This is a genomic window from Gordonia oryzae (genome assembly GCF_003797185.1).
In the GTDB taxonomy this organism is placed as follows: domain Bacteria; phylum Actinomycetota; class Actinomycetes; order Mycobacteriales; family Mycobacteriaceae; genus Gordonia; species Gordonia oryzae.
Genome location: NZ_RKMH01000003.1, coordinates 1 through 115,343, shown reverse-complemented (window position 1 = coordinate 115,343; position 115,343 = coordinate 1). Strand labels below are relative to the sequence as shown.

The 115,343-nt window shown below is 66.8% G+C and carries 100 protein-coding genes, 2 tRNA genes, 5 pseudogenes and 1 riboswitch (1 of these 108 running past the window's edge); of the genes and pseudogenes, 51 read left to right on the top strand and 56 right to left on the bottom strand.

The features are described 5' to 3' along the window. Window positions 1-193: pseudogene (locus EF294_RS04715) on the top strand (pyridoxamine 5'-phosphate oxidase family protein); its annotated part reaches 228 nt to the left of the window's first position; the annotation flags it as partial. Between the two features lie 306 nt (window positions 194-499). Here the strand turns inward: EF294_RS04715 and EF294_RS21895 are convergent. The 3 genes and pseudogenes from EF294_RS21895 to EF294_RS04700 all read right to left on the bottom strand — a co-directional run. Next, window positions 500-715: pseudogene (locus EF294_RS21895) on the bottom strand (HNH endonuclease); the annotation flags it as partial. A gap of 169 nt (window positions 716-884) precedes the next feature. Then, on the bottom strand, window positions 885-1,670 hold the full coding sequence (locus EF294_RS04705) for a DNA-formamidopyrimidine glycosylase family protein (RefSeq protein WP_123926122.1): 786 nt from the start codon (window positions 1,668-1,670) through the stop codon (window positions 885-887). Beyond that, entirely contained in the window at window positions 1,657-6,345 is a 4,689-nt protein-coding gene (locus tag EF294_RS04700) for an ATP-dependent helicase (protein ID WP_123926120.1), read from the bottom strand. Before EF294_RS04700 ends, EF294_RS04705 begins: the two co-directional genes overlap by 14 nt. 70 nt (window positions 6,346-6,415) lie before the next feature. Beyond that, a riboswitch (cobalamin riboswitch) is annotated at window positions 6,416-6,561 on the top strand. Between the two features lie 35 nt (window positions 6,562-6,596). On the opposite strand from EF294_RS04700, the gene EF294_RS04695 reads away from it, so the two are divergent. Beyond that, on the top strand, window positions 6,597-6,818 hold the full coding sequence (locus tag EF294_RS04695) for a CbtB domain-containing protein (protein WP_123926118.1): 222 nt from the start codon (window positions 6,597-6,599) through the stop codon (window positions 6,816-6,818). 26 nt (window positions 6,819-6,844) lie between these two features. Further along, a complete protein-coding gene (locus EF294_RS04690; protein ID WP_123926116.1) occupies window positions 6,845-7,669 on the top strand; it encodes a CbtA family protein in 825 nt (274 codons plus the stop codon). Window positions 7,670-7,739: 70 nt separating this feature from the next. On the opposite strand, the gene EF294_RS04685 is transcribed toward EF294_RS04690, so the two are convergent. Then, complete coding sequence (locus EF294_RS04685) at window positions 7,740-8,402, bottom strand: (2Fe-2S)-binding protein (protein ID WP_123926114.1); 663 nt, start codon at window positions 8,400-8,402, stop codon at window positions 7,740-7,742. Window positions 8,403-8,592: 190 nt separating this feature from the next. Between EF294_RS04685 and EF294_RS04680 the strand changes: the two genes are divergently transcribed. After that, window positions 8,593-9,813 (top strand): acyl-CoA dehydrogenase family protein, encoded by a 1,221-nt coding sequence (locus tag EF294_RS04680; protein WP_123926112.1) that lies wholly within the window; start codon window positions 8,593-8,595, stop codon window positions 9,811-9,813. Between the two features lie 128 nt (window positions 9,814-9,941). On the opposite strand, the gene EF294_RS21645 is transcribed toward EF294_RS04680, so the two are convergent. From EF294_RS21645 to EF294_RS04650, 7 genes are all read right to left on the bottom strand, one after another. Further along, window positions 9,942-10,163 carry a hypothetical protein gene (locus EF294_RS21645; RefSeq protein ID WP_148083261.1) on the bottom strand — a complete coding sequence of 74 codons (222 nt, stop codon included), beginning with the start codon at window positions 10,161-10,163 and terminating at the stop codon, window positions 9,942-9,944. Window positions 10,164-10,394: 231 nt separating this feature from the next. Next, on the bottom strand, window positions 10,395-11,678 hold the full coding sequence (locus tag EF294_RS04675) for an Nramp family divalent metal transporter (protein ID WP_425459395.1): 1,284 nt from the start codon (window positions 11,676-11,678) through the stop codon (window positions 10,395-10,397). 70 nt (window positions 11,679-11,748) lie between these two features. Beyond that, window positions 11,749-14,526, bottom strand: coding sequence for a molybdopterin-dependent oxidoreductase (locus tag EF294_RS04670; protein WP_123926681.1), 2,778 nt, complete (start codon window positions 14,524-14,526; stop codon window positions 11,749-11,751). Between the two features lie 2 nt (window positions 14,527-14,528). Further along, on the bottom strand, window positions 14,529-15,353 hold the full coding sequence (locus EF294_RS04665) for an FAD binding domain-containing protein (protein ID WP_123926110.1): 825 nt from the start codon (window positions 15,351-15,353) through the stop codon (window positions 14,529-14,531). A gap of 8 nt (window positions 15,354-15,361) precedes the next feature. Next, a complete protein-coding gene (locus EF294_RS04660; protein WP_123926108.1) occupies window positions 15,362-16,726 on the bottom strand; it encodes an 8-oxoguanine deaminase in 1,365 nt (454 codons plus the stop codon). Window positions 16,727-16,789: 63 nt separating this feature from the next. After that, entirely contained in the window at window positions 16,790-18,268 is a 1,479-nt protein-coding gene (locus EF294_RS04655) for an MFS transporter (RefSeq protein WP_246007706.1), read from the bottom strand. A gap of 220 nt (window positions 18,269-18,488) precedes the next feature. Continuing rightward, window positions 18,489-18,908, bottom strand: coding sequence for a hypothetical protein (locus EF294_RS04650; protein ID WP_123926105.1), 420 nt, complete (start codon window positions 18,906-18,908; stop codon window positions 18,489-18,491). A gap of 86 nt (window positions 18,909-18,994) precedes the next feature. On the opposite strand from EF294_RS04650, the gene EF294_RS22655 reads away from it, so the two are divergent. After that, entirely contained in the window at window positions 18,995-19,291 is a 297-nt protein-coding gene (locus EF294_RS22655; RefSeq protein ID WP_123926103.1) for a citrate/2-methylcitrate synthase, read from the top strand. A gap of 231 nt (window positions 19,292-19,522) precedes the next feature. Next, window positions 19,523-22,912, top strand: coding sequence for a pyruvate carboxylase (locus tag EF294_RS04640; RefSeq protein WP_123926678.1), 3,390 nt, complete (start codon window positions 19,523-19,525; stop codon window positions 22,910-22,912). Here the strand turns inward: EF294_RS04640 and EF294_RS21320 are convergent. The 4 genes from EF294_RS21320 to EF294_RS04625 form a co-directional block, all read right to left on the bottom strand. Beyond that, complete coding sequence (locus tag EF294_RS21320; protein ID WP_185090960.1) at window positions 22,909-23,073, bottom strand: hypothetical protein; 165 nt, start codon at window positions 23,071-23,073, stop codon at window positions 22,909-22,911. The genes EF294_RS04640 and EF294_RS21320 overlap by 4 nt on opposite strands. Before the next feature lie 123 nt (window positions 23,074-23,196). Then, window positions 23,197-23,523, bottom strand: coding sequence for a hydroxyisourate hydrolase (gene uraH, locus EF294_RS04635; RefSeq protein ID WP_123926101.1), 327 nt, complete (start codon window positions 23,521-23,523; stop codon window positions 23,197-23,199). Between the two features lie 36 nt (window positions 23,524-23,559). Then, window positions 23,560-24,081, bottom strand: coding sequence for a 2-oxo-4-hydroxy-4-carboxy-5-ureidoimidazoline decarboxylase (uraD, locus tag EF294_RS04630; RefSeq protein WP_123926099.1), 522 nt, complete (start codon window positions 24,079-24,081; stop codon window positions 23,560-23,562). Between the two features lie 10 nt (window positions 24,082-24,091). Next, window positions 24,092-26,080, bottom strand: a complete 1,989-nt coding sequence (locus tag EF294_RS04625; RefSeq protein WP_123926097.1) for a solute carrier family 23 protein — start codon at window positions 26,078-26,080, stop codon at window positions 24,092-24,094. Window positions 26,081-26,309: 229 nt separating this feature from the next. Here EF294_RS04625 and EF294_RS04620 point away from each other — a divergent pair, with 229 nt between their 5' ends. Next, the gene (locus EF294_RS04620; RefSeq protein ID WP_246007680.1) at window positions 26,310-26,852 is read left to right on the top strand and encodes a nucleotidyltransferase family protein; all 543 of its coding nucleotides are present in this window, start codon (window positions 26,310-26,312) and stop codon (window positions 26,850-26,852) included. Here EF294_RS04620 and EF294_RS04615 read toward each other — a convergent pair. The 6 genes from EF294_RS04615 to EF294_RS04590 all read right to left on the bottom strand — a co-directional run bounded on the left by EF294_RS04615 (window position 26,849) and on the right by EF294_RS04590 (window position 32,593). After that, a complete protein-coding gene (locus EF294_RS04615; protein ID WP_123926095.1) occupies window positions 26,849-27,241 on the bottom strand; it encodes a hypothetical protein in 393 nt (130 codons plus the stop codon). The genes EF294_RS04620 and EF294_RS04615 overlap by 4 nt on opposite strands. A gap of 13 nt (window positions 27,242-27,254) precedes the next feature. Beyond that, window positions 27,255-29,048 (bottom strand): acetyl/propionyl/methylcrotonyl-CoA carboxylase subunit alpha, encoded by a 1,794-nt coding sequence (locus tag EF294_RS04610; RefSeq protein WP_123926093.1) that lies wholly within the window; start codon window positions 29,046-29,048, stop codon window positions 27,255-27,257. Between the two features lie 212 nt (window positions 29,049-29,260). Next, entirely contained in the window at window positions 29,261-30,745 is a 1,485-nt protein-coding gene (locus EF294_RS04605) for a condensation domain-containing protein (protein WP_123926092.1), read from the bottom strand. Further along, entirely contained in the window at window positions 30,742-31,197 is a 456-nt protein-coding gene (locus tag EF294_RS04600; RefSeq protein ID WP_123926090.1) for a SufE family protein, read from the bottom strand. Before EF294_RS04600 ends, EF294_RS04605 begins: the two co-directional genes overlap by 4 nt. 28 nt (window positions 31,198-31,225) lie before the next feature. Beyond that, window positions 31,226-32,122 carry a sulfurtransferase gene (locus EF294_RS04595; RefSeq protein ID WP_123926088.1) on the bottom strand — a complete coding sequence of 299 codons (897 nt, stop codon included), beginning with the start codon at window positions 32,120-32,122 and terminating at the stop codon, window positions 31,226-31,228. An 87-nt stretch (window positions 32,123-32,209) separates the two neighbouring features. Continuing rightward, the gene (locus EF294_RS04590; RefSeq protein ID WP_123926086.1) at window positions 32,210-32,593 is read right to left on the bottom strand and encodes a hypothetical protein; all 384 of its coding nucleotides are present in this window, start codon (window positions 32,591-32,593) and stop codon (window positions 32,210-32,212) included. Between the two features lie 238 nt (window positions 32,594-32,831). Here EF294_RS04590 and EF294_RS04585 point away from each other — a divergent pair, with 238 nt between their 5' ends. Beyond that, window positions 32,832-33,335: a neutral zinc metallopeptidase gene (locus EF294_RS04585; protein WP_246007679.1), complete on the top strand. Its 504-nt coding sequence runs from the start codon at window positions 32,832-32,834 to the stop codon at window positions 33,333-33,335. A 30-nt stretch (window positions 33,336-33,365) separates the two neighbouring features. Here EF294_RS04585 and EF294_RS04580 read toward each other — a convergent pair whose 3' ends face one another. From EF294_RS04580 to EF294_RS04570, 3 genes are read right to left on the bottom strand one after another with little or no spacing between them, the layout of a single operon-like run. After that, window positions 33,366-34,046 (bottom strand): Maf family protein, encoded by a 681-nt coding sequence (locus tag EF294_RS04580; protein ID WP_123926084.1) that lies wholly within the window; start codon window positions 34,044-34,046, stop codon window positions 33,366-33,368. Between the two features lie 4 nt (window positions 34,047-34,050). Continuing rightward, window positions 34,051-34,287, bottom strand: a complete 237-nt coding sequence (locus tag EF294_RS04575; protein ID WP_123926082.1) for an acyl-CoA carboxylase subunit epsilon — start codon at window positions 34,285-34,287, stop codon at window positions 34,051-34,053. Next, window positions 34,284-35,912, bottom strand: coding sequence for an acyl-CoA carboxylase subunit beta (locus EF294_RS04570; RefSeq protein ID WP_123926080.1), 1,629 nt, complete (start codon window positions 35,910-35,912; stop codon window positions 34,284-34,286). The genes EF294_RS04575 and EF294_RS04570 overlap by 4 nt, the downstream gene beginning before the upstream one ends. Before the next feature lie 121 nt (window positions 35,913-36,033). On the opposite strand from EF294_RS04570, the gene EF294_RS04565 reads away from it, so the two are divergent. Next, entirely contained in the window at window positions 36,034-36,861 is an 828-nt protein-coding gene (locus EF294_RS04565) for a biotin--[acetyl-CoA-carboxylase] ligase (protein WP_123926672.1), read from the top strand. Window positions 36,862-36,889: 28 nt separating this feature from the next. Here EF294_RS04565 and EF294_RS04560 read toward each other — a convergent pair whose 3' ends face one another. Next, window positions 36,890-37,516, bottom strand: coding sequence for a hypothetical protein (locus tag EF294_RS04560; protein ID WP_123926078.1), 627 nt, complete (start codon window positions 37,514-37,516; stop codon window positions 36,890-36,892). A gap of 119 nt (window positions 37,517-37,635) precedes the next feature. On the opposite strand from EF294_RS04560, the gene EF294_RS04555 reads away from it, so the two are divergent. From EF294_RS04555 to EF294_RS04545, 3 genes are read left to right on the top strand one after another with little or no spacing between them, the layout of a single operon-like run. Further along, window positions 37,636-38,247 carry a PH domain-containing protein gene (locus EF294_RS04555; protein ID WP_123926076.1) on the top strand — a complete coding sequence of 204 codons (612 nt, stop codon included), beginning with the start codon at window positions 37,636-37,638 and terminating at the stop codon, window positions 38,245-38,247. Beyond that, complete coding sequence (locus tag EF294_RS04550) at window positions 38,244-38,921, top strand: response regulator transcription factor (protein ID WP_123926074.1); 678 nt, start codon at window positions 38,244-38,246, stop codon at window positions 38,919-38,921. Before EF294_RS04555 ends, EF294_RS04550 begins: the two co-directional genes overlap by 4 nt. Before the next feature lie 14 nt (window positions 38,922-38,935). Beyond that, the gene (locus EF294_RS04545) at window positions 38,936-40,276 is read left to right on the top strand and encodes a sensor histidine kinase (RefSeq protein WP_123926072.1); all 1,341 of its coding nucleotides are present in this window, start codon (window positions 38,936-38,938) and stop codon (window positions 40,274-40,276) included. Here EF294_RS04545 and EF294_RS04540 read toward each other — a convergent pair. Next, window positions 40,248-40,803: pseudogene (locus tag EF294_RS04540) on the bottom strand (GtrA family protein). The gene EF294_RS04545 and the pseudogene EF294_RS04540 overlap by 29 nt on opposite strands. An 82-nt stretch (window positions 40,804-40,885) precedes the next feature. Between EF294_RS04540 and EF294_RS04535 the strand changes: the two are divergent. Next, window positions 40,886-42,184: a 5-(carboxyamino)imidazole ribonucleotide synthase gene (locus EF294_RS04535; RefSeq protein ID WP_123926070.1), complete on the top strand. Its 1,299-nt coding sequence runs from the start codon at window positions 40,886-40,888 to the stop codon at window positions 42,182-42,184. Continuing rightward, window positions 42,184-42,753, top strand: a complete 570-nt coding sequence (gene purE, locus EF294_RS04530) for a 5-(carboxyamino)imidazole ribonucleotide mutase (RefSeq protein WP_123926068.1) — start codon at window positions 42,184-42,186, stop codon at window positions 42,751-42,753. The genes EF294_RS04535 and purE overlap by 1 nt, the downstream gene beginning before the upstream one ends. A 31-nt stretch (window positions 42,754-42,784) precedes the next feature. Here the strand turns inward: purE and EF294_RS04525 are convergent, their stop codons facing one another. The 4 genes from EF294_RS04525 to EF294_RS04510 form a co-directional block, all read right to left on the bottom strand. Continuing rightward, complete coding sequence (locus EF294_RS04525) at window positions 42,785-43,627, bottom strand: dienelactone hydrolase family protein (protein WP_123926066.1); 843 nt, start codon at window positions 43,625-43,627, stop codon at window positions 42,785-42,787. After that, on the bottom strand, window positions 43,624-43,998 hold the full coding sequence (locus tag EF294_RS04520; protein WP_123926064.1) for a nitroreductase family deazaflavin-dependent oxidoreductase: 375 nt from the start codon (window positions 43,996-43,998) through the stop codon (window positions 43,624-43,626). The genes EF294_RS04525 and EF294_RS04520 overlap by 4 nt, the downstream gene beginning before the upstream one ends. 103 nt (window positions 43,999-44,101) lie before the next feature. After that, on the bottom strand, window positions 44,102-44,815 hold the full coding sequence (locus EF294_RS04515) for a TIGR03089 family protein (RefSeq protein WP_123926062.1): 714 nt from the start codon (window positions 44,813-44,815) through the stop codon (window positions 44,102-44,104). Window positions 44,816-44,871: 56 nt separating this feature from the next. Then, window positions 44,872-46,914: an LCP family protein gene (locus EF294_RS04510; protein ID WP_425459394.1), complete on the bottom strand. Its 2,043-nt coding sequence runs from the start codon at window positions 46,912-46,914 to the stop codon at window positions 44,872-44,874. A gap of 229 nt (window positions 46,915-47,143) precedes the next feature. Here EF294_RS04510 and rfbD point away from each other — a divergent pair, with 229 nt between their 5' ends. The 3 genes from rfbD (at window position 47,144) to manB (ending at window position 50,206) form a co-directional block, all read left to right on the top strand. Continuing rightward, window positions 47,144-48,085: a dTDP-4-dehydrorhamnose reductase gene (rfbD, locus tag EF294_RS04505; RefSeq protein ID WP_123926060.1), complete on the top strand. Its 942-nt coding sequence runs from the start codon at window positions 47,144-47,146 to the stop codon at window positions 48,083-48,085. Window positions 48,086-48,179: 94 nt separating this feature from the next. After that, entirely contained in the window at window positions 48,180-49,079 is a 900-nt protein-coding gene (locus EF294_RS04500) for a glycosyltransferase family 2 protein (protein ID WP_185090947.1), read from the top strand. 56 nt (window positions 49,080-49,135) lie between these two features. After that, complete coding sequence (gene manB, locus EF294_RS04495) at window positions 49,136-50,206, top strand: mannose-1-phosphate guanylyltransferase (protein ID WP_246007703.1); 1,071 nt, start codon at window positions 49,136-49,138, stop codon at window positions 50,204-50,206. 167 nt (window positions 50,207-50,373) lie between these two features. On the opposite strand, the gene EF294_RS04490 is transcribed toward manB, so the two are convergent. Continuing rightward, window positions 50,374-51,024 (bottom strand): O-methyltransferase, encoded by a 651-nt coding sequence (locus tag EF294_RS04490; protein WP_123926056.1) that lies wholly within the window; start codon window positions 51,022-51,024, stop codon window positions 50,374-50,376. Window positions 51,025-51,273: 249 nt separating this feature from the next. On the opposite strand from EF294_RS04490, the gene sigE reads away from it, so the two are divergent. The 4 genes from sigE (at window position 51,274) to tatB (ending at window position 54,721) form a co-directional block, all read left to right on the top strand. Next, window positions 51,274-51,879, top strand: coding sequence for an RNA polymerase sigma factor SigE (sigE, locus tag EF294_RS04485; RefSeq protein ID WP_123926054.1), 606 nt, complete (start codon window positions 51,274-51,276; stop codon window positions 51,877-51,879). A 148-nt stretch (window positions 51,880-52,027) separates the two neighbouring features. Continuing rightward, window positions 52,028-52,603, top strand: a complete 576-nt coding sequence (locus EF294_RS04480; protein ID WP_123926052.1) for a zf-HC2 domain-containing protein — start codon at window positions 52,028-52,030, stop codon at window positions 52,601-52,603. Window positions 52,604-52,708: 105 nt separating this feature from the next. Further along, complete coding sequence (locus tag EF294_RS04475; RefSeq protein ID WP_246007678.1) at window positions 52,709-54,205, top strand: S1C family serine protease; 1,497 nt, start codon at window positions 52,709-52,711, stop codon at window positions 54,203-54,205. 42 nt (window positions 54,206-54,247) lie between these two features. Then, the gene (tatB, locus tag EF294_RS04470; protein ID WP_123926048.1) at window positions 54,248-54,721 is read left to right on the top strand and encodes a Sec-independent protein translocase protein TatB; all 474 of its coding nucleotides are present in this window, start codon (window positions 54,248-54,250) and stop codon (window positions 54,719-54,721) included. Between the two features lie 34 nt (window positions 54,722-54,755). Here tatB and EF294_RS04465 read toward each other — a convergent pair whose 3' ends face one another. From EF294_RS04465 to EF294_RS04450, 4 genes are all read right to left on the bottom strand, one after another. Further along, a complete protein-coding gene (locus EF294_RS04465) occupies window positions 54,756-55,898 on the bottom strand; it encodes an Mrp/NBP35 family ATP-binding protein (RefSeq protein ID WP_123926046.1) in 1,143 nt (380 codons plus the stop codon). An 87-nt stretch (window positions 55,899-55,985) separates the two neighbouring features. Then, window positions 55,986-57,017: a lytic transglycosylase domain-containing protein gene (locus EF294_RS04460; protein ID WP_185090946.1), complete on the bottom strand. Its 1,032-nt coding sequence runs from the start codon at window positions 57,015-57,017 to the stop codon at window positions 55,986-55,988. A gap of 332 nt (window positions 57,018-57,349) precedes the next feature. Beyond that, complete coding sequence (locus tag EF294_RS04455; RefSeq protein ID WP_123926042.1) at window positions 57,350-57,883, bottom strand: DUF1003 domain-containing protein; 534 nt, start codon at window positions 57,881-57,883, stop codon at window positions 57,350-57,352. Beyond that, window positions 57,880-59,169, bottom strand: coding sequence for a magnesium transporter MgtE N-terminal domain-containing protein (locus tag EF294_RS04450; protein WP_123926040.1), 1,290 nt, complete (start codon window positions 59,167-59,169; stop codon window positions 57,880-57,882). The genes EF294_RS04455 and EF294_RS04450 overlap by 4 nt, the downstream gene beginning before the upstream one ends. Before the next feature lie 105 nt (window positions 59,170-59,274). Between EF294_RS04450 and EF294_RS04445 the strand changes: the two genes are divergently transcribed. The 5 genes from EF294_RS04445 (at window position 59,275) to EF294_RS04425 (ending at window position 64,650) form a co-directional block, all read left to right on the top strand. After that, complete coding sequence (locus EF294_RS04445) at window positions 59,275-59,763, top strand: YflT domain-containing protein (RefSeq protein ID WP_123926038.1); 489 nt, start codon at window positions 59,275-59,277, stop codon at window positions 59,761-59,763. Between the two features lie 262 nt (window positions 59,764-60,025). Next, window positions 60,026-61,444, top strand: a complete 1,419-nt coding sequence (locus EF294_RS04440) for an extracellular solute-binding protein (RefSeq protein ID WP_123926663.1) — start codon at window positions 60,026-60,028, stop codon at window positions 61,442-61,444. Continuing rightward, on the top strand, window positions 61,441-62,592 hold the full coding sequence (locus tag EF294_RS04435) for a carbohydrate ABC transporter permease (RefSeq protein WP_123926036.1): 1,152 nt from the start codon (window positions 61,441-61,443) through the stop codon (window positions 62,590-62,592). The genes EF294_RS04440 and EF294_RS04435 overlap by 4 nt, the downstream gene beginning before the upstream one ends. Window positions 62,593-62,597: 5 nt before the next feature. Beyond that, window positions 62,598-63,428, top strand: a complete 831-nt coding sequence (locus EF294_RS04430; RefSeq protein ID WP_123926034.1) for a carbohydrate ABC transporter permease — start codon at window positions 62,598-62,600, stop codon at window positions 63,426-63,428. Between the two features lie 4 nt (window positions 63,429-63,432). Continuing rightward, a complete protein-coding gene (locus EF294_RS04425; RefSeq protein ID WP_123926032.1) occupies window positions 63,433-64,650 on the top strand; it encodes an ABC transporter ATP-binding protein in 1,218 nt (405 codons plus the stop codon). Window positions 64,651-64,673: 23 nt separating this feature from the next. On the opposite strand, the gene EF294_RS04420 is transcribed toward EF294_RS04425, so the two are convergent. Next, the gene (locus EF294_RS04420; protein ID WP_123926030.1) at window positions 64,674-65,531 is read right to left on the bottom strand and encodes a chromosome partitioning protein ParB; all 858 of its coding nucleotides are present in this window, start codon (window positions 65,529-65,531) and stop codon (window positions 64,674-64,676) included. Further along, window positions 65,521-66,207 carry a metallophosphoesterase family protein gene (locus EF294_RS04415; protein ID WP_123926028.1) on the bottom strand — a complete coding sequence of 229 codons (687 nt, stop codon included), beginning with the start codon at window positions 66,205-66,207 and terminating at the stop codon, window positions 65,521-65,523. The genes EF294_RS04420 and EF294_RS04415 overlap by 11 nt, the downstream gene beginning before the upstream one ends. A 747-nt stretch (window positions 66,208-66,954) precedes the next feature. On the opposite strand from EF294_RS04415, the gene EF294_RS04400 reads away from it, so the two are divergent. Then, window positions 66,955-67,530 (top strand): suppressor of fused domain protein, encoded by a 576-nt coding sequence (locus EF294_RS04400; RefSeq protein ID WP_185090945.1) that lies wholly within the window; start codon window positions 66,955-66,957, stop codon window positions 67,528-67,530. A 295-nt stretch (window positions 67,531-67,825) separates the two neighbouring features. On the opposite strand, the gene EF294_RS04395 is transcribed toward EF294_RS04400, so the two are convergent. Continuing rightward, window positions 67,826-68,905, bottom strand: a complete 1,080-nt coding sequence (locus tag EF294_RS04395) for a magnesium and cobalt transport protein CorA (RefSeq protein ID WP_185090955.1) — start codon at window positions 68,903-68,905, stop codon at window positions 67,826-67,828. Window positions 68,906-68,950: 45 nt separating this feature from the next. Here EF294_RS04395 and EF294_RS04390 point away from each other — a divergent pair, with 45 nt between their 5' ends. Continuing rightward, window positions 68,951-69,571 (top strand): MarC family protein, encoded by a 621-nt coding sequence (locus EF294_RS04390; protein WP_123926024.1) that lies wholly within the window; start codon window positions 68,951-68,953, stop codon window positions 69,569-69,571. 34 nt (window positions 69,572-69,605) lie between these two features. Next, on the top strand, window positions 69,606-70,586 hold the full coding sequence (locus EF294_RS04385) for a glycine betaine ABC transporter substrate-binding protein (protein WP_123926654.1): 981 nt from the start codon (window positions 69,606-69,608) through the stop codon (window positions 70,584-70,586). Window positions 70,587-70,608: 22 nt separating this feature from the next. Here EF294_RS04385 and EF294_RS04380 read toward each other — a convergent pair whose 3' ends face one another. Further along, on the bottom strand, window positions 70,609-71,439 hold the full coding sequence (locus EF294_RS04380; protein WP_123926022.1) for an SDR family NAD(P)-dependent oxidoreductase: 831 nt from the start codon (window positions 71,437-71,439) through the stop codon (window positions 70,609-70,611). 29 nt (window positions 71,440-71,468) lie between these two features. After that, window positions 71,469-73,001, bottom strand: coding sequence for a flavin-containing monooxygenase (locus tag EF294_RS04375; RefSeq protein ID WP_123926020.1), 1,533 nt, complete (start codon window positions 72,999-73,001; stop codon window positions 71,469-71,471). Window positions 73,002-73,068: 67 nt separating this feature from the next. Between EF294_RS04375 and EF294_RS04370 the strand changes: the two genes are divergently transcribed. Then, a complete protein-coding gene (locus EF294_RS04370; RefSeq protein WP_123926018.1) occupies window positions 73,069-73,704 on the top strand; it encodes a TetR/AcrR family transcriptional regulator in 636 nt (211 codons plus the stop codon). Between the two features lie 97 nt (window positions 73,705-73,801). On the opposite strand, the gene EF294_RS04365 is transcribed toward EF294_RS04370, so the two are convergent. The 4 genes from EF294_RS04365 to EF294_RS04350 form a co-directional block, all read right to left on the bottom strand. After that, on the bottom strand, window positions 73,802-77,620 hold the full coding sequence (locus tag EF294_RS04365) for a multifunctional oxoglutarate decarboxylase/oxoglutarate dehydrogenase thiamine pyrophosphate-binding subunit/dihydrolipoyllysine-residue succinyltransferase subunit (protein WP_246007700.1): 3,819 nt from the start codon (window positions 77,618-77,620) through the stop codon (window positions 73,802-73,804). 234 nt (window positions 77,621-77,854) lie between these two features. Continuing rightward, the gene (locus EF294_RS04360) at window positions 77,855-81,736 is read right to left on the bottom strand and encodes an ABC transporter ATP-binding protein (RefSeq protein ID WP_123926014.1); all 3,882 of its coding nucleotides are present in this window, start codon (window positions 81,734-81,736) and stop codon (window positions 77,855-77,857) included. Next, on the bottom strand, window positions 81,733-82,455 hold the full coding sequence (locus EF294_RS04355) for a hypothetical protein (RefSeq protein WP_123926012.1): 723 nt from the start codon (window positions 82,453-82,455) through the stop codon (window positions 81,733-81,735). Before EF294_RS04355 ends, EF294_RS04360 begins: the two co-directional genes overlap by 4 nt. Beyond that, window positions 82,452-83,534 (bottom strand): glutathione S-transferase family protein, encoded by a 1,083-nt coding sequence (locus EF294_RS04350; RefSeq protein WP_185090944.1) that lies wholly within the window; start codon window positions 83,532-83,534, stop codon window positions 82,452-82,454. Before EF294_RS04350 ends, EF294_RS04355 begins: the two co-directional genes overlap by 4 nt. A gap of 88 nt (window positions 83,535-83,622) precedes the next feature. Here EF294_RS04350 and EF294_RS04345 point away from each other — a divergent pair, with 88 nt between their 5' ends. The 5 genes from EF294_RS04345 (at window position 83,623) to EF294_RS04325 (ending at window position 90,246) form a co-directional block, all read left to right on the top strand. Then, a complete protein-coding gene (locus tag EF294_RS04345) occupies window positions 83,623-84,291 on the top strand; it encodes a PadR family transcriptional regulator (protein ID WP_123926010.1) in 669 nt (222 codons plus the stop codon). Next, complete coding sequence (locus EF294_RS04340; RefSeq protein WP_123926008.1) at window positions 84,288-85,799, top strand: MFS transporter; 1,512 nt, start codon at window positions 84,288-84,290, stop codon at window positions 85,797-85,799. The genes EF294_RS04345 and EF294_RS04340 overlap by 4 nt, the downstream gene beginning before the upstream one ends. A gap of 109 nt (window positions 85,800-85,908) precedes the next feature. Then, the gene (locus tag EF294_RS04335; protein WP_123926006.1) at window positions 85,909-87,141 is read left to right on the top strand and encodes an exonuclease SbcCD subunit D; all 1,233 of its coding nucleotides are present in this window, start codon (window positions 85,909-85,911) and stop codon (window positions 87,139-87,141) included. A 10-nt stretch (window positions 87,142-87,151) separates the two neighbouring features. Beyond that, on the top strand, window positions 87,152-90,118 hold the full coding sequence (locus tag EF294_RS04330) for an AAA family ATPase (protein WP_123926004.1): 2,967 nt from the start codon (window positions 87,152-87,154) through the stop codon (window positions 90,116-90,118). A gap of 55 nt (window positions 90,119-90,173) precedes the next feature. Continuing rightward, window positions 90,174-90,246: transfer RNA gene (locus EF294_RS04325), tRNA-Arg, on the top strand. A 147-nt stretch (window positions 90,247-90,393) separates the two neighbouring features. On the opposite strand, the gene EF294_RS21315 is transcribed toward EF294_RS04325, so the two are convergent. Then, on the bottom strand, window positions 90,394-90,552 hold the full coding sequence (locus EF294_RS21315) for a hypothetical protein (RefSeq protein ID WP_185090943.1): 159 nt from the start codon (window positions 90,550-90,552) through the stop codon (window positions 90,394-90,396). 125 nt (window positions 90,553-90,677) lie between these two features. On the opposite strand from EF294_RS21315, the gene EF294_RS04320 reads away from it, so the two are divergent. Further along, the gene (locus EF294_RS04320) at window positions 90,678-91,133 is read left to right on the top strand and encodes an SRPBCC family protein (protein ID WP_123926002.1); all 456 of its coding nucleotides are present in this window, start codon (window positions 90,678-90,680) and stop codon (window positions 91,131-91,133) included. A gap of 89 nt (window positions 91,134-91,222) precedes the next feature. Here EF294_RS04320 and EF294_RS04315 read toward each other — a convergent pair. The 4 genes from EF294_RS04315 to EF294_RS04300 all read right to left on the bottom strand — a co-directional run bounded on the left by EF294_RS04315 (window position 91,223) and on the right by EF294_RS04300 (window position 93,587). Beyond that, a tRNA-Ala gene (locus EF294_RS04315) sits at window positions 91,223-91,295 on the bottom strand. A gap of 106 nt (window positions 91,296-91,401) precedes the next feature. After that, window positions 91,402-92,202, bottom strand: coding sequence for a DsbA family protein (locus EF294_RS04310; protein ID WP_425459393.1), 801 nt, complete (start codon window positions 92,200-92,202; stop codon window positions 91,402-91,404). A 102-nt stretch (window positions 92,203-92,304) separates the two neighbouring features. Continuing rightward, a complete protein-coding gene (locus tag EF294_RS04305) occupies window positions 92,305-92,652 on the bottom strand; it encodes a histone-like nucleoid-structuring protein Lsr2 (protein WP_123926000.1) in 348 nt (115 codons plus the stop codon). 182 nt (window positions 92,653-92,834) lie between these two features. Beyond that, a complete protein-coding gene (locus EF294_RS04300; protein WP_123926648.1) occupies window positions 92,835-93,587 on the bottom strand; it encodes a hypothetical protein in 753 nt (250 codons plus the stop codon). Between the two features lie 40 nt (window positions 93,588-93,627). Between EF294_RS04300 and trhO the strand changes: the two genes are divergently transcribed. From trhO to EF294_RS04270, 6 genes are all read left to right on the top strand, one after another. Further along, window positions 93,628-94,524, top strand: a complete 897-nt coding sequence (gene trhO, locus EF294_RS04295; protein WP_123925998.1) for an oxygen-dependent tRNA uridine(34) hydroxylase TrhO — start codon at window positions 93,628-93,630, stop codon at window positions 94,522-94,524. After that, complete coding sequence (locus tag EF294_RS04290) at window positions 94,521-95,666, top strand: CobW family GTP-binding protein (RefSeq protein ID WP_123925996.1); 1,146 nt, start codon at window positions 94,521-94,523, stop codon at window positions 95,664-95,666. Before trhO ends, EF294_RS04290 begins: the two co-directional genes overlap by 4 nt. 220 nt (window positions 95,667-95,886) lie before the next feature. Next, on the top strand, window positions 95,887-96,984 hold the full coding sequence (locus EF294_RS04285; protein ID WP_123925994.1) for an N-acetylmuramoyl-L-alanine amidase: 1,098 nt from the start codon (window positions 95,887-95,889) through the stop codon (window positions 96,982-96,984). Between the two features lie 32 nt (window positions 96,985-97,016). Next, on the top strand, window positions 97,017-97,949 hold the full coding sequence (locus tag EF294_RS04280; protein WP_123925992.1) for an SDR family oxidoreductase: 933 nt from the start codon (window positions 97,017-97,019) through the stop codon (window positions 97,947-97,949). After that, complete coding sequence (locus tag EF294_RS04275) at window positions 97,930-98,721, top strand: fructosamine kinase family protein (protein ID WP_246007677.1); 792 nt, start codon at window positions 97,930-97,932, stop codon at window positions 98,719-98,721. The genes EF294_RS04280 and EF294_RS04275 overlap by 20 nt, the downstream gene beginning before the upstream one ends. A gap of 22 nt (window positions 98,722-98,743) precedes the next feature. Continuing rightward, window positions 98,744-99,331 carry a nucleosidase gene (locus EF294_RS04270; protein WP_123925988.1) on the top strand — a complete coding sequence of 196 codons (588 nt, stop codon included), beginning with the start codon at window positions 98,744-98,746 and terminating at the stop codon, window positions 99,329-99,331. Between the two features lie 33 nt (window positions 99,332-99,364). Here EF294_RS04270 and EF294_RS04265 read toward each other — a convergent pair whose 3' ends face one another. The 4 genes from EF294_RS04265 to EF294_RS04250 all read right to left on the bottom strand — a co-directional run bounded on the left by EF294_RS04265 (window position 99,365) and on the right by EF294_RS04250 (window position 103,985). Next, window positions 99,365-100,366 (bottom strand): DUF6542 domain-containing protein, encoded by a 1,002-nt coding sequence (locus EF294_RS04265; protein WP_123925986.1) that lies wholly within the window; start codon window positions 100,364-100,366, stop codon window positions 99,365-99,367. 76 nt (window positions 100,367-100,442) lie between these two features. Beyond that, entirely contained in the window at window positions 100,443-101,678 is a 1,236-nt protein-coding gene (locus EF294_RS04260; protein WP_246007699.1) for a DNA recombination protein RmuC, read from the bottom strand. Between the two features lie 59 nt (window positions 101,679-101,737). Next, window positions 101,738-102,337, bottom strand: a complete 600-nt coding sequence (locus tag EF294_RS04255) for a methylated-DNA--[protein]-cysteine S-methyltransferase (RefSeq protein WP_123925982.1) — start codon at window positions 102,335-102,337, stop codon at window positions 101,738-101,740. 10 nt (window positions 102,338-102,347) lie between these two features. Next, window positions 102,348-103,985, bottom strand: coding sequence for a DNA-3-methyladenine glycosylase 2 family protein (locus tag EF294_RS04250; RefSeq protein WP_123925980.1), 1,638 nt, complete (start codon window positions 103,983-103,985; stop codon window positions 102,348-102,350). A gap of 132 nt (window positions 103,986-104,117) precedes the next feature. On the opposite strand from EF294_RS04250, the gene EF294_RS04245 reads away from it, so the two are divergent. The 4 genes from EF294_RS04245 to EF294_RS04230 all read left to right on the top strand — a co-directional run bounded on the left by EF294_RS04245 (window position 104,118) and on the right by EF294_RS04230 (window position 108,548). Continuing rightward, window positions 104,118-104,396 carry a hypothetical protein gene (locus EF294_RS04245; RefSeq protein WP_123925978.1) on the top strand — a complete coding sequence of 93 codons (279 nt, stop codon included), beginning with the start codon at window positions 104,118-104,120 and terminating at the stop codon, window positions 104,394-104,396. A gap of 85 nt (window positions 104,397-104,481) precedes the next feature. Further along, a complete protein-coding gene (locus EF294_RS04240) occupies window positions 104,482-105,750 on the top strand; it encodes an AI-2E family transporter (protein WP_123925976.1) in 1,269 nt (422 codons plus the stop codon). Window positions 105,751-105,801: 51 nt separating this feature from the next. Beyond that, window positions 105,802-106,881, top strand: coding sequence for a redox-regulated ATPase YchF (gene ychF / locus EF294_RS04235; protein WP_123925974.1), 1,080 nt, complete (start codon window positions 105,802-105,804; stop codon window positions 106,879-106,881). 179 nt (window positions 106,882-107,060) lie between these two features. After that, window positions 107,061-108,548, top strand: coding sequence for an MFS transporter (locus tag EF294_RS04230; protein ID WP_123925972.1), 1,488 nt, complete (start codon window positions 107,061-107,063; stop codon window positions 108,546-108,548). Between the two features lie 39 nt (window positions 108,549-108,587). On the opposite strand, the gene EF294_RS04225 is transcribed toward EF294_RS04230, so the two are convergent. Both EF294_RS04225 and EF294_RS04220 read right to left on the bottom strand, forming a co-directional pair. Then, window positions 108,588-109,361 carry an RCC1 domain-containing protein gene (locus EF294_RS04225; RefSeq protein WP_246007676.1) on the bottom strand — a complete coding sequence of 258 codons (774 nt, stop codon included), beginning with the start codon at window positions 109,359-109,361 and terminating at the stop codon, window positions 108,588-108,590. Between the two features lie 68 nt (window positions 109,362-109,429). Beyond that, window positions 109,430-110,008 carry a TetR/AcrR family transcriptional regulator gene (locus EF294_RS04220; RefSeq protein WP_123925968.1) on the bottom strand — a complete coding sequence of 193 codons (579 nt, stop codon included), beginning with the start codon at window positions 110,006-110,008 and terminating at the stop codon, window positions 109,430-109,432. An 85-nt stretch (window positions 110,009-110,093) separates the two neighbouring features. Between EF294_RS04220 and EF294_RS04215 the strand changes: the two are divergent. The 3 genes and pseudogenes from EF294_RS04215 to EF294_RS04205 all read left to right on the top strand — a co-directional run bounded on the left by EF294_RS04215 (window position 110,094) and on the right by EF294_RS04205 (window position 112,582). Then, window positions 110,094-110,974: pseudogene (locus EF294_RS04215) on the top strand (SDR family oxidoreductase). Between the two features lie 63 nt (window positions 110,975-111,037). Beyond that, the gene (locus tag EF294_RS04210) at window positions 111,038-111,553 is read left to right on the top strand and encodes a GNAT family N-acetyltransferase (RefSeq protein WP_123925966.1); all 516 of its coding nucleotides are present in this window, start codon (window positions 111,038-111,040) and stop codon (window positions 111,551-111,553) included. An 84-nt stretch (window positions 111,554-111,637) separates the two neighbouring features. Next, the gene (locus EF294_RS04205; protein WP_123926645.1) at window positions 111,638-112,582 is read left to right on the top strand and encodes a glycoside hydrolase family protein; all 945 of its coding nucleotides are present in this window, start codon (window positions 111,638-111,640) and stop codon (window positions 112,580-112,582) included. A gap of 9 nt (window positions 112,583-112,591) precedes the next feature. Here EF294_RS04205 and EF294_RS04200 read toward each other — a convergent pair whose 3' ends face one another. Next, on the bottom strand, window positions 112,592-113,425 hold the full coding sequence (locus tag EF294_RS04200; protein WP_123925964.1) for a LysR family transcriptional regulator: 834 nt from the start codon (window positions 113,423-113,425) through the stop codon (window positions 112,592-112,594). Between the two features lie 90 nt (window positions 113,426-113,515). Here EF294_RS04200 and EF294_RS04195 point away from each other — a divergent pair, with 90 nt between their 5' ends. Continuing rightward, a complete protein-coding gene (locus EF294_RS04195; RefSeq protein WP_123925962.1) occupies window positions 113,516-114,541 on the top strand; it encodes a bile acid:sodium symporter family protein in 1,026 nt (341 codons plus the stop codon). Window positions 114,542-114,581: 40 nt separating this feature from the next. Continuing rightward, window positions 114,582-115,144: pseudogene (locus EF294_RS04190) on the top strand (dihydrofolate reductase family protein). Window positions 115,145-115,343 lie beyond the last annotated feature (199 nt).

Below are 115,343 nucleotides of genomic sequence, written 5' to 3'. Positions count from 1 at the left end.
AGCGACCGGATGGAGCGTCGTCGCCAAGGGCTCGGCACGGATACTGTCCCGCGGTGGCGAAATCGCCGCCGCCGACGAGTTGCCGCTGCAGCCGTGGATTCCGACAATCAAGTGCAACTACGTCGAAATCACCGTCGACGAGATCTCCGCTCGCCGATTCCAATTCGGCCCCGAACCGGAGCGTTACCCGGTCGGAATCACCCCATCGGGGAATTCCGACTTGGCCGTCGAAGGATGTTTCGTTCCTCCCCGTCCGGTGGCGCTTTCCTGCGCGCTGGCCTTCTCATCCGATGGTCGAGGTGCCCGGCGCCCCAGTCGTCGGGCCTCGAGACCTTCTGTGCCGAAAGGCTTCCGGGCCACGGACGCGACTCCTCGACCACCGGGTGGGCTTCTTTATGGAGTTCTCAAACAACGGATGCGGTCCCGGCCAGGCCGGGTGCGGGGAATCAAGTTGTGGGGCGGTGCAGGTCAGGATGCTACGTCGTCGAGCCGCATGGTTGATGGTGGTGTTACACGACAGCATTGTCGCGGTGCCTTCGGTGATGGCACCCATGTACTGCAACTCGCCGCCGAGCGCCGGGTTGTTCGCCGACCACGTCCACAACAGGCCGTTGGTCGGTTTGGCCGAGAAGGTGGTGTCGGCCAAACCTTGCTTCGCCAACTCCACGATCGTTTCGAACGCGGCCGCACAGATCTGCTCGGGTGTCCGCGGATCCCGAGGCCTGGGGCTCCGTGCACCTCGACCGTCGGGGGAGTGTGCTCGACGGTCGGGTGGGGCGGGTTGCTCGACCATGGGGGAGGGCGCGCCGACGTCGGGGGCGGCGCACCGACGTCAGGGGGATAGCCTGGTCATTGATTGGCGAGAGTCCTCGGTGGAACGACGGTCAAGACTGGCAGTGAGGGCACCAGTACAGGACGCGATCCTGTCCGGGAGGGCCGAGGAAGCCACGGCGGATGAGGGTCCCGCATCGGCGGCAGGGGCGACCGCGTCGGCCGTAGACATAGACGCGGGCGTGCGCATCGGTGGCGCCGGTGGTGGTACGCGCGGTGCGCGTCCGGTTGGCCCAGAGGACGCGATGGGCGAGATCGACCATCGCGGGAACGTCGACGTCGGCAACGGGTCGTTCGGGGAGGACGCCTCGGAGGAAACATAGTTCGCACCGGTACACGTTGCCGACGCCGGCCATCAGGTGTTGGTCCAGCAGTGCCAGGCCAATGGGTGTGCCGGGGCGTGCTTCGATACGGCGTACCGCTTCGGCGGCATCCCACTGCGCGCCGAGGAGGTCGGGGCCGAGGTAGGCCAGGTCGGACTCCGGCGCGGTGAGCAGTTCGAGGACGCCGAGCGAGAAGCCGACGGCCTCGGTGGTTTCGGTGCGCAGCACGACTCGGGCTTCGTGACCGGGCCGACGCCATTTCGCGCCGCGCGGATGCACATCCCAGATTCCCTCCATCTTGAGATGCGAGTGGATGCTGACGGGAACGTCGAGGTCGTCGCGGGACACGTCGATCAACAGGTGCTTTCCGCGCGAGCGGACATCGGTGACCAACCCGCCGGTCAGATCCCGGGTGGCCAGCCGAGGAACCCGGAAGTCGGTGTGGGTGAGTACCTTTCCGGCCAGAGCGCCGCGCAGACGGGTGGCAGCTCGAAAGATGGTGTCACCTTCGGGCATGGTGTCCGTAGCGTAGGCGCAGACCGCGCGGTGTGGTCGAGAAGCCGGCGTCGACGAGGATCGGAGCGAGGTCGGATCGCAACGATTCGGCGCCGTCGATCTGATCGATCGCCAGGCGTGATACCCGACCGTCGTGCACGACTCCGGCCAAAGCCTGTGCTGCCGAGCGCAATACGCTCTCGCTGTCGTCGAAGGTGAGAACGGTCTTACCGCCGCGTTCGACGTAGATCGTGAGAACCCCGTCCACCAGTACCACCAGCGCGCCGGGTTTGCGCCCGGGTCGATGCCCGCTCTCGGGGCGTTCGGGCCACGACAGGGCACCACCGTAGGGATTCGCCGGATCGGTGGCGGCGAGGACGACCGCGGTGCGTGTCGAGGTGTCCTGATGGTCGAGGGTGTGAAGTCGCAACTCGTCGACGGTCGCCGGGGCGGCGAACTGCGCACCGCCGAGTCCGTCGACGTAGTAGCCGCGGCGGACGAATCCGTTGTCCTCGAAGATGGTGAGTGCCTTGTAGATCCGCGCGAATCCACCGACGACCCCTTCGGCGACGACCGAGCCGCGGGTCACCACGCCGTACCGGGTCAGCAGTTGATCACAGAGGACCTGGGTGGACACGGTCGGATCGGTGGTTCGGCCGGGCAGGGTGAACCAGCGACCCGCCACGGTGGCGGGGGTCGACACCGCCGGCGTCGTCGAGATCACATGGCGAGTCGTGAGTCGCGACGAGCGCAGCCGGGGTGCACGGGCAGGGGATCGGTGTGCCGGGGCCGTGCGGGTCCCGCCGGTTGATCGCGTCGTGAGCAGCGCACGCACCGGCGCGAACGAGTCGTTCGACAGATGACCCGACCACACCAGGTCCCACAATCCTGATTCCACTTCCGCGGTGATCGCGGTCATCGATGCGGTGGCAGGTGCGTCGGGGCCGGCGAAGTCGCCCACGAACTGTGCGAAGCGCAACCCGCCGGAACCGGCGAATGTCTCCAGTAGTCGTCGATGCACCTCGGTGGTGTCGATCTCGTCGGGCTCGGGGAGCAGCACCTGTGTGAGATCGGCCGGGCACAACCGGATCCAACCGTCCGCGCCGCCGATCCGCCCCGCGCCCGACCAGACCACCTCACCGGAACTGAGGAGTTCATCGAGCATAACGGGGCTGTAGTCGGCGACGCGCGACGGCAGGATCAACGATTCCCATGCCGACGCCGGAAGCGGAAGTCCGGCAAGCTGATCGATCGCCACCGACACCCCGTCGACCCCGGTCAGCCGATCATCGCGGTTGCTTCGGTCGGCGGTGCGTGGTGTCACGTGCTGCCACCCCGCGAGGAAGCGCGACAAGGTCGCGTCGTCGACCGGCTCGATGTCGGCGCGGCTCGCAGCGAGCGACCCGCGCCGGATCTGCCCGAGTACGTCGCTGTGACACCACTGGGTACCGGTCGCCGCGGGCAGGAAGTCGCCCTCGATGACCTTGCGGTCACCGGCCATGCGTAGCAGCACCTCGCGGATGACTGCGACACCGAGCCCGAGACAGTCGGCAGCCTCGTCGACGGTGAACGGGCCATGTGTGCGGGCGTAACGGTGCACGAGGTCGCCGACCGGGTCGGCGACTTGCTCGAGGAACGCTGTGGGTACGCCGAGCGGTGCGGGTACGCCGAGTGCGTCGCGAAGCCGCGCGGTGTCCTCGATCGCGGCCCAGAGCGCACGCCCGCGTTGACTAACCGAGATGATGGCGCCGTCGCGGTGCAGAGCAGCGAGAACCGTTGCCGCGTCTACCGGTTGAGCGTCGGCAGACGCCGCATCGGGGTCGTTGCCGCCGTAGCGGGCAGCGACCTCTGCGGTGGTCAGCGGCCCGAGCCAGCGCAACAGATCGACGACGTCCTGGGCATCGCGGGCGTGCCTCGACGGCTCGAGTCGTTGCAGGCGATTGGTGACCTCCATGATCACACCGGGGTCGAGGAGTTCGCGCAGATCAACGCGGCCGAGGAGCTGGGCGAGCAGCGCGGTGTCGAGAGACAGTGCCGCGGCCCGCCTTTCGGCGATCGGCGCGTCGTCGTTGTACATGAAGGCGCCGACATAGCCGAAGAGCAACGATGCCGCAAACGGCGACGGTGACTCCGTCTCGGTCTCGACGACCCGCACCCGGCGGCTGGCCACACTGCGCAGCAGTTCGATCAGGGCGGGCAGGTCGTAGATATCCTGCAGGCACTCCCGGACGGCTTCGAGCACGATCGGGAAGTCCGGGAATCGTGAGGCCACGGCCAACAATTGGGCGCTGCGCTGGCGCTGTTGCCACAGAGGCGCGCGCCGACCGGGATCGCGGCGCGGCAACAGCAATGCTCGGGCGGCGCATTCGCGGAACCGTGAGGCGAACATCGACGACTCGGCGAGCGCGTCGGTGACGAGTTGCTCGATGTCGTCGGGGTCGATGGTGAACACCGCAGCACCAGGCGGGTTGTCGTCGGTGTCGGGTAGACGCACGATGATGCCGTCGTCGGAGGCGGTGACGGCACCGTCGAGGCCGAGCGTGGTCTTCAGTCGCGCGGAGATGGCCGACGCCCAGGGCGCATGGACTCGTAATCCGTACGGGGAGTGCAGGATCAACCGCCAGTCGCCGAGTTCGTCGCGGAATCGTTCGACGACGAGCGTGCGGTCGGTGGGCAGATGCTTGGTGGCGGCACGCTGTTCGGCGATGAGCGCACCGAGGTTCTCACGGGCGTAGGTGGTCAACCCCAGCTCGTCGGCGCGGCGATCGAGTTCGGTACGGTCGGCGATCTCGCCGGTGAACCGGCCGATGGCGGCCCCGAGTTCGGCCGGTCGGCCCACCGCGTCACCGATCCAGAATGGCAGGCGTCCCGGTTGCCCGAACGCCGGCGTAACCAGCACTCGATCGTGGGTGATGTCCTCGATCCGCCAGCTGGTGGCGCCGAGCGCGAAGACGTCACCGACGCGAGATTCGTAGACCATCTCCTCATCGAGTTCGCCGACGCGCGTGTGTTTCTCACCGACCATGAATACACCGAACAGCCCGCGGTCTGGAATGGTGCCACCGGAGGTGACGGCGAGCCGCTGGGCGCCGCGGCGCCCGATGAGCACGTTGCGATCACGGTCCCAGGTGACCCGCGGACGCAGTTCGGCGAATTCGTCGGACGGGAATCGTCCGGAGATGAGGTCAAGGGTGGCCTCGTACACACCGCGGCCGAGCTCCCGATATGGCGCACTGCGGCGCACTACCTCGAACCACTCGTCGACGTGGATCTCGTCGACGGAGGCTGCGGCGATCGTCTGTTGGGCCAGGACGTCGAGAGGGTTGGTGGGTACCCGCAGCTCCTCGATCTCGCCCTCCCGCATGCGCGATACCGCGACGGTGCAATGAATGAGGTCGGTGCGGTGCTTGGGGAACAGTACGCCCTGACTGATCTCGCCGACCTGATGCCCGGCCCGGCCGATGCGTTGCAGACCACTGGCCACCGACGGCGGCGCTTCGACCTGGACGACGAGATCCACTGCGCCCATGTCGATTCCGAGTTCGAGGGAACTGGTGGCCACCACGCATCGCAACCGGCCGGTCTTGAGTTCGTCCTCGATCTCGGCGCGCTGCTCCTTGCTGACCGACCCGTGGTGTGCCCGGGCCAGAAGGGTCGTGGCCGCCGAGGACGCTCCGCTGCCCATCACCATCGCCGGAGCACCCCCGGCGACCCGCGGGTTCGCCGCCGCGGTCACCGCGGCGGTCACCGCGGCGGGTGCGGTTCGGGATTCGGCGATCTCGTTGAGTCGTGCGGTCAGCCGCTCGGCGAGGCGACGGGAGTTGGCGAACACGATGGTCGTGCGATTGGCCTCGATCAGATCGACGATCGCCGATTCGACGTAGGGCCACAGCGATCCCGCGGTCGGGGAGAACGCGTCGTCGAGATGCTCGGAACCGGGAGCGTCCGGTGGCGGCGGGATGTTGGCCATGTCTTCCACGGGCACGTCGACGCGAAGGTCGAACGTCTTGTTCGCTGGTGGACGCACGATCGTGCACCGCGCGGCACCGGCCAGGAAGCCGGCGACGACCTCGGGTGGGCGGACTGTCGCCGACAATCCGATGCGCTGTGCAGGTGTTTCCAACAGCTCGTCGAGACGCTCGAGAGACAGCGCCAGATGGGTGCCGCGTTTGGTACCGGCCACCGCGTGGACTTCGTCGATGATCACGGCCTCGACGCCGGTCAGCGTCTCCCGCGCGGACGACGTCAGCATCAGGTACAGCGACTCAGGGGTGGTGATGAGGATGTCCGGCGGTGTGCGGACCAGCCTGCGGCGGGTCGCGGCGGGGGTGTCCCCGGAGCGCAGGCCGACGGTGATCGCCGGCTCGGGATCGCCGAGCTCCTGCGCCGCGCGGGTGATGCCGGTCAGTGGTGCACGCAGGTTGCGTTCGACGTCTACGGCAAGGGCCTTGAGTGGTGAGATATAGACGACCCGGGTGCCGCGTGACCGATCCGGACGCACCGCGAGGCGGTCGAGGGCCCACAGGAATGCCGAGAGGGTTTTGCCCGAACCGGTGGGGGCGATGACCAGCGTGTGGTTGCCATCGGCGATCGAGGACCATGCCCCGGTCTGCGCCGCGGTCGGCTCGGCGAAGGTACCGCTGAACCACCGCCGCGTGGGGGCGGTGAAGCGATCGAGAACCGATGGCGAAGCCATTCACCCATCATCCACGTTGCCTCCGACAACACTCCGCGGCGGTGTTGTGCTCGTGTTGTCCGATGGGTCGCGTTGGTCACGTTTGCCGGGTATAGAGTTCTCGCCAGATGCTGACGGAAACCCGGTGTGAGTCCGGGACGGTCGCGCCACTGTGAGCCGGACGGGGGAGTCACCCCGCCCGACGAGTCAGGATTCCGCCGAGCATCGATCCGACAAACGCTGGGACGCGTCATCCCACGAAAGGACCTCCCATGGTTGCAACCACCCACCAGAACAAGGCACGGGCCCTCGCGGTACCCGACCTCTCCGTCGCGTCGGCAGCCCTGTGGCTGACCGCGACGTTCATCCTCGCCGCGATGGCCTACTACGTCATCGGATACGACCAAGGTGCTTGGTCGGTGTTCGGCAACGACACCCACATCCACGAATTCGTGCACGACTCCCGGCACTTCCTCGGCTTCCCCTGCCACTGATCGAACGAGCACGGAGACAACCGAACATGGAAAAGAAATTCATCGGCGCCGGTCTGCTGTCGGGATTGGTCGCCGGGATCGTTGCCTACGTTTTCGCCCGGATCTTCATCGAGCCGCAGGTGGCCAAGGCGATCGACTACGAGGACGGACGCAGCGAGGCCGAAGCGGCTCTGATGGCCGCGCACGGGCATGGCGGCCACGAGCACGGCGCCGAGGTGTTCACCCGCTCGGTGCAGGAGAACATCGGCGCGGGTGTGGGGACCATCGTGTTCGCGGTGTCGATGGGCGCGTTCTTCGCGATCGCGTTCACGATCGGGTGGACCTACCTGGCGCATCACCGCGCCGGAGCCGACCCACGATGGGCTGCGGCCCTGATCGGGCTCCTCGGCTTCGTCGCAGTCTTCGGGGTGCCGTTCTTCGCGTATCCGGCCAACCCGCCGGCCGTCGGCGACGACGACACCATCGGTGCCCGGTCGACGTCGTATCTCACCCTGACTGTCGTCTCGGTGGTCGCGGTGATCGCGGCGGTCGTGTTCGCGCTGTGGCTGCGGCAACGCTGGGGAGGGCTCGCGGCCACCCTGGCAGCCGCGATCGGCTACCTGGTGGTCGTGACCATCGCGATCGCGCTACTGCCAGAATTCCACGAGGTTCCCGAGCCGGTCATGAACGGCGACACGATCGTCTTTCCCGGATTCCCGGGCGCGGTGATCGGCGATTTCCGGGTGTACGTGATCGCCAATCAGGTGATCCTGTGGACCGTGCTGACGACGACCTTCGCGGGCATCATGAGCTGGCTGAGCCGGTCGGGCTCGTCTCAGCGGGCGGCGACGCCGGCCGCGGTGCACAGCTGATCCCGGCACGACGTCCGCCCCGCACACACGTGGGGGGCGGACGTGGTGCGCTGGTGGGGAGAAAGCATGATCAGATCAGCACGCAGTCACCGCAGACGGCGCCCCGATCGCCGGTGACCCGATAGATCAAACAACAACTGCGTCGGCGGAATCTCGGTCCCGCGCGTAACCGCCCGTCCTCGACACGAGGCTCGGCGAGAACACCGTCGGCCGCGGCGAGGGCGCGTACAGCCACCTCCGGACGGGTAGTGGCGATGAGTCGTGCGGCACTGTTGGTCGCCGAGGCGACGTTGCCCCAGAGCGTTCGCCCACTCACGCCGAATCCGTTGCCGACTGCGTCGGTGAGTTCGCCGACGATTCCGCCGGCAAGGTTGGGTCGGACGTCGGTCGCCGCGGCGGTGACCGACAGCGGATACGGCCCGCCCAGTTCGTCCTGCCACCACAGGTCTTCCGCCGCAACCGAGATCGGCGGTTCGTCGAGCGCGGCCACAGCGATCATCGGAGCGATGATACGGGCGACCATCCCGAGGTGGGTCACCGACGCGGCCACCCTCTGCTCGACGGGTGCGTCCGTGCCCGCGCCGAGTGCGGCGCGCACACGTTCCACCCGCGCCTCCAGGATGTGCGCGTCGGTCAGCAGGTCGGCCATCGTCAGCCACGGGGCATCACGCCGTTGCCCGCGAGCATGCGTGCGGACGGCGAAGAAGGGGCCGAGGTCATCGAGAGAGGTCACTGCCGGATGAGAGTAGCCGCTCGCCGGACGGCCGGGCGATCAGGAGCGACCGGCGTCCGACGACCCTGGAGGCAAAGACGCAAAATTGTCGTTCTGTGTCTTGACGCTGATCGTGACTGCTGACACAGTTAAACTGAAACACGTTCTCATGGCAGCCGACGGTGCTGTCCGATGATTCTGCGAGGTGTCGATGTTCGAGTGGTCCGAAGAAGATCTGATGGTGCGCGACGCCTTGCGGGCGTTCATCGACAAGGAGATCCGCCCGCACATCGACGAACTCGAAACCGGTCAGCTTCCGCCCTACGACATCACCCGAAAGCTGTTGTCCACCTTTGGTGTCGACGCGATGGCCAAGGAGTCGCTGGAAAAGGAGCTAGAGGCCGAGGCCGCCGGTGAGAAACCCTCGGGCGGCGGCGGAGCCGGCATGGCCGGGTCGATGTTCATGATCGTCAACATCGAACTGGCCGGGGTCTGTCTCGGTCTCGTCGGCTCGATGGGCGTCAGTATGGGCCTGACGGCGTCGGCGATCCGGGGCAAGGGCACTCTCGCGCAGAAGAAGCGGTGGCTGCCGGAACTGGTCACCATGGAGAAGGTCGGGGCCTGGGCGATCACCGAACCCGACTCTGGCTCCGATGCCCTCGGCGGAATGAAGACCACCGTGCGCCGCGACGGTGACGAGTACCTGCTCAACGGGCAGAAGACCTTCATCACCAACGGCCCGTACGCCGATACCATCGTCGTCTTCGCCAAGCTCGACGACGGCTCGGACACCCCGATGCGCGATCGCAAGGTGCTCTCGTTCGTCCTGGACAAGGGAATGCCCGGACTCACCCAGGGTAAGGCGTTCAAGAAGATGGGCATGATGAGTTCGCCCACCGGAGAGCTGTTCTTCGACAACGTCCGCCTCGGCCGCGACCGGCTGCTCGGCGAGACCGAGGACACCGGTTCCGACGCGCGCGGCTCCGAGGGGGCGAAGTCCGGTTTCACCGCCGAGCGCATCGGGATCGCGGCGCTGTCGATGGGCATCATCAACGAATGTCTGCGTCTGAGTGTTGATTACGCGAAGAACCGCAAGCTGTGGGGTCAGGAGATCGGCCGCTTCCAGTTGATCCAGCTCAAGCTTGCCGAGATGGAGGTGGCGCGGATCAACGTGCAGAACATGCTCTTCAGTGCGATCGAACGGGCCAAGGTCGGTAAGCCGCTGAGTCTGGCCGAGGCATCGGCGATGAAGCTCTACTCGTCGAAGGCGGCCACCGATGTCGCGATGGAGGCCGTCCAGCTCTTTGGCGGCAACGGCTATATGGCCGAGTATCGCGTGGAACAACTTGCGCGCGATGCCAAGTCGTTGATGATCTATGCCGGCAGCAACGAGATCCAGGTGACCCACGTAGCCAAGGGGCTCCTGGCCTAACTCCGGCGACGCAGCGAGACCGTCCGGTGCGGTGGTCGGTCGGGGCCCGATTCTCCGGAGCCGACCACTGCGCCGAGATGACGGGCTCGGCACCCGCCATGCAGGGCGGTGTACCGCGTCGAACACCATCACCGGCACCACAACCGTGCGTTCTGCGGACAGATGACCTCGAAGAGATCATCGGCCGAGGGGGATTCGCGACCAGTGTCACCCGGGTACTGGTTGATGAGCCGACCGAGGTGCCACAACAGTGTGGTGGCGGCGATCAGCCCCGCGGCGGTGCCGATGGCCGCGACCTCGATGAGGACCGCCGCCGCCGGGCGAGCTGATCGCCGCCGATGCCCACACACACTGGCCGCTTGTGTTGAGTACCGATATCGACTCGCCCTGCTTCCTGCTGACCCCCCGCACCCGGAGCGAGGAACGCCTTTCGGACAGGCTCCCGATGCCCGATATCGGTGGCCGTGCGGTGGTCGAATATCGGCAGGCTCGGACGTCGGGCGCATCGAGCGCTTGACCAACGCTGGCCGTGCTGTTTGCGGGTGCCAACAATTCGGCGTGTGGGGGTGTCGCCGGTCACCTCACGCGCCGGTGAACACCAGCACGATCAACGCGATGTTGAGCAGCACGATCATTGCCGAGGCGAGGGTGGCCAGGATGCGCAGCGGCCAGCCGTCGGCGAATTCGCCCATGATCGAGCGGTCGGCTGTCAACCGGCCCAGCGGGATGATCGCGAACGGGATGCCGAAACTCAGCACGACCTGTGAGAGCACCAGTGCCAGTGTGGGATCGACCCCGATCGCGAGAACGACGAGAGCGGGGACCAGCGTGACCAGGCGGCGAACCAGCAGCGGCACCCGCTTGTGCAGAAGCCCGGCCATGATCGCCGCACCCGCCGACGACCCCACCGAGGTCGCGGCCAGGCCGCTCGCCAGCAGGCCGATGGCGAAGATGGTCGCCATCGTCGGCCCCATCGAATCGGCCACGGCATGGTAGGCGCCCTCAATGGTGTCGGTGCCCTCTTTGCCCAACAGATTCCGCGCGGCCAGGAGCAGTAAAGCGATGTTGACGGCGCCGGCGATGATCAGCGCGATGACCACATCCCAGCGGGTGACGCGCACGAGTGTGCGTCGCTGGGACAGGCTTTCGGTGACCCCGTGGCGATCGATGACCAGCGCCGAATGGACGTAGATGGCGTGCGGCATGACCGTCGCACCCAACATCGACGCCGCGAGTAACACTGTCTCGGGTCCCTCGAGACGGGGGATCATCCCGCCGAGCACATCGCCGGCGGTCGGCGGGTTCACCACGAGCCCGGCGAGGAAGCCGACCACGATGATGGCCAGCATGCCCACGATCACCGTCTCGAAGGCGCGTTGCCGACGAGGGTTCTGCAGCAGCAACATCAGCGTCGAGACGATCCCCACGATCACCCCGCCCAGCACGAGGGGAAGATCGAACAGCAGTTGTAGTGCGATGGCGCCGCCGAGGACCTCGGCGAGGTCGGTGGCGATCGCCACCACCTCGGCCTGAGCCCAGAATGCCTGGCGTTTGCCTAGACTCAGCCGCTCTCCGAGGAGACCCGGCAGACTACGGCCGGTGACGATGCCGAGTTTGGCCGACTGGTACTGAATGAGCATCGCTATGAGATTGGCGACGACGAGCACCCACACCAGCAGGAAGCCGTAGCGTGCGCCGGCGGTGATGTTGGCGGCCACGTTGCCGGGATCGACGTAGGCAATGGCTGCGACGAAGGCGGGGCCGAACAGCGCCATGTGACGAAGCGAGCGTATGCGACGCCCGCGTATGCGACCGCGCGCCGACTCGGCCCCCGTTCCGCTCTCGCGGGTGTCCACCTGGCTCACCAGCCCAATGTGGCATGCCGATGGCCAGTGATCAAGTCCAGCGAAACAAAAAGTTCGGCCTTCCGAAAAATCATGCGCGACCGAGTCGCCAGATTCGGTCGCGGGACATCGGCGTCTCGTACGGGCGGGTGCCGATGGCGCGTCGGATGGCGTTGGCCAGAGCCGCCGCCACGGGGTTGAACGGCGATTCGCTCATCGACTTCGCGCCGTAGGGCCCAAGGCGGTCGGAGGTCTCGGCGAACATCACCTCGGTGACCGGGATGTCGGCCATCTGCGGCACCCGGTAGGTCCGCAGGACCGGTGTCAGCGGTGCGCCCTTGCCGTCGAGCATGATCTCCTCGTACAGCGCCGAGCCGACGCCTTGCGCCACACCGCCTTCCACCTGGCCACGACATTGCTCGGGATTCATCACCGTTCCCGCGTCGGCGGCGTGCACCGACTGCAGGATCTTCACCGCGCCCGTCTCGGTGTTCACCGCGACCCGAAAAGCCTGGACGTTGAACGCGATCGAGCGCAGATCGCCCCGTTCGAGGCCGGTCGCCACGACGCGCGGACCGGTCGCCGACTCCTGCCGGTCATCGGCGCCGACGGCGGCGATGAGCTCGCCGAAGCCGATCACCGTGGCGTCGACGAGCGCTCCGTCCGGACTCAGCCGCACGTCGGCGGCATCGTGGCCCGACAGTCTCGTGGCGGCCTCGACCAAGAGTTCGCGCAATCGCACGGCCGCGCCATATACGGCCTTGCCGGCCACCGTGGTGCCGGCCGACGCGAACGCCCCCGTGTCATAGGCGGCGGCGTCGGTGTCGCCGTGGCGCAACGATACCCGGGACAACTCGGTGGACATCGTGCTCGCCACGATCTGCGCCTGCACCGTCGTGGTGCCGTTGCCGAATTCTGCTGTGCCCGAACCGATGTGGTAGCGGCCGTCGGCGTCGACAGCCACCGTGACGGTGGCATGGTGCCCGCGCGGGGCCATCGTCGCGATGGCGGCCAGCGCCATACCCTCGCCGACCCGCCACTGCGGACCGGCCGGCGCGGCCACACCATTGCCGCGTGCCAGGGCGGCCTGCGCGAGGTCCAGACACTGGTCGAGACCGTAGCTGCCGTACACCAGGTCGTCCTCGGGCTCGGGGTGGGCGATGAGCAGCGGATCGCCGTCGGCCACCGCATTACGTCTGCGCAGCTCGAACGGATCGATGTCGAGCGTCAGCGCCAACTCGTCCATCGCGCTCTCGATCGCGAAGATCACCTGTCCCAACCCGTATCCGCGGAACGCACCCGACGGTGGATTGTTGGTGTAGACGACCTCGGCGTCGATCCGCTTCACCGGGCAGTTGTAGACCGACACCGATTCGGCGCACGCATGGAACATCACCCCGATCGCGTGGTTGCCGTAGGCGCCGGTGTCGGACAGGACGTCGACCTTCATCGCGGTCAGTCGACCCGTCTCATCGGCGCCGAGTTCCACCCCCACCCGGAACGGATGCCGGTAGGTGGTGCGCGTCATCTCCTCCGTGCGCGTCATCTCGTAGGCGACCGGCCGGCCGGTGCGCAGGACGGCCAGCGCGACGAGATCCTCGGTGAGCAGTTCCTGTTTGCCGCCGAAACCACCACCGACGCGTGCCGCGAAGACCCGAATCCGCTCGGGCGGCATCTCGAGCAGTAACGCGAGTTCGTCGCGCACCAGGAACGGCACCTGGGTGCTGGTCCGTAGCACCAGACGGCCGTCGTCGTCGATCCAGCCGAGGGTGCCGTGGGTTTCCAACTGGGCGTGCGACACCCGCCCGGTTTTCCACATACCCCCGACTCGCGCCGCCGAGTCCTCCAGTGCGGCAACAACATCACCACCGAAACCGTCGTGGAATGCCGCGATCACGTTGCGGCCGGCGTCGATGACACGATCCTCGGGAGTGCGGTCGGGATGCACGAGTGCCGCGCCCGGCAGCCGGGCCTCCTCCGGATCGAACACGGCGGGCAACAGCTCGTAGGTCACCTCGATGAGGCGACACGCCTCCTCGGCGGCCGCCGCGGTGTCGGCGACGACGGCGGCCACGCGCTGGCCGACGAATCGCACCACCGGATCGAGGACCAGGGTGTCGTCGGGATCGTCGTCGCGGGACTCGTGCCGAGCGGTGGAGAACCGGCGGGTGCTCACGTTCTCGTGGGTCAGGATGAGCGAGACGCCGGGCACCGACGATGCCGCCGCGGTGTCGATGGCGGTGATCCGGGCGTGCGGATGCGAGGAGCCGAGTACGCGCAGGAACTGCGTACCGGGCACGTCGATGTCGAAGGTGTACGGCTCGGTGCCGGTGACGACGCGCTGCGCGGCAAGGGGATTGGCGGACGCGCCGACGCCGCACGAGGTCGCACAGGTTTCGGCGGCGGTCGGGGTTTCCGAACAATGTGCGCGTTCGGTTCGGGCGACGCCGTCGCGGATGGCGGCGTCGACGGCCCGATAGCCGGTGCAGCGGCACAGGTTTCCCTTCATCCGCCGCGGTAGGTCGTTGAGGTCGGCGGGCTCGAGAGTGGACGCGGTGACGATCATCCCCGCGGTGCAGAAACCGCACTGGAACCCGAAGTTGTCGACGAAGGACTGCTGCATGGGATGCAGATCGCTCGGAGTGCCCAGGCCCGAGACCGTGGTCACCGACGCCCCGTCGGCGCGCACCGCCGGAAAGATGCACGAGTGCACCGGTGTGCCGTCGACCAGCACCGAGCACGCGCCGCAGTCGCCGGCGTCGCAGCCCTTCTTGACCTCGAAATGACCGTTGTCGCGCAACAAGGTTCGCAGGCATTGGCCCGGGCGGGGTCGGGTGTCGACGGATTCGCCGTTGATCTCCATGTGCACGGTCACCACCCCCGACCGGGGTCGGCGGCGAGCTCTGCGCGGATCTCGTCGGCGAGCACCGCGCTGACCGCGCGGCGCCAGTCCGCGGAGCCGAGCGGGTCGGTGTAATAGCCCGGCGCGGAGTCGATGTCGGCGCGCAGTACCTCCGCATCGGGCAGCATCGGATAGCGCAGTACCGTCGGCCACCCGGTGGCCGCGGTGATGCCGAAGAGCGCGGTGCCGTCCTCGTCGACGCGCCCGGTGACCACCGCACCGGAACGCCCGAGCTCGGCGAGCGCGATCTTGCGCATGCCGGTGCGGGCACGCAACGCGTGGCCCGGAAAATCGATGGCGCGCAGCACCTCTCCCGGTGCCAGGGTGTTGGTTCCGTTGCCGGTGACCAGTTCGGCCACCGGCACACGGCGCTCACCCCCGCCGGGACACCAGATCAGTGCCTCGGCATCGAGGGCGACGGCCAACGACACCATCGACGCGGCCGCGAACGAGCGGCAGATATTGCCGCCGACGGTGGCCACATTCCAGATCTTGAACGACGCCAACAATGCTGTCGCACACTGGAAGAACAGGGGGTGGGCGCGCCAACCGGGCCGCTCGGGCAACGAGGCGAGAGTCGCGATCGGGCAGGTGGCCGCGACACGAAGACCGCCATCGGGCAGATCCTCGATATCGGACCACCCCATCCCGGTGATGTCGACGACGCCGGACGCGTCGACCTGCGGCTCGCTGAAGAACCACGTTCCGCCCGCGACTATTCGCTCGCCGGGCGTCAGCGCCAGGTCGGCTCGGGTACGTGCGAGGCGATACGAGGTGACGGTGTTGAGGTCCACGGCTCCTCCTATCCGGCCTTGTCCAGCAGGCGACGACGCTCGGCGGCGCAGTCGGCGGCCACTGCGTCGAGGTCGGCGGTCGCCAGGTCGTTGTCGGTGACGATGCGGCGCCCGCCTACCCAGGTTCCGCGAATCGGTGGGATGGCGCCCAGGACCAGAGCGGCGACCGGGTCGTCAATGCCCGCGTGCGCGAGTCCGCTGATGTCCCACAGCACGAGATCGGCGAGTTTGCCCACTTCGATCGACCCGATCTCGTTGTCCCGACCGAGGACCCGGGCGCCACCGAGGGTGGCCAACTCGATCGCGGTGCGGGTGGTCAGAGCGGTCGGGCCGCCGCGGGCACGTGCCATCAAGACCGCCTGGTGGGCCTCCTCGAGCAATCGCGCCGACTCGTTGGAGGCCGCGCCGTCGACACCGAGTCCGACGGGTACCCCGGCGTCGACGAGGTCGCGGGTGCGGCAGATCCGGTTGCCCAGACGGGCATTGGAGGTCGGACAGTGTGCGACCCCGGTCGAGGTGGCGGCCAGACGTGCGATCTCGTCGTCGGCGAATTCGATGCCGTGCGCGAACCACACGTCGTCGCCGACCCACCCCACCGACTCCATGTACTGCAATGGAGTACAGCCGAAATGCTGGTCGCAGTAGGTGTTCTCGTCCGGTGACTCGGCCAGATGGGTGTGCATCCGCACACCGAGTTCGCGTGCCAGCGAGGCGGACTCGCGGAGCAGGTCGGTGGTGACCGAGAACGGCGAGCACGGAGCGAGAGCGATCTGCAGCAGGGAACCAGGGCTCGGGTCATGCCAGCGTGCGACGGCGTCGGAGCAGGCTTCGAGGATCTCGTCGATGCCCTGCACCACCGAGTCGGGAGGCAGGCCGCCGTCCTTCTCCGAGAGGTCCATCGACCCGCGGGTCGGATGGAATCGGACGCCGATGGTGGCCGCCGCACCGATCTCGGCGCCGAGGAGATCCCCGCCCTCCCGGGGGAAAACGTAATGGTGGTCGGTGGTGGTGGTGCAGCCAGACATCACCAGCTGGCCGAGGCCACCCAGCGCGGCGGTGTGCACCGCGGTCTCGTCGATCCCGGCCCAGATCGGGTAAAGCGTCGTCAGCCACTGGAACAGCGTGTGATCGGCGGCGAGCCCTCGGGTGATCCACTGGTAGAGGTGATGATGGGTGTTCACCAGGCCCGGGGTGAGCACACAGCCGCTTCCGTCGACGTGGGTCACCTCTGGGGGCAGGTCGTGGATCGAGTCGGTGGACACCGCGGTGATGGTGGCGCCGTCGATCAGCACTGACGCCGACGACAGCTCTCGGCGGTGCTCGTCGACGGTGATGACGTGTGCGTTGTGAATGAGGGTTCCAGCCACCGCCACACGCTACGACGGCTCGGTTACGGCGATATTTCGGCGCGGATGTCGTGGGCTGACTCGAGGCGATCAGGGCTCGAGGCGATCGCGACCGCCGAGCACCGCGACCGCCTCGATCTCGAGTCGAGGCGGCGTGGGGATCGCCATGGCCAGCGCTGCGGCGACGACACAGGCGACCAGCGACACGATCGACGCGATGAGGTAGCCGTTGGTGTCTGGGACGACGATCGCGCCCCCGGATACCGGGATCTGCACCACTGACCAGGTCGGTACCATCCCTACCACCGCGGCGGAGGTGGACGTGCCGACCACGCGCATGAGTGCGTTGACCCCGTTGGCCTCGCCGGTCTGCGCGACCGGCACTGCGCGCATGATCAGTGCGGGCATGGCCGAGTAGGCGATGCCGAGGCCCGCTCCGGTGAGGCAGGCGACGATGAGCATGATCCACCACGTGAATCCGCCGGTGAGCAGGAGGACGAGGAACACGACGTAGCCGAGGCCGATCACCAGGCCGCCGACCGCCAGCGAGACACGAGGACCCGCGCGGCCGGTCAGCCAGGCGCTGACATGGGAGAACACGAACATGAGGATGCCGCTGGGGGCGAGGACGAGGCTGGCCATCAGCATGTCGAAGCCCAGACCGATGGGTGCGCCCGCCGGTGCCATGAGGAGTTGGATGGGCATCAACTGCATGGAGTAGAACGCGAATCCGGTCGCCACCGACGCGATATTGGTCAGCAGGACCGGCGTGTCGAGGGCGACGCCCAAGTCGATCAGAGGGGTGCGGTGGCGCCGCTCCCAGCGCCACCAGGCGGTGGCGACGACCAGAAAGGTGATCGACACGCCGAGGGTCGCCGCGGAGGCCCAGCCCCAGCTCGCGCCCTTGGAGAGCGGAAGGAGCAGACACACGAGCGTCGCCGCCAGCCCGACGGCGCCGAGAAGATCGAAACGGCCACCGGCCAGGCCACGAGTCTCCGGCACGGTCAGGGCTATCCCGACCGCGGCCGTGCCCGCGGCGGCGGCGCACAACCAGAACAAGGCGTGCCATCCGACGTGCTGGGCGATGAACGCACTCACCGGCAGTCCCAGTGCCCCGCCGATGCCCAATGATGCGCTCATCGTGCCGACCGAGGATCCGAGGTGGCGGGCCGGCACGATGTCGCGCATCGCGCTGATACCCAGTGCGATGGTGCCGAATCCGAGTCCCTGCAGTCCGCGTCCGATGAGGAAGGGCAGCAGTGCACTGGAGAGCGCACACAGGATCGATCCGGCTGCAACGCATCCCATGCTGGCGAGCAGCATTCGTCGTTTGCCGTACATGTCACCGAGTCGTCCGCTGATGGGGGTGACGACCGCGCCGGTCAGCAGGGTCATCGTGAGTGCCCAGTTGGTGTCCGACGGAGCGGCGTGTAGGAGGTCGGGCAATTGCGGGATCAGCGGCACGATGATCGTCTGCATCAAGGCCACCACGATCCCGGCCGCGCACAGCACCACCACGGCTGCGCGCGGGTGGGTTTGCGGGTGGCTCCCGCCCCCCGCGCCCGCTATCCCCGAACCCGTTCCTTGGTAACCCCCAGCGCGATTCGTCGCCGACACCAGCATCAACCTCCACCGATCACGCTATCCGACGCCACCGAACGAGCGATCGGTGGCGTTACCGGAGGGAATCACATGGGCGCCGGGCGGTAGGGGCGGCATCGGGGATGGAGGAGCAGCAGCGATTCCTGATGGCTGCTGCCGGGCCCGGCGACCGCCGCGGCCACGCGGTTCAGGATCTCGCACTGCGCTGCTCGTTCGAGCGGGTTGCCTGCCTGCTCTGGCACGGCGAACCGCCGACGATGCCGAGCCGGCAGCCGTCACGCAGCGCGAGCGAGCGCTCCATCGGCTCGACTGTTCGACGATGGCCGTGCTGGCCCGGACTCCGTAGGACTGCCATCCGATGGATGTGGTGCGCCCCGCGATCAGCTTCCTTGGGCACGAGGACCCCGCGAGGGAACGTGTCGCCGGCGGCGAATCTCCTGAGGCGCAAAGCATGTTCGCGATCCTGACGACCACCGTCGGGCATCCGGAAACCGGCGGCGCTCTGCGCTGCACACAGGTTCACTACTTCCGAGTTCGCCGAGCGCGTGATCGTCTCCACGTAGTCCGACATCCAGGGCGCGGTCACCGCGGCGATCGCTGCACTCAAGGGATCGCCGCACTCAAGGGATCGCCGCACCCAAGGGATCGCCGCACCCATGGGATCGCTGCACCCAAGGGGCGAACGAGGCGGTCATGTACGACATGATCGGAATTGATCGCCCCGAACGTGTGCGGGAATGGTGCACGGCCACACTGTCTCGAAAAGAGAAAATCATGGGATTCGGTCATCGGGTGAACAAGAATGGCCATTCTTTGCGTGTCCACGATGTGCGTCGTGTCCGAGGACACCTCGCACCATGGTGGCGATACCCGGTGGCTCGCCGGCTATCACGGATTCGCCGACGAGATGTCGAGCCCCACGGCAGCAAACCCAATCCCGACTTCCCGGCCGGTCCGGCCTCACGCCTGACGGGATTCGACATCGCCTAGTTCACAACTATTTTCGTGATGAACCCGATCGTCGGCCGGCCCCCACGCCCCAGTGAACAGACCCGCGGCCAATGCCCTGATCCGTCCACTGTCCTCCTACGACTGAGTGCCGCACCGCATTCTCATTGCTGGACTGTGCCCTTCCCGTGGACTCGGCGGGATAGGGTCACCGTGGGGGCATGTGCATCGGGTCCATATGTGGCGGGACAACGACAGAAACGGATGAGCAGCATGTTCGACAAGGTTCTGGTGGCCAACCGTGGTGAGATCGCGATCCGGGCGTTTCGCGCGGCGTACGAGCTCGGTGCCCGCACCGTCGCGATCTTCCCCTATGAGGATCGCAATTCGCTGCATCGATTGAAGGCCGACGAGTCTTATCAGATCGGCGTCCCCGGGCATCCGGTGCGCGCGTATCTCTCGGTCGACGAGGTGGTGGGCGCGGCGCAGCGATGCGGCGCGGATGCGGTGTATCCCGGCTACGGGTTCCTCTCGGAGAACGCCGGTCTCGCACGGGCATGCGCGGCGGCCGGCATCACCTTCGTCGGTCCCAAGGCCGACGTGCTCGACCTGACCGGCAACAAGGCGCAGGCGATCGCGGCGGCACGGGCCGCGGGTCTGCCGGTGCTGTCCTCCTCGGAGCCGTCGTCGGATGTCGACGAGTTGGTGACGGCCTCGGAACAAATGCAGTTCCCAGTGTTCGTCAAAGCGGTGGCCGGTGGTGGTGGCCGCGGAATGCGGCGCGTGGACGACCCGTCGACTCTGCGGGAATCGATCGAGGCTGCCTCGCGCGAGGCGGAAGCGGCCTTCGGTGATGCGACAGTATTCCTCGAGCAGGCCGTCATCAATCCCCGTCATATCGAGGTGCAGATCCTCGGCGACACCCACGGCGACGTCATCCACCTGTTCGAGCGGGACTGCAGTGTGCAGCGGCGTCATCAGAAGGTGGTGGAGCTGGCTCCGGCACCTACGCTCGATCCGGTTCTGCGCGAACGGATCTGTGCCGACGCGGTCGCCTTCGCCCGGCACATCGGCTACTCGTGTGCGGGTACGGTCGAGTTCCTCGTCGACGAGCAGGGCAGATACGTCTTTATCGAGATGAATCCGCGAATTCAGGTGGAGCACACGGTGACCGAGGAGATCACCGATGTGGATCTGGTGGGTGCACAGCTTCGGGTGGCCTCGGGTGAATCGTTGGCCGATCTTGGTCTAACGCAGGACGCGATCACCGTGCACGGCGCGGCGATGCAATGCCGGATCACCACCGAGGACCCGGCCGCCGGTTTCCGGCCCGACGTCGGGCGGATCTCCGCTTACCGCACGCCGGGGGGTGCCGGTATCCGTCTGGACGGTGGAGCCAACCTTGGCGGTGAGGTCAGCGGCCACTTCGATTCCATGCTGGTCAAACTGACCTGCCGTGGCCGGGACTTCGCCACTGCCGCGCGCCGGGCCCGACGGGCATTGGCGGAGTTCCGGATTCGTGGTGTGGCCACCAATATCCCGTTCTTGCAGGCGGTTCTCGACGATCCGGATTTCCGGGCCGGGCGGGTGACCACCTCCTTCATCGACGAGCGGCCCTGGTTGCTGACCACCGGCGGATCGGCCGATCGCGGTACCCGCATCCTGGAATACCTCGCTGACGTGACCGTCAACAAGCCGCACGGAGAGCGGCCGTCGACGGTGTACCCGCGGGACAAGCTGCCCGCCATGGAGCGCTCGCTGCTCGGTGCGCCGTCTGCTGGTTCCAAGCAGCAGCTGACCGAGCTGGGCCCGGAGGGATTTGCCCGGGCACTGCGTGAGTCGCCGGCTGTCGGGGTCACCGACACGACCTTCCGTGATGCCCACCAGTCGTTGCTGGCGACACGGTTGCGGACATCGGCGCTGATCGCCGTGGCCCCGTATGTGGCAGCGCTGACTCCGCAGCTGCTGTCGGTGGAGTGCTGGGGTGGTGCGACCTACGATGTGGCGCTGCGTTTTCTGAAGGAAGATCCGTGGGATCGGTTGGCGCAGCTGCGCGAAGCGATGCCCAACCTCTGCCTGCAGATGCTGTTGCGCGGCGCGAACACCGTTGGCTATACCCCGTATCCGACGAAGGTGACCACCGCGTTCGTCGCCGAGGCGACCGCCACCGGTGTGGACATCTTCCGGATCTTCGATGCGCTCAACAACATCGAGCAGATGCGCCCGGCGATCGACGCGGTCCGCGAGACGGGCACGGCGGTCGCCGAGGTGGCGATGAGCTACACAGGTGACCTGGCGAACCCGGCCGAGGATCTCTACACCCTGGACTACTACCTACGGCTGGCTGAGCAGGTCGTCGACGCAGGTGCGCATATCCTGGCCATCAAGGACATGGCCGGTCTGCTGCGCGCGCCTGCGGCGAGCACGCTGATCACGGCCCTGCGCAGGGAATTCGATCTCCCTATCCACGTGCACACCCACGACACTCCCGGTGGTCAGCTCGCGACCTATCTGGCGGCGGTCACTGCCGGTGCCGACGCGATAGACGGGGCGTCGGCGGCGTTGGCCGGTACGACCAGTCAGCCCCCGCTGTCGGCAATCGTGGCCGCCTTCGCGCACTCCGAGCACGACACCGGTCTGGATCTGAATGCGGTGTGCGACCTCGAACCGTATTGGGAGGCGATTCGAAAGGTCTACGCGCCCTTCGAGTCCGGAATTCCAGGACCCACCGGGCGGGTGTACTCGCACGAGATCCCGGGCGGCCAGCTCAGTAACCTGCGGCAGCAGGCGATCGCCCTGGGCCTCGGTAATCGCTTCGAGGCCGTCGAGGAAGCCTACGCATCCGCCGATGCGATGCTCGGCCGTGTGGTGAAGGTGACGCCGTCGTCGAAGGTGGTCGGTGATCTCGCGCTGGCACTGGTCGGGCAGGGTATCGAGCCGCGTGACTTCGCGAATGATCCGGCCGCCTACGACATCCCGGATTCGGTGATCGGATTTCTGCGCGGTGAGTTGGGTGACCCACCCGGCGGATGGCCGGAACCGTTGCGCACCAAGGCGCTCGAGGGCCGCCGCCCCGCCGAGCCGGTGGTCGACCTCGCCGCCGAGGACTCCGCCGCGCTTGATGTCGCGGGGCGGACCCGGCAGGAAACGTTGAACCGCTTGCTGTTCCCCGGTCCCACCAAGGAGTTCACCGAACACCGGGAAGCGTATGGCGATACCTCACGGCTCTCGGCGAACCAGTTTTTTTACGGGTTGCGTTATGGCGAAGAACACCACGTTGAACTCGAACCCGGTGTGGTGCTACTGATCGGCCTCGAGGCGATCAGCGACGCCGACGAGCGCGGTATGCGAACCGTGATGTGTGTGATCAACGGCCAACTCCGCCCGATCGCGGTGCGAGACCGTGCGATCGACTCCGCGGTGGAGGCTGCCGAGAAGGCCGACCGGGCCAATCCGGGTTCGGTCGGGGCCCCGTTCGCCGGTGTGGTGTCGATCTCTGTGGAGGTCGGCGACGAGGTGGCTGCAGGTGCGGCGATCGGCACCATCGAGGCCATGAAGATGGAGGCCACCATCACCGCACCCGTCGCCGGGAAGGTCACTCGCGTCGCGGTGGGTGCGGTCACCTCCGTGGCACCCGGGGACCTGCTCATCGAAATCGGTTAGGCCCGCCGGCCGCGGTCGCCGGGCGTTCCGATCTCGGCGACCAGCGCGCCGATCGTGATGCCGATGCGCAGGCTCGTGAAGGTCGCGGGCATGCTGCGCGACAGTTCCGGATTCGCAACGGATTCCCTCTTTCGGCGCCGGGGCTGGACGAAGGTACTCATGCCAGAAGGGGGCTCCATGACAGCAGGGGGCTCGAGGAGATCGCAGGCCACCACAGACGGGGCGGAGAACCCACTGCACCGCAGAGCATGAAGGATTCCCCCGATGCCGGTGCGCACTCCTGGTCAGCTACCGCGATAGGTGGAGTACGAGTACGGGCTCAGCAACAGTGGTACGTGATAGTGCCGATCGGGATCGTCGACGGTGAAGCAGATGTCGACCTCCGGGTAGAAACCCCGGATGTCGTTGTCGGCGAACCATTCCCCGGTGTCGAACACCAGATGGTAGATGCCGGGTACGAGTGCGTCGGTGTTCACCTGCGCGATGCGACCGTCGGAATCGGTGACGCCGGAGGCGACTTCGCCGCCCGCGGCATCCTGTAGCGAGACCCCGACGCCCACCGCGGGGACGCCGCAGACCGCGTCGAGGACATGGGTGGACAGTCCGGTCATCTCGATGGCTCGCTCCTCGTGGATTGCCTGTGGTTCTCAGTCGTCAACATACTCGATCGCCGGGGTGAGCATGCGCTGCAGTCGACTTCGGTTGATCTTGGCCAACTCCATCCGCAGCACTCGCCGCTCGGTCTCCGAGTCGTTGCGTATCCGTTCCTTGAGAATCGCCAGCAACTCCGCCGCCGGCCGCCCATTGGCGAAGACGAGGTACACGTGCCCGAACTTCTCGTCGTAGGCCTTGTTGAGCTCCTTGAGTTCGGCCAACACCGCCGGATCGGCGCCGGTCACCCCGGACTGCTCACGCGTGGAGGACGCGTTGTCCGGGCGGTCGCCGATCCGGGGGTGACCGGCCAGGGCCTCGTCGAGGTCGGCGTCGGTGAGCTCGGCCAGGATGAGGTCGGCATAGGAGAGCAATGCCTCGTCGTCGGAGAACGGTCGGGCCTTGGCCACACGCAGCGCCCAGATCGACGAACTACAACACTCGTAGAGCGTGCCGATGGCCTGCCGTTCGGTCAGCTCGTTGAAACTGGGCAACCCGCGCCAGTCGACTCGTCGCACGCCAATCAGCTTAGGAGAGCTCGGGCTGACGGCCGAATCGCACCGACGTCAGCGGGTTGGCATCAGCAACGAGATCGTCGAAGCGATAGTTGACGATCTTGGCGATCTCGATGAGCGCGAACGACTTCTCGGAGGTTTCCGAATTGTCCATGCGGGACCAGCCGTTGCGCAGCACGCGGTCGTAGCGCTCGGTCTCGCGGGCACAGATCACCAACGGGAACCCGAAGTGCTCCCGATACGCGGCAGCGAGATTCACGACGTTCTCGTGCTCGGTCTCCTCGAGGTGCGACAAGCCCTTGTGGTCGATTGCGATCAGCTCGCCGGTCTCCTCGTCCTCGGCGCCGAGGTCGGGGAAGGCCTGGATCAGGTCGAGTTGTTGGGTGTCGCTGCCGGTCAGCATCGCCTCCTGGAAGGCGCTGCGCAGGTCGTGCACATCGTCGAAAGGCCGCTGCTCCCAGGCTCTGTCGAGAACCCAGTCGACGCCCTGCACAACCTCGCCGAAGGTCTCGCGGAACTTCTCCCTACTCATGGTGTTCACCTCGTCGAGCGTGATCGAACCGCCTCCGGCCACCGCCGGTCCCTTGCTGCCGATGTGGAAGAACAGGATGTTCATCAGGATGGCAGTGATCGCACCCATGGTGATCCCCGTGGAGAAGGGGATCTGCAGGATGCCCGGGACGGCGATGTCGACGCCCGGTAATTCCGGGACCTTCACCTCTGCCCCCTTGTCCAGGATGGTCGTCGGGGCCGACGACTGTGAGAACTGGACGTAGAGGGCCACTGCGATGGAGGTCGCGGCGATCGACAGGTTGCGGTGGTCGGTGAAGTCGACGGTCGTCAGCGTCTGGATGCCGACGATGGCGACCGTCGCGAACATGATGAGTGCGGCGCCACCAAGAACCGGGGAGGGAATCGACCCGACGATGTTTGCGGTCTTGGGCAGGACGCCCAGGATGATCATGATGCCGCCGGCGCAGGCGACCACGAACCGGCTCTTGACCCCGGTCATCCGTACCAGGCCGACGTTCTCGGAGAACGCCGTGTATGGGAACGAGTTAAAGCTGCCGCCGATGATGGTGGCGATGCCGTCGGCGCGGACGGTGGCGGCAATGTCCTCCTTGCGGATGCGTTTGCCGACGATCTCGCCGGTCGCGAAGACCGACCCTGTCGATTCCACTGCGGTCACCATGAGCACCACGATCAGCGACACGATCGCGATGAGATCGAATCGGGGCCACCCGAAGGCGAACGGCGGGGTGAAGCCGACCCAGCTGGCCTTGGCGACCCGGTCGAAGTGGGCGTCGCCGAAACACCATGCGACGAAGGTCATGACGCCGAGGCCAAGCAGGATCGAAATTGTTGCCCAGAAGCCTCGGAAGAATCGCTGCATCAGCACGATCAGCGCGATGGTGCAGATGCAGTAGACAACCCACCGGCCGTTCCCGGCATCGTGCGCGCCGGTAGCGCTGTTGGGGTCGGTGACCGCGTCGCCGGCGCCGACCGGGATCAGGCTGATGCCGATGATCGTGATGACGGTGCCGGTGACCACCGGCGGGAAGAAGCGGATCAGTTTGGCAAAGAACGGTGCGATCAGGAAGGTGAACACGCCGGCCGAGATCACCGCGCCGTATACCGTCAGCAGGCCGACCCGACTGCCCCCGTGATCGTTGGCGATCTTGATGACCGGTGCGAGCGTCGCGAAGGTGATGCCCTGCAGCAGCGGTAGCCGGACGCCGATCTTCCAGATGCCGACCGCCTGCAGCAGCGAGGCGATACCGCAGGTGAACAGGTCGGCGGTGATGAGCATGGTGAGTGCCTGATCATCGAGCCCGATGGCGTTCGCGATCAGCAGCGGGACGAGGACGGCACCGGCGTAGAAGGCGACCACGTGCTGGAACCCGAGGGTGACGAGTTTGCCGAACGGTGGCACCTGATCGACCGGATGAACGCGCTTGCGGCGTCCCTGTGGGGCGGCGGCCGGAGCCGAATCCGTGGCCATCGACATACTCCTCGTGACGGTGAGATCATGACTGCCGGGGCCGACTGCATTGCGCACGTCAGGCCCACCGGCAGCTAAATAGTGGACCCCCACAACCGATTCGGCTACCGCGAGATTGTATATTGCGGCGGAGTAAATCGGGCATCGCCGACACCGCGACCTCATCGGTTCGCCCGGCCGACGACAGCGGTGGGTGGGCGAACCGAGCCGACCGGCGGAGGTGGATGCGGTGGTGGTGGGAGCGGTGCTCGCCGCCGGAGCCGGCCGGCGATATGGGAAGCCGAAAATACTTGCTGAACAAGGGCTTTGGCTCGACAATGCGGTGCATTCGCTGAGTGCGGGAGGCTGTGGGGAGGTGGTCGTCGCGATGGGCGCGGCGATCGTCACGCCGCCGAGCGGCTCAACGGCGATCGTCGTCGAGGACTGGGCTGTCGGTCTGTCGGCAAGCGTGCGCGCGGTGCTGTGCGCGCCGGTGGTTCGGGCGGATCCGGGCGGCGTGGTTTTACATGTTGTTGACATGCCCGATGTCACCGCGGCGGTGGTTTCCCGGATCGTGGATGCCGCTGCGGGCACACCGGAGAAGATCGTGCGCGCGGTCTACCATGGCCGGCCGGGACATCCGGTCCGACTCGGTGCCGGTCACCTCGACGGCGTCCTCGCATCGCTCAGCGGGGACCTCGGCGCGGCACGCTATCTCCGCGCGCATCCCGAGATCGTGACGTGGGTCGAATGCGGTGATCTGGCCTCCGGCATCGACCGGGACGAACGTTAGGGGCCGGAGAGGGCCGGGATGGCGTCGGTGATCACTCCGTCAGGGAAGGGATCACCGATGGTGAGATCCAGTGCGCCGCGGGCGAATCGGGTAACCGGCGCGACTGCGGCAGCCAACGCCACACGGTGACCGGCGCGGCAGCGTCCGACGATCGAGGCCGACCCCACCGTCGGGAGGACGCCGATGACGGCGAGCAGGTCACCGGTGGTCGGTTCGCACACTGCCCACACGAAACCGGTGTCGTCGCGCCACGCGGCATCGGTGGCGGCAACATAGGCCGCGGGATCGGCGATCCCCAGATCGGACAACGCCGGGACGTCGGTGATCCGCTCGTCGGCACGAAGCCCACGCAGATACCACGCCCCGGCGTTGATCTCGACGGGTTCCATTCGGTGGAGGTGACTACTTCAGTTCGAGCAGCACGGTGCCCTGGGTGACGGCGGCACCCGGCTCGATGCTCAAACCCGTCACCACGCCGTCCTTGTGGGCGGTGACCGGGTTCTCCATCTTCATCGCCTCGAGCACGACGACGAGTTCGCCCGCGGCGACCGTCTGACCCTCCTCGACGGCGACCTTGACCACGGTGCCCTGCATGGGCGCGGCCACGGCGTCACCGGAGACACCGGCGCCGCCGCCCTTCTTGCGTGAGCGGGCCTTGGGCTTGCGGCGGATGACCCCGTTGGCCGAACCACCACCACCGCCGAGAGCCAGATCGCCGGGCAGCGCGACCTCGACGCGGCGCCCGCCGACCTCGACGACCACCTTCTGGCGGGGAGCGGTCTGGTCATCTTCGATCGGCTCGCCACCGGTATACGGCTCGATCGGGTTCTCCCAATCGGTTTCGATCCACTTGGTGTAGACGTCGAAGGTCTCGGCACCGTGGTCGTCGGTGTGCCCGATAAACGCCGGATTGCTCACGATGTGCCGGTGGAACGGCAGCACCGTGGCCAGACCCTCGACCTCGTATTCGGCGAGTGCACGCCGAGCGCGCTCGAGCGCCTGCTCGCGATTCTCGCCGACGACGATCAGCTTGGCCAGCATCGAGTCGAACTGCCCGCCGATCACATCACCCTCGACGACGCCGGAATCGACGCGGACGCCCGGGCCCGAGGGCTCACGGTACTTGGTGATCGGCCCGGGTGCGGGCAGGAAGTTGCGGCCCGGATCCTCGCCGTTGATCCGGAACTCGAAGGCGTGTCCCCGCGGTGTGGGATCCTCGGAGAACTCCAGCTTCTCGCCGTTGGCGATGCGGAACTGCTGACGGACGAGGTCGATCCCCGCGGTCTCCTCGGTCACCGGGTGCTCGACCTGTAGGCGAGTGTTGACTTCGAGGAAGGAGACGAGGCCGTCGGCGCCGACGAGGAACTCCACGGTGCCCGCACCGTAATAGCCGGCCTCGCGGCAGATCGCCTTGGCCGATTCGTGGATCTTGGCGCGCTGCTCGTCGGTCAGGAACGGCGCGGGGGCCTCCTCGACCAACTTCTGGAAGCGGCGCTGCAACGAGCAGTCGCGCGTCCCGGCGACCACGACGTTGCCATGGGTGTCGGCAATGACCTGGGCCTCGACGTGGCGGGCCTTGTCGAGGTAACGCTCGACGAAGCACTCGCCGCGGCCGAAGGCCGCGATGGCCTCGCGGGTTGCCGACTCGAACAGGTCCGGAATCTCGTCGATGGTGTAGGCGACCTTCATGCCGCGACCGCCACCGCCGAAGGCGGCCTTGATCGCTACCGGCACACCGTGCTGCTGCGCGAAGGCGACGACTTCGTCGGCGTCCTTGACCGGGTCCTTGGTGCCCGGTGCCATCGGCGCGTCGGCCTTCAGGGCGATGTGGCGGGCGGTGACCTTGTCGCCCAGATCGCGGATGGACTGCGGCGACGGGCCGATCCAGATCAGCCCGGCGTCGAGGACGGCCTGGGCGAAGTCGGCGTTCTCCGAGAGGAAGCCGTAGCCGGGGTGTACGGCGTTGGCGCCGGACTTGGCGGCCGCGTCGAGGATCTTGTCGAACACCAGATAGGACTCGGCGGAGGTCTGTCCACCGAGGGCGAAGGCCTCATCGGCGAGCTTCACGAACAGCGCGTCGGCGTCGGGCTCGGCATAGACCGCGACACTGCTGATGCCGGCGTCACGGGCTGCGCGAATGACACGTACCGCGATCTCGCCACGATTGGCGATGAGGACCTTGCTGATAGTGGGCACTGTTGTTCTCCTGGGCCTTACATCGAGGTGCACCGCGCCCCCCGGGGAGCGGTGCACACGGTGTTCGTCGGCGACCGGGTGCGGCGCCGTGGGATTGAACTGCCGTCCGCGACGGTGGTTCTGCGGGCGACTTCGCGCACCCCCTGGAGGGTAGGGGGCGTGCTCCGGGCTTCACACTAACGCACCGAGCAATCGTTCGGTGGAGGTGGTTGTCACATCCGCGCGTTGAATGTGCTCCCGTCGGCAAGAGCGTGCACGATATCGGCGAAACCGCGGAGCAACTCGGGCACCGGCCCGTCGCGGTCGAGGGGGTCCCGGTCGGGACGGGCGCGGTCGAATCGTGTGTCGTCGGGGCCGGCCGGTTGCTGATCGGTCGGGAAGCGGGCCGAATACCGCAATCCCGACGGCGTCCGGTTGATCCAGATGAGGACCTCCTCCGCGGAATAGGAGTGGCTGCGCAGCACCGTGGCCCGGCCAGCGTCGGCCTCGGCGGCACCCGGCGCGTACCGGGTGTCGATGAAGGAGATCACAAAGCGCGGTTCGCCACGGTAACCGATCAGATCGGCAACCCGAAGGAAGGGTAGTGACGCGCCTTGCCGCGAGCGCTTGAGCTCGGTGGTCGCGCGGGCCACGGTCTGCTCGAAGGTCGGTGAGCCCGTCATGTCGAGCCAGAAGGGGGCGACCGCGACATACCAGCCCAGCGAGGTCAGCCACCGGGCTTTATCGCGGGTGTGTCGTGGCAGGACGCACCGGAACTCGGGATCGCCGGTCAGGCTGTGATGGACCGTCGCGAACGCCGCCAGCACCCCCGCGGTCAGCGAGCCGCCCGCCTCCGCACACACCGCGGTGAACTTGTCGGCGGTGGCATCGTCGGCGATCACGCCCGACACCGACTCCTGGGGAAGCAGCGGCGACTGGTCATCTGTCCCCCCGGGCTGCGGGGTGGGCGACGGGGTCATGCGCAGCGCCCGCGGCATGTCGCCGGGCCCGGCCTGGAGAAACTCGTGCCAGGTGTCCACCGCCGGATGATCGGCACCGGTCTGATCTGCCTGTCGCCGCTCGGCAGCGCTGAAATCGACGTAACTGCCCACCTCGGGCAGCGCGAGTTCGGTGTGGTCGCGCGCCGAGCGGTAGAACGCGGTCAGTTCGTGCTGGGCCATGATCAACGAATAGCCGTCGACGAGTGAATGGTCGGCGGCGAACAGTAGCGTGAACGACGACTCCCGTCCGACGGTGGCGAACATGTACGCCGGCCAGTGCAGTGGCGCGGTAGCGCGGTCGAAGGAGCCCGCGATCTGTTCGACGAGTGGCCCGGACTGCTTGTACCACCCGATACGGCCCATCGTGAGTTCGACGGTGCCCGGCGGAGTCGACAGCCGGGCCAGCCCGTCGTGCTTGATGACTACGTGGCTACGCAGCACCTCGTGGCGATCGATCCAGCGCCGCAACGCCGTCCGCACTGCCGGGATCGACAGGGGCTCGTCGAAGTGGATCTGCAGGCCCAGCCACGACTCGCGCCCGCCCTCCCGCCGGGTGCGGACGCGATACTCGAAGGCACTCCGGAGGTGTTGCTCGTGATTGTGCGAGGTTAGCCGCGGGTCGCGACTCCAACTGCCCAAGCCGCCGGGCACATGGGGGGTCCACTCCACGAGGCCGCCTGGTTCGATCGGCTCCTCGAGGATTTGGATGAACTTCATCCTGTCGGGCCGGCCGGGTCGTGCGGCCCGGTTCCGGTCTGGTGGCGGATCTGGGCCTTGATACGTCCGAGCATTCCGGCCATACCGCGTAGTCGCAACGGACTCACCGCCGTGCCGAGACCGAGGTCGTAGTAGAAGTCGGCCGGGACGTCGAGGATCGTCTGGGCGGGCTCTCCGTCGAGCCCCTGTTGCAGGATCGAGGCGAAGCCGCGCGTCGTCGGCGCCTCGCGGGGCGCACTGAAATACAGGCGGACGGCGACGGGGTCGTGGGCATCGACCGACAGAAATACCGGAGATTGGCACTCCGGTACCGGTTCCATCGCCTCGGTCGTCAGGTGGGCGGGCAGCGCCGGCAACTCTCCCGCAAACTCCAGGAGCAACGTGATCTTGTCCGAATCATCTAGTGCGGCAAAGTCATCGACGATCTCGGCGAGGGACGCGGGCACGCTCATGACAGTTCGGTCCGCTCGCCGGCAGTCGTCATGCGCTCGCCGGCGGGTCGCCGGGTTCCTCGCCGACAGAGATCGGGACCCGCACCGCGTTGCCCCACTCGGTCCACGAGCCGTCGTAGTTGCGCACGTGATCGAAACCGAGCAGATGGGTCAGCACGAACCAGGTGTGGCTCGAGCGCTCACCGATGCGGCAATAAGCGATCGTCGGGGTGTGCGGGTCGAGCCCGCCATAGATCTCGTCGAGCTCGGCGCGGCTGCGGAACCGCCCGTCCGAAGCGGCCGACTTGGCCCACGGGATGGAGCGCGCGGTAGGGATGTGACCGCCGCGCAACGCCCCTTCTTCGGGATAGTCGGGCATATGGGTGCGCTCGCCGGTGTACTCCTGCGGCGATCGCACGTCAATGAGCGGTTCGGTGCCCAGCGCCGCGCGCACCTGGTCGGCGAAGGCGCGGATGCGGGTGTCGTCACGCTCGACGACCGGATAGTCCGATGGTGGGTACTCTGGGACATCGAAGGAGGTGTCGCGGTCCTCCGACATCCACGCGTCGCGGCCGCCGTCGAGCAACCGCACATCCTCATGGCCGAACAGGGTGAACACCCACAGTGCGTAGGCGGCCCACCAGTTGCTCTTGTCGCCGTAGATGACGATCGTGTCGTCGCGTTCGATTCCCTTGCTGCGCATCAATTCTGCAAACTGTTCGCCGTTGATGTAGTCGCGGGTCACCGGGTCGTTGAGATGTAGGTGCCAGTCGACCTTCTGCGCGCTGGGGATGTGGCCGATGTCGTAGAGCAGCACGTCCTCGTCGCTCTCGATGATCTTGAGCCCCTTGGTACCCAGGTGGGCCGACAGCCACTGCGTACTGACGAGCCGTTCGGGGTGGGCGTAGCCGGCAAACTTGGGATTCTGGTCGGTCTCGACGCTCAACTGAAGAACCCCTCCCAGGGTGGTGACTGATCAGGGCGTGTCCACACCAGACACATCCCGGAGGCCTGCGCGGTCTCCGTGGAGAGCCTACCCAGTGGCGACGACACGCGTGTGCACAAGCCGGGTGTCATTCGTCCGTGGCAAGAACGTGGCGTCTGACGCCGCAATTGCTACCTTCGTCGCCATGACTAGCCCCAGGGTGTCAGGAGGCCGGCTGCGCCCCACTGTGATAGTGCTCGTCGCCGCGTCGATTCTCGTCCTCGCTTCCTGCTCGGGGAACGGGGGCACACGGGGCACGACGACCTCTACCCCGGAGTCGAGGGTCGGCAGTCCTTCGACCTCGTCGCCGGTGAGCACCCCGCCGGTGAGCACCCCGTCGGTGAGCACCCCGCCGGTGAGCACCCCGTCGGCGAGCGGAGCCGTCCCCGGGCGCTGCACGCCGAGCCGATGTCCGGGTCTGCAAGTGCCCACGGCCGCGCTGATGACCGGTGCGATCACCCGTGACAACGCGCCGGAGAAGGTGTCTGGCTACCTGAGTGTTCGACGATCTCGACAGGACGTGGACACCGTGGTTCCGTGAACTCGGGTGGGGTGACCCCGCACCGGGGCGTGTGTTGGTCGAGGCCGGTGACACCTACCGGTCCGGCTGCGAGGACGCCGATGGTGCGATCGTCGTGGCCGCTGATACCCCAACGCGTTCTTCTGCGGCGTGGACAAGGCCCGCGGCGGTGCCCGAACGCGGGTCGAGGGATCGGTGATCCTGCCCGTCGAGGCGTTCGTCGGGATCTGGACCGGCACGTTCCTGGTTCACGGGCCGCTGGATTCGATCGGTGGATTTCAGGATGAGTTCACCGCTGCGACGGTGGTCGCGCACGAGTACGGACATGCGGTCGTCGATCGGATCCTTCGCGCCCCTCACCTGCCGGACCCGCGGGGGCCGCGGGAGGAGAATTCCGAACTCATCGCCGACTGTCTTGCCGGGAACTGGGCGGCAACGGTGCTGCGGCGAGATGAGCTGTCGGTCACCGACATCGTGCAGGCGGCGACCCTGATCCAGAAGATCGGCGATCCGGAGCCGGGACAGGGTCACGGCACCTCGACGCGGCGGATCGCGGCGATCTCGCGAGGGTTCTTCGGTCGGTCGGTCAACGGTTGCGGTCGGGGACAACCCATCGGGTGCCTGGCCGAATACTGGCTGGAGGAGTTCGGCTGAGGCGTCGGCGAGAGAGTCGGTGGCCGGCGCTCACCAGAGTTCCGCGACGCCGATCCCGACCCGTCGCAACAGACGGCGCACCGTGGGCAGTCCGATTCCGATCACCGACGACGGATCGCCGTCGATGGCGTCGACGAACCAGCCGCCGAGGCCGTCAAGGGTGAAACCACCGGCGACCTCCAGTGGCTCGCCGGTGGCGACATAGGACTCGATCTCGGCATCGTCGGGATCGGCGAAATCGATGGTGGTCGAGGCGGTTTCCGACGCCGATGCAACGACGTCGAGGCCCCCCAGCACCGCGAGGTGGTGACCGGTGAGCAACTGCGCCGACTGACCGCGGACCCGCTTCCACTGGTCGATCGCCACGTCAGGTGTATGCGGCTTGCCAGTGAGCGAACCTCGGAACAACAGCATCGAGTCGCAGGTCAGCACCACCGTGTCGGGCATCGAACGATCTCGTGCCGCTGCCGATTCCGATTCAGTGCGCTCAGCGATCAGGGTGGCGACCACAGCGTCGGACTTGGCCATCGCGAGACGGGCGACAACGTCGGTCGGCCGAACCCCGGTCAGATCGTTGAGGATCGCGTCCTCGTCGACCTCGGGCACCAGCACGCGCGGATGCACACCTGCGCGGGTCAGGACCGACAGGCGAGCAGGGGACCTCGAACCGAGGACGACGTCGAATCGACGAGTGCTGTCGGCTGCGTTCACCCGATCAGTATCGCAAGTTGGTGAAACTGCTCGGCCCACCCCATTGCGGGCGCAGCCGATCGATTGCGCTGCCCCAGTCATCGCGGACCGCGGGGGTCTGCTCTGCGCCGGAGGCCGCGGCGGCGAGAACGGCGACCAGCGCGGCGACGTCCTCGTCGGTCGGGTTGCCGCGTACGACGGTGAGGAACGGCTGAGTCGGGGCTCCCGCGTTCTCTGCTCCGGTCTGCTCTGTGCCGCTCACAGCGGGATGTTCCCGTGCTTCTTGGGCGGCAGGGTGACCATCTTGCGCTCGAGCAGGCGCAGGGCGGTGGCGATCTGACCGCGGGTGTGGCTCGGCGGGATGACGGCGTCGACGTAGCCGCGCTCGGCCGCGACATACGGGTTCACCAGGGTGTCCTCGTACTCCTGCTGGAGTTCGAGGCGCAACGCGTCGACGTCGTCGCCGCCGGCCTCGGCCTCCTTGAGGCGGCTGCGATAGACAAAGCCGACGGCGCCGGAGGCGCCCATCACGGCGATCTGCGCGGTGGGCCAGGCCAGATTGACGTCGGCACCCATGTGCTTGGACCCCATCACGTCGTAGGCGCCGCCATAGGCCTTGCGGGTGATGATCGTGATCTTGCCGACGGTGGCCTCTCCGTAGGCGTAGAGCAGTTTGGCGCCGCGGCGGATGATGCCGTTGTATTCCTGATCGGTGCCGGGCAGGAAGCCCGGAACGTCGACGAGGGTGACGATCGGGATGTTGAAGGCGTCGCAGGTCCGCACAAAGCGAGCGGCCTTCTCCGAGGCATTGATGTCGAGGCACCCGGCGAATTGGGTCGGCTGATTGGCCACGATGCCGACACTGCGTCCGTCGACGCGTCCGAAACCGATGATGATGTTCGTCGCGCGCTCGGCCTGGACCTCGAGGAACTCGTCGTCGTCGAGGATGCGGCGGATCACCTCGTGCATGTCGTAGGGCTGATTAGGCGAATCCGGGATCAGTGTGTCGAGCTCGAGGTCCTCGTCGGTGAGGGTGTCCTCGATGGATCCGGCGGTCGGCGCGGCGACCGGCATTCGTGGTGCGTCGGCCCGGTTGTTGCTCGGCAGGTAGCCCAGCAACTCCTTGACGTAATCGAGTGCGTCCTCCTCGTCGGAAGCGACGTAGTGTGCCACACCGGATTTCGTCATGTGGGTGTTCGCGCCGCCGAGGTCCTCCATGGTGACGTCCTCGCCGGTGACGGTCTTGATGACGTCGGGACCGGTGACGAACATCTGGCTGGTCTGGTCGACCATCACCACGAAGTCGGTCAGCGCCGGGGAGTACACGTGGCCGCCTGCCGCGGCGCCCATGATCAGTGAGATCTGCGGGATGACGCCCGAGGCGCGCACGTTGCGGTGGAAGATCTCGCCGTAGAGACCGAGCGAGACCACCCCCTCCTGGATGCGGGCGCCCGCGCCCTCGTTGATGCCGATCAAGGGACGACCGGTCTTGATCGCGAGATCCATGACCTTGACGATCTTCTCGCCGTAGACCTCGCCGAGGCTCCCGCCGAAGACGGTGACGTCCTGGGAGAACACGCAGACCTCGCGGCCGTCGATGGTGCCGTAACCGGTGACCACGCCGTCGCCGAGTGGTCGGCGTTCGGCGAGCCCGAAGTTGGTGCTGCGGTGGCGGGCGAGTGCGTCGAGTTCGACGAACGAGCCGTCGTCGAGCAGATGGGTGATGCGCTCGCGGGCGGTGAGCTTGCCCCGCGAGTGAATCTTCTCGACCGCCGCCTCGCCGACCGGATGCTGGGTCTCGGCGAGTCGCTGACGCAGATCGGCGAGCTTTCCGGCCGTCGTGTGAATGTCTGGCGCGGCGCCGGAATCGGACGAAGCAGTGGTCATGAACGTCGATGCTAGTCAGATCGTGGCGCGCCCCGTCAACCGCCCCAATCTGAGCGGTTCCTCATGTTTCCGAGCGATCGGTCGGCCACCTGCGGTGATGTGGGTCTCAGTCGTAGGCTCGGTGGTCATGAACACTCCAGCGACGTCTCCCGTGCACGGTCTGCAGGCGGCCATCGACGCCCGGACCCCCGATCTCGCCGACACCATCTGGCGACGCGTCGAGGTGGTTGATTCGACCGGTTCGACCAATGCCGACCTCGCCGCGCGCGCCGACGAATCCGATCTCGTGGGCACGGTGCGCATCACGACCGATCAGACCGCCGGGCGCGGGCGTCGGGCGCGGACCTGGGCGGCGCCTGCGGGTGCTCAGCTCGCGATCTCGGCGGTGGTATCGGTAAGCGGGCACACCGAAGAGTTGGGCTGGCTGTCGCTGGCGACCGGGATTGCGACCGCAGCCGCGATCGAACGGCATAGCGGTCAGCGGCCGGTGCTCAAGTGGCCCAATGACGTACTGATCGGCGATCGCAAGATCGCGGGCATCCTTGCCGAGTATGTGCCCTCCACCGACGGTGGCGTCGTGGTTGTGGGCACCGGACTCAACACCAACCTGACCTCCGATGACCTGCCCGTGCCGACGGCGACCAGCCTGCGGATCGCGACCGGGGCCGAACTCGGCGTCGACGACTTGGCCGGTCTGGCCATCGAGTATCTGCGCGCGTTGGACGAGCAGGGATGGCCCGACCGGCTCGATGCGATCGCCGAGACCTACCGGCAGCGCTGCGACACCCTCGGTCGTCGGGTGCGGCTTCTGCTACCCGGCGATACCGAGATCGTCGGGCAGGCCGTCGATGTCGACGTCAACGGGCGCATCGTGATCGAACGCGACGGGGGAGAGCGCTTCACCGCGGCGGCGGGCGATGTGGTGCACCTCCGTCCCGTCACTGACTGAGGGTGCGCGCCGCACGCGTGAGTACACCTCAGCGGGTACTACGGGATTTGTGGCCCATCGCCGGAACGAGTGAGAAGATCGGCAACCCGATTACCAGGTGCATCACCGCGGTTCCCAAGCCCACCGAGAACTGTGCAGAGAGCACGAGCGGAATGATCACCGCGGCGGCGATCAGCAGGCCCACCACCCACCGGAAGAACTGGTTTGGCGACGGAGTGATGACCTGGAGCACGTACCACAGGGCGCCGGCGGCCAGAGCCGTGAGGAAGCCGACGATCGCGAACCAAAACTCGTCCTGCGCCACCGGATTCCACACCCCGAACTTCCCCGCGGCATTCACCCGCTCGACGATCGCCCGAATGATCCAGGCAACCAGCCAGGCGGCCAGTCCGGTGACGACGCCGGTCATCACGATGCCGCCGACGAACATCCCCACGTTGATGTCGGGGCCGATGGCCCGGCGTGGTCGCGCGGCCCGGACCGGGGGCTGGTGCAGGTAGCCGGGGTCCTGGTATCCGGTGTGCTGGTAGCCCTGCCCGGCATGGCCCGGGTCCTGGTAATACGTCGGATCCTGTTGGCTATAGGCACGCGACTCCGGCGCGTATCCGGGCTCGTACTTCGCGGTGCGGGGATCCCGGGGATCGCGATAGGTCATGACAGCTCCTGAGCCTCTCGTCGCTGTGGTCCGCGTCATTCTACCGAGATCGGACGGGGCCGGAGTGTGACCGAGGCGAGCGGGCCGGGATATCAGCCGCTCGGCCTATGCTTGCTGCCATGGCATATCCGCGGGAGAACCTCGCACCTGGTGAGCGGATCGTCCTGCACCGACATCCGCACTGGAAGTGTCTGCTCGGCCCGTTCCTGTTGTTCGTTCTCGCGACCGCGATAGCCGGCCTGCTCGCCGGGCTGGCGAGTGCGTCGTCGTTGACCGGGATCGGTGCCCTGATCGCCTACGTCGCGGTAGCGGTGCTGTGGGCGGCCGCGACGATCTGGTTCTTCCTGCGGCCCTTGATCTCCTGGAAGACCACGCATTTCGTGCTGACCGACCGCCGGGTGATCTTCCGGCACGGCATCCTTACACGATCGGGGATTGACATCCCGATCCGACGGATCAACACCGTCGAGTTCCGGCACGGGCCGATCGACCGGTTGCTGCGTACCGGGACGCTTCTCATCGAATCGGCCTCCGACGAGCCACTGGCCTTCGACGACATTCCCCAGGTCGAGCGGGTGCACGCGCTGCTTTACCACGAGGTGCTCGAGGTGACCGACGATCCGGATCCCGACGACCAGCGCTTCGATCACGACGATCCGTTGGGCGCTGCCGATGCAGGCGCGGCCCACGGCAACGAGAACGGACGCGGCAGATGGGGGCGACGGCGATGACCGGTGTGTTGTTGGCCGAGGATGATGCGGCCATCGCCGAACCGTTGGCCCGGGCACTGGCGCGCGAGGGATACGGCTGCGAGGTGGTGGGCACCGGAACGCAGGCCCTCGAACGGGTCGCCGACGGGCGGTTCGAACTACTGATCCTCGATCTCGGTCTGCCCGAGATCGACGGACTCGAGGTGTGCCGGAGGGTACGGGTCGAACAGCCTGAACTCGCCGTACTGATGTTGACCGCCCGGACCGACGAGGTGGACTTTGTGGTGGGGCTCGACGCCGGTGCCGACGACTACGTCGGCAAACCCTTCCGGCTCGCCGAGTTGCTCGCGAGGGTGCGCGCACTGCTGCGCCGCAGCCAGACTCCCGATGACGTCGTCCTCGAGGGTGGCGACCTCCGTTTGGATGCCCGGGCGCGTCGGGCGACCCTCGGCGGTACCGACCTGGTGTTGGCGAACCGCGAGTTCGACCTGTTGCGATTTCTGATGGAGCGGGCCGGTGAGGTCGTCGGCCGCGACGAGATCCTCACCGAGGTATGGGGTTCGGCGGATCTGCGGTCGTCGAAAACCCTCGACATGCACATCTCCTGGTTACGTCGCAAGATCGGCGATGACCGGCACGACCGCCCGCGCCACATCGTCACCGTGCGTGGTGTCGGTTTCCGTTTCGATCCGTAACCGGCGACCTTTTCATGCGCCGTCGCATCCTGTACACGATGATCGCCATGTTGTTGGCGGTCGGTGCCGCCCTGGGCATTCCGCTGTCTGTGATCGCATGGTGGTGGGTCGCCGACAGCGCCCACCAAACCCTCGACAGCCGGCTCAAGTCGATCTCGGATCAGCTCATCCGGACCGATGACGGGCGCGACGCGACACTCGATCCCGCACTGCTGGATTCGCCGCCGCTGCGGTCGCTGATCCCCGATCAGGGCCGGCTGATCCTGACCTATGTGGCTCCCGACGGGCACTCGGCCAGGCGTGCCGTGGGTGCCGAGATCGACGGTGCGACGATCTCGGACTCCATCGGCCTCGGTGATGCCGGATCGCTGATCCTGGAGATCTCCCGCAACGACGTCCGCGGTGATCAGCTCGCCGCCGTCGGCATCGTCACGATCGTGGTGGCTTCGTCGCTGGTCGCGGGCACCGTGGTCGCGGCGGTCACCGCGGGACGTATTGCCGACCCGGTCATCGACCTCGCCCATCGGGCCACGGCGATGGCGCGGGGCGACTTTCGTTCGGAATGGCGGACGTACGGGATCGTCGAACTCGACCGGGTCTCGCGCGCACTCGGCGACGCGAACACCGAGATCGCGTTGCGTCTCGAACGCGAGGGCGAGATCGTCGGGGACGTGTCACATCAACTGCGCAGCCGGCTTACCGCGATCCAATTGCGTCTCGATGAGCTGTCGTTGCACGACGATCCGGCGGTCGTCGGGGAAGCCGAGGCCGCTCTCGATCAGGTCGAGCGGCTCTCCGGTGAGCTCGACGAGATGGTTGCGGCATCCCGTGACGACCCGGCCCCGATGCAGTCGATCGATGTCGCCGAGTTGCTGACGCGGCTCGTCGGCGACTTCGAGAACGCCTTCGTCGCCCTAGGCCGCGAGGTGACCGTCGCCTTCAGCGGGCCGGTCTGCGCGTTGAGCGCGCAGCCCGGACGGCTGCGCGAGGCGGTCAGCGTCCTGGTCGACAACGCCCTGCAGCACGGTGCCGGGCAATGCCGGATCCACGTCGGGGAGCTCGCCGGCGACATGGTGCGCATCACCGTCGCCGACGAGGGTGAGGGTGTTGCCGACGACATCGCCCAATCGATCTTCCGACGCGGATTCTCCGCCGGTAGCGGCATCAGCCGGGCCGGAACGGGGGTAGGGCTGTCGCTGGCACGGGCATTGGTCGAGGCCGACGGCGGACGCCTCGAACTCGCACATCGTCGGCCGCCGGTGTTCTCGATCGTGGTGCCCTCGGCGGCGCCGGGGTCGGAGGACGCCGACGGATCAGGCGGTCACCTCAGGCATGACCGAGTTCCTCATCGTTGAGTTCCTCGGCACTCGGATGCAGGTCGGTGGATCCGGGGTCGTTGCCGCGGAGTTCTCGGGGAAGGTGAATCGTCGCAGTGCCCAGAAGCGAAAAGCCATCTACAGCACGTTGCCGATGAGCAAGCCGAGTACGACGTCGACGACGAGGAGGTCGGTGGTCGACAGATTGGCCCGGATGTCGAACAGGTTGTTGGCCCCCCACAGTGGCGCGGCCCGCAGGACGACGCCGATGCCGCTGATGACATAGAACAGGAAGGCCTCGTGTGCGCGCTCACGCCAGCCGCGATTCTTGAACGCCCATTGCCGGTTGAGGATATCGCTGAGGAGGGTGGCGAGTACCCCGGAGATGATCCCGGCGATGACGTGCTTGGTTTCGAGGACGCTGAGCGTCAGGGTGTAGAAGATGGCCGCATCGAAGACGAAGGTGGTGCCACCGACGAGCGCGAACTTGATGAGTTCGTGGTGTCGCATGACCTGGTGCCGGACGGCCCGGGCAGGTGGGCCACCATGTCGTCGATAAACGGCACAGTCAAGTGTCGAGTGTAAGACTCGGGGCGGCCGGTGACTTCTGCCGGTCGGTCATGCATCGGCCATGGTGGGCGTGCCACGATGGACCGCGTGAGCTCATCCGACGGTGGCGCTGCCGGCGATCCCGGCGCGCCGACGACACCTCCCGCTCCTGATTCCGCGCGTGCCGGCGGAACCTTCGGCGGTATGCCGACGATCACCATGATCGGCGGTGGACAGCTGGCCCGCATGACCCATCAGGCGGCCATCGCGCTCGGTCAGTGCCTCCGTGTCCTGGCGGCCGGTCCCGACGATCCGGCCGCGCAGGTCAGTGCCGACGTGGTGCTGGGATCGCACGACGACCTCGATGATCTGCGTCGCGCCGCCGCGGGTGCGGTGGCGTTGACCTTCGACCACGAGGGTGTCCCGCTGGCACATCTGCAGGCATTGGAGGCCGACGGGGTCTCGGTGCTGCCGCCGTCGAAGGCGTTGCATTTCGCGCAGGACAAGCAGGCGATGCGCGTCCGGCTCTCGGAGCTGGGTTTGCCGGTACCCGACTTCGCGGATCTGACCGGCGATGTCGGGTTGGCACGCGGCCGTCTCATCGACTTCGGTCACCGGTACGACTGGTCGATCGTGCTCAAGGCAATCCGTGGTGGGTACGACGGTCGCGGGGTGTGGATTCTCGATGACCGCGACGCCGCGCTGGCGGTTTTCGACGAGCAGTTCGATGCCGGTGTGGATCTGATCGCCGAGCAGAAGGTGGCGATGCGTCGCGAGTTGTCGGCGATGGTCGCCCGATCACCGTTCGGCCAGGGTGGTGCGTGGCCGGTGGTGGAGACCATCCAGCGAAAGGGGCAGTGCGCGGTGGTGCTGGCACCCGCACCCGATCTCGACCCCGACCTCGCCACGGCGGCACAGGAGATGGCGCTGGGGCTGGCCCGTGAACTCGGGGTGGTCGGGGTGATGGCGATGGAGTTGTTCGAGACCACCGAGGGCACGCTGCTGGTCAACGAACTCGCGATGCGCCCGCACAACAGCGGCCACTGGACCATGGACGGGGCGGTCACCTCGCAGTTCGAGCAGCATCTGCGCGCGGTGTGCGACTATCCGCTCGGCGACACCTCCCCACGCGCGCCGTTGACCGTCATGGCCAACATTCTCGGCGCGCCGGATGCTCCGTCGATGTCGATGGACGAACGGCTTCATCACTTGATGGCGCGGATGCCCGACGCGAAGGTGCATCTCTACGGCAAGCGGGAGCGGCCGGATCGCAAGATCGGGCATGTGAATATCGTCGGGGCACGCGATGACGACCTGGCGACAGTTCGGGAGCGTGCCGAGCGGGCGGCGCACTGGATGTCGTACGCGTCGTGGACCGACGGATGGGAAGGGCACTGATGAGCGAGCAGACCGAGAGCGGACCGCAGGGTGAGGACACCCGGGCCGAGGACACCCGGGCGGACCTGCATCGCGCTCGGGTCGGTCTGATCATGGGTAGCGACTCCGATTGGCCGACAATGCAACTCGCGGCCGAAGCGCTCGCCGAGTTCGACGTGCCGTTCGAGGTGGGTGTGGTCTCGGCGCATCGCACCCCGCAGCGGATGCTCGACTACGCGACCGGTGCCGCCGACGCCGGCATCGAGGTGATCATCGCTGGCGCTGGTGGTGCCGCACATCTGCCGGGCATGGTGGCCGCCGCGACCCCGCTGCCGGTGATCGGTGTACCGGTGCCGTTGCGTCATCTCGACGGACTCGATTCGTTGCTGTCGATCGTGCAGATGCCGGCGGGTGTGCCGGTGGCGACGGTGTCGATCGGCGGTGCCCGCAATGCGGGGCTGCTCGCTGTCCGGATTCTCGGGGCCGCCGACGACGCCCTGCGCGCACGGATGTCGGCGTTCCAGTCCGGCCTTGAGCAGATGGTCCTCGACAAGGACCTCGCCCTGCGTCAGAAGCTGCTGGGCGACTGATACGCGGGTTGGGGCGCCTCCGCCGGGTCGCTCAGCCCGGGGATTTCGGACCGCGATCGAGTTCCAGTCGGCGCGTGAGGAAGTCGAGAACCTGATCGAGGGCATCGCGGGTCGGCGCTCCGGGTTCGTCGACGAGATCGATGGTCAGTGCCGCGTGCGGCATCGGCATCGGCGAATGAGGGTTGGCCGCCGAGTCCGGCAACTCGATGGAGATGAATGCGTCGCCGAGTAGGCGCCGAAGACTCTCGAATCGAGACGGTGGGGACATCCGATCGCCCTCGAAACGCACTCCCATCACCTGTAGCCCGGCCGCGCAGCGGGTGGCTACGGTGGCGAGGTCGGCGTCGGAGACGTCGATCGAGCGAGCCCTGCGCGGCGTGAGGGCGAACGGCAGCGACGGTTGGGCCAGCACCGGGGCGAGCAGCCGCTCGTCGGTGGCCATACCGAGGGCGAAGCCGCCGGTGAAGCACATCCCGATCGCGCCGACCCCGACGCCGCCGCAGCGTCGGTGCTCGTCGGCGGCGAGTGCACGCAGCCAGTCGACGATGGGCGAGGTCCTGCCGGTCGCGAGGACCGAGAACTCCCGGGAGATGCACGCCTTGGCGATGGTCCCGACCATTTCCGTTGCGGCCCTGAGGGTTCCGCGTGCGTTGGGGGAAGGGTCCCGGCCGTCGACGCCGTACACCGACGGCATCACCGCGGTCGCACCGATGCCGGCGACGCGCCGCGCGAAATCTGCCACTTCGGGGGAGATGCCCGGGATCTCGGCGATGATGATCACCGCCGGACCGGTGCCCTTGCGATACACCCGCCGCGTCGTGCCGAGGTAGGTGTGGTCGCCCGCTGAGAAGTCGTCGAGCAAATCGTCGGTCATGCCGGCTCCAGGGTGCCGATGAGGACCCACATGAACGCCGACGCGAACGGACGCGCACCGCGGACGACGTCGGGGGAATCAGCCGGGATGATCCTGGGCCGCACCAGATGGAAATGCTTCCCGCGTCGGGTGATGTCACAGTCGCCGGCGGCGAGGACGTTACGCGCCCAGTCGGTGTCGCGCCCGTAGGCCAGCACGATGGCGAGGGTGTCGCCGTCGGCCCAGGCCAGCACCGGAGTGGCGTAGCGACGGCCGGAGTGTCGGCCGGTGTGTTCGACCATTGCCCATGGCGCCAGGTGCGGTGCCCACAGGCGCTGGATCGGGTTGGTGAGACGTTTGTTGACACGGGCCAGGGTGGCGGGCAGCTGCATGAGACCACTGTGCCGTAAGGCGTGAGATCACTGTGCCGTAAGGCGTGAGATCGTCGTGCCGTATGGCGTGAGATCGTCGTGCCGTATGGCGAGCACGCGTGTGTCAGGTCAGGACGACCCCGGCGCGTTCGGTGGTGGCACGCGCGGACTGGTCGCCGTCTGGGTTGGCCACCCACACGAGCCCGGCGCCCACCGAGAGCGGTGCCAGGAAATGGTCGACCATACCGGCGGCGCTTGCCCATTCGAGGGTGGAGAGCACCCGGCCACCGGGCGTGACGCCGGCGCCGGAGGCGGCCGCGTGCGCGGCGTCGAGCACTTCGATTGTGGTGCGGCCGTCAAGGGCGCCGCCGGCATGAGCCGGTCCGGCGAACTGATCGCCGTGGATGCGTACGCGGGTGCCGTAGTCGGACACGCCGGGCGGGAGGCCGGGGACCGGCATGGCGAACGGGTCGAGTGGCGCGACGATCAGGTCTTCGATGTCGGGATGGGCGTTGACGTGGCCTCGATCGGTGAACCCGACCATGGCATCGCCGATCTGTTCGGCCTGGGCGCGGGTGCGCACCTCGGCGCCCGCCCACCAGCAGCCGAGCAGGATGCCCGCGGTCTGCCAATGTTCGGGAAGGTCGACGACGACGTTATCGCCGGGCTCGAGCAGCACTTCGTCGACGAGGAGGTGGGCGGTCTTGGCCGCCCAGTTGGCCAGGGTCGCCCAGCTGAGCTCGGTGCGTTCGCCGGTGGCGTCGTCGTAGAAGGTCAGTGCAGGACGCGTGTGGTCGTCGATACCGCCGAAGACGGCGGCGGTGATGGTGGCGGTCATCGGTTCATTGTCTCGTCGGGCGTGTCCGACGAGGTCGACGGGTCACCGGCGGCCGGTCAGTTGACACACATCGGGCCGTCGGAGCCGGCGGTGATTGCCGAACTCGGCGCCGCGGTCGCGGTCCCACCGCCTGCCGATCCGCTCGAGTCGTCGCCGCTCGAGCCGCCGCCGATGTCCGAGACCGAGCCGGGACCGGTGTAGGTGTTGGTGAGCACGGCCCGCAGCTCGTGGTCGCCGAGTGTCGGATCGGCTGCGACGCTCAGTCCGCCGAGGTCCTTGGCGAGCAGGCGGGCACCGGGATCGTCGGTCGTCTTCGCGAGGACCACCGAATCGCGCTCGTTGCCCGGATCGCTGAGGAGTTTGCCCGCCTGATAGCCCTTGGCGGTCAGGATGCCCGAGACGTTCTTGGCCAGTCCATCCACCGTGCCGGCGTTGTTGACGTCGACGGTGTATTCGGGACGTCCGGTGTTGCGGGAGGGGTCAAGCAGGGAACTGGTGTAGGCGCGGACTCTTGCCGGGTCGACGACGACCACACTCTGTTGTCCGTCGTCGCTCCACCCGTGGTCGTCGACGATGGGGATCGTCGCGAACTTCACCCGGCCGCCGCTGAGATCTTTGAGCTGCTCTGCGAAGGTCAGGACGTCCCAGTCGTCGTCGATGACCACCGATCGCGACACCGCCGCCTGCAATTGGTTGAGCTTGGTTGGGTCGGTCAAGGTGCCGGCCGACAGGATTTTCCGGGTCAACGAGGCCATGTACGCCTGCTGGCGGGTGATCCGGTCGAGATCGCCGCGCGGGAGGTCGTGCCGCTGCCGGACGAAGCTCAATGCTTGGGTCCCGTTGAGGGTATGGCGTCCGGCAGGGAAGTGGGCACCCGAGAACGGTTCGTTCACCGGATTCTTGAGGCAGACGTCTACGCCGCCCACCGCGTTGGTGAGCAGCACGAAGCCGAGTAGGCCGACCTCGGCGTAGTGATCGACGTGCACGCCAGTGAGGTTCGCGACGGTGTCGATCAGTGCCTTACGGCCGGCCTGAGTGCCTTCCCGTTCGGCCTGCGCCTCACTCTGCCCGGCCTCGACGGCCTTGCGCCGCACGCCTTCTCGGGTGGTGCCGTAGGCCGCGTTGATCTTACTCATCCCGATTCCCGGGACGTCGACGTAGGAGTCGCGGGGGATGGAGATCGCCGTCGCCGACGATCCGTCGTTGGGGACGCGGATCAGCAGGATGGTGTCGGTGTTGGTGGAGATGTCGTCGCCTGAGCGCAGCCACCGTAATTCCTGGGCCGAGAGCGGGTTGCCCTTGGCATCGGTGCGCGAGTCGGTGCCGACCAGCAGGATGTCGGTGGCGCCGTCGTCAGCGCCACCGAGTGTGAGGCCGCTGAGCCGGGTGATATCGGACTCGAGGTTGTTGATGCTGCTCCAGGCGTACCCGGTGCACACCAGCACGATCACCGAGAGCACCGCGATCAGCCCGCGGGCCGCTGCGCGTCCGCCGCGCCAGCCCGACAGCACCCCGCTTCCGCGCGGCGGCGCCACGGGCGGCGCGGGTGTCTCCGGTTCGACCACTGCGTCGGGTGCGGCAGCAGCGGTTGTCTTCGCGCTCGGCTTGGGGGCGGTCCGGTCGGCGCCGGTCGGGCGGGGCTTGCGTCGGACCGGTTTCTTGGGTGCAGCGTTCCCAGGTGCCGCGGCCGGCGAGGCACCACCGGCCGAGCGTTGCGCGTTCGCCGCCTGCACATTCGGCTTCGCCGCCGGGCGCCCCTGTGCCGGGCGCTGTCCCGGTGGACGCCGCCGACGCGGTCGTTCGGTGGATTCACTGTGGTCGCCATCGACTGAATCGTTTGTGCGCATGTGGATCTCGCCGGATGGCCGTCGCTGGGGGCCCCGTACGCGATCCGGATTCGCCGGGCGCCTGCTTCGCGCGCCCTCGGCTCGCGGTGCGCGATCGTCGTGCTCGTCACGCGGAGGTCGGGGACGTTCGGGCGTCGACTCGTCGGTCCGTGGGCGGTGCGCGCGGACCTCGTCGCCACGCGTGTGACCGGCAGGTCGTCGACGCGCACCATCGGGTCGGGAGTCCACGAGTGGGCAGTCCTTTACGGTCATGGCTGCCGTCGTGCGGGGCAGCAGTTGCCTGAGTGTCAGACGTTTCTGATGTGGTTTACTTCCGCCAAGGCTACTGAAGTTGGTGGTGAACTCGGCGTCGCACACGCCGAGCGATCGCGGACGGTCGTGCGTTCTGGCCCTGCGCCGAACGGGTAGTGATCGCCACACTCACCGACGGTGCGCGTGCACCGAGGTGGTGGCATGAGCGCGAGCCGGGCACACTGACCGCGTGCGCAGCGATTCCGGCATCGATCCGCAGTCGGCCGAACCCCGCCCCGTCGGTACGGTGTGGCTGCTCGGCGCCGCGGGACAACTCGGCACCGCCCTGCGCGCGCAGGGCGGTCCGGACGACACGCTTGTACCGCTCACTTCCGCCGACGTCGATCTGGCCGACGCCTCCTCGGTCCGTTCCGCACTCTCCGGAGTTCGCGAGGGTGACGTCGTACTCAATACCGCGGCCTACACCGCCGTCGATCAGGCCGAATCGGAACCCGAGGAGGCCGCGGCGGTCAACGCCGTCGCGCCCGGGATTCTCGCCGAGATCGCCGCGGCCGCCTCGGCGTGGCTCATTCACGTCTCCACCGACTACGTGTTCGCCGGCCCCGGCCCCGGCATGCGTGCGCACCCCCTCGAGCCGGCCGACGTCGACCCCGAGATCACCCCGCCGAGCGTGTACGGCGCCACCAAACTCGCCGGTGAACGCGCCGCGCTCGCCGCCGACCCGTCGTCGACGATCGTGCGGACCGCGTGGGTCTATACCGGCGGCCCCGACAGCCCCGACTTCGTCGGCACGATGCGTCGCCTCGAGCAGAGCCGCGACACGGTCGCCGTCGTCGACGATCAGGTCGGCTCTCCCACCTACGCTGCCGATCTCGCGGCCGCACTCTGGGAGCTGACGCGCCACGGCCATCGCGCACCGGTCGCCGGGACTGTCCTGCACGCCACCAACGTCGGCGCCGTCTCCTGGTACGCGGTGGCGCGCGCGGTCTTCGCTGGTGTCGGCGCCGACCCGGACCGGGTTCGGCCCTGCACCACCGCCGAATTCCCGAGACCCGCGCCGCGGCCCGCCTACTCGGTGCTCTCACCGCGCTCCTGGCGGCGCGCCGGGCTCACCCCGCTGCGCGAGTGGTCGGCGGCTTTGGCCGATGCTCTCGAGGTCAACCCTGCTTGACCGGCATTGCGCGGGCGCGGTGACCTCGACCACAGCAGGCGCCGCACAGCCCGGACGAATGAGACGGACCCAGACGGTTGGCTACGCTGACCCGGTGACGTCGAAGCTGGCCGTGGTGACGGTGACCTATTGGTCGGGCGACCACCTGCAAACCTTTCTGCGCAGTCTCTCGCACGCCGCCGCCTCCCCTCCGCGCGTGGTGATCGCCGACAACGGGTCCGGCGACGGTGCACCCGAAGCCGCCGAGCGCGAGTACGCCAACGTCACCCTGGTCCGCAGCGGCGGCAACGTCGGGTATGGGGGCGGCATCAACCGAGCGGTGGCCGAACTCGACGACGAGGTCGAGTTCGTCATGATCGCCAACCCCGATGTCGAATGGACACCGGGATCCATCGACGAGCTCGTCGCCGCGGCGGCGCGGTGGCCGCGGGCGGGCGCGCTCGGTCCGCTCATCCGTGAGCCCGACGGCTCGGTCTACCCGTCGGCACGGCGCGTCCCCGACCTCGTCTCGGGCACCGGGCACGCACTCCTCGGCGGCATCTGGAAGTCCAACCCGTGGACCGCGGCCTACCGCGCCGACGACGTCGAGCCCAGCGAACGTCCGGTCGGCTGGCTGTCCGGATCGTGTCTGTTGGTGCGCCGCACCGCTTTCGACGAGATCTCCGGATTCGACGAGCGCTACTTCATGTATATGGAGGACGTCGACCTCGGCGACCGACTCGGTCGCGCCGGCTGGCTCAACGTCTACGTGCCCGGGGCCGAGGTCGTTCACACCAAGGGCCACAGCGCAGACAAACGTCCCGAGGCGATGCTGCCCGCCCACCATCGCAGTGCCTACCGCTTCCAGGCCGACCGTCATCCAGGGGCGTTGCAGGCTCCGCTGCGCTGGGCATTGCGGGCCGGGCTGGCGGTGCGGTCACGTGTGGCCGTACGCGCCGTAGCGCGCACGACGTCGTCCCACGTTCATCCACATTCGGAGAGGAACACCCCGTGATGCAGTTCTCGGTGAACAACCCCGCGGTCAGCGCCGACGATGTCCCCGACATCGACATGTCCGATGTGCAGGCTGTCGTACTCGTCGGCGGCAAGGGCACCCGACTCCGTCCGCTGACCCTCTCGGCGCCCAAGCCGATGCTGCCGACGGCGGGACTGCCGTTCCTCACCCACCTGCTCTCGCGCATCCGCAACGCCGGCATCCGCGACGTCGTGCTCGGGACGTCGTTCAAGGCCCACGTGTTCTCCGAGTATTACGGCGACGGCTCCACACTCGACCTCAACCTGCGTTACGTCACCGAAGAGGAGCCACTGGGCACCGGTGGCGGTATCCGCAATGTGCTCCCCGAACTCACCGCGTCGACGATCGTGGTGTTCAACGGCGACGTCCTCGGCGGCACCGATGTCCGCCACGTCGTGGCCACCCACCGCGAGTCCGACGCCGACGTCACCCTGCACCTCGTTCGAGTCTCCGACCCCCGCGCCTTCGGGTCCGTGCCCACCGATGAGACCGGCCGCGTCACCGCCTTCCTGGAGAAGACCCAGGACCCGCCGACCGACCAGATCAACGCGGGTACCTACGTCTTCGGCCGCGCAGTCATCGAGGACATCCCAACAGGTCGCGAGGTATCGGTCGAGCGCGAGGTGTTTCCCGGCCTGCTCGCCGAGGGCCGGCACATCCACGCCTACGTCGACCACGCCTACTGGCGCGACATGGGAACCCCCGAGGACTTCGTTCGTGGCTCGGCCGACCTCGTCCGCGGCATCGCGCCGTCACCGGCCCTCGGCGACCGTCACGGGGAGTCCCTGGTCCACGACGGCGCGGGCGTGGCGCCGGGAGCGGTACTGATCGGCGGAACGGTCGTCGGGCGTGGCGCCGAGATCGGTCCCCGCGCTCGCCTCGACGGTGCCGTCGTCTTCGACGGAGCCGTCATCGAAGCCGGTGCGGTCGTCGAACGCAGCATCGTCGGCTTCGGTGCCCGCATCGGTCCGCGTGCACTCATCCGCGACACCGTCATCGGCGACGGCGCCGAGGTCGGCGCCCGCTGCGAACTGCTGCGTGGAGCGCGGGTATGGCCCGGCGTCCAGATCCCCGACGGCGGCCTGCGCTTCTCAACCGACGTCTGAGAACCGCCGCGGTCACCTCATCGCGACTTCGCCGCGGTCACCTCATCGCGACTTCGCCGCGGTCATCTCATCGCGACTTCGCCGCGGTCATCTCATCGCGACTTCGCCGCGGTCACCTCATCGCGACTTCGCCGCGGTCACCTCATCGCGACTTCGCCGCGGTCACCTCATCGCGACTTCGCCGCGGCGAGCACCCCGGGGCCCAACGGAATCACCACCGGCAACAACCGGTCGTCGTCGGCCACCAGCAGCGCGGCTTCCCGGGCCGCAGCGGTCATCGGATCAGTCCGCGCCGGATCGGCGACCGCACCCTGTGCTGTCGCGTCGTGGATGACCAGCATCCCGCCGGGCCGTAGCATCCGCACCGACTCGGTCACGAACCGAGGCATGTCCAGCCGCGGTCCGTCGATGAACACCAGGTCGTAGGAGCTGTCCGACAGACGCGGCAACACATCACGGGGCGTGCCGTTGATCAGCCGCGTCCGACCCGACGCGATGTCGGCGCCGGCGAACGATGCCCGGGCAGCCTGGTGGTGTTCGAGCTCGGGGTCAATCGTGGTCAGCACCCCATCGGTGGCCATCCCGGCCAACAACCACAACCCGCTCACCCCGGTACCGGTGCCGATCTCGGCGACCGCATGCGCATCGACTGCCCGGGCGAGTACCGCAAGCAATGCTCCGACCGCCGGACTCACCGGAATCGCACCGAGTTCGATCCCGCGGGCACGCGCGGCGACCAGCGCGTCGTCTTCCACGATCGCCGACTCGGCGTAGTCGATCAGTGCCACCCGCGGGTCGCTCGGCTGGGTATCGGTCATGCTCGCAAGGTTAGACATGCCCGGTGCACAAAGCCGACGGCACGCCCGGATTGTCGTAACGCACGTCGGGGTTTGCTTCCTCAGACAACACTCAGGGCCCTCATACGGCGACCACACCACAATGGGAGAAGGTGAGGGCATCGAATCGTATACCGGGGGAATACCACCACCCGGTGTCCGGTTCAGTATGGTGAATCCATCCGGCGTCACCGCGATGATGGTTTGTGAGAAGGGAAGCAGCCACCCACGATGAGCAACCACGAGGCGTCCGCAGAGAGTGTCCCCGGCGGAACCGCTGGATTCGATGCCACCGGAAACGACATGCTCATGCCGTCCTGGGACGAGTTGGTCCGCGAGCATGCCGACCGCGTCTATCGGCTCGCTTACCGGCTGTCGGGAAATCAGCACGACGCCGAGGACCTCACCCAGGAGACTTTTATTCGGGTGTTCCGGTCGTTGTCGAATTATCGCCCGGGAACGTTCGAGGGCTGGCTGCACCGCATCACCACCAACCTTTTCCTCGACATGGTGCGCCGGCGCAACAAGATCCGCATGGAGGCGCTGCCTGAGGAATACGACCGCGTGCCCGCCGACACACCCGACCCGCAGCAGATCTATGCCGATGCAAACCTCGACGGCGATCTACAGGCCGCCCTGGACTCCCTGAGTCCCGAGTTCCGTGCCGCCGTCGTCCTGTGTGACATCGAGGGATTGTCGTATGAGGAGATTGCCGCGACCCTCGGGGTCAAGCTCGGCACCGTGCGTAGTCGCATCCACCGCGGACGTCAGACCATCCGCGATTTCCTCCTCGCCCGTGGCCACAGTGACCGCCGCTCGGTGGCGGTCGGTCACTGAGTCCACGCTTGGGACCGACCACACCGACGAACCACATCGACGTGACGTCCGCCGGGAACCTCACCGACCGCTGAATCGTTGGGGCTTTCGGTAGGCTGGGGCGTCGTCCCCGCCGAAAGCCGGGGGTCACGACGGGGGAGAAGGGGTGATGAACACGATGATGGACGGCTCGCAACGCTGGCCGGACGCGAGTGCTGCGACCGATCGGCTCGAGCACCCGGATAATCTCCGCCGACGCCGCGTCTGGAATCCGGCGGCGTGGACGCCCGCGCGATCCTCCTTCACTCCAAACCGCCGGCCGAGCGCTCCGCGGGACCGGCGATTCGCCCCCACCGAGCACCTCGCACCCGAGGCCGTCGCGGCCTACGTGGACGAAGAACTCGGTATGGCCGCCCACATGCGTGCTACCCACCACCTGGCACTGTGCCCGGAATGCGTTGCCGCTGTCGAGGCACAGACCGCGGCCCGCAACCGCTTGCGCTCCTCGGGCACCATGCCCATCCCGTCGGGATTGTTGGGCCAACTCAGTCAGATCCCCACTCGTGAGTTCGACATGACCGCACATCGCGACCCGACACGACCGGTCGACGGCGCGGAGCGCGACGCTCCCCGCCGTGCTCACCCCGGCCGCATGCCCACCGGGGAGCCGACGCCCATACCCGGGCGCAACTCGACCGGCCACGACTCGAACCGGGGTCGCATGCAGCGCTGGCGGGGCCGCTGAGACGTGGATTCCGACGACTCTCCGCCAGACGCCGCACAGCCCGATTTCTCCCCGACACCTGAAACCTCGGCACCGGCAGCCACGAGACCCGAAACATCTCCGAGCATGTCCGACACACACTGGTCGCCGCCGGCTGAGGGGGCGCCCAGCGGCCGCGCCGACGGTGACAAACCCTCGCGCGTTATCCGGCATGCGCCGGTTTCGCCGGCGACGGCCCAGGTCTTCGGTCGGCCCTCCGGAGTGGCGGGTTCTTTCGCGCCCGGCGCGGCGACACCCGACCGTCCCGCACCCGCCATCGGTCCGCCGGATCCGGTTCTCGCCGAGGCCTTCGGACGTCCCGTCGGTAGTGATGAGACGTTGCAGCGTGATCCGCTGGCCACCTACGGCATTCCCGACGAACCCGCACCGCCAGCCGACCCGTGGCGCGATCCGGAGAGCCCGGCGACGCTGGCCCAGCCTGCGGTCGCCCAATCTGCACCCGCGACTCCCGCCGCCGCCGGCCCCAAGTTGGGCATCAGCGAGGTTCTGTTCGGCCGCCGGATCGCTTGGCACGCGCTGGCGGCGCTGGCCGTGATCGCGTTGCTGATCGGCGTCGTCGGTGGACTGATGGGCAGGTTCACCGCGGAGGTCGCGGCCCCGCTCAACAGCAACACCGTCGAACTGTCGACCCAGGGCGACGACAGCGGTGGCGCACCGCGGTCGTCGGTGGCCCGGGTGGCGCAGGCCGTGGAGAAGTCGGTCGTCGCCGTCGACGTGCGACTGTCCAACGGATCGGCCACCGGATCGGGCTTCGTCATCGATCGCAACGGCTACATCCTCACCAACAACCATGTCATCTCGCTCGCCGCGTCCGACCGGACCGCCACACTCGAGGTCGTTTTCTCTGACCGCAACCGGGTGCCCGCCCGCATCGTCGGACGTGACCCCGCGACGGATGTGGCTGTGCTCAAGGTCGATAACGTCGACAACCTCACGGTCGCTCAATTAGGCGATTCCAACAATCTCCAGATCGGTGAGGAGGTTGTGGCCTTCGGCTCCCCGCTGGGCCTGGATCGCACCGTGACCAGCGGTATCGTCAGTGCCCTGCATCGCGCGGTGCCGCTGCGTCCGGACTCCGAGTCCGACACCGACGCCGTCATCGACGCCATCCAGACCGACGCGGCGATCAACCCCGGCAACTCCGGTGGTCCGCTCGTCGACGCGCAGGCCAAGGTCGTGGGCATCAACACCGCCAGACTCGGCCCGGGCGGCGGCTCGATCGGACTCGGGTTCGCCATCCCGATCGGTGAGGCGGTGCCCATCGCGCAGGCCCTGATCCGCGACGGCAAGGTCAACCATCCGCAGATCGGTGTGAACGCCAGGGATGTCCGCAATGACCGGGTGCTCGGCGCCCAGATCCGCAACGTGGCGGCCGGCAGCCCGGCCGCCCAGGCCGGGCTGCGGGAGAACGATGTGATCGTCTCCTTCGACGGCCACACGATCGAAAGTGCCGACGAATTGACCGTCGCCGTGCGCACCGCCAAGATCGGGGAGCCGGTCAAGTTCACTTACTGGCGCGACGGGCGTACCTTCGACGGCACGGTGACGCCTGCGAGTGACTGAGAACGTCCACCACCGGCGGGCGCGCGAGAGCGGGGAAGTGCCATGTTCGACAGTGTGGGTTGGGGAGAGATCTTCATCCTGATCGTCGCTGGACTCGTCATCCTGGGACCGGAACGGTTACCGGGGGCGATTTCGTGGACGATGCAGTCGCTGCGCAAGGTTCGCGAGTACGCGACCGGTGCGACCGATCAGCTCAAGAACGACTTCGGTTCGGATTTCGACGACCTCCGCAAACCTCTCGCTGATCTCAACGAACTACGCGGTATGACACCGACATCGATGATCACCAAGCATCTGCTCGACGGCGACGACTCGGTCTTCACGACCTTCACCCAGGCCGGCTCGGTGCTCAAGTCGGCCACCGACACCCCACCGATCAAGCCGGTGTCCAAGCCCATGCCCGACGGTCCCGTCGGCGAGCCCGGGCCGTCGCTGAGGAAGCCGAGTGTCGCTGACGCGCCCGAACGTCGGCCTGCGCGCGGTCATCACGACGTCTCCGATTGGGACGCAACATAATTCGCTGATCGACTACAGTGTCGGCCAGTGAATGTCAGTGCCGAGTGGTGTCGATGCCCAGGCTCATGCCGGCCAGGCCGCGTCGACGGACCGCGAGCGCGTTGGCGATCGCTCGCAGCGCCGTTCCGGACGCGGAGTCGGGCTCGGCGAGCACGACCGGTGTGCCCGCGTCGCCGCCTTTCCGCAATGCCGGTTCGAGTGGCACCTGACCGAGAAGATCGACCTGCGCGCCGACCATCTGGGTGAGGCGGTCGGCGACCACCTGGCCGCCCCCGGAACCGAAGGGCTCCATCCGTGTGCCGTCGGGCAATTCCATCCACGACATGTTTTCCACGACGCCGAGGATCTTCTGCCGGGTCTGCAGAGCGATCGCACCGGCACGCTCGGCGACCTCGGCGGCCGCCTGCTGTGGGGTGGTGACCACCAGGATCTCCGCACCGGGGATCAGCTGGGCGATCGAGATCGCGACATCGCCGGTGCCGGGCGGCAGGTCGAGCAGCAGCACATCGAGGTCGCCCCAATACACGTCGGCAAGGAACTGCTGTAGTGCCCGGTGCAGCATCGGCCCGCGCCAGGTGACCGGGGTGTTGCCGCTGGTGAACTGGCCGATCGAGATGAATCGCACGCCGTGGGAGATCGGCGGCATGATCATCTTCTCGACCTGGGTGGGCTTGGCGTCGCTACCGAGCATCCGGGGGACCGAGTGGCCGTAGATGTCGGCGTCGAGCACACCGACAGACAGTCCACGCTCGGCGAGTGCGCACGCGAGATTGACCGTCACCGACGACTTACCGACGCCGCCCTTGCCCGAGGCGACGGTATAGACCCGGGTCAGCGATCCCGGCTGGGCGAACGGGATCACCGGTTCGGCGGAGTCGCCACGCAGCTTCTTGCGGAGCTCGGAGCGTTGCTGGTCGTCCATCACGTCGAGGGTCACGCGTACCTCGCCGGCCCCGGGTACGTCGGAGACCGCGGTCTGTACCCGGCCGCTGATCTCGCCGCGCATCGGGCAGCCCGAGGTGGTCAGGTACACCGCGACGTCGATGCTGGCGTCGTCGTTGACGGCCACCGATTTCACCATGCCGAGATCGGTGATCGGTTTGCCGATCTCCGGGTCCCGCACCGTGGACAGGGCGGCGCGAACCGCGGATTCGTTGGGCGTCACTGCTGTAGTCATCACCTGCCAGCTTAACCGCCGGTGATGACCCCGCCGTCGGAGTGACCCCGGTACCGGCGCCGGCAAACGTTGTCGGCATCCGCCCGATCAGCGGGCCGGGGTGGTCTGTGGGGTCACTCGAGGGGTCGGTGCCGGTGTCGGCACGGATGGCTGACCGGGCAGCGTGATCCCCGGTGGCAGACAGATCATGCCGAGACACTGTTGGGTCGGGGTGGTCGTTGTGGGCGCTGAGGGGCCGGACGAGGGTGCACCGCTCGACGGACGGGACGGCGAGCTCGACGGCGAACTCGACGGTGGGCGCATCTCCGGGATCGGGGTCGTCGGCATCACTCCGGCGGCATACGCCGCCGCCCAGGCCAGCACATTTTGCGCGTACGCCAGGGAGTGGTTGTACCGCATGACCGCGGCGACCTTGTTGCGCTCGGCCATGATGTCGGACACGCCCGCGCACAGATAGCGAGCCGCCGAGTAGGTCGCGTCAAAGATGTTGTTGGGGTCGGCCTTGCCATCACCGTTGCCGTCGCTGCCCCAGGCGGCCCAGGTGCTCGGGATGAACTGCATCGGCCCCATGGCCCGGGCATGCGATCCGTCTGCGTTACGGATGACCTCGTTGCCCGCCAGCGAACCGTCGAGCACCGGGCCCTCGATGGGGACGAGCGTGGTTCCGTACTGGTCGACCTCGCCGTTGCTGGCGTGATTGGACTCGATGCGTCCGATGCCGGCGAGCAGGAACCACGGGATCTTGCAGGCCGCGTTCTCCGACGCCTCTCGGTCGGCGGCGAGTCTGTACGCCTGCAGCACGATTCCCGGGATGCCGAGCGGCCCCGCCGGCAGATCTGCCGATAGCCGGAATTGCGGCGCCACCCCGGGAGTGGCCGGACGGGCTGCCGGAGGGGCGAAGCCGAGCAACGAAACAGGTTGTGCGGCAGCGACTCCCGCCACATCGATCGGGGCATTCGCGGCGAGTGGGATACCGCCGTCGTGGGCGCTCGAGGTGGCCGCACCCAAGACCATCGCGCCGACGAGGAGACTGCCCGCACCGACCGATAACGTTCGCCGGGTCAGCATCGAACCACGATGCGGGCCGCGGGACCGGTGGAAGGGATGGGGCACCCTCATCGCGGGCCTCCGGGGAGGTGGGTTCGTCCCGTGCGCACTGTGCACGCCATCGATCCGCGCTGCACTGCGCTGCCGCTCCCCGTACGCGCTGTCTGCCCTGTCACGTCGTTCACTCCGTTGTCAACGTCCACCCGTCGTCGCCCCCCCGAGAGAGCGGATGCGGTCGGGCCGGGTTCCGTGGGTGACACGAGCGGCAGCCGACCGCCACTGTGGTCCACCATACATATGGGTCGGATACCCCAGTCGGTGAACTCAGGGATTGACACCCGAGGATCACCCCTGACAGGGGAAACGACCGGCCCGAACGGTAGTCGGTGGCCGTGGGTGCGGCGTTACGCCCGGTCGGAGCCGCCTCGTCGGGAGAGGTGATCCGATGGCTGGTCGAGGTCGCGGTTGGTCAGCCGGTCGACGAGGTCGTCGAGCAGGTCGTCGAGTTCCTTGCGCAGATAGTCGCGGGTGACGGTGTCGCCGACAGCCAGGCGCACCGCGGCCAGCTCACGGGCGAGGAACTCGGTATCGGACTTGGTCTGCGCGGCACGGGTGCGATCTTCTTCGAGCGCAACCTTGTCGCGGTTCTCCTGACGGTTCTGCGCGAGAAGGATCAGCGGTGCCGCGTACGCGGCCTGGGTGGAGAAGGCGAGATTGAGCAGGATGAACGGGTAGGGATCCCATCGAAGCGAGACTGCGAACAGGTTGATGGCGATCCACGCCACCACGATCACGGTTTGGATCGCGAGATAGCGGCCGGTTCCGAGGAATCGGGCGATGCGTTCGCTGTAGACGCCGACGACATCGGAGTCGAGGTTGAAGGCCGGACGTCGACGCTCGCGGGGGGTGTCGAGCCTGCGGCCCCGGGGTTCGCTCACGACCTCACCTCGTCGGCGTGATCCATCGGCTCGGTCTCGCGCCAGTCACGCGGCAAAAGTTGGTCGAGAAGGTCGTCGACGCTGACCGCGCCGAGCAAGTGGTGCTGGTCGTCGACGACCGGACCGCACACCAGGTTGTAGGTCGCGAAGTAGCGGGTCACGGTCTCAAGGGAGTCCTCCGGTCGCAAATGGGCCAGATCGGTGTCGAGGATGCCACCCACGATGTTGGCCGGCGGCTCCCGAAGCAGCGCTTGCACGTGCACGCAGCCGAGGTATTTTCCGGTCGGCGTCGAGGTCGGGGGTCGGACGACGAAGACGAGACTTGCAGCTGCGGGATTGATGTCGGGGTCGCGGACCCGCGCGAGCGCCTCGGCGACCGTGGTCGCCGGGGTGACGATGATCGGCTCGGAGGTCATCAGTCCGCCCGCGGTGTCGGGGGAGTGGGTGAGCAGTCGGCGCACCGGTTCGGAATCCTCCGGGTCCATGCGCGCCAGGAACGACTCGGCCTCGGTATCGGAGAGCTCGCCGAGCAGGTCGGCGGCGTCATCGGGATCCATCGCCTCGAGCACGTCGACGGCTCGATCGAGTTCCAGATGCGCCAACAAGTCCTTCTGATCGTCGGGCGGCAACTCCTGCAGGACATCTGCCAAGCGCTCGTCGTCGAGGGCCGAAGCGATCTCGTCGCGACGCTTGGTCGGCAACTCGCGTAGCGCATTGGCCACGTCGGCGGCGCGCATACCCTCGAACTGCAGGAGGGCTTGAGCCACCCCCTGCCCCGGCAGGTCGAGACTGCTCTGTGTCATTCCGCGCACGTTGGACCATTCCACGACGTGGGTTTCGCCGCGGCGCAGTCCTCGTCGCCCGGTGCGCACCGCGACGCGGGCCACCACCCAGTCGCGGGTGCGGGTGCGTTCGATGCCGAGATCGACCACTGGCACGTCGATTCCGGCGAGATCGGGCAGGTCCGGGTCGACGACGCGGACCCGGGTGTCGAGGATCTGCCCGATCGCCAACGCCTCTCCCGGGCGCAAATGTAATCGGCGCAGGCTGACCGTTCCGGTGTTGAGTGTCACCGCGTTGGGTTCTATCGAGGTCACCCGGAGCATGGCCACGAAGATGCGGCGCCGTGTGGTCAATTCCACCGCGAGTCCGAGTGCGCGCGGCTGCTGGCCGGGCAACCTCACCGAGATCACCGCGTCACGCACACGTCCAATCGATTCGCCGTCCGGGCCAAGGACGGCCAATCCGACTAACCTGGCCACGAACACCTTGCTCACCGCCGACATGGGAGTAAGGGTAGTGGTATCGCACCTGGGGACGCAGGCATGCCGGCGGCGGGTCGAGGACCCGAGGCCGCACCGTGGACCCGACCGACCCGCAAGGAGTGAGAAATGACCAATCCCATGCAGCCGTCGCGGCAGACGCCGGGTCTGCCGACGCCACCCAAGGGCTGGCCGATCGGCTCGTATGCGACCTACGCCGAGGCCCAGCGTGCGGTGGACTATCTGTCCGACGAGCACTTCACTGTCGAGGACGTCACGATCGTCGGCGTCGACCTGATGCAGGTCGAGCGCGTCATCGGGCGGCTGACGTGGGGCAAGGTCATCGGTGGCGGCATTGTGTCGGGAGCGTGGCTGGGTCTATTCTTCGGCATTCTGGTCTCGATCGTCGTCTCCGGAAATGCGCTGGTGCCGATTCTCTTCGGTCTCGTCGGCGGTGTCGTCTTCGGTCTGATCTCGGCGACCATTCCCTATGCGGCGACGCGCGGTCAACGTGATTTCGCCTCGACCATGCAATTGGTGGCGGGACGTTACGACGTGCTGTGTGACCCGAAGAGCGCGGAGAAGGCGCGGAACATGCTGGCCCGACTGAACCCCTGAGACGGGTGTCGTCGAGCCCGGCCTGATCGGCTCGCCGGTGATCCACGTGATCAACACGGTCTCGAATTGGCACGGCCGCACCCATTGTGTTGCCCGTCACAGACCTGTCGGGATAGCGTAACCTCCGAGACGGCCATGACCGCGTCGCGCACAACGCGCGTCGGCGTCGTCATGTGCACGACATGGAGGAGGCCGCGTGCGGCGCAGGATGGGCGGTGCGAGTCGTGATCCCGGTGGCGGGTCGCGAAACCAGAAGTCGTCTTTGGGGATCCGCGGCAAGGTGGTCATTGCCGCGGCTGCGCTGGCCACGCTGGCACCGATCGTGACGGCCTGCGGTTCCGGGTACGAGGCAGGGGTGCTGAATTTGTATCCGCCTGCCGATGGCGCGGATTCGGTGAAGGTCCAGGCGGACAAGTGCTCCGAGGAGTCCGGGGGCGAATACCGGATCGTCACCACTGCGCTGCCGAAGGCCGCTGACGATCAGCGCCTGCAACTGGCGCGGCGTCTGTCGGGCAATGATCACAGCCTGGACCTGATGGGCATGGACGTGGTGTGGACGGCCGAGTTCGCCGACGCCGGTTGGCTTGTCCCGGTGCCCGACGATCTCGTCTCGCAGGTCACCGCGCGCACGCTCGGCGGACCGCTGGAGACAGCGCAGTGGAAGACACCCGGCGATGCTGCCCAGCGCCTCTACGCCATCCCGATCTGGACCAACACGCAGCTGCTCTGGTATCGCAAGGATGTTCTCGCCGATACGGTCCGCCAGCCCGCCGCGACCAACTGGGAGCGGATGCTCGAGCAGGCCCAGGCCAGTCTCGACAAGGGCGGTCCCGGCCAGATCATGGTGCAGGGCAAGCAATATGAAGGTTTGATGGTGTGGTTCAACTCCGTGTTGGCCAGTGCCGGTGGCCAGATCGTCGATCCCGACAACCCCAGCAAGGTGACGCTGAACGACACCCCGGCGCACCGTGCCGCGACGGTCAAAGCCCTGCAGATCCTCAAGGCGGTGGCCACCGCGAAGGGCCACGATCCGTCGCTGACCAACGGTGACGAGACCAGCTCGCGCCTCGGCATGGAGAACGGATCGGCTCTCTACGAGGTGAATTGGCCCTTCGTGCTCGCCTCGATGCGAGAGAACGCGTCGGCGGGCAGTGTCCCGTATCTGACGGATCTGCGGAAGTACGAGAGTCTGTTCGCCGACCCGAATAACTCGCCCACCGACGCGCAGTTGGCGCCGGTGACCAAGGCCGTGCGCCAGAAGTTCGACTTCCGGCCGTATCCGGGGGTGGGTGTTCTCCCTGCCAAAACCACCCTGGGTGGACTGAACATCGCCGTCGCCAGCACCTCGCAGCAGAAGGATCTCGCGTTCAAGGCGGCCATGTGCCTGACGGGCCCCGCCGCGCAGAAGTACTACAGCCTCAATGCGGGTACACCGCCGGTGATCTCGTCGCTCTACTCTGATCCGGAGTTCCGTGCGGCCTATCCCATGGCGGATGACATCAAGCTGCAACTCGAACCCGACCACGCAGCTGTGCGCCCGAAATCTCCGCAGTACCAGGCTATTTCGACGTTGGTCCAGGCCAAGCTGTCGCCGGTCGGGGCATGGGACCCGCAGAATTTGGTCGATCAGCTCGCCGATGCGGTTCAGAAGGCGATCAACGGGGAGGGCATCATCCCATGACCAACGACGACAACGAGGTCTCACGACGCGGCAGGCACGCATTGCCGGAGAACGAGCAGTCCACCAGCCCTGCCGAATCGGGTCTCGACGTGACCGCTCCGCACACCTTCGGGCCCACCGTGCATTCCCCGGTGTGGGAGGCGCCCGGGGAATCGTCGGCGGCACAGCAGGTGCCGACGACCGATGCCGCGGCCTCCCCGGCCGGTACCGCAGCGGCCACTGCGGTGCTCGATCGGCCGGCGCCGCCCAAGGCCGCGGTCCCCAAGCGCAGTGAGGGCAACAAGGCCGAGCGGCGGCTGGCGTTCTGGTTGGTGTTGCCCGCGGTGGTGATGATGGCGGCGGTGACGGGATATCCGATCATCTATGCGGTGTGGTTGTCGCTGAACAAGGCAAGCTTGTCGGCGCCGGGTAAGCGTGAGTTCGTATGGTTCGCCAACTACGGAACCGTCCTCTCCGACGGCTATTGGTGGACGGCGTTCGGGGTGACCCTGGGGATCACGGTGGTATCGGTGGTCATCGAGTTTGTGTTGGGCCTGGCGATAGCTCTGGTCATGCATCGAACGTTGTTCGCGCGGGGCACGATTCGGACGGTCGTGCTCGTTCCCTACGGAATCGTGACCGTTGCAGCGGCATTTTCGTGGTACTACGCGTGGACACCGGGCACCGGCTACCTGGCGAACTTGTTGCCGGACGGAAGTGCACCGCTGACCCACCAGTGGCCGTCCCTGGCGGTCATCGTGCTGGCCGAGGTGTGGAAAACGACACCGTTCATGGCGCTGTTGCTGTTGGCCGGGCTGGCGTTGGTGCCCGACGATCTCCTGAAGGCTGCGCAGGTCGATGGTGCCGGTGCCTGGACGAGACTGTGGCGGATCATCCTGCCGTTGATGAAACCCGCGATTTTGGTGGCGTTGCTATTCCGCACCTTGGATGCGTTCCGGGTCTTCGACAACATCTATGTGCTGACGAAGGGCTCGAACAAGACCTATTCGGTGTCGATGCTGGGCTACGACAACCTATTCAAGGGTTTCAATCTTGGTGTGGGGTCGGCGATCTCGATCCTGATCTTCGTGTGTGTGGCGGTCATTGCGTTCATCTTCATCAAGGGCTTCGGTGCTGCGGCGCCGGGCTCTGACAACGAGGGGAGGTAGGCGCGGTGAAGACCGGAGCCAAACCCAAGGTCTGGTGGGCAATCGCGAACCTGCTGGTGATCCTGTATGCAATCATCCCCTTGTTGTGGATCCTGAGTTTGTCATTCAAACCCGCATCGAGTGTCACCGACGGCAGCTTCATTCCCAAGGAGTGGACGTGGGACAACTACTCGTCGATCTTTTCCACGAGTGCGTTCACCTCAGCGCTGATCAACTCGATCGGGATCGGGTTGATCACCACGGTGATCGCGGTGGTACTGGGCACGATGGCCGCCTATGCGGTGGCCCGCTTGGATTTTCCGGGTAAACGTCTGTTGATCGGGGCGGCGTTGTTGATTGCGATGTTCCCCCAGATCTCGTTGGTCACCCCGTTGTTCACCATCGAACGCACGGTGGGGTTGTTCGACACATGGCCGGGCTTGATCTTGCCGTATATCACCTTCGCGTTGCCGTTGGCGATTTACACCCTCTCGGCGTTCTTCCGGGAGATCCCGTGGGAGTTGGAGAAGGCCGCGAAGATGGATGGCGCGACCCCGTTCCAGGCGTTTCGGAAGGTGATTGCGCCGCTGGCCGCACCCGGGGTGGTGACCGCGGCGATCCTGGTGTTCATCTTCGCGTGGAACGATCTGCTCCTCGCGTTGTCATTGACCTCGACGGAGCGGGCGATCACCGCGCCGGTTGCTATCGCGAACTTCACCGGCAGTTCCCAGTTCGAGGAACCCACCGGATCGATCGCCGCGGCGGCGGTCGTGATCACCATTCCGATCATCATCTTCGTGTTGTTCTTCCAACGTCGAATCGTGGCCGGGTTGACCTCCGGCGCGGTGAAGGGATAAACCCATGGCAGACATCGTTTTGGACCGCGTCAGCAAAACCTATCCCGACGGCTCGACCGCGGTGCACGAGGTGAATATCGATATCGCCGACGGCGAGTTCATCATCCTCGTCGGCCCGTCCGGCTGCGGGAAGTCGACCACCCTGAACATGATCGCCGGGCTCGAGGACATCACCACCGGGGAGCTACGAATCGCGGGGGAACGCGTCAACGAACGCGCCCCCAAAGACCGCGACATCGCGATGGTGTTCCAGTCCTATGCCCTGTATCCGCACATGTCGGTGCGGGAGAACATCGCGTTTCCACTGACCCTGGCGAAACTGTCGAAAGCCGAGGTTGCCGCGAAGGTCGACGAAGCCGCCCGCATCCTCGACCTGGGCCCCTACCTGGATCGGAAACCGGCGAATCTGTCCGGTGGGCAACGCCAGCGCGTAGCAATGGGCCGGGCGATCGTGCGCTCCCCCAAAGCGTTCCTGATGGATGAACCGCTCTCGAACCTGGATGCAAAACTGCGGGTGCAGATGCGCGCAGAGATCTCCCGGCTGCAACAACGGTTGGGAACCACCACCGTCTACGTCACCCACGACCAAACCGAAGCCATGACCCTCGGTGATCGGGTCGTGGTCATGCGCTCCGGCTACGTCCAGCAGATCGGTTCCCCCCAACAGCTCTACACCAACCCCGCCAACATCTTCGTCGCCGGATTCATCGGCTCACCGGCCATGAACTTCCTGCCCGGACGACTCGGCATCGACGGCATCTCGACCCCGATCGGTGTGATCCCGCTCCACGACCAACAACAGGTCACCGAAGTAGCCGGCCGGGTCAACAGCACCGGTGAGGTCGTCGTCGGTATCCGCCCTGAACACCTCGAAGACGCCCACCTCGTCGACGCCGACACCCGCTCGCGGGGAATGACGTTCACCGCCGGGATCGACGTCCTCGAATCCATGGGATCAGACAAGTACGCCTATTTCCGCATCGATTCCCAAGGCTCGGCCAATGACGCACTCGCCGAACTGTCCGCCGACTCCGGCGCCACCCTCGGCGGCGGCGACATGATCGCCCGACTCTCCCCCGAATCACAGATTCGTCGCGGTACCGCCGCCGAACTCCACTTCGACCCCACCAAGGTCGCCGTCTTCGACCAACAGTCCGGCACGAGCTTGCGTGGTGCACCGGCGAATTCGGTTGCCGGCGGGCCGGTCCTGTCGAAAGGGTGAGTGGGGCGGTCGGTGGCGGGTGCTTACCGCCGCCGACGCCGTGGCTGTTCGCGGAGTTCGTCGATGATCTCGTCGTCCCAGATGTGCTTGCGCACCAGGCGATAGCGCTCGCATGCGAGCCACAGGTAGAGCTCGGCGTCGCTGTCCAGCTCGGACCGGACATCGGCGCGTCGGGCCATACGGATGACCGGCAGGAATTCCTCACCGAACCACCGCCGTGCCACCTCGGTACGGCCGAGGAATTCGCCCACCTCCTGGCTGAGACGGAATCCCCACGCCTCCACCGCCTCTGCGAGTTCGGCGTAGTCGAAGGGGTCGGCGAACCGGATGGTGTCGGCCTGTGTACCCGATAGCGGCACCCGTGACAGGAACAGGCGGCGGTGGTCCTTGAGAAGGAGGTCTCCGGGCACATTGATGCCCTCGGGGGAGATGCGGGTGTGGATCTCGGTGACGTAGGCCTCGATGGTGTCGAGGTGACGGGCGATGGCAATCGAGATGCGGTGGTGTCCGTCGATGACGAAATGCATCCCACCGATCCGGTACAGCCGTACCGGGGGCATCGATTCACCACGCCGCTGCGCGGCTGCGAGTCGCTGCCAACGGCTGCGGATCCGGGCCGACGTCGGGCGGAAGTAGCGGTCGAAATCCTTGGTGCGGTCCACGCTTCCGACGATCGAGGTCACCTCGACCGTCTGTAGTCCCAGGTAGCTCTCGCCGGCGCGGCCCAATGCGGCGACCACCTCGTCGAAGGGGAGGATCGCATTGACGTCGGCGGGCTGTCGGGTGAACCATTGTGTCAGCCGGGCGAGTTCGGCTTGTCGGCGCATCCGCTGGAAGTCGTTCTCGGCGTCGGCCTCCGGGAACCCGGTGTCACGAGCCATATCGGCGCCTGACGATCCTGACATCGCCGGTGTCGGTGTCGAAATCGAACTGGCAGTAGCCGACGACGTTCATCGACACGGTGCCGGTCCCGATGATCAGGTCACGAGGACGTGCGCCGTAGGGATGAATGTGCCCGTGCACCAAGATATTCGGTTGGAGTCGGTCGACCAGTGGATGAAAACACGAGAACCCGCGGTGTGGCTGGTCCTCGGCGTCACCGACGCCGCGTGCCGGCGAATGGGTGAGCAGGATATGTGGGCGGTTGACACGCACACCATCTCGGGCGCGCAACACCCATGACCGGAACCGCTGCTGCGCCTCGCTGTACTGGTTGGCGCCGGAGTTGTAGCGAATACTGCCCCCGAGGCCGCTGATCCGGACGCCGGCTGCCGTCACCGTCCGACCGTCGGCGTTGACCGCACACTCCGGGCCGGGATAGATGGTGGGCAATCCCGCACGGGTCCAGCCGGCACGCGAGGGCCGGTAGCCGCGCAGATCGCCGTCATGGTTGCCCGGTACGAATACACATGGCGCATCGCACAGGCTCGACAGCACGTCGAGATACTTGTACGGGAGATCACCCGCGCCCAGGATGAGGTCGGGCTTGGTCTCGATACCCACCCCGAAGGTGAGTGACTCCACCACCTCGTCGGCGACCGCCAGGATGTTCACCACATGCACACCGTAATCGACCGTCGTCCCGGTGCGGAACGTCCGGATCGGACGAGGAGTCGATGCGTCAGGCGGTCTGTTCGGTGATCACCTCGAATCCGAGGTGGTCGGGTTGCGCGAGGCAGACCGGCTGACGGGTGTGCCGGCCACGGAGTTCTACCTCGCCGTGCGGTCCACAGTGGGTCACACCGCGCGTGATCCGGCCGATCGGGGGCGTCGAGGCAGCCCGCGGCCTGGGCCGGCGCCGCGAGAAACATCAGACCCTCGTCACAGGATTGGCCGATGTTGTTCAATGCCGTTGCCGCGTGGCCGAATCGGTGCTCGTCGAGGTATCGAACCCGAGGTTGTACAGAGATCGCGCGAGGCCACACGGAGTCGTTGCCGACCACGCACCAGCGTCGGATTCCTCGGTTCTTGCGCAGCCACCGGATCGCGAACCGGGCGGTCGGGGATGCACCCGGCCGCGTTGCGGGAAAATGCATGCTGACCTGCACGGATTCGGTCCCTGAGGCGATCGCCCGTCCCGACTTGCGCGGAGGTGGCGACCTGGAGGGTGTGGGCACCTGCGCTCGGTGCGGCGGTGAGAACCGCGATGCGGCTGCCCGACGCGACGCGCTCAAACGCCGAGACGCCCGCAGTGGTCTCGTCCGTCCCCACCGAAGCACGCAGACGGACGCCGGTAGGCGCCAATCCGCAGTAGCGTCGACTCCCACGGCCCTGACGGCGCCGCTGCGACTACCGTCGGGAGTCGTGAGCGACTTGACCAGCGATACCGTCAACCGATTCCTCGTCGACTCGTTTGGCGGGGCGCCGCAGCGTGCGTCGGTGACCTTTCTCGGTGTAGAGCCGATCGACGTGGCCCGCTCCGTGGTCGGCTCCGAGGTCGTCTACGTGACGATCGGTTGTTCGCGGCATCCGATGACCGACCCGTCCGATCTGAATCCGGACCCGGTGCGCGGGCCGCGGGCCGAACTGGTTGTGCGTATGCGCACCGGTGCTGCGCTGCCCGGTCTGCACCGCCGGCTGGCGACACTGGCCGCGGCCCCGGCCGTCGAGGGTGTGGTGCTGGCCGCCGACGCGCTCCTCGATCTCGGCGAACCACTCTGGGACGGTGCACCTTTCACTGCGGTGATGATCACCGACGATGATCTCGGGACGCTGGGGTTGCCGGCCCCGATGGACCCGGTGCGTTTCCTGCGGGCGATCCCGATCACCGCGAACGAGGCGGCATGGTTGCGCCTCAAGGGTGTTGACGCGCTGCGTGAGGCGTGGACCGAGGCCGATATCGACCTCGCTGATCCGGGGCGGTCACCGGCCACGATCTGAGGAGGCCCGGTACTCGCGGGTGTTGTGGATGGGTGACTTCGTACTCCTCGCAGTCGTGGTTGCGCTCACCACCTGTCGCAGATGGGTTCGCCATTCTCGGGCCTGCGAAAAATGGTTCCGTTGACCCGGCTGCCGTGCTCACGCTGACATTCCTTCCGTCCAAGCGGGCACGCTGTCTGGAGACGACACCAGGCCCACGAAGTATGAGTTCTGGGACTGGTGATACACCGGGTGTCTGCCAAGGCCGGCGATCAGCCTGGATGCATGGGGCCGCAGGCTGGGAGTCGTGTCACGTTCACAGCCAATGATTACGCCGCAACGCCCCCCACAGCGCGCCGCAGACCACTACCAGGAACAGGCAGACCACACCGAAGCCCTGCTTATCGTGCATACCCGGCAGGATGTCGAAGTTCATGCCGTAGAGACCCGCGACCATCGTCGGGATGGCGCCGATCGCCACCCACGCTGATATCTTGCGCATATCACTGTTCTGCTGGATGCCCACCTTCGCCGCGGCGGCGTCGAGAAGCGAGGACAAGACCTCGTCGTACTCCACGACGCGGTCCACGACGGTGGTGAGGTGATCGGCGACGTCGCGCAGATAGCGTCGAACCTCCTTGGGTACCAAGGGATTATTCGAGGTCAGCCGCGACAGCGGATTGGTCAGCGGGGTCACCGCACGGCGAAGTTCGAGCACCTCGCGTTTGAGCAGATAGACCGGTTCGATATCGAGCCAGCGCTTCTTGTTCCCGAATACCGAACTCTCGATGGCGAGGAGGTCGGTCTCCATCCTCTCGCTGACCGCGAGGTAGCTGTCGACGACGAGGTCGGCGATGGCGTGCATGACCGCGGTCGGGCCCAGGGCCAGGCGTTCGGGGCGGGCCTCCATGCGCCGACGCAATCCCGACAGGTGGGTGTGGTCGCCGTGGCGCACGGTGATGACGAAATCGGGGCCGGTGAAGATCATGATCTCGCCGGTCTCGACGACTTCACTGGCCAGCTCGATCGATTCGTGTTCGACGTACTTCACCGTGCGCAGCACGAGGAACTGAGTGTTGTCGTAGATCTCGAGTTTGGGACGCTGATGGGCGTGCACCGCGTCCTCGACGACGAGCTCGTGCAACCCGAAGACCTCCGCGACACCGGTCATCTGCTCGTCGTCGGGTGAATGCAGACCGAGCCAGACGAAACCCTCGCCCGTACTGCGCACCTGCTCAAGGGCCTCGGAATAGCCGATCCGTCCCGGCTGCCGATGTCCGTCGATATAGACCGCGCAGTCCACGATCGCCCGCGCGATGGGTACCGGGATCTTGGGCAGCGGCCGTCGCTCGCGACGGCCGGTGGTGAATCCGAGGCCGGGGCGCAGGTGGGGCATCGATGGCACGCCTGGGATGCTACGCGCCGCCCGTAAGATCGGCGCGTGTCCTTCGACGTCACGGTCTACACGACGACCCTGATTACCCTTGTGGTCATCATGGACCCGCCCGGGCAGATCCCACTGTTCCTGTCACTGGTCGGTCCCCGGACGCCGGAGTACCGGCGCCGGGCAGCCTGGCAGGCTCCGTTGGTGAGTCTGCTGGTGATCAGCATCTTCGCCATCGGTGGCAAGGCGATCCTGAACTACCTACACATCGGCATCCCCGCACTCCAGGGCGCTGGCGGTCTACTCCTGCTGCTGGTGGCGCTCCAGTTGCTGACGGGGCTTGGCAGTGCCGGGTCGCCGCAGGCATCCGAGGACGTCAACGTCGCGCTGGTGCCGCTGGGCACACCGCTGCTCGCCGGACCGGGTGCGATCGCAGCGGTCATCGTGGGAGTCAGCGCGGTCTCCGGTGACGCGGGTGGCTACCTCGCCATCGCGGCCGCCATCATCAGCGTGCACATCATCGTCGCGATCGTGCTGCGGTACTCGACGGTGCTCATCGGCATCCTCGGCGTAGGTGGCATCACGTTGCTGGCCAAGATCGCGGGTCTGCTCTTGGCGGCCATCGCCGTACAACTCATCGCCGACTCGGTGGCCGGGTTCATCGCCGTCGGCGGGTGACCGGCGCGCTACGGTGAGTGCCGTGCGACAACGAGTGCGCCGCGGCGCGGCCCCGGCGATCCTGTCAGCCGTACTGGTGGTGGTCGCGGTGCTTGCCGGATGCGGCATCGGCGGCGGAGACGATGCGGGCCCAGACGAGAACAGGCCGTTGGTGATGGGCGCCTCGGGAACCCCGGAGTCGCTGGTGATGGCACAGATCTATGCGGGCGCGTTACGCACCGCGGGTGCGCAGGTCTCGGTCGACCCGAGAATCGGCGGCGACACCGCGCAACTCGACGCGATGCAGCGTGGCGACGTCGAACTCTTCCCAGCGTTCACCGGTCGATTGCTGAGCGAACTCGCGCCCTCGCTGGCCCAGGCGCCGGTCTCGCCGGCGCCGTCCACGCAGCCGGCAGCCGAGGGTGCAGCCGCTGGTGATCCCGACTCCGACATCCTGTATGTCGATCTGAATCATTCTCTGCCGCAGGGGGTTTCGGTCGGTGACGCGACACCGGTGAGTGCCACCCCGCAGTTGTTCGTCGCGACCTCGCTGGCGACGACGGCCGGGGTGAACAACCTCTCGGGTTGCGCGAGGCTGCCCGCCGACCTGCCGGTGGTCACCACCGGCGAGCCCGATCCGACGACTCTGCAGTCGTTCGCCGACGCGGGATGCCGGATGGGGCCGGTGCAACAGGTTGCCGACGTACACACCGTGCTCGAGCGGGCGGCCACCGGCGCCGCGCTCGGATTGCTCACGCCGCTGCAGATCGGTGGCGACTCGGCCTCCGGGCCGACCGGCCTCGTCGAGGCGCTCCCAGCCCCGGCCGACTCGGCGGGCCGTGGCGTCGGACCGCAGTCCGAGACACTCGTGCCGGTGTATCGGACTGCGGCGCTGACCCGAGATCAGGTGAAGGCCGTGAATCGGGTGGCCGGCGAGATCACCACCGCCGACCTCGCGACACTCGCCGGCAAAGTCCGCGCCGGCGCGAATCCGTCGGATCTGGCCGCTGATTGGCTCAACGAGCACCAGATCTGACGAGCACCAGATCTGAGCGTGCCTACTTGGCTCGCGTCAGCGCCAGTGCAGCGCCCTTGGCCATGACCCACTGATACTTCGAGGCGACCAGGCGCACCCACAGGTCGAGGAACTTGGCATCAGTGCCGACCAGGATGCGCGTCTTGTTCTTGCGGACACCGTTGATGATGACGTCAGCAGCATCCTCGGAGGTCATGCGCGCGAGGTAGCGGTCGAAGAAGTTCGCCGTCGCGGTGGCGTCATGATCGCCGGAAACGGTGGCGTTACGGGCGATCGCGGTCTTGATGCCACCCGGGTGTACACACGACACCTTGACCGGGTACTTGGCGATGATCATCTCCTGATTGAGCGCTTCGGTGAAACCCCGGACGGCGAACTTTGCAGCGTTGTAGGCCGCCTGACCGGGCTCGGAGAGAAGGCCGAACAGTGACGAGGTGTTCACGATGTGACCGTCGCCGGAGGCGATGATATGTGGCAGGAAAGCCTTGGTGCCGTTGACGACTCCCCAGAAGTCGACATCGACGACGCGCTCGATGTCCTTGAACTCGGTCCGTTCGATCTCGCCGTGGTGAGCGATTCCGGCATTGTTGAAGATGACATTGACCCGGCCGTAATGGGCGACGACGGTCTCGGCATAGTCGAGGACGGCCTCGCGCTCGGCGACGTTGAGGATCTGCGTGTGTACCTCGCCGCCGGCCTCGGTGATCAGTCGCTCGGTGACTGCGAGTCCGTCCGGATTCACGTCCGAGATAGCCAGCTTCGCTCCCAGACGGGATAGCTTGACAGCGAGGTCGCGGCCCATACCCGAGCCCGCGCCGGTGACGACGATGACTTTGTCGCGAAAATCCTTCATGAGTGCCTTCTTTCGTGAGGTGGGAGTGTTCAGGCGCCGACGCCGGCGGCAGGAGCAGAGGTGAGTTGTGTGGTCACGCGGCTCGCGGCGTGGCTGATGTCATAGGCGGCCACGTCGAACTTTCTTGTCTCGCGCCGGAAGTCGAAGGTGAATCCCGGCCACAACGTGGTGATGTTGCCGTGTACGTCTTTGTACCAGGAGGCGCAGCCGCCGTTGACCCAGACGCTGTTGCGGAGTTTGTGGGCGATGCGGGCGTTGTAGCGGCGCTGTGCGGCCTCGGTCACCTCCACGCGAGTCGCCCCGCGGGCGCGCGTGGTGGCGATGTAGTCGACCAGATAGTTCAGCTGGGACTCGATCATGTACACCATCGAGGTGTGGCCCAGACCGGTCGACGGACCGATCATCAGCATCATGTTCGGGAAACCGTGGACGAATGAGCCCTTGTAACCTTGCATTCCGATCTCGTCCCATACATTCGCCAGGCTGCGTCCACCGACGCCGACGATATGGGAGAAGACCGGGGAGTCGGTGACGTGGAAGCCGGTGGCGACCACCAGGATGTCGATGTCATGGGTCGTGCCGTCGGCGGTGACGATGCCGGTCTCGGTGACCCGCGTGATCGGATCGGTGACCAGATCCACGTTCGCGCGGTCGAGGGCGGGGTACCAGGTGTTGGATCGCAGAATTCGCTTGCAGCCGATCTGGAAGTCGGGGGTGACGGCCTTGCGCAGTTGCCGGTCGCGGATTCCGCGGAAGATGTTGCCGCGGGCCAGCATCTCGACCGGCTTGAGTGCCGCCGGTGAGTAGGTCATGCCGAAGGCGATGAACTCGTTGAAGGTGTAGATACCGGCCCGTGAGGCGGTTTGAACGGCCGGGAGGTGTGTGAAGGCCCAGTGTTCGACCGGGGTGTAGGGACGCTCAGTGCGGGGGACGATCCACGGCGCGGTGCGCTGATAGACGTCGAGATGTCCGGCGACCTTGGCCAATTCGGGCACGATCTGGATTGCCGAGGCGCCGGTGCCGATCACCGCGACGCGTTTGCCGCCGAAGTCCACCGAGTCGTCCCAGCGGGCCGAGTGCATGATGGTGCCGCCGAACGAGTCGATGCCCTCGATGTCGGGAAGGTTCGGCTCGCACAGCGGGCCGAGGGCGCCGATGAGATGACGTGCGCGATAGGTATTCTCGGCGCCGTCGGTGACCGTCGAGACAATCCAGTGGGCAGTGTCCTCATCCCAGCGGGCTTGCGTGACCTCGGTGCCGAACCGCGCCTTAGCGCGTACGCCGTGCTCGTCGGCGACGGCGTTGATGTAGCGGTGGATTTCCGGCTGATGGGAGTAGGAGCGCGACCACTCGGGATTCGGTGCGAACGAGTACGAATACAGGTTCGACGCAACGTCGCAGGCGGCACCGGGGTAGGTGTTGTCGCGCCAGGTTCCTCCGAAGTCGCCGCCGCGGTCGAGGATGACGTAATCGTCGATGCCGCGCTGCGCGAGCTTGATGGCAGCGCCGAGGCCGGAGAACCCGGCCCCGACGATAGCGATCTCTACATCATGCATTGTCATGGAGACCGAGCTTAGCTGGCTATTGAACGAACGTCAATAGCTATTGAACAAGAATCAATAAGCTACGATGTATCTCGTGAGCACGTCGAAGACCCGCGCATCGAGCCGTCGGACCCGGATGAGTCCGCAGGCGCGCCGCGACCAGTTGATCGCCCTCGGTCTGGAGATGGTCGGCAACCGACCGCTCGAGCAGGTGTCGATCGATGCCATCGCCGAGGTGGCCGGGGTGTCGCGCGCCCTGTTGTTTCACTATTTCGAATCCAAACAGGACTTTCACGTCGCGATCGCACGCGCCCAGGCGCAGGAGATGCTCGACTGCACTGAACCCGATCACTCGCTCGGGGACCCGCTGCTGGTCCTCGGTGCGTCGATGGCGGCGTACGTCGACTACGTAACGGAGAATCGCAGCGCGTATATGGCCCTGATCCGCGGATCTGCCAGCGCAGACCCCGCGATGCGAGAGGTCTTCGACCACACCCGCTCAGTGATGGCCGGGCGGGTTCTCGAGCACGCGCCCGCCCTAGGGATCGAGCCGACCCCGGTGGTCCAGATGACCGCGCACGGCTGGATCGCCTTTGTCGAACAGACCACGATCTCGTGGCTTACCGACCCGGTGATCACCCGCGAGGAGCTGTTGTCGGTGATCACCGAGGCCTTGCCGGCCCTGGCCACGGTTGTCGGCGCGGCGGTGCCCGCGGGGTGAGGTACGGCCCGCGGGCGTCCGGTCCGAGGTGGCCCCATAAAGCGAGCCGCGTTCTCCCACAAGGGATTCCGCGGCTCGCTTAGGTTGAGGGATCAGTTCATGCGAAGGCTCCGTCGATGATCTCGGCCTGCTCGACGGCGTGGACCTTGCTCGACCCGGACGACGGCGCCGACATCGGACGTCGGGATAGCCGGCGCAGACCCTTGAGCGGGTCCGGCAGCAACTCGGGTAGCCACAGACCCAGGAATGGCCACGGTCCCTGGTTGGCCGGCTCCTCCTGCACCCAAGCGAAGTCCTCGGCGTGTGGGTAGCGCTCGAGGGTGGCGCGCAGCCGGCGATGCGGCACCGGGTAGAGCTGCTCGACGCGAACGATCGCGATGTCGTCCCGCTCGTCCTTCTCGCGGCGCGCGGCGAGCTCGTAATACAGCTTGCCGCTGACCAGCAGTACGCGCTTGACCTTGTCGCGGTCGGCCTCGGAACCCTTGGCGGCGAAGTGCGGGTCGTCGATCACCGAGCGGAACTTGTCCTCGGTGAAGTCCTCGACCGGCGACACCGCAGCCTTGTTACGCAGCATCGACTTCGGGGTGAAGACGATCAGCGGTCGGCTGATGCCGTCGAGGACATGACGACGCAGCAGGTGGAAGTAGCTCGCCGGTGTCGACGGCAACGCCACGGTCATCGATCCCTCGGCGCACAGCTGCAGGAACCGCTCGATACGACCTGAGGTGTGGTCGGGCCCCTGGCCCTCATGGCCGTGGGGGAGTAGCAGCACCACATCCGAGCGCTGGCCCCACTTGGCCTCGCCGGAGCTGATGAACTCGTCAATGATCGACTGCGCGCCATTGACGAAGTCGCCGAACTGCGCCTCCCACAGGACCAGTGCGTCCGGATTACCCACCGAGTAGCCGTACTCGAAGCCGACGACCGCGAACTCCGACAACGGCGAGTCGTAGACCATGAAGCGGCCGAGCGACTCGCCGTCGCGCGGTGTGAGATGGTTCAGCGGGGTGTACTCCGACCCGTTCTCCCGGTCGATCAGCACCGAGTGACGTTGGGTGAAGGTACCGCGACGCGAGTCCTGGCCGGACAGGCGCACCGTACGGCCCTCGATGACCAGCGATCCGAAGGCGAGCAGCTCCGCGAATGCCCAGTCGATGCCACCCTCGGTGGACATCTCGTGACGACGCTTGAGTACCGGCTTGACACGCGGATGCGGATGGAAACCCTCGGGCACGTTGAAGAACGCTTCACCGATCTCGGCGAGCACCGACTTGTCGACGGCCGTCACCAACTTCTGCGGCAACGGCTGATCGGCCTCGACCGACTCCGACGGTTCGGGACGGAACTTCTCGAGCTCCTTGACCTCGTTGAACACCCGCTCCAGCTGACCCTGGTAGTCGCGTAGGGCGTCCTCGGCCTCTTTGGTGGAGATGTCACCACGACCGATGAGGGCCTCTGTGTAGGACTTGCGGACCCCGCGCTTGGTGTCGATCACGTCGTACATTGCCGGCTGGGTCATCGACGGGTCGTCGCCCTCGTTGTGGCCGCGGCGGCGGAAACAGACCAGGTCGATCACCACGTCCTTGTGGTAGGTCTCGCGATAGTCCACGGCCAGTTTGGCAGCCCAGACGCAGGCCTCTGGGTCGTCGCCGTTGACGTGGAAGATCGGCGCACCGATCATCTTCGCGACGTCGGTGCAGTACTCCGAGGACCGTGAGTGCTCGGGCGCGGTGGTGAACCCCACTTGATTGTTGACCACGATGTGCACGGTGCCGCCGGTGCGGTAGCCGGGCAGCATCGCCAGGTTCAGCGTCTCGGGCACGACGCCCTGACCGGCGAACGCTGCGTCGCCGTGCAACATCAGCGGAAGGATAGAGAACTGCTGGTCCTCGTCGAGCTGATCCTGCTTTGCGCGGACGAGACCCTCGAGTACCGGGTCAACCGCCTCGAGATGGCTCGGGTTGGCCGTCAGCGAGACCTTGATCTCGTTGTCGCCGAACATCTGGTAGTACTTGCCCTCGGCGCCGAGGTGGTACTTCACATCGCCCGAGCCGTGCGCCTGCGACGGATTGAGATTGCCCTCGAACTCGGTGAAGACCTTGGAGTAGGGCTTGCCGACGATGTTGGCCAGCACGTTGAGCCGACCTCGGTGCGGCATGCCGATGACGACCTCACCGAGGCCGTGCTCGGCGCTCTGGTCGATCACTGCGTCCATCATCGGGATGACCGACTCCGCGCCCTCGAGCGAGAAGCGCTTCTGCCCAACGTACTTGGTCTGCAGGAACGTCTCGAAGGCTTCGGCCGCGTTGAGCTTGGACAGGATGTACTTCTGCTCGGCCACCGGGGGCTTGACGTGCTTGATCTCGACCCGCTCCTGAAGCCAGCGCTGCTGATCGGGTTCGAGAATGTGGGTGTACTCGACACCGACATGGCGGCAGTAGGCGTCGCGCAGGATCGAGAGCACATCGCGCAACTTCATCTTCTGCTGTCCGTGGAACCCGCCGACGTTGAACGTGCGGTCGAGGTCCCACAGCGTCAGACCGTAGGTGAGGATATCGAGGTCGGGATGACTGGAGCGCGCATCGCTGTCCATCATCAACGGGTCGATGTCGGCCATCAGATGGCCGCGGTTGCGATATGCCGCGATCAGCTCAAGCACGCGGGTGTTCTTGTCGACCGCGCCCGCAGGGATGTCCCGACGCCACCGGATGGGCTCGTAGGGGATGTGGAAGGCGGTGAAGATCTCGTCGTAGAACGCGTCGTCGAGGAGCAACTCGTGGATGCGGCGCAGGAAATCGCCGGACTCCGCGCCCTGGATGATTCGGTGATCGTAGGTGGAGGTCAGCGTCATCAGCTTGCCGACGCCAAGCTCGGCGATCTGTTCGTCGCTGGCGCCCTGGAACTCCGCCGGATACTCCATCGCGCCGGCGCCGATGATCGCGCCCTGGCCCTTCATCAGCCGCGGCACCGAGTGCACAGTGCCGATGGTGCCGGGGTTGGTGAGCGAAACCGTCACGCCCGCAAAGTCTTCGGCACCGAGCTTGCCGTCGCGGGCACGCCGAACGATGTCTTGGTAGCCGGTGTAGAACTCGGCGAATCCCATCGTCTCGCACTCCTTGATGGCGGCGACCACCAGAGTGCGGTTGCCGTCCCTGCCGACGAGGTCGATGGCCAGGCCCAGGTTGGTGTGGGCAGGGGTGACGACGTTCGGCTTGCCGTCAACCTCCGCGAAATGCCGGTTCATGTTCGGGAACGACTTGATCGCCTGCACGATCGCGTAGCCGAGAATGTGGGTGAAGCTGATCTTGCCGCCGCGAGTGCGGGCGAGGTGGTTGTTGATGACGATGCGGTTGTCGATCATCATCTTCGCCGGAACGGCGCGAACACTGGTGGCCGTGGGGATCTGCAGCGACGCCGCCATGTTCTTGGCGATGGCGGCGGCCGGTCCGCGCAACACCGTGGTCTCGTCCTTGGTGGCCGCGGGCGCCGACGACGCGGGCTCCTTGGCGGTGCGATCCTTCTGCGACTGCGACGACCCGTCGCGGCTGGCGACGCTACGACCCGAGGCGGCCTTGGTCGCCGATGCCTCACGGGCGGGGGTCTTGCGGGTACTCGTCGTCGCACGCGGCTCAGGCCCCTGGTCGAGGGTTACGCCCTGCTTGCGCTGTGGGGCGGGCGGGGAGTCGGTCGACGGGGCTGGGCTGGTCGTGGCAGTGCTGGGCTGGGTGGGGCTGGGCTGGGCTGGGGCGGACGCCGAGCCGTTGCCGCCGGCGCCGTTCGCGGATGCGGCGTGCGCACCCGCCCGGTTCGACGACCCGCTTGCGCCGGTGTCGCCACCGTTCGGTGTGTAGTTCTTCAGAAGGTCATGCCAACTCGGGTCCACCGAGTTCGGATCCTTCTGGTACTGCTGGTACATTTCCTCGACCAGCCATTCGTTCTGTCCGAAGTCGGTTTCGGATGTCGAACTGCTCACAGCGGTTTCTCGCCTCAATTCCCTGAAGGTGTCGGGTCGCCACGTCACGACGCACGTCTCTTGTGAAGATCATCGTGAACCACCTGCCGATGGTACGCGCCCACCACTCTGTGGACGTCGTGAGTTCCACCTCACCGAGGGCGCACGTCGTCGGGCCGCCACCGGGTGCCGGTGAACTCATCCGATGAGCTCGTCGACAGGTTCGGTACCGTCGGCGTCTGGGTCGACACCGGCATCCCAGAACGCGCGGTACCTACCGCCCAACGTGAGCAGATCGTTGTGTGTTCCCATCTCCACGATCCGGCCGCCGTCGACGACCGCGATCACATCGGCGCGCGCAGCGGTCGCGAGGCGATGCGCGACGATCACCGACGTCCGGCTACGGGTCACCGCGTCGCCGGCGGCGAGCACCATTGCCTCGGTCGCCTGGTCGAGGGTGGCCGTCGCCTCGTCGAGCAGGAGTAGGTCGGGTTCGACGAGCTCGGCCCGCGCGAGCGCGATGAGTTGGCGCTGCCCGGACGACAATCCGGCGCCGCGCTCGCCGATCGGGTGCAGCATGCCGCCCGGCAGCCCGGCGATCATGGTGCTCGCACCGACTGCCGCGGCGGCCGCGGCGATCTGTTCGTGGTCGGCGTCGGGTCGCCCGTAAGCGATGTTGTCGGCGACGGTGCCGGTGAACAGGTGCGGTTCTTGCGGCACGATGCCGATGTGGCGGCGATAGCCGCGCAATGTGAACCGGCGGATGTCGGTGCCGTCCATCCGCACCACGCCGTCGGTGGGGTCGTAGAACCGGGCGAGGAGTTTGACGATTGTGGACTTGCCTGCGCCGGTACGGCCCACCAATGCCAGTGAGGTGCCGGCGGGGATGTGCAGATCGATGCCGCCGAGTGCGTCGACGCTCGCCCCCGAATACCGGAACGCGACGTCGTCGAGGCGTGTGTCACCGGTGAACCGTGCGCCCTCGGGATCGATGGCATCGTCGCGTTCGGCGACGGTCGTCTCGGTACGCAGGAGGTCGGCGATGCGCCGTAGGCCGACGACCGCCTGCTGATAACCGTCGAACACCTGTGAAAGTTGTTGTACGGGACCGAACAACAGCGACAGGTAGAGGATGAAGGCGACCAGGGTGCCCGCCGACAACGCGCCAGTCGTGATCTGGTGTGCGCCCACCGCGATCGTCGTCGCGGTCGCCAGGTCGCTGCACAACGTGATGAACGGGAAGTAGACCGAGATCGCACGCTGCGAGGTCATTCGCGCGCGGACCCAGTCCAACGTCACACCGGTGAAGCGCCGGGTCGCCGGGGCCGTGTTGCGATAGGCCTGGGTGGTCTTGATGCCAGCGATGTTCTCCTGGAAGTCGGCATTGACCGCACTGACCAGTTCCCGGGAGCGCGTGTAGGCGCGCGAGGCGATCCGGCGGAAGACCACCGTCGCCACAATCAGCACCGGCAGCACCGGCAGGATCAGGGCGCCGAGTTCGAGGTCGGTGAACAGCATCGCCACGGTCACCCCGACCAGTGTCAACACCGCCACGATCGCCGTGGATAGGCCGGTCTGCAGGAACGTCGAGAGAGCGTCGACGTCGGTCGTCATCCGCGTCATGATGCGCCCGGACAACTCGCGCTCGTAGTAGTCGAGGCCGAGTCGCTGCAGGTGCGCGTAGCTGCGCACACGCAAGCCGAACAGCACTCGTTCACCCGCGCGGGTCGAGTACAGCGTCATACCCGCGGCGGCGAACCAGCCGAGGACGACGGTGCCCACGCCGATGCCGGTCGCGATGAGCAGGGTGCGTTCGTCGGTGTGGGTGGCCGCGTCGATGACGGTGCGCGCCAACGACGGGAATACCAGCCCGGTGAGGGTGTCCACGCCGATCGCCACGATGGCCAGCGCCAGGAGCCAGCGCACCGGCGCCAGGATCTGCCACAGGGAGAAATGCGGATTCTCCACCCGTATCGCGTCGACGTCGACCCGCGGCTCCTCGTCGGCGGGACGCAATCGTGCGACGGACGCGAGCAGCTCCGGGGTGGCAGGCATGGCACCCAATGCGCCGGTGATCCCCGCGCCCCGGCCGCCACGCCCCCCGGTTCCGCCGGCCGGCGGGGCGCTCGCGGCGCGGGTGGTCCAATCCCCTTCCGGCGCAGGCGCATCGGCGGGCCACAGGTTCCCGGTGTGCGGCGGCGTCGGCGTGAGTGGTGCGGCGGCGTCGTCGGCGACGGACTGGATCGGCGACATCAGCGCACGGAAACGCGGGCTGCGCTCTTCGAGTTCGGCGACGGTGCCCACGTCGACGATCCGGCCCTCGTCGAGAACGGCGACACGGTCGGCGAGCATGAGGGTTGACCGCCGGTGCGCGAGCACCAGCATGGTGGGCCGGTCGGTAAACCGGTCACGCAGACGATGCAGGATGCGTGACTCGGTGGAGGCGTCGACCGCTGAGGTCGCATCGTCGAGGACGAGCAACCGGGGGGCGGTGTGGAGAGCGCGTGCCAGGGCCACCCGCTGGCGTTGACCGCCGGACAGGGTGAGGCCGCGCTCGCCGACGACGGTGTCGAATCCGTGGGGTAGCGCGGTGATGAAGTCGAGGGCGTCGGCGTCCCGGGCGGCGGCGAGCACGCGCGGCGCCACCGGTCCGGAGCCGGGAGTGAGGGACGGCTCGGGACGATCGCCGAGGGTGATGTTGGTGGCAATGGTGTCCGAGTACAGGAAAGGCTCGTCGAAGACGACGCCCACCGCCGAGTGCAGGGCATCGGCGGAGAGTTCGGAGAGTGGATGACGCGTCGAGGAATCCGGTCCGGACAGCAGCGCGATGCTCCCGCGGTCGGGGCGTCGATGGCGGCTGACGAGATCGGCGAGGGTTGTCTTTCCCGATCCGGGCGGACCGACGACAGCAACGCATTCGCCCGGCGCGATCTGGAGATCGATACCGTCGAGGACGGTGCGGTCGTCGTGGCCGAACACCACACCGGAGAACTCCAGTCCCAGCGGGCCGTCGGGCAGGCCGGCGGTGTTCGCGTCGTCGGGGTCGGTGGGTGCGTCGATGACGTCGTAGACCCGTTCCACCGCCGCGCGGGCGAGTTGACCGCTGACCACCATGTTGGTCAGCAGTCGCGCGAGGGTGGTCATGGTCGTGACGTAGGTGGCGAACGCGAGGAAGGTACCCGCGGTGATTGACCCGTTGAGGGTGAGGTAGCCGCCGACGCCGATGACCGCGACCAGGCCGAGTTGGGGGATCGCTGACATGGTCGGGGTGAAGTACGCATTAATCGCGCCCGCACGCAACCGCTTGGCGAAGAGATCGCGTCCGAGTCCGACGAGTTCGTCGACCGCGCGTGTTTCCTGCCCGAATCCCTTGACGACGCGAACACCGGTGACCGTCTCCTCGACGTGTTGCGCCACATCGGCGGCGGCCTGCTGCGCCGACCAGGTGGCCGCGAACAACCGTCTGCGGGTGCCGAGCACGACCACGGCGATCATCGGCAGAATCGCCAGCGAGATCATGGTGAGCAACGGCGACAGATAGAGCATGATGCCCAGCGCGATCACCACCTGGACCGCGGCGCCGGCAGAGAGTGGCACCATCGAGAGCAGTCCCTGCACGATCTGCAGATCCGAGATCGACCGCGACACGACCTGGCCGGTGCGGATCTCGGTCTGGGTCGCACCGTCGAGATGAAGCAAGGTGCGGAAGAGCTTGAGCCGCAACGCATTCTGCACCGAAATCGATAGCCGTCCCGCGGTTAGTCGGCGACCGAACTGACAGAAATATCGCACGATCGCAAGGCCGATCATCACGATCACGATCGTCGGGATGGTCCACCAACCGGGGATACCGGTGGCGCGGTCGAGGGCTGTGCGCGCGAGCAGCGGTGCGACGAGGTCGACTCCGACCGCTACCAGGGTGACCGTCAACGTCACCATCACGAGCCTGCGGTACCGCAGGCATTCGACCGTCAGGCGGCGCACCCAGCCCAGTCCACTGTGGTCCGGCGAGTCGGCCTCGGGAACATCCGGCCCGGGGGCGGGTGGATCGACCTGGGTCCAGCGGGTCGTGGCGGTCACCGGTTGCCGTGGGGCAACCAGCGATCGGAGACAACGGTGCCGTCGAGCGTCCAGTGCTGTGGCGGGGGACCGAAGGCCTCGCGGGCATTGGCGATCACCCGCTTGCCCAGGACCCGGTTGCCCGCTCCGCCGATGACCGCCCCGATACCCGCGGGGAGGAGGCGACCGATTACCAACGGAGCGCGTTTCAGTGCGTACTTCTTGGCGATCCGGTTCATCAGGTTCTTGTTGAGTTTCGCGAAGGCGCCACTCGGGGTCGAGGCTTGCCCGAGTCGACGTAGGGCGCCACCCTTCGTCCCGACGACGCGGCCGAGGACGCTCACGCCCTCCTCGCCGAGGGCGACGGTCAGGACCAGCGTCTTGCGACGCTCGCTCTCATGCACTCCGATGCCATGCACCTCGGCGATCGCGAGTGCCAGCAGCGCCGACGCCTCGAGGAACAGCGCTGTCTCGCCGGTCATCGCGCCCAGTGCGGTGACCGTGCCGACGCCGGGGACCGCGGCAGTCGCGCCGACCGCCGATCCGGACCCGGTGACCGCGGTGAGATAGCGCTTTTCCAGGCGGGTGATGATCTGGGCGGGGGAGTCGTCGGGGTGCTTCTCTCGAAGCGCCCGAACATATTTGGCGACCGCGGGTGCCTGCAGGCGCTGCGCCTTGTCGAGTATGTTGCCGGTGAACTCCACCGACCGCCCGGACGTGGGGGTCGCCTTCTCGCTCATGACGTCGGCACCCAGTGCTCGGCGGGGACGACCTCGGCGGGCCGCGGGGGTGGTGGCGGGGTGCCGTCGCCGAACGGGGTACCACCGAGCTCCTCGCGGTGGTGCGGGGTCAGCCAATTGCGCAGGTCTGGGCCCTGCGGAACGATCCCGGTGGGATTGATGTCGCGGTGGACGATGTAGTAGTGCTGCTTGATCTGGGTGAAATCGGTGGTGTCACCGAAGCCCGGGGTCTGGAAGAGATCGCGGGCGTAGGCCCACAGGACGGGCATCTCGTCGAGTGTGGTGCGGTTGCACTTGAAGTGGCCGTGATAGACGGCGTCGAATCGTGCCAAGGTGGTGAACAGTCGTACATCGGCCTCGGTGATGGTGTCGCCCACCAGGTATCGCTGTGTCGCGAGACGTTCGGAGAGTTCGTCGAGCTTGGTGAACAGCCGCGCGTAGGCCTTGTCATAAGAGTCTTGGCTACCGGCGAAACCGCACCGGTAGACGCCGTTGTTGACCTCGGTATAGACCCCCTTGTTGACGGCATCGATCTCGTCACGCAGATGCTCGGGATAGAGCTGCGGTGCGCCGTCGCGGTGGTGATCGGTCCACTCGAGTGCGAAGTCGATGGTGATCTGCGGGAAGTCGTTGGTGACCACCTCGCCGGTCGGGATGTCCACAATCGCGGGCACGGTGATGCCCTTGGGATAGCCGGGGAATCGTTGGTCGTAGGCGTCCTTCAGGCGGGGGATGCCGAGCACCGGATCGACACCGCCGGGGTCGAGGTCGAAGGTCCACGAGTCGGCGTCGTGGGTGGGTCCGCACAGGCCGAGGGAGATGGCGTCCTCTAGGCCGAGGAGCCGGCGCACGATCAGCGTGCGGTTCGCCCACGGGCACGCGCGGGCGGCGATGAGTCGGTAGCGGCCGGCCTCGACGGGGTAGCCGTCCCGGCCGTCGCGGGTGATGCGGGTCTCGATGTATTTCGTGTCGCGGACGAACTCCTGGCCGCCGGTGACGTACGAGCCCTGTGCTCCGGACGTTCCCTGTGGTCCGGTTGCTGCTGAGCCCGCCGCGGCGGTGGTGGTGTCGGTGTCCATGACGACCACAGTAATCAGCGTCCACGACATTGGCATCACACACTCCAGGGTGTATATTCCAGATGGAATATTAGGTTGGGGCTGAAGGGTGGGCGTCGTGGGTGCCGGTCGCGGTGGGGGTGAGCATCGGCTGGCGCCGTTGGCGGTGCTGGTGCTCGGGCTGCTCGCCGAACAACCGTTGCACCCGTACGAGATGGTGCAGATCACGATCGAGCGACGTGAGGATCGGCTGGTGAAGTTTCGACCGGGCACGCTGTACCACACGGTCGACCGGCTGGCCGGGAACGGACTGATCGAGGTCCACGACGTCCGGCGGGAGGGCAACCGCCCCGAGCGCACCGTCTATGCGATCACCGAGGCGGGTCGGGAGGCGCTCGTGGTCAGTCTCGAGCGCATCCTCGCCCAGCACTCACCCGAGTATCCCGAGCTCTACCTCGCGTTGTCGGAAGCCCATGCCCTTCCCCGGTCGCGGGTGATCGAGTTGCTCTCGGCGCGTATCGAGGCGATGCGCGCCGATCTCGCGCAGTTCGTCGACGCCGCCGAATGTGCGTCGGGCAAGGGCATCCCGGAGATGTTCTTCCTCGACGCCGGCGCTCGGATCATCACCCTACGGACTCAGATCGACTGGCTCACCGGCCTTCTCGATCGTCTGGAGTCCGGAGAGATCGAGTGGCTCGACGACCCGGATTCTCCCTATGCCTCGGCGCACCCCATGTTTCCCACCCCAGAGTCTCCAGAGAAAGTGATCCCACAATGAGTACGCCCACCTCCCCGGCGGCGGTGACCAATCGGCCCTGGTTATCTCTGATGGCGCTGTGCGTCGGGTTCTTCATGATCCTCGTCGACATGACGATCGTCGCGGTCGCCCAGCCCGAGATCCAGGTCGCTCTGCGCACCGACGTCAACGGGATCGTGTGGGTGACCAGCGCCTACCTGCTCACCTACGCCGTGCCGCTGCTGATCACCGGACGGCTCGGTGACAAGTACGGGCCCAAACTTGTCTACCAGGTCGGTCTGGTTGTGTTCACCGCCGCAAGTGTGTGGTGCGGTTTCGCCGGTTCGATCGGCGAACTGATCGCCGCGCGCGCCCTCCAGGGCATTGGTGCCGCGCTGATCACCCCGCAGACCATGGCGCTCATCACGCGGATCTTCCCGCCCGAGAAGCGCGGCGCGGCCATGGGCGTGTGGGGCACCGTCGCCGGTGTCGCCACGCTGGTCGGCCCGCTGCTCGGCGGTGTCCTCACCGACCAATTCGGTTGGGAGTGGATCTTCTTCGTGAACCTGCCCGTCGGCATCGTCGGGCTGATCCTGGCCGCCACCCTGGTGCCCTCGGTCGACACCCACGACCATTCCTTCGACTGGATTGGGGTCGGTCTGTCGGCGGTCGGTCTGTCGGCGCTGGTCTTCGGCATCCAGGACGGCGAGAAGTACGACTGGGCGGGCTGGATCTGGGTGCTGATCATCGGCGGCATCGCGGTGATGGCCGTCTTCATCTACTGGCAGTCGCGCATCCGCACAGAACCACTCGTGCCGCTCACGCTGTTCAAGGACCGCAATTTCACCCTCTCCAACATCGGTATCGCGTCGATGGGCTTCGCGATCTCCGGCCTGATGATCCCGATGATGTTCTTCCTGCAGCTCGTCGGCGGGATGTCGCCGACCCGCTCGGCGGTGATGATGGTGCCGATGGCGGTGCTCACGGGCTTCCTCGCGCCGATCGTCGGTCTCGTCCTCGACATGGTCCATCCCAGCGTGATCATCGCCACCGCGTTGCTGTTGCAGGCGATCGCCGTCGGCTGGCTCGGCGTGATCGCCCGCCCGGCGACACCGGTGTGGCAGTTGATTATTCCGATGTGTCTGATGGGCATCGCCTCGGCGGGCATCTGGGCTCCGCTGGCGGCGACGGCGACGCGAAACCTGCCCTGGCAACAGGCCGGCGCGGGAGCGGGGGTCTACAACACCACCCGGATGATCGGTTCGGTGATCGGCTCGGCGGCCGTCGGTGCCATCATGCAGACCCGACTGGCCGCCGAACTGCCCGGGGGGAACATCACCGAGCAGAGCAGTGCGGTCAGTCAGTTGCCCGCGTTCGTGCGTGAGCCGTTCGCCATCGCCATGGGTCAGTCGCTGTACCTACCGGCCGGGGTGCTGTTGATCGGTGTTCTCGCCACGTTGTTCCTGACGCGGCCCAAGCATCAGGCGTCGCCGCTCACCGCGCCGGTCGCGGTCTCCAGGGGCGAGGTCGAGGGAGCCGGCGCGGCGTAGCCAGGTTTGCCGAGTCCGTCCGAGCCCCTTCGAGGTCAGGGGAGGTGCTGGGGGATGTCCCGGCGGCGCCTCCACGGATCTGTCGGTGGCCAATCGTACGGTGGTGAACATGCGTATTCTGCACACTTCGGACTGGCACCTCGGCCGGACGTTCCACGGTGTCGAGCTCCTCTCCGATCAACGTCGGATGCTGGCCGACATCGCGGCGATCGTTGCCGCCAAGTCGGTCGACGTCGTCGTGGTGGCGGGCGATGTGTATGACCGTTCGGTTCCCTCGGCGGATGCGGTGTCGGTCTACGACGCCGGTCTGGGTGACATCGCAGCCGCCGGGGCGCAGATCGTCGTCACCTCCGGCAACCACGATTCACCGACCCGACTCGGTGCGGCATCGGCATTCGCCGCTGCGGGCGGGCTGCACCTGCGCACGAGTGTGGCCGCCATCGACACACCGGTCGTGCTCGACGATGAGTTCGGACCGGTTGCGTTCTACGGGATTCCCTACCTCGAACCCGACGCTGTCGCAAAGGCATTCGATATCCATGCGCCCTGTAGTCATCAGGGCGTACTGGGCGCGGCGATGGAGCGGGTGCGCGCTGACGCCACGATACGCGGTGCGCGTACCGTCGTCGCCGCCCACGCATTCGTCAGCGGGGCAGTCAGTACTGGATCGGAGCGGTCCATCAGCGTCGGTGGGGTGGAAACGGTTGCCGCCGAAACGTTCTCAGGGATCGACTACGTGGCGCTCGGTCACCTGCACTCACCGCAGGAGATCGCCCCGGCGGTGCGCTACAGCGGCTCGCCGATGCCGTACTCCTTTGGTGAGAACAGTCATCGCAAGGGCGTGTGGATCGTCGATCTCGATGCCGACGGCGTAACTGATATTCGCCTGCACGAGCTGTCCGGCGTGCGTGGGTTGTCCTCCCTGCGAGGCACTCTCGATGAGCTCCTTGGTGACGAGAAGTACGCCGACGCGCGTGAGCACTACATCGAGGCGACGCTCACCGACACCATCCGGCCGCTCGACGCGATGCGCCGGCTGCGCGAGCGATTCCCCTACGCGGTGCACGTGCACTGGGAGCGTCCGGAGGCCCTCCGTCTCGATTACCGTTCGCGCATTCGCGGACGCACCGACGCGGAGATCATCGCAGCCTTCGTCGGTGACGTCCGTGACGAGCCGTCTGCGGCCGAGCGGGACCTGATCGAGCGTGCGCTGCGTGAGGTCGTCGGCGAACCTGAAGTAGTCGAGGCCGGTGCTGCCGACGTCGAGGCCCGCGAGGTAAGCGAGGCCGATCAAGGCCAGTGGGCGCTGTTCGCCCTCGAGACCGACTCGAAGTCGGCGTGAGGCGCTGCCGATGAGACTGCATCGTCTACGGATGACGGCGTTCGGGCCGTTCGCCGCGGACACCGAGATCGACTTCGACGCCCTCGGTGCCGACGGACTGTTCCTGCTGCACGGGCAGACCGGAGCCGGAAAGACCTCGGTGCTCGACGCCGTGGCCTTCGCGTTGTTCGGCAGGGTACCCGGCTCTCGGCACGAGGGGCGGCGACTGCACTCCGATCATGCTGATGCACAGCAAGTTCCGGAAGTGGAGCTCGAGGCGACCATCGGTGGCCGCCGTATGCGCATCGTGCGTTCCCCCGAATATCACCGACCCAAGAGGCGCGGACCCGGCACCACCAAGGTCCCGGCGAAGGCCACCATGATCTGGCTTGACGACTCGGGCCCGGCACTGACTCGGTTAGCGGAGATCGGTGAGTCGATCACGCGACTGCTCGGGATGACTGCCGATCAGTTCTTCCAGGTGGTGCTCCTCCCGCAGGGCGACTTCGCGCGATTCCTGCGCGCGAGCTCAGAGGATCGAGAAGCCTTGCTGGAGAGACTGTTCGACACCGAGCGATTCGGTGGAATCGAGGAGTGGCTCAAGGACCGTGCCCGGCAGGCCGAAGCCGCTCTCGGTGAGAAGGCGGCGGCGGTCGAACGCATCGCCGGTCAGATGGCAGCAGTGCTCGACTGCGAATCACCGGCTGAGGCGGAGATCGACTGGGCGCAAGAGTGTCTGGCCAACGCCCGGGAGACCGTCGAGTCCGCCCGCCGGCGGCTCGCCGCGGCGCAGGCCCAACTCGACGGTGCGCAGACAACACTCGTGAACGGAAATCGGCTGGCGGAGTTGCAGCGTCGAGGCATTGAGGCGCGGGCGCGATTGACTCAGCTCGATGCCGGAGCGGCCGGTCTCGAGCAGGTGCGCGTCGCCGCACGGGCAGCTCGTGCCGCGGTACCGATTATTCCGCTCGCCGACGACCACGACGCCGCTGCGTCGGCTGCGACCACCGCGAGTCGCGCATACGACTCGGCGGCAGCGGGATTCGCCGACATGCCCGAGGGTGCCGGGCTCGCGGGCTCCGACGCCGATCTCGATGCGGCGATCGAACGATGGACCGGGGAGTCGGCGCGATGGGAGCCGCTCGCCCGTCGTGTCGAGCAGCGTCCGACGCTGTTGACCGACCTTCGTCGGCTCGATGCCGAAGTGGCTGCCGCACAAGACCGTACCGCTGAGCTGACCGACATGCTGGAGGCCGCGCCGGATCGCCGTCAGGCTGCGGTCACCGCGTTGACGGCCGCATCCGAGGCCAGATCCGACGTGCAACGGCTCGCCGCCGAATGCGAACGATGCGAGGAGCTGGTCACCGCGTTCGCCGCGCGACAAGCACTGGACGGCGAGCTCATGCAGGCTCGCACGGAGGTGCTCGCGGCACGTGAATCACACACTGCCGCACGCGAACGCCACCTCGATCTACGGGAGCGCCGGATCGCTGGCATGGCCGCCGAGCTCGCCTCGACGCTCTTCCCGGGAGAGCCGTGCATGGTGTGCGGATCAACCGAGCACCCCGCGCCCGCCGACGCCGGCGAGCAGACTGACGTTGCGAAGACCGCGGAGGCCGCGGCTGCCCGCGCCGAAGAGCGTGCGGCCGAGCGCCGGGGGCGAGCCGAGACGGCGCTGGCCACGCTCGAGGCACGCCGTGCGCACCTCGACCAGGAGATCGGCGAGGAGTCCGCGGAAGCGGTGAGGTCGCGTCGACAGATACTCGACCGCGAGCTCGCCGACGCCCGAACCCGGGTGGCGTCGATCCCGACCCTCGAACGCGCCGTCAACGCCATCGACGCCGAGATCGAGACTTGGCGCACCGAACTCGGCCGTCTTGCGGCGTCGACGTCTGCGCGCGCCGAACGGCGCTCGGCGCTGCGTCGCGAGATCGACGATCTCGATGACGAAGTCGCGCAGGCCACCGGCGGGCGTATCGGTGTTGACGAGCGACGTGCCGAGCTGGCCGAGTTGTGCCGCCGGGCTCGAGCCCTGCGCGACGCGCGAGCTGACCTGCACCGTGCGGTCCGGCACCGCGACGACCTCGCCGTTCGACTCGAATTGCGGTTGTCCGACGCCGGATTCAGTGATGTGGGAGCCCTGCGCGACGCGGCGGCAGCGCCCGGGCAGCTCGATGCCTGGGAGGCGATGATCTCTCGGGCGGCGGAGTTGCGCGCCGGCGCCCAGGAGACGATGGCAGACGCCGACGTCGCTGCGGCGCTGTCGGCCGAGCCGGTCGATACCGGCATCCTGTCGCGGGCACTGGCGCAGGCCCAACGGCAGCAGGAAGCGGCCGCGCGTGAGCATGCCCTGGCTGCCCGAACGGTGGCACGACTTGAGGAGCTCATTGCCGAGTTCTGGTCGGCGCTCGATGTGCTTGCGCCGGCCCAGGAGCGCCACGCTCGCGTGCAGGGTCTGGCCGATCTGGTCGCCGGGCGCGGCCAGAACGCGCGCAAGATGTCTCTGCACTCCTATGTGCTGGCCTCGCGTCTCGAGGAGGTCCTGGTGGCGGCGTCGGTTCGGCTGCATCAGATGTCCTCGGGTCGTTATGAATTCGTCCACTCCGATGCGGCCGGTCCACGCGGCCGCCGCGGCGGGTTGGGTATCGAGGTGCACGACGAGTACACCGGTGCCGTTCGTGCGGCCACCACGTTGTCCGGTGGAGAGACCTTCTTCGCCTCGCTGGCTTTGGCCCTCGGACTTGCCGATGTCGTGTCTGCCGAATCCGGTGGCCGCGTCCTCGACACCATCGTCATCGACGAGGGCTTCGGTTCCCTGGACCCCGAGGCGCTCGACCTCGTCATGGGCGTCCTCGACGAGTTGCGTTCGGGCGGACGGGTGGTCGGCGTCGTCAGCCACGTCGACGAGATGCGCGCGAGGATTCCGGCACAATTGCACGTGATGCGAGGGACCAATGGGTCCTCGGTGCGCATGGACGGCGTGGTGGGCGTGTCGTGACCTGCCGGATTGGGTTGCCGGACCGGAGTGCGCTACTCTGAGTGCCGCCCGTTGAGCCCCCGTAGCTCAGGGGATAGAGCGTCTGCCTCCGGAGCAGAAGGCCGCAGGTTCGAATCCTGCCGGGGGCACCGTTAATCTCATTCGTTTCCACTGGTCAGAAGGCTTTTCCGCTCATCTCCTGACTCGGTGTACAAGGTGAATAGTACGGCCGATGGGCCAAAAGTAGGCCACTCTGGCCCCCATCATGGCGGCTGCGTGGCGGTGATCTGCAATTGTCAATTGCGATGGGTGGCTTCCTGGGTTAGTCCGTGCAGTCCCGGCCGTAGATGTCGGCGGTAGTGGTGGATCTGTGGCCCCTTGCCGGCTTGCACGAGTGTGAGATCTGCGCAGGCTGCGCGAAGAATGGCCGCGTAGTTACGGCGACGGCTCTGCACTGTGGCAACCTTTGTGGCCGATGCTGCGTAGGGCCGCAACCGATGCGCGGCTGACGTGGGTGCGCGTCAGTCGCTGACGGCTCGGATCTGGCGCCGACCGAGGCGAGACCCGCTACGATTGTGCGGTGTTCGACCTTTCGGAGCCGGACCCATCAATGATCGACCTCGCCGTCTTCGTCGAGGGTTCTCCCGAGGTTGCCTGGCGCGTCCTGACAGCGCCGGAGCTCATGGCCGAGTGGTTGGCGCCCACAATCGGCTTTCAGCCCGTGGTCGGGACAACCTTCATTGTTCAAGTCGCGGTTCCGGACAAGCCGGATGCCGAGATGGCTTGCCAGGTCGTCGCGGCTGATGAACCCCACCACCTTGCCTACAGCTGGACCGACCTCCGTGGGAACCCGCCGATGCGATGGATGATGGACTACCGCCTCATGCAGTGCGGCCGCGGTGCTCGATTGTTCTGGCATATGAGCGGTTTCGATACCGAGAACCGCTATCAGAGGTTTGCGCGCAACGGAATCGAACGGTCTTGGAACCGGACGGTGCTGCCCAAGTTCGCCGAGATCGTGAATGCGCAACGTTGACACAGGCGCCAATTGATCCGACCGTGCCCGAGTTCGTACTGAATACGAGTAAGCCCCTCCGACCGAAGTCGGAGGGGCCTGCTGTCGAGTGGAGCTAAGGGGACTCGAACCCCTGACCCCCACACTGCCAGTGTGGTGCGCTACCAGCTGCGCCATAGCCCCGTATTCTGTTCTCGCGCCCCTCGAAATGGGCACTGGCGAAGTTACACCATCGCGTGAACGGTAAACAAATCGCCTTGTCAGCGACGCAGTCTCGGGAGGCGGTCGTTCACTCGGTCTCCTTGGTGAGAATCGCCGTCAGCCACCCCGGTCCGTCGGTGATCCCGTTGACCGGCTCTCCGTTCAGCAACACCGTCGGGGTGCCCACTGCCGTCGTTTCCATGGCCTTCTCGAGTTGAGTGCGCGACTGTGCTGCAGCCTGCTTTGCCTCGGCGAGCTTGGCGCCGGTGGCGATGCACTGTGGTGTCGGGGGAGCGGCTCCCTGCGCGGTGGCGATTTGTGCCAGCTGGGCGTCGGAGTGGTCGGAGTCGCCGTTCTCCTTGGGCTGATCGACGAACAGTGCGGTGTGGAATCGGAAGAAAAGTGCCGGGTCCTTGGCGTCACCGACACATTGCAGGGCCCCAGCTGCACGTTCGGAGTAGTCACCCGACGCCGACCTCGAGTTGAGGAACGTCAGCATGTGATAGCGCACCCTGAGCTTGCCGGAATTGACGGCATCGATGATCGGCTGGCCGGACTGCTTCTCGAACTGCTGGCATACCGGACAGAGGAAGTCCTCGAATACATCGATGGTGGTCGGCGCGGCGGGTTCACCCACGATCAGCGCGGCGTTCTCGTTGAGCACGGTGTCACTGACCGGCCCCAGGTCCTTCTTGTTCGCGTTCCAGACGAAGCCGAGGATGACCAGCGCCGCCACTGCCACCACAGCGACGCCGACAAGCACATAGGTCGCCTTGCTGGAGGTCGACCGGGGCTGATGGCCGGACGGTGTCGACGTGGCGGACTTCCGCGACGACGCGGCCGAGGGCGTCGCGCGCGAGGCTTTCGAGGTCTTGCGCCGCTCAGTCACGCACTCGACTGTAACGGGTGGTCACCGACGAGCGGGCCGAGCGTTCGGCCAGGACCGTTGTCGAGCGTCGGCAAGCGTCGCTGCACGGTGGCAGGGGGTGGGTCAGTGAGCCGCTTCGAAGGCCTCGAGCACGGTGGCCGGAATGCGGCCGCGATCTCTGACCTCAAACCCGTTCTCGGTTGCCCACGTGCGGATGGCCTGCGTCTGCTCTGTGCTGCGGGTGCCCGCGCCGCCTCTCGTGGCGCGCTTGGCGGCCGGTGTGCGGGCCGAACCAGCGGTGCGCGACACCTCGATGTATCGGGCCACCGTGTCGCGGAATTGCTGAGCGTGGCCTGCCGAGGTGTCGAACTCGTAATCCTTGCCGTCGATCGACCAACGGACGGTCTCGTAGTCGTCGAGAATCTTGCCGTCGATGTCGTCGACGATCTCGACCGATTGAACCTTTGCCATGTGGACCTCCAGAGCCTTCATTTCTGCCCGCCGTAAATGGCGGCTGCCGGGCGTCGCCGAAATATCGACACTACCCAGAATGCGGGGCGTAGCTGTATGGTAGCCGGAATTGAATAAGAGAAACCTGAAAGAATCACTCACTCAACAGACGCTGAAAATCGGAGAAAAACGTGAAGGAATCCTCAGCTTGGTGGTGCGGGATTCGACGTTTCATCGGCGTCGGACGGAGTGCCGGCGGCGTCGGTGGAGTCAGTGTCGTCGAGGCCGAGCAGCGACTGCGGTGCGCGTTCGTTCGCGTAGATCGTGCGATAACCCGTTGAGGTGACCGCGAATCCGGTATCGGAGGTCGACTCGAGGCAATACGTGCCCGACGGGGAGACCAGACACTGGAATCGACCGACGGCAATCGTCGTCCCGAAGTCGACAATCGAACTGCGATAGAGCACCGGATACTCGTTGGAGCAGGCGCCGTGAGTGGGGCCGTCGGCGCTCACCGTGATCAGGTTTGCTGCCCATTGACAGCTCGATGGTTCCGACGCCGGCGGAGTGCCGTTCGCAGCTGCGTTGTTGATGCGGCACGCCAAGGTGGCACGCCCATTGTTGTCGGTGGAACAACTGAGATTTCGGTCAGGGGTGGAGAAGTGAAATCCCGACGTTTCTTGCAGTGGATCCGTCGAGCCGGTGGCGCCGATGTGATAATTGGAATTATCGGCGCGTGGTGCGAGCGAGACCACCCGGCCGATACTCCAATCCGGTAATTCGGTGGCGGTGTTGGTGATCGAGGCGGACGTCGTCGACGTGCTCGGAACATCGGACTCGGTGGTCAGCTGATCGGTCGGAGGCAGCACGATCTGGGATGGACCGTTGCCGCCCGACAGCGAGCATGCCGTTGTGCCGGCGCCGAGGAAGACGATCCCGATCGCGGCCAGTGCCATCGACACGCGGCGCGACCATCGCGATCCGTACCCTTGCACTGTGTCGACCCCCAAGATCGTCCTGTTCTACGTGTTCACCCCGTTGCCCGACCCTGAGGCGATCCGGCTGTGGCAGCAGGCCGTGTGTTCGGCTCTCGGGTTGCGCGGCAGAATCATCCTGTCACGGCACGGCATCAACAGCACCGTCGGCGGAGATCTCGCCGCAGTGAAACGGTACGTCAGGGCCACCCGCGAATACCCCCCGTTCGCTCACGCCGACATCAAATGGTCGGAGGGCGCCGGCGACGACTTCCCGCGGTTGTCGGTGCGCGTGCGACCGGAGATCGTCACCTTCGGCGCGCCTGAGGAACTGAAGGTCAACGAGTCCGGCGTGATCGGTGGAGGTGACCGGCTGACCCCCCGCGATCTGCATCAACTCGTTGAGCAGCGCGGCGACGACGTCGTCTTCCTCGACGGCCGCAACCGCATCGAGTCGGAGATCGGCAGATTCACCGGCGCGCTCACCCCGCCGGTGGAGACCACCCGCGACTTCGTGCCGCTGCTCGACAGCGGCGTCTACGACCACCTCAAGAAGCGTCCGGTGGTCACCTACTGCACCGGTGGGGTGCGGTGCGAGGTGCTCACCGCCCTGATGCGTAATCGCGGCTTCGAGGAGGTCTATCAGCTTGATGGCGGGATTGTCCGCTACGGGGAGGAGTTCGGTGACGACGGTCTCTGGCAGGGCTCGCTCTATGTGTTCGACAACCGGATGAGCGTCGCGTTCTCCGACCACCCTGATGTGATTGCAGCGTGCGTCGAGTGCGGATCGGCGACGAGTTCCGTGGCCAACCATCCCGATCGGCTCGGTCGCGACCTCGCGGTCATCTGCGCCGACTGCCTCGCCGCTGCGGGTGTCACCGGGTCGGGTGATGCCTCGATTTCGGTGACGCCGCGATGAGCCGGGCAGGCGTTCCCGTCGTCGTGGTCGCCGGATTCCTCGGGTCGGGCAAGACCACGCTGCTCAATCACCTGCTGCGCGAGGGTGGTCGTGCCGGTTCCGTCGGTGCGCGAATCGGGGTGCTGGTCAACGACTTCGGAGCGGTGAACATTGATGCCATGTTGGTCGCCGGGCAGTCCGACGGCGCAGTGAGCCTCGCCAACGGGTGTATGTGCTGCTCGGTCGACCGAGATGGACTCGACGCCGCACTGTCGACTCTCCTGCGGCCGTCGGCCCGTATTGACGTCATCGTCATCGAGGCCAGCGGCATCGCCGAACCGCGAGCACTGATCCGCATGGTCACCGGCTCCGACGATCCCCGGATTCGGTACGGGGGACTGGTCTACGTCGTTGACGCGGCGTTGTTCGCCCGCACCCGACACGAGTACCCGGAGATCGACTTGCACATCGCCGTCGCCGATCTGGTGGTGCTCAACAAGATCGACCTCGTCGAGCCCGCGGCACTCGACGACATCAGGATGGTCCTACGCGAGCTCAACCCGACCGCGGCACAGATCTCGGTGATCGACGCCCGCGTCGACCCGGCGATGCTCTTCGATCCGGTGGCGCCGGATGCCGACGCACCGGACGGTTCCGGCGACGACGCAGGACCGGTGCAGCTCACCCTCGATGCGCTGCTCCATGACGCCGGACGCCGTGACTCCGCAAACCAGGATCGTGGCACGGCCCATGAGGATGAGCACGACCATGAAGACCATCACATGCCCGGAGTGCATGGTCACCGACACCTGCACGACGAGTTCACCTCGGTCGAGTTCGCCTCGACAGCACCGATGGACCCGCGCAGGCTCGCGCGATTCCTCGAGAGGCCGCCGGTCGGTTGCTATCGGATCAAAGGGGTAGCGCATTTCGACCTTCCAGGGCATCGGCAGCGCCACATCGTGCACGGGGTCGGCGGCTTCGTCGAGGTGCGTCGCGACTCGTGGGCCGGCCAGGCCAGGCAGACCAGTATCGTCGCGATCGGAACGGGGCTAGACCGTGACGAGGTCCTCATCGTCTTGGGCGCGGCCGTCGCCGACGACGCCACCGCCGACGACGAACACGGCATTCTGCACATCACCCGACACTTGCCCGCGCGCTGACCTGCGCGACCCGCGCCGGCAGGCTGAGTTGACTGCCGTGTCTCGGTCCCGTGCCCGTCACGTCACAGCTGGCTAACGAATCCGATCTGCCCAGGTCACCGATTTCCGCATCCTGTGCGCGACTGTTTGACTGTGTGAAAGCTGTGGCTATTGTGGCCAGTGTTGCTGCTTTGATTCGGGGTGGCGACGACTGAAACGACGACGCTGAGGATGTGCGAACATGTCGATCGCCCGGAGACGAGGCTTGCGAGCGCGACTCGCGATCACGGCGGCGGCCGTCGCTCTGCTGACGGGGTCGGCGGTGCTGACCGCCACCACCGGAAGCGCACCCGCATCGGCCGCACCGGCCACGGGCACCAGTCTTGCGGGCAAGACGATCTTCCTCGACCCTGGCCATCAGGGCGGCGCGGCCGGCCACGACCTGGCCAAGCAGGTTCCCGACGGACGCGGCGGCACCAAGGACTGCCAGACGACCGGTGCGACCGGGGTCAATGGCGTGGCCGAGCACACCGTCAACTGGGACGTCGCGCAGCTGGTGAAGGCCGGACTCGAGAGTCAGGGCGCGCGGGTGGTGCTGAGCCGACCCGACGATACCGGCTGGGGTGGATGCGTCGACGAGCGAGCTGCCGCGGCGAGCCGGTCGGGCGCGGCCATCGCGGTCAGCCTGCACGCGGATTCGACCACCGTCGGCACGGACACGACCAAAAAGGGCTTCCACATGATCGTGCCGACGCTGCCGATCCCGGATGCGACGGTCAATCAGGTGCAGGGCGGTGAAGGCCGCAAGGCGTCAACGATCATGCGTGACGCCTTCCTCAAGGCGGGCTTCCCGGCCGCCAATTACGCCGGGGTGAACGACGGAATCCAAACCCGCTCGGATATCGCGGCGGTGAATCTGACCAAGGTCCCGGCCGTCTTCATCGAAATGGGCAACCTTTCCAACCCGCAGGAAGCCGCCGAGCTGGCCGCCCGTGACGGTCAGGTCAAGTACTCGATGGCCATCACCGACGGGATCATCAACTACGTCAAGGGTTCTACGGCCGCCACTATCCCCGGCGTCAGCAGCCCCGGTGCCGCCACACCCGGTACGACGACCCCGGGTTCCACGACGCCGGGAACAGCGACCCCGCAGTCGTCCGGCAACGACGACGAATTGTCGGCGGTCCTTCCGTTCATTCAGCAACTGCTCGGCACGAAGGATCCTGCCGAGATCATGCGGTTGATGCTCACCGAGGGTCAGGACGCGTCGGCGCAGGTGCTCAACGCCATGCTCGAGGTCATCTACGGCCTGTTCGGCGGAAAGCTACCGATCGGCTGAGCGTCCTCGGCAGTCCGATTAAGGTCGAGGTCATGTCATTGCGCGACCTGATCAGAATGGACCCGCCGATTCCCACCCTGCGCGGCCGCCGGGTGTTGATCACCGGGGCGGCCAGTGGAATCGGCCTGGCCACGGCGCTCGCCTCGGCACGTGATGGCGCTGAACTGGTCCTCACCGACCTGCATGCCGACAAGCTCGACGAGGCGGTGGCCACCGTCACCGAGGCCGGCGGGCACGTCGCCTTCCATTCCGCGGGCGACGTCTCCGACTACGAGTGGGTCCGCAGTTTTGCCCATGAGGTCGACTCCGAGGTCGGCGTGATGGACGTGGTGATGAACATCGCCGGGATCTCGGTCTGGGGCACCGTGGACAATCTTGAGCACCGGCATTGGCGATCGGCCGTCGACGTTAACCTGATGGGTCCGATCCACATCATCGAATGCTTTGTGCCACAGATGGTTCGGCGGGGTCATGGCGGACACCTGGTGAATGTGTCGTCGGCCGCGGGACTGCTCGCCTTCCCCTGGCATGCCGCCTACAGTGCATCGAAGTTCGGTATCCGCGGGGTCTCGGAAGTTCTGCGATTCGACCTGCGTCGTCACCACATCGGCGTGTCACTGGTCTGCCCAGGTGCGGTCGCCACCCCATTGGTCAACACCGTCGAGATCGTCGGTATCGATCGTACCGATCCTCGGGTGGCCAAGCAGATCGACGCATTCCATCGCGTCTCGGTCACCCCCGACACCGCGGCCGCCGCGATCATCAAGGGGATCAAGAAGAATCGATTCATGGTCTACACCTCCTTCGATATCCGGTTCGGATACTGGTGGGCACGCAAGTTCGCATTGCCCTACGAGATCCTCATGCGCATCGCCAACGATCGATTCGCGCATCTCGCCCGGATCAGTACGATGTCGCCGACGGAGACCGTGCCCGCCGACCCGGATGCCGCGCGAGATCGATAACTCCTTGGACAACAACGTCTTCCGTAAGACCCGCAGTGGCGCCGATCCGGACTTCTTCGCGGCCGAGGCCGCCGGTCTATCGTGGCTGGCGGAGGCCGGAGCGCCCGTCGTCGACGTCATCGCGGTGTGGGACTGCGGAATCGAGTTGCAGCGCTTGCACTCCGACCTCCCCGACGCCGACGCCGCACGTGAGTTCGGCGCCGCTCTGGCGCGAATGCATGACGCGGGTGCCGAGTCGTTCGGGGCGCCGCCCGCGGGATACCACGGACGACAGTTCATCGGCGAACGGCCGCTGAGTTCCCGCACCCACGCGAGTTGGGGTGCCTTCTACGCCGCCGAACGCGTCGAGCCCTACCTCGAATCCGCGCGCCGCGCCGGATATCTCACCGCCGACGACGAGGAATTGACCCGGTCGGCGTGTGCGGTCATCGCCGACGGAGTCTTCGACGACGACGAGCCACCGAGCCGGCTGCACGGGGACCTGTGGAGCGGCAACGTGATGTGGACACCCGACGGTGTGGTGATGATCGATCCGGCCGCCCACGGCGGTCACCGCGAGACAGACCTGGCGATGCTCGTGCTGTTCGGCTGTCCGCACCTCGACGCCATCGTCTCCGCCTACGACCAGACCCGCCCACTGGCAGCTGGGTGGCGCGACCGAATTCCGCTGCACCAACTGCATCCGCTGGCCGTCCACGCCGCAGGCCACGGACCGTCCTACGGGTCGGCGTTGGGGCGGGCGGCGCAGGCAACCCTCGCGCTCACGCGCTGAGTGGCTGACGGACAATCATCGGATGCGCGCAGATTCCTCGTCGTCCGATACCGGGATACTGGTCGTCTCCGCGACCTGGTCGGAGGCACGCCACATCCCCGACGGCACCCGGCTTCTGGTCACCGGCATCGGAAAGGTCGCCGCGTCGGTTGCGTTGACGCGAGAACTGAGCACCGGGCCCGCGGTGACACGCATCGTCAACATCGGGACCGCCGGCGCGCTGCACGACCACCATCTCCCGGTCGATCACGAAGGGCTGTTCGTACCGTCGGCTGTCATCGAACACGACATCAGCAGCACCGAGCTGCGGGCGATGGGTTATCCGATCGTCGACCGATGGGAGCTGCCCGACGGCGACGGCACAGTGCTCGCCACGGGCGACACCTTCGTCGCCGATCCGGTCCGCCGCGCTGAACTGGCCGCCGGCGCCGATCTTGTTGACATGGAGGGCGCCGCGATTGCCCATGTGGCAGCGGTGTTCGGGGTGCCCTGCCGGCTGGTCAAGGTGGTCACCGACGGTGCCGACGAAGGTGCGATGGACTGGCCGTCACTCGTCGACGAGGCAGCGCGCACGCTCGGGCGGTGGGTGTCGGAGCACCGCAGTGCGTAGGAGTTTCGTCGGCATCGACGCACCGAGCGCCGGTCAGGAGCGGTTGCGTGAGCGCGTCGATTGATAGGCGGCGGCAGCGCCGGACTCGTATCGGTCGAGTTCCGCGGCCGCCGTTCGGGCGCGTGGGCGCGGTCGGTCGGGCTGATCGGCGGGGATGCGCGTGGTCTCCTCGGAGGTGACAGAGGCCGGTCGCGCGGTGGGTCGGCCGGCATCGCCGGCGCGACGACGCGGTGCCTCCGACGACTCGGTGGTCTTGCGGACCGCATCCCCGGCACGTGCTCGCCGGGGACGCCCCGGGCTCGAGTCATCGGCGGAGTTGGCTGCGGCACCGACTACCGATGCGCTCGCGCGGGCCTTCGATGCGGTGCTGCGGGCGTCGGCGTCTTTCTGCCGGCCGGCGCGGCTGCTCGACGAGGTGCTTGTGGCAGCACGAGCCGAACCCGTCCGCGCGGTCGTCGCGCGGCTGCCCGACGTGGTGGCGGTCTCGGTCCGCCGAGTGCGCGGGGCCTTGCCGCCCTCGCTGCGTGCGCCGGAAGCGCGTGCGCCCGCGGCGCGAGTGTTCTTGTTCGCGCGTCGTTTCGCCGCCGGCCGGTTGCTGCTCTTGCCGCCCCAGAGTTTCGCGTTCCACCCCTCAGGCCTGGTCAGCACCCACCGGAGCAGAACCAGCACGAGCGTCACCACAAAGGTGATGGCCATCCACGGGAAGTTGGCGGCGATCGGTAACAGCACCTTGAGTACCAAGGACTTGAGATCGGATGCGTTGCCGGCGTTGAGGCTGTAGAGCGCCAGTACGCCGATGCAGAATGCGATCAGCGGAGGCTGGGCGGCCGCGGTGAACAACGCCCGGCGACGCACGGCAAGCGCGGCCAGGCAGCACCCGACCAGCAGGCAGAAATTGAACACTGCGCCGAGGTTGCCGTGATTCTTGGCGTCCATGACCGCGCCGATCGCGGTCAGCGTTGTCGCGATGAGGACGGCACCCCACCAGGGCACCCCACGGACGGTCGGCAGCACCGACTGCTGGTCCAGTGGCACCGCGGAAGAGCTTCGTTGCGGAAAGGGCACATCTAGACGGTACCGGGTGAAGAGCGATTTTCCGCCAACCGCCGGGTCATGTTGGCCGATCCGGCGACCCGATCGGGGCGCCATGTCCGTTCTGTGTGATGTGCGCGTCGAACTGCGCGATCGGGCTCGACCCGGCCCCGTGATCAGCAGTGCGGGTCTCGCGGACGGTGTCGTGAATCGTGCGGACCGTGGTGGGTTCGTCGAGATCGCCGAGCGCCTCCAGTGATGCCAGCCGGCGGGCGGTCACCCCGACCCGGGAATCCAGTGCTCCCACAGTGGAGTTGTAGGCATCGACCGCCCTCCGCAGAGACGAACCGACCCGATCGAGATGGCCGAGTACCGAGTCGAGCCGATGATGTAGCTCGACGCCGAGCTCGTGAATCACCGCCGCGTCACGTGCCATCGCGTCGTGCCGCCAACCGAGTGCGACGGTCCGCAACAGTGACACCAGACTCGACGGCGTGGTGAGCACCACATTCTTGGTGATGCCGAACTCGATGAGCGTGGGATCTGCGCGTACCGCCCACTCGAGTACCGCGTCGGCAGGCAAGAACAGTACGACCATCTCGGGGGTGTCGTCGAAGGCCGACCAGTATGACTTCGCCGAGAGCGCGGTGATGTGCGTGCGCACCGCCCGGGCATGGTCGGAGAGCAGATCGCGCCGCATCTGCGGGTCCTCGCAGTCCGCGGCCTGGAGATACGCCTGCAGGGGCACCTTGGCATCGACGACGATGTCGCGGCCACCGGCCAGGTGCACCACCATATCGGGGCGAACCGACCCGGCCTCCGAACTCGTCGACACCTGGGTGCTGAAATCGCAGTGGCGGGTCATCCCGGCGAGTTCGACGACCCTCTCGAGCTGGACCTCACCCCACCGGCCCCGCAGATGCGGGGTGTGCAGTGCGTTGGTCAGCGCCCGGGTCTGATCGGAGAGCCGCGTCGACATCATCTGCATGCCCCGCACCTGCTCGGACAGGCCGGCGTAGGCACTCGTGCGGTCGCGTTCCACACGCCGTAGTTCGTCGGCCATCTGTCCGACCAGCGTGTGCAGTGGGTCGACGATGTGACTGAGCTCGGCGCCGATCGCGTTCGACTGCCGTCGGGCCGCATCCTCTGAGGCCGCGGCGAGTGACCGTCCGACCAGTTCCTGGGAGGATCGCAGCGCCGCGGTCTCGGCGCGAGCGGCGGCGACAGAGGTGGCCGATCGGCTCGTGCACGCGAGCCAACCGAGAGCGACGCCGAGGACGATGCCGACGGGGAATGCGAGCAGGATGCCGATCATGTCGGTGATGTTGCCCGCGACCACCGACAGAATCGGAGCGCCGCCCGCGATACCGCAGCTCAGCCGGCGTCGAGGAGCGGCACTTTCAGGTCGGGCGTCTCCCGGTCGAGCAGCGACCGCTTGATGTCCAGTCCGTAACGGAAGCCGCCAAGGCTTCCATCGCGTCGCAGCACACGGTGGCACGGCACGAACAGCGCCGCGGCGTTGCGCGCGCAGGCCGAGGCAGCGGCCCGGATCGCGGCCGGTTCACCGGCACGTTCGGCCAATTCGGTGTAGGTCACCGCAGTGCCCGCGGTGACTGCACGTAAAGCGGCCCAGGTCTTTTCGATGAACGGACCCGATCGTTGGACGACCGGTTGAGCTGCGGCCGGACCGAAGTCGTCGGCGTAGTAGGCCTCGACGGACTCGGTGATGGTGGTCAATTTTGGTGTGCGGCCGAGCTCTGCGGGACCGCGCAGAGCGTGCGGCCGTAGGTCGCGGTGCACGAGTGCGACCAGATATTCGGGGGTATCGGTCCACCCTGATGCCAGGATGATGCCGTCGGTGTCGGTGACGACGGTGAATGCGCCGTCGGGCGTCGAGACCGTCGTCCACAGGCCGACGCCGTCCTTGAATGTGGAAGTACTTGGCGTGGGGTGTGTTTCGAGTGGGTCGGTCATGAGGATGCTCCTAGGTGGTCGTGTCGGCGGTAGTGCTGGGCGGGGTACTGGCGCCTGCGGGGATGAGTCGATGGCGCCAAAGGTGCATCGAGGCGTAGGAACGCCACGGTGCCCACTGGGCGGTGTCGTCGAGGTCGATGGCGAGATCGCGGGCGGCGTGGCGAACGACAAGGTCGTGCCGGAGAAGGACGTCGGGGTCGCCGGTCACCTGCATCGTGACGTAGTCGGCGGTCCATGGTCCCACCCCGGGCAGGGCAAGTAGTTGTGCATGAAGATCGGACGCATCGACCCCCATGTGTGGTTCCACCGAATGTTCGGCAATCGCCTGTGCCGCGCCGACGATCGCCGAGATCCGGCGGGCGGGCCCGGTCAGGATCGTGCTGCCGTGTTCGGCGATGGCCGCGGCCGTCGGAAACTGTTGCCACAATCCTGCGCTGTCGTCGCCCCCGTCATCGGCGGCCGCGCTCGGCCAGCCCGTCGGCTCGCCGAGCGCGTCGACCAGCCGCGTTACGTGCCGCCGTGCGGCCGCGACGCTGATCTGCTGGCCGATCATGGTGCGGATGAGTGATTCGCCGCCGTCGATGCTTCCGGGTACCCGAACCCCCGGCGCGACGCCCACGACCCGGCGCAGGGCTGGATCGGTGGACAGGGCGTCGGTCGCGGCCACGACGTCGGCGTCGAGGTCGAACAACCGGCGCACTCGGTTCACCGCGGCACTCAGATCCCGTAGGTCCAGATGCTGGAGTCGCACGCGCAGGAAACCTTCACCGGGCGTCGTCTCGGCCAGCGCCGGCCCGTGTGGGAGGGTCAGCACGCGCTGATGAATCCACTGCCGATCGGTGTCGGGTCGATACCGCTCGACGCCGTCGACCGAGTGCGCGGCGAGGTACCACCCGAACCAGGAGGTGTCGAACGGTTCGCGGTATGCCAGGCGCAGCGTGATCGCCGACGATCGCTCGCCTCTGCCGGTGGCCGCGGATGCTGCGGTCGGGGTGTCGATGTCGCTGCGGGAGTTGGCCCGTCGCAGCGAGCGCAGCGCGCGTGGGGTCAGCCCGAACACCTCGCGGATGGTGTCGTTGTACTGACGCACGCTGGTGAATCCGGCTGCGAAGGCGATGTCGGACATCGGTAGATCGGTGCACTGGATGAGGATTCGCGCGCTGGTCGCGCGATGCGCCCGGGCCAGCGCGAGCGGGCCGGCGCCGAGTTCGGTGCTCAGCACGCGTGTCAGATGCCGCGTCGAGTACCCGAGTCGTCCGGCGAGACCACCGACACCCTCGCGTTCGATGACCCCGTCGGCGATCAGCCGCATCGCCCGGGAGGAGAGATCCTTGTTGAGATTCCAGCGCGGTGAACCCGGAACCGCGTCCGGCAGGCAGCGACGGCAGGCGCGGAACCCGCCCGCCTGCGCGCCGGCCGCGGTTGCGACAAAGGCGACGTTCTCGGGTCGCGGGGTCTGCGCCGGGCACGACGGACGGCAGTAGATTCCGGTGGTGCGCACGGTGGCGAAGAACTGGCCGTCGAAACGCGCATCCCGAGCCTGCAGCGCGCGGTAACACCCCTCGAAATCGAGCCCCGTCGACGCCCGGACCGGGTCGGTGCCTGCCGTCGTCGAGGACTGGGGTCGCGTGACGGTGGAAGCGGTCATGGCTCCACCCTCTCACCGACGGGCGGGCATTTCTGGCGGGAATCGGCCATCGTTTCACCGGTCCGTCGGCATACGATCGCCTAGGTTCGTCAAGTGAGTGACGTAGCTAACACTTCATGCCACCATGTCTATATGAGCATGCAGTTCGACGGCCCTCGCCAGCGAGGTCAGGAGCCGGAGACCCCGCTTGCAGAGTTACCCGACTGGGGACTCGACATCATGCGCGGGCTATACGGACCGGACACCATCGATGCCGAATGTGCCCGTCAGCGCAGGACGTGGACACCTCTCACGCCCGTCGACTCGATCGAGACCGGCGATCCGGTGCGTCCGTTGTCGCCACTGGAGGCCGAGTTGGTCGCGGCCGATGCGCTCGGTGCGCTCGTGCTGCGCGTGCTGCGTCGTCGTTGACCGACTTCGCTCGGCGTCTCGGATCCGTGTCCCCGAGTGAGGGCGAGCCGCCGCCGCGCCGCCCTATCTCCGGGGTCTCGGTGCAGTGGTGTGTGAGGATCGTGGCGTGACCGATTCTGACGACTCGTCGCCGCTGCCCGTTCCCGGTGCGGATGGCCCGGCAGATGCTGGCATCGCCGCGCCCTCGCGAATGCAGGTATTCCTGAGTGGGCTGCGGTCGACCTCGATCGTCGGGCTGCAGTTCATCCTGGTGGTCGCCGCCCTGTGGGTGGTGATGTGGGTGGTCGGCCAGGTCTGGGTGATCCTGCTCCCGGTGCTTCTGGCGATCATCGCGTGCACGTTGATGTGGCCGCCGGTGCGGTGGTTGCGGGGGCACGGCGTACCGCCGGCCGGGGCCTCGCTGCTGATGATGCTCGTCGCAGTGGGTCTGCTCGGCGGCGTGATCGGGCTGATCGTGCCGTCGATCGTCGATCAATCCCCGGAACTCGCCGATCGCACCGTCAGCGGTGTCCGCAAACTCCAGGACTGGGTCCAGGGTCCGCCGCTGAATATCGGCGACGACCAGATCGACGGTCTGGTATCGGCGATCACCCAACGTGTCCAGTCCAGTGCGAGCACCATTGCGGCCGGAGTGTTCAACGGGATAGGCACCGCGACATCGGTGCTGATCACCCTGTTCACGACGCTGATCCTGGTGTTTTTCTTCCTTAAGGACGGCCCACGTTTTGTTCCGTGGCTACAGCGGACGATGGGGCATCCGGCAGGTGCGCATCTCGGTGAGGTGCTCGTGCGGATGTGGAACTCGTTGGGTGGCTTCATCCGGACGCAGGCGATCGTCAGCTTCGTCGATGCCTCGCTCATCGCTGCCGGACTGTTCGTCCTGAAGGTTCCCCTGGCGGGGGTACTGATGGTGATCACGTTCCTCGGCGGCTTCATACCAATCGTCGGCGCCTTCGTCGCGGGCGCGCTCGCCGTGCTCATCGCGCTGGTGTCCAACGGGCTCCCCACGGCGCTGATCGTTCTCGGCATCATCCTCGCCGTGCAGCAGCTCGAGGGAAATGTGTTGCAACCGTGGCTGCAGTCCAAGTCGATGGACTTGCACGCGGCCATCGTGTTGCTCGCAGTCACCCTCGGCGGCAGCCTCTTCGGGATCATCGGCGCATTCCTCGCGGTGCCTGCCGCGGCGGCTATCGCCGTCGTCCTGCGCTATCTCAACGAACAGATCGCCATCCGGATGGGGGAGAGGCCCCCGCCCCTCGACGAGGCATCCGACGACGGCGGTCCGGGCGTGGGAGCCAACAAGGGCACGGAGGACTCCGCGGGCACCGGCGGGGCGGTGCCGGGTACCGCCTGAGTCCGTCACCGGCCTCGGTGTGCCGAGAGGTGCCCGATAGACTGGGCGCCCGTGAGTCTCACCCTCGGTATTGTAGGACTGCCCAACGTCGGCAAGTCCACCCTGTTCAACGCGTTGACCCGCAACGATGTGCTGGCCGCGAACTACCCGTTCGCCACCATCGAGCCCAACATCGGGGTCGTCGAGCTCCCGGACACACGGCTGCACCGTCTCGCCGAGATCTTCGGCAGTGAGCGCATCCTGCCCGCGACCGTGTCATTCGTCGACATCGCCGGGATCGTCAAGGGCGCGTCGGAGGGTGAGGGCATGGGCAACCAGTTCCTGGCCAACATCCGCGAGGCCGACGCGATCTGCCAGGTGGTGCGCGTGTTCGCCGACGACGACGTCGTGCACGTCGACGGTCGGGTCGATCCGCTCGCCGACATCGGGGTCATCGAAACCGAGCTGATCCTCGCCGACCTCCAGACCTTGGAGAAGGCGATTCCGCGGCTGGAGAAGGAAGCCCGCAAGAACAAGGACACCGCCGAGGTGCTCGCCGCCGCGCAGAAGGCGCAGGAGATCCTGAATAGTGGCACAACACTGTTCGCGCAGAATGATTCGTTCGATCTGTCATCGGTGCGCGAACTCCACCTGATGACCGCCAAGCCGTTCCTCTACGTCTTCAACGCCGACGAGTCGGTGCTGACCGACGACGCGCGCAAGGCGGAGCTGAAAGCCGCTGTGGCACCGGCAGATGCGGTCTTCCTCGACGCCAAGGTGGAAAGCGAGCTCCTTGAACTCGACGAGTCCGACGCGCAGGAACTCCTCGATTCCATCGGGCAGGACGAGCCCGGCCTGCGCTCGCTGGCGCGTGCCGGATTCCACACCCTTGGTCTGCAGACCTACCTCACCGCCGGCCCGAAAGAGTCGCGTGCGTGGACGATTCGCAAGGGCGACAGCGCGCCCCAGGCCGCCGGCGTGATCCACACCGACTTCCAGAAGGGATTCATCAAGGCCGAGATCGTCTCCTTCGCCGACCTCGACGCCGCCGGCTCGATGGCCGCAGCCAAAGCCGCGGGCAAGGTGCGCATGGAGGGCAAGGACTACGTGATGGCCGACGGGGATGTGGTGGAGTTCCGGTTCAACGTTTAGCGCTGGACATGGTGCGTCCTGGTTCGTCCCGCGATCAAGTCCATCGGCGACATGAACTCGCCGATCGGCCGAAGTGAATCGCTTCGTTCATCGGAATCCTCTCTCCATGTAGGGCATCAGCTCCGATGATTCGGCGAGTCCCACGCCGGAGAGCCTGATGATGGGCACAATGGCTGATCGTGAACAGTGCAGGCGCAGTGCGCATTCGTCGGCCGGCCATGAAGTTGCCCCGGCGACCGGAATGGGTCGAGCGGTCCTCGCGGTCCCACTGGTACACCATCGCCGGAATCAGCTTCGGCGCGTTCATGATTCAGCTGGACTCGAGCATCGTCACACTGGCACTGCCGTCATTGCAGCGGTCCTTCGCCGCGTCGCTCGCGTCGGCACAGTGGGTGTCGGTGGCCTACGTGCTGACGGTGGTGGCGCTGGTCGCGCCATGCGCGCGACTCGGTGACGGCTGGGGACGCAAGAACCTGTATCTCTACGGGTATGCGATGTTCACGGTCGGTTCGATTCTCTGCAGCATCGCGCCGGACCTCGCCTCGTTGATCGCGTTTCGGGTGCTGCAGGGCACCGGTGGAGCCGCGATTGCCGGCAACGCCATCGCAATGGTCACCGAGAACATTCCCAAGGAAAGATTGCGCGACGGGCTCGCCGTCCAAGCCGCCGTGCAGTCTCTGGGCCTGGCGCTCGGGCCGATGAGCGGTGGCTTCCTGGTCGACGCTTTCGGATGGAGGTCGATCTTCTGGGTGAACGTTCCGATCGGTGTCGTCGCGGTGGTCTCGGCGCTTGTGCTCCTGCCCGACGCGACACAACGGCGTTCGATGCCCCGATTCGACTGGCCCGGAACCACTCTGCTCGCGCTGGCCGCCATCGGGCTGCTGGTCGGTCTGTCCGGGCTCTCCGGCTTGCCGCTGGGGTTGGTCGGGTCACTCATCCTGCTCGTGAGTCCCGCACTTATTCTCCCGGTGTTCTGGCGGAGAGAAAAGCGTGCGGGCGCACCGCTGATCGATCCGCCGACGCTGCGCACCCCACAGATCGCGATCGGCGCGCTGGGCGCCATGGTGAGTTATCTCTTGCTGATCGCGCCGACCGTGCTCATCCCGCAACTTCTCGTCCCACTGGGCTGGTCGGTGTCGGCGACCGGCGTGATCCTGTTCGCGATGCCCGCCGGATTCCTCACGGCGACCGTTGCCTCCACCGCGTGGCTGCACTCCTGGGCCGGAAACTCCATGCGCACCGATGTGGGATGTGTGGCGATTCTCGGAGCGATTGTGGCGCTCGCGTCCCGGCCGACCGAGATTGCGTGGATTGTCCCTGCATTGGCGGTCCTCGGCATCGGCCTCGGGGTGTACGTACCTGCCAACAACGCCTCGGTGATGGCCGCGGCCACAGCTCGCGGAACCGGTACCGCCGGATCGTTGATCGCATTGTCCCGCAATGTTGGAGTGGCCACCGGCGTTGCCGTTGTCACCTTGACCCTGCACGTTGCCGGACACGACAGCAGACGCGACGCATCCGATCCGGCCGGCGCGGCACACAATGCACTGGTGGGGGCGGCGCACTGGGCCTGGCTGGTGCTGCTCGGCTTCGCTGCTCTCGCAGCACTGGCTGCCCTCGCGTCGGCCGTCGCTGCAGGCCGTAGCGCCTCCGCGGCGAGTACCTGACTTGCCACGCGGGGGCGCGCCGCTCGGGTGAGCGGCAGGTCATCGATGCAGGCGCCAGGGCCTCACGTCGCACTGACCATGCGAATTCTCCCCGGTCGCGATGACGGTTCCGTCGTCGAGAAGTCCGAGCGTGTGCGCCGATCCGGCCGCGACGGCAGTAACGCCACGCCACTCTGCGACCTCGCACTGTCGGTGGTGATTGTCGCCGACCGCCCGCACGGTTCCGTCAGCGAGGAGCGCCACCGTGTGGTGGCTGCCCGCCGACACCGCGACGACGGTGCGCCATCGGGTGACGTCGCACTGGCCCGCGGTGTTGTCGCCGGTGGCCAGTGCGGTGCCGTCGACGCGCAAGCCGACGGTGTGTAGATAGCCGGCGCCGATGCCGATCAGGTCGTGCCAGCCGCCGACCGCACCCTGCCCGCGCCGATTGCTGCCGGTGGATAGTGCTGTGCCGTCGGCCAATACGGCGACCGAATGCCAGTCTCCGCACGCGATCGAGACGGCGTCTTTCCAGGCGGCCACATCACACTGACCCTCCGCGGTGCGACCGGTCGCGACCACGGTGCCATCCGCGCGGAGGCCGAGAGTGGTTCTCCATCCGGCTGCCACGCCGACGATCTCACGCCATCGGCCGACGTCGGTCTGTCCGTCACCGTTCCACCCTGCGGCGAGAACCGTTCCGTCGCTGCGCAACCCGACGCTGTGGGATCGGCCGGTATTGCGCGCGGCATGCACGTTGCCGGCGGCCGCGGCACAGATACCCGACCACGACGAGACGTCACATTCCCCGGCGCGACCGTCGCCGGTCGCCACTGCCGTCCCGTCCTCCCGGCATGCGACCGAGTGTCGTCGGCCTGCGGCCAGCGTGTTCATGTGCGGGATCAGCCCAGTGACCCTGCGGCCGAGCGTAATTCGCTGAGCGCTTCGAGTACGAACGACACGAGCGGCGCGCCGTCGTCCTTCTCGCCCTCGGCCCATTTCGCGTATCCCTGTTTGAAGGCGAGCACACCGAGTTCGGCGGCGACCCGCGCGGTCGCATCCGCGACGCCGCGGGTGATGAGGGCGTCGGTCATCGCGGCGGCGAGCCCGACGCTCTTGAGGGCGTCACGTTCCTGGAGTTCGGTGCTGGCGGCGATCGCCGCGCTGAGTCTCGGTCCGAGTTCCCGGTTCATCGGCCCCATCTCGCCGGCGGCACGCTCGAGACCTGCGGCGACCATGCCGAGTGGTGTCGCGTCGGCGGACGCCTCGGCGATTCCCTCCGCCATCAGACGGCTGAGCGTTTCCTGGCCGGCCACCAGCACCTCGCGCTTGTCCGAGAAGTGCCGGAAGAACGTGCTGCGGGTGACGCCGGCACGGTCGGCGATCTGCGCGACTGTCGTCGCGTCGTAGCGGTGTTCGTTGAACAGGTCCACCGCGGCGAGGACGAGGCGCTCGCGTGCGCCGGGTTCCCATCGAGCCATGTGGTCATCATAGTGATGCGACATGTGTCCCGTCATCGCGCTGCAGTGATGAGACAACAGTCGCATCACTCGTCAGGAGAGATCCATGCACGTCTTCGTCACCGGCGGTACCGGCACCATCGGCTCCGCCGTCGTCTCAGAGTTGCTCGACAACGACCACACCGTGCTTGCCCTCGCTCGCTCCGACCGGTCCGTGCAGGTACTCGCCGACGCCGGTGCGCAGGTCTTGCGCGGTGGGTTGTCTGATCTCGACGTCCTGCGCTCCGGCGTCGCGCAGTCCGAGGGCGTGATCAGCCTCGCCTTCGATCACGGCGACCACGGAGCCGACGCGTTGGCCGCGGCGATCACCTAGGAAACCGCCGCGTTGTCGGCCACCGGGGAGGAACTCATCGGCACCGACCGTCCGATCGTCACCGTGTCGGGCACGCCGTGGATTCCGGGGCGCGCGTCCACCGAGGCCGATCCGTTGCCCACCGACGGTCCCGTCGGCGGCCGGGCCCGATCGGTGCTGGCGTTACTCGACCTCGCATCGAAAGGCGTGCGCCCCAGTGCGATTCGTCTGCCTCGGACGGTTCACAACCATGGTGAGGGTGGGTTCGCCGGCCTGTTGACCCAACAGGCACGACGCAGCGGCGTAGCGGGATACCCGGGCGACGGCACGCAGCGCTGGCCGGCCGTGCACGCCCGCGACGCCGCGACACTGTTCCGCCTCGCGCTGGAATCGGCGCCGGCCGGGACAGCGTGGCACGCGGTCGCCGACGAGGGAAACACCGTCGCCGACATCATTTCGGTCATCGGCAGGCGGCTGCGACTGCCGGTACAGCAGATACCACCGAGAGCTTCGGTTCGTTCGGTCCGATCTTCGCGGTGGATCAGCCCTCGACGAGCACGCACACCCGCGAGGCACTCGGTTGGACGCCGACGCATCCGAGCCTGCTCGAGGATCTGGAGAACATCGAACCGTGAGACCTAGGATTGGCGTCCGAGTTCGGTGCCGAAGCCGGGCCTCAGCGTCAGAAAGGCGAACCGATGACGACCGACGTCGACGGGTCCGACCGCGACTTCGGTGACGTCCACCGGATCGGTGTCGAGCGGGCCGGTGAGATTCTGACCCTGCAACGGGCTGCGTATGTCACCGAGGCGAAGCTGCACAACGACCTGCAGCTGCCCCCGCTGGATCAGACCGTCGACGAGATCGTCGACGAATTGCAGAGCCCGGAGGTGATCGCCCTGGGAATCACCTCCGGAGCACGTCTGGTCGCCGCAGTACGACTCACGGTGCACGGTGACACCGCTGAACTCGGTCGTCTCACGGTCGCGCCCGACCTGCAGGGGAGGGGTTTGGGCAGTCGTCTGCTCGGCGCGGTCGACACATGGTTACCCAGAGCTGTCACCAGACTCGAACTGTTCACCGGTGAGCACAGTCTCGCGAACATTCGCCTGTATCACCGTTTCGGTTTTCGAGAGTTCCGTCGCCGGAATGTCGGGACCTACGACCTGGTCTTCCTTGCGAGAAACGTCATCTCAGGCGAAACCGGGGGATAACGATGTGGTACCCGTGTGAGCCGAGGTGTTTCTGAATTGTCGCCCATCACCGATACTGCTTCGGTGACGAAGCGGACGATATGCGTGGTGATATCGGCGGTCCTGGCTGTCGCGGGGTTGCTGTTTGCCGTTCCCGGGACGGCCGGAGCCGCACCACAATCCGGGTGGCGATACACGATGGTCGCGTTCAGCAACGCCAGCGATCGTGACATGGATGTCTACCGGTCCGTCGACGGCACTCATTTCGACGTCCTGCAGATGGCGGCGTATCGTCCGCCGTCCGGGTTGGTGCGCGACCCACGGATCTTCCGTAATACCGACGGGTGGTACTACCTCACCTACACCACGGCCGCGGGCGCCAGTATCGGGTTCGCGCGTAGCTCCGACCTCACCCACTGGACGTTCGTTCAGAACCTGGCAGTCCCGTTCTGCTGCTTGCTTCTTCCCGGTACCGGCGACGGCAAGGGATCGTTGGGTGCGCTGGGTTCGTCGGGTTCCGCCGGGTCGAGTGGACTGCCCTCACTGTCGCCGTTCACCACCAAGGCGTGGGCTCCGGACTGGTTCGTCGAGAACGGTCGCGTCAACATCATCGTGTCGATGTCGACCGGCGGTGGGTTCATCCCGTATCTGATGACGGCGACGGACCCCTCGCTGCGGAACTGGGGGCCGCCGGTGCCGCTCGCGGGAATCGGCGCCGACCACATCGACACCACCATCGTGAAGGTGGGCTCGACCTACCACGCATTCACCAAAAACGAGACCAAGAAGGTCATCGAGCACGCCGTCGCGTCCGCCCTGGCAGGGCCCTACACCTTTGTTGCTCCGGGCAATTGGGGTGCCTACGTGGAAGGGCCGTCGGTCATCCAACTGCCCGGTGGAGCATGGCGGATGTACTTCGACGCTTACACCAGGGGCAAATACCTCTACTCCGATAGTGGCGACGGTCTGCGCACATGGACGGCTCCCAAGGAACTGCCGGGCCTGTCCGGAACGGTGCGACACGTGGGAGTGATCCGCGAGCCCTCGTGACGCTGGAACTCACCACGTCGCGGACCGCAGTACCGCGAGCAGCGCTGCCTCGGCGCGTGTCGTCGGCCGCCGCCGGGTGATCACCACGACCTCGGTGAGTCCCGGGTCGGGCAGGCCGTCGAGTTCGACGACGTCGGCGGGCAGGAGTCGACGCGCATGCACCATCACTCCGAGCCCGGCCAGCACCGCGGCGCGCAACCCCTGCTGATTGTTGGAGACGCAGGTGATCCGGTGATCGAGCCCCGCGTCGGCGAGTGCGGTGAGCGCAGCGGTGCGCGAGATGCTGGGTTCTGGAAAGGTCACGAGCGGAATCGGGTCACCGGGCCGTAGGACGGTGTCCGACGCGCCCGCCCAGACCAGCGGCTCGGTGAAGATCAACTGTCCGTGCCGCTGGCCCGGATTGCGTTTGGCCAAAACCAGATCCAGTGAACCCGAACGCAGGCTCGTGTGGAGGTCCTCGCTGAGTCCGATGGTCAGCTCGATATCGACGCGCGGGTGGTCGGTCCGGAAGCGGCGCAGGATTTCCGGCGTCCCTGTGGCCACAAGGTCCTCCGACACCCCGAAGCGGATGCGTCCGGTGATGCCGTCGTCGGTGAAATAACTCAGCGCGCGATCGCACTCGCTGAGGATGGAGCGGGCGAAGCCGGCCATCACCGAGCCGTCCGCGGTCAGCTCGACAGAGTGCGTGTCGCGTCGCAACAGCGTTCTGCCGACCTGTTTCTCCAGGCGGGCGATGTGGCCGGACACAGTGGATTGCCCGACGTCGAGCTGGCGTGCCGCGGCTGAGAACCCGCCGGTGTGGACGACAGTGAGGAAGGTGCGCAGCGTGGTGGGATCGAGCACACATCTCAGGCTAGTTATCGACAAACTCGATCACAATTATCATGGTCAACGTGTTTCCAAATGGCTTCGACGCGCGTTGACTTATGTTTCATGCGACTGCTCAGGAAGCTCCCCATCGACGGATTTGTGCTCTTGATCCTCGCGACGGTGGTGCTCGCGTCGGTGTTTCCGGTCGCCGGTGCAGCAGCGACGATTCTCGACGGAATAGTGAAAGCGGCCATCGCGCTTCTGTTCTTCCTCTACGGCACGCGGCTTTCGCCCGCCGAGGCGATGGCGGGAGCACGCCATTGGCGATTGCATCTGACGGTTCTGGCGGTCACCTTCGTCGTGTTCCCGCTGATCGGGCTCGCGCTGCGGGTGCTGACCCCACACCTGCTGAGCAGTGCCCTTTCCACCGGTGTGCTGTTCGCCTGTCTCGTGCCGTCCACGGTGCAGTCGTCGATCGCGTTCACCTCGGTTGCCCGCGGAAACGTCCCGGCGGCCATCGTGTCGGCGTCGTTGTCGAACCTTCTCGGAGTCGTGCTGACCCCATTGCTCGTCGTCGCCCTCATGACCACCACCGGCGGAGTCCACGTGAGTGCGGAATCGTTCGGCGAGATCATCCTTCAGTTGCTGCTTCCGTTCATCGCCGGCCAACTGTGCCGGCCGCTGGCCGCAGGACCGCTCGGACGACACCCCTTCCTGACCAAGACCGTCGACCGCGGCTCGGTGCTGCTGGTCGTGTACTCCGCGTTCAGCGCCGGTATGGCCGAGCACATCTGGTCGTCGGTCAGCGTGGGGTCGATCGCCCTGGTGGTGGCGGTGTGCGCAGGCGTCCTCGGAGTGGTGTTGATCTTGTCTCGATGGGCTGCAAAGGCTTTGGGCTTCGGTCGCGACGACGCCATCGTCATTCAGTTCTGTGGATCGAAGAAGAGTCTGGCCGCCGGTCTGCCCATGGCCGCAGTACTCTTCGCAGGAGCGCCGGTGGGGCTGATCATCCTGCCGCTGATGATCTTTCATCAGATCCAATTGTTGGTGTGCTCGATGCTCGCCGCCCACCACGGCCGTGTGGCATCTGAGCGCGCCGGTACCCCGAGCGATGACCCAACTCTGGATTTCGTGGTCGGGTCTCCGTAGGGTGTGCGCCACGGAGACTTCGCCACGAGGAGGTCGGCGCATGGGACAACTGATGTACACCACCAGCATGTCCGTCGACGGCTACGTCGCCGACGCCGATGGCGATTTCGGTTGGGGTGCTCCGGATGCGGAGATCTTCGACATGCATGGTGATCGTATGGCGGAGACCTCCGCAGACGTGTTGGACCGCAAGACCTATGACCTGATGCGGTATTGGGAGAGCCCTCCGGAGGACGGGAGCTGGACGGCTGCAGAACTCGTGTTCCCCGCCGGTGGCAGACGATCGAGAAAGTAGTCGTCTCGACGACGATGAGTCCCGACGCTCTCTCCTCCGATCGCTCGCGGTTGGTACGAGAGCTCGACATCGCAGAACTACGGCAGCTCGCCGAGAGCGCTCCTGGCTCGGTCGAGATCTTCGCGCCGACCACCGCAGCTACTGCGATCCGCGCCGGAATGGTCTGCGGTTTACGGCTGTTCGTCGTCCCCGTGATCATCGGAGGGGGGCTGCGTGCCCTGCCCGCCGACGCTGCGCTCGACCTTCGGCTCATCGAGCAACGGACCTTCGCCAACGGCACCGTCTATCTGCATTACGCCCCGAAGTGAGGGTGCTCTGGGCATCGCCACCTGCCGCTGATCCTTCTCATCGAATTGCTTACTCCTTCCCCCGATGGTCGAGCGCTCCCATCACCGTATGTTCGCTCCCTTCCCCCCGGTGGTCGAGGTGTGAGCCGCGTGCGGCGAGCCTCGAGACCCTGGTGAGATGACAAGCATCGCAACCACATCCACCACCCACTCGACGCAA

What these genes read in the sequence shown, in the direction of transcription:
- EF294_RS04705 (WP_123926122.1), bottom strand. Translation starts at nt 1,670, where the DNA reads ATGCCCGAAGGTGACACCATCTTTCGAGCTGCCACCCGTCTGCGCGGC.
- EF294_RS04700 (WP_123926120.1), bottom strand. Translation starts at nt 6,345, where the DNA reads ATGGCTTCGCCATCGGTTCTCGATCGCTTCACCGCCCCCACGCGGCGG.
- EF294_RS04695 (WP_123926118.1), top strand. Translation starts at nt 6,597, where the DNA reads ATGGTTGCAACCACCCACCAGAACAAGGCACGGGCCCTCGCGGTACCC.
- EF294_RS04690 (WP_123926116.1), top strand. Translation starts at nt 6,845, where the DNA reads ATGGAAAAGAAATTCATCGGCGCCGGTCTGCTGTCGGGATTGGTCGCC.
- EF294_RS04680 (WP_123926112.1), top strand. Translation starts at nt 8,593, where the DNA reads ATGTTCGAGTGGTCCGAAGAAGATCTGATGGTGCGCGACGCCTTGCGG.
- EF294_RS22655 (WP_123926103.1), top strand. Translation starts at nt 18,995, where the DNA reads ATGTACGACATGATCGGAATTGATCGCCCCGAACGTGTGCGGGAATGG.
- EF294_RS04640 (WP_123926678.1), top strand. Translation starts at nt 19,523, where the DNA reads ATGTTCGACAAGGTTCTGGTGGCCAACCGTGGTGAGATCGCGATCCGG.
- EF294_RS21320 (WP_185090960.1), bottom strand. Translation starts at nt 23,073, where the DNA reads ATGAGTACCTTCGTCCAGCCCCGGCGCCGAAAGAGGGAATCCGTTGCG.
- uraH (WP_123926101.1), bottom strand. Translation starts at nt 23,523, where the DNA reads ATGACCGGACTGTCCACCCATGTCCTCGACGCGGTCTGCGGCGTCCCC.
- EF294_RS04625 (WP_123926097.1), bottom strand. Translation starts at nt 26,080, where the DNA reads ATGGCCACGGATTCGGCTCCGGCCGCCGCCCCACAGGGACGCCGCAAG.
- EF294_RS04615 (WP_123926095.1), bottom strand. Translation starts at nt 27,241, where the DNA reads ATGGAACCCGTCGAGATCAACGCCGGGGCGTGGTATCTGCGTGGGCTT.
- EF294_RS04605 (WP_123926092.1), bottom strand. Translation starts at nt 30,745, where the DNA reads ATGAAGTTCATCCAAATCCTCGAGGAGCCGATCGAACCAGGCGGCCTC.
- EF294_RS04600 (WP_123926090.1), bottom strand. Translation starts at nt 31,197, where the DNA reads ATGAGCGTGCCCGCGTCCCTCGCCGAGATCGTCGATGACTTTGCCGCA.
- EF294_RS04570 (WP_123926080.1), bottom strand. Translation starts at nt 35,912, where the DNA reads ATGACCACTGCTTCGTCCGATTCCGGCGCCGCGCCAGACATTCACACG.
- EF294_RS04560 (WP_123926078.1), bottom strand. Translation starts at nt 37,516, where the DNA reads ATGACCTATCGCGATCCCCGGGATCCCCGCACCGCGAAGTACGAGCCC.
- EF294_RS04555 (WP_123926076.1), top strand. Translation starts at nt 37,636, where the DNA reads ATGGCATATCCGCGGGAGAACCTCGCACCTGGTGAGCGGATCGTCCTG.
- EF294_RS04550 (WP_123926074.1), top strand. Translation starts at nt 38,244, where the DNA reads ATGACCGGTGTGTTGTTGGCCGAGGATGATGCGGCCATCGCCGAACCG.
- EF294_RS04545 (WP_123926072.1), top strand. Translation starts at nt 38,936, where the DNA reads ATGCGCCGTCGCATCCTGTACACGATGATCGCCATGTTGTTGGCGGTC.
- EF294_RS04535 (WP_123926070.1), top strand. Translation starts at nt 40,886, where the DNA reads ATGGACCGCGTGAGCTCATCCGACGGTGGCGCTGCCGGCGATCCCGGC.
- purE (WP_123926068.1), top strand. Translation starts at nt 42,184, where the DNA reads ATGAGCGAGCAGACCGAGAGCGGACCGCAGGGTGAGGACACCCGGGCC.
- EF294_RS04525 (WP_123926066.1), bottom strand. Translation starts at nt 43,627, where the DNA reads ATGACCGACGATTTGCTCGACGACTTCTCAGCGGGCGACCACACCTAC.
- EF294_RS04520 (WP_123926064.1), bottom strand. Translation starts at nt 43,998, where the DNA reads ATGCAGCTGCCCGCCACCCTGGCCCGTGTCAACAAACGTCTCACCAAC.
- EF294_RS04515 (WP_123926062.1), bottom strand. Translation starts at nt 44,815, where the DNA reads ATGACCGCCACCATCACCGCCGCCGTCTTCGGCGGTATCGACGACCAC.
- EF294_RS04510 (WP_425459394.1), bottom strand. Translation starts at nt 46,914, where the DNA reads ATGACCGTAAAGGACTGCCCACTCGTGGACTCCCGACCCGATGGTGCG.
- manB (WP_246007703.1), top strand. Translation starts at nt 49,136, where the DNA reads ATGTCCGATGTGCAGGCTGTCGTACTCGTCGGCGGCAAGGGCACCCGA.
- EF294_RS04490 (WP_123926056.1), bottom strand. Translation starts at nt 51,024, where the DNA reads ATGACCGATACCCAGCCGAGCGACCCGCGGGTGGCACTGATCGACTAC.
- sigE (WP_123926054.1), top strand. Translation starts at nt 51,274, where the DNA reads ATGAGCAACCACGAGGCGTCCGCAGAGAGTGTCCCCGGCGGAACCGCT.
- EF294_RS04480 (WP_123926052.1), top strand. Translation starts at nt 52,028, where the DNA reads ATGAACACGATGATGGACGGCTCGCAACGCTGGCCGGACGCGAGTGCT.
- EF294_RS04475 (WP_246007678.1), top strand. Translation starts at nt 52,709, where the DNA reads ATGTCCGACACACACTGGTCGCCGCCGGCTGAGGGGGCGCCCAGCGGC.
- tatB (WP_123926048.1), top strand. Translation starts at nt 54,248, where the DNA reads ATGTTCGACAGTGTGGGTTGGGGAGAGATCTTCATCCTGATCGTCGCT.
- EF294_RS04465 (WP_123926046.1), bottom strand. Translation starts at nt 55,898, where the DNA reads ATGACTACAGCAGTGACGCCCAACGAATCCGCGGTTCGCGCCGCCCTG.
- EF294_RS04460 (WP_185090946.1), bottom strand. Translation starts at nt 57,017, where the DNA reads ATGAGGGTGCCCCATCCCTTCCACCGGTCCCGCGGCCCGCATCGTGGT.
- EF294_RS04450 (WP_123926040.1), bottom strand. Translation starts at nt 59,169, where the DNA reads ATGTCGGCGGTGAGCAAGGTGTTCGTGGCCAGGTTAGTCGGATTGGCC.
- EF294_RS04445 (WP_123926038.1), top strand. Translation starts at nt 59,275, where the DNA reads ATGACCAATCCCATGCAGCCGTCGCGGCAGACGCCGGGTCTGCCGACG.
- EF294_RS04435 (WP_123926036.1), top strand. Translation starts at nt 61,441, where the DNA reads ATGACCAACGACGACAACGAGGTCTCACGACGCGGCAGGCACGCATTG.
- EF294_RS04425 (WP_123926032.1), top strand. Translation starts at nt 63,433, where the DNA reads ATGGCAGACATCGTTTTGGACCGCGTCAGCAAAACCTATCCCGACGGC.
- EF294_RS04420 (WP_123926030.1), bottom strand. Translation starts at nt 65,531, where the DNA reads ATGGCTCGTGACACCGGGTTCCCGGAGGCCGACGCCGAGAACGACTTC.
- EF294_RS04395 (WP_185090955.1), bottom strand. Translation starts at nt 68,905, where the DNA reads ATGCCCCACCTGCGCCCCGGCCTCGGATTCACCACCGGCCGTCGCGAG.
- EF294_RS04380 (WP_123926022.1), bottom strand. Translation starts at nt 71,439, where the DNA reads ATGAAGGATTTTCGCGACAAAGTCATCGTCGTCACCGGCGCGGGCTCG.
- EF294_RS04375 (WP_123926020.1), bottom strand. Translation starts at nt 73,001, where the DNA reads ATGACAATGCATGATGTAGAGATCGCTATCGTCGGGGCCGGGTTCTCC.
- EF294_RS04370 (WP_123926018.1), top strand. Translation starts at nt 73,069, where the DNA reads ATGTATCTCGTGAGCACGTCGAAGACCCGCGCATCGAGCCGTCGGACC.
- EF294_RS04365 (WP_246007700.1), bottom strand. Translation starts at nt 77,620, where the DNA reads ATGTACCAGCAGTACCAGAAGGATCCGAACTCGGTGGACCCGAGTTGG.
- EF294_RS04355 (WP_123926012.1), bottom strand. Translation starts at nt 82,455, where the DNA reads ATGAGCGAGAAGGCGACCCCCACGTCCGGGCGGTCGGTGGAGTTCACC.
- EF294_RS04350 (WP_185090944.1), bottom strand. Translation starts at nt 83,534, where the DNA reads ATGGACACCGACACCACCACCGCCGCGGCGGGCTCAGCAGCAACCGGA.
- EF294_RS04340 (WP_123926008.1), top strand. Translation starts at nt 84,288, where the DNA reads ATGAGTACGCCCACCTCCCCGGCGGCGGTGACCAATCGGCCCTGGTTA.
- EF294_RS04335 (WP_123926006.1), top strand. Translation starts at nt 85,909, where the DNA reads ATGCGTATTCTGCACACTTCGGACTGGCACCTCGGCCGGACGTTCCAC.
- EF294_RS04330 (WP_123926004.1), top strand. Translation starts at nt 87,152, where the DNA reads ATGAGACTGCATCGTCTACGGATGACGGCGTTCGGGCCGTTCGCCGCG.
- EF294_RS04305 (WP_123926000.1), bottom strand. Translation starts at nt 92,652, where the DNA reads ATGGCAAAGGTTCAATCGGTCGAGATCGTCGACGACATCGACGGCAAG.
- EF294_RS04300 (WP_123926648.1), bottom strand. Translation starts at nt 93,587, where the DNA reads ATGGCACTGGCCGCGATCGGGATCGTCTTCCTCGGCGCCGGCACAACG.
- EF294_RS04290 (WP_123925996.1), top strand. Translation starts at nt 94,521, where the DNA reads ATGAGCCGGGCAGGCGTTCCCGTCGTCGTGGTCGCCGGATTCCTCGGG.
- EF294_RS04285 (WP_123925994.1), top strand. Translation starts at nt 95,887, where the DNA reads ATGTCGATCGCCCGGAGACGAGGCTTGCGAGCGCGACTCGCGATCACG.
- EF294_RS04280 (WP_123925992.1), top strand. Translation starts at nt 97,017, where the DNA reads ATGTCATTGCGCGACCTGATCAGAATGGACCCGCCGATTCCCACCCTG.
- EF294_RS04275 (WP_246007677.1), top strand. Translation starts at nt 97,930, where the DNA reads ATGCCGCGCGAGATCGATAACTCCTTGGACAACAACGTCTTCCGTAAG.
- EF294_RS04270 (WP_123925988.1), top strand. Translation starts at nt 98,744, where the DNA reads ATGCGCGCAGATTCCTCGTCGTCCGATACCGGGATACTGGTCGTCTCC.
- EF294_RS04260 (WP_246007699.1), bottom strand. Translation starts at nt 101,678, where the DNA reads ATGATCGGCATCCTGCTCGCATTCCCCGTCGGCATCGTCCTCGGCGTC.
- EF294_RS04255 (WP_123925982.1), bottom strand. Translation starts at nt 102,337, where the DNA reads ATGACCGACCCACTCGAAACACACCCCACGCCAAGTACTTCCACATTC.
- EF294_RS04250 (WP_123925980.1), bottom strand. Translation starts at nt 103,985, where the DNA reads ATGACCGCTTCCACCGTCACGCGACCCCAGTCCTCGACGACGGCAGGC.
- EF294_RS04245 (WP_123925978.1), top strand. Translation starts at nt 104,118, where the DNA reads ATGAGCATGCAGTTCGACGGCCCTCGCCAGCGAGGTCAGGAGCCGGAG.
- EF294_RS04220 (WP_123925968.1), bottom strand. Translation starts at nt 110,008, where the DNA reads ATGGCTCGATGGGAACCCGGCGCACGCGAGCGCCTCGTCCTCGCCGCG.
- EF294_RS04210 (WP_123925966.1), top strand. Translation starts at nt 111,038, where the DNA reads ATGACGACCGACGTCGACGGGTCCGACCGCGACTTCGGTGACGTCCAC.
- EF294_RS04195 (WP_123925962.1), top strand. Translation starts at nt 113,516, where the DNA reads ATGCGACTGCTCAGGAAGCTCCCCATCGACGGATTTGTGCTCTTGATC.